Origin of the sequence: Bradyrhizobium sp. WSM471 (genome assembly GCF_000244915.1) — a bacterium.
GTDB lineage: Bacteria > Pseudomonadota > Alphaproteobacteria > Rhizobiales > Xanthobacteraceae > Bradyrhizobium.
The window spans coordinates 6,407,732-6,520,449 of the sequence record NZ_CM001442.1 but is presented as its reverse complement, the minus strand read 5'-3'; the positions used below and the strand labels follow the sequence as shown (position 1 = coordinate 6,520,449).

Here is a 112,718-nt window from a genome sequence, read left to right as displayed (position 1 = left end):
CCGGCCGGCCTCGGTCACCTCGGTCTTGGTGGTGCGGGAGATCTCGTAATTGTTGGTCTCTTCGCTCTTCTTGCTCTGGTCCTTGGCCGCGACGCCGCCGTTCTGCTGGTTGCCCGGCAACTCGTTGTTGACGGTGACCTGGCCGTTGTTGTCGGCGGTCATGCTCTGCTCTTCGCGGGTCTGGCTCGAGCGCAGCACGCGGCCTTCGGGATCGTACTTGTCCGAGGTCTGGGTGATCTTGTTGAAGTCGAAATCGGCGGAGAGCTGAACCCGGGCGCGCCCCGTGCCCACCACGGAGGAGACGATGTCCTCGACCTGCTTGCGCATCCGCTTCTCGAAGGCGGTGCGGCGCTCGTCGCCCATCGCCTGCTCCGGATCGGTCTGGGCGCCGTCGGCGAGCAGCTGCCCGGTCTCGTCGACGATCGAGACCCGCTGCGGCTTCAACCCGTTCACGGCCGAGGCGACGAGGTGGCGGATGGCGCGGATCTGCTGGGCTTCCAGCGCGCCGCGGACCCGCACCACGATCGAGGCCGACGGCTCCGGCGCCTCGCGCGAGAACAGCGGGCGCTCGGGCAACACCAGATGGACGCGGGCGGCCTGGATGCGGTCGATGGCGCGGATGGTGCGGGCGAGCTCGCCCTCCAGTGCGCGGAGATGGTTGATGTTCTGGACGAAAGAGGTGGTGCCGAGCGCATCCGACTTGTCGAACACCTCGTAGCCGACGCCGCCGCCCTTGGGCAGGCCGCCCTCGGCGAGCTTCATCCGCAGGCGGGTGACCTTGTCCTTGGGCACCATGATGATGGTGCCCTCGTTGCGCAGCTCGAACTGGATGCCCTGGCGCTCCAGGTCCTTGATGATGCCCGAGGAGTCCTCGACGCTGAGATCGGTGAACAGCGTCGTCATCTGCGGCGTGGTGACGCGCATGATGACGAACGCGAAAAAGCCGACGAGCGCGGCGGTGACCGCGATCATCGCCCCGAACCGGGCGGCTCCGATACCCTTCAGAAAGTCCGCAAGACCTTGCAAGCAACCGCCCCGACAGATTCGGCTGCTTTCACAGGAAAGGCCGACTGGGCAATTATTGCCTAGGTGATGGTTTCGATATGGTTAACGAAGGTTAAGAGCTGCGACAAAAGTCGCGCCAAAACGAAACATGAAAAAAATCGGCCTCGCAAGGCGAGGCCGATTTTCGTCAAAAGCCGCAGATTTCCGGATTGCCTACTGGCGATATTGTTGGATACGGGTGGTGCGAAGTCCCGCCAGACCATGCTGGTCGATCGAAAACTGCCAGGAGAGGAATTCGTCAACCGTCAGCGTATAACGGCTGCAGGCCTCCTCGAGGGAGAGAAGACCGCCACGGACTGCGGCGACGACCTCGGCCTTGCGGCGGATGACCCAGCGTTTGGTGCCGGGTGCAGGCAGATCCGCAATCGTCAACGGACTACCGTCCGGCCCGATGACGTATTTTACCCTCGGGCGATGGGGTTCTGTCATGGCGTACTCACAAACTCTCAACCACTGAACTCACTCAGGAACCGTACGCCCGCCGGCTTAAAAATCCGCTAAGCCTAAGGCTTCAATACAATTCTCGTTGAAAATGGCTGGAACGCAGCCGACTCGACCGGCGGGACGGTGCGTCCAGGCGGGCCGAGGGGGGTGTTCGTAAATACTTTACTAACGAACGAGGCCTGCGCGCGGCGCTGCAAGGCCCAATTGTCGTCCTGGCGAACGCCAGGACCCATTACCCCAGCGCGAAGTTTGGCGACGACTCGGGGTCACGTCCTCGAACCAAAACGACTTTCGGTGGCTATGGGTCCTGGCTTTCGCCAGGACGACGCGGAATGTGGTTCGCGCGCCGCCTTCAATTGCTGGCCGTCGCGATGATGCTCTTGACCTGGCTCAGCGTGTAGCTGGCGCCGTCGATGGTCAGCAGCGGCGGCGACTGGGTCAGGTCCACGGATGACACGACGCCCTGCACCTGCGCGGCGATGCCGACATTGTTGTTGGCGACGTCCTTGCCCGTGGCCGAGATCGTGTACTTGCCGTCGGGCCATTGCGTGCCGTCATTGCCCTGGCCGTTCCAGGTGAACGGAACGTCGGTGCCGGCGCCGGCGGTGTATTTGCCGGTGAACACGGTCTGGCCGCTCGCATTGGCGATGGTGATGTCGACCGTGGCGTCGCTCGGCACGTTGAGATGCCAGGTTGCCGACGAATTCGTCATGGTCCCGGTGGTGCCGTCGACCAGGGCGGTCTTGCCGACGAAGCCGAGCGCCTGGGTCGCCTGCGTGGTCTGTTGCAGGGTAACGAGTTGGGACAGCGAGTCGTTGGTCTTGAGCTGCTGTTCGACGCCGGCGAACTGCACCAGCTGCTGCGTGAACTGGTTGGTGTCGAGCGGATCGAGCGGGTTCTGGTTCTGCAGCTGCGTCGTCAGCAGCGTCAGGAAGGTCTGGAAGTTGCCGGCCAGCGTCGCGCCGGTGCTCGAGCCCAGGCTCGGGTTCGACGAGGATTTCGGCAGGTCGGTCGTGCCCGAGACGACGGACGGGGCGGTGGCGGCATTCGTGGTGGTCATGATCGAATACTCCTCACACTCTGATGTCGACGCCGCTGCTCGATCCGAGCATGCGGCCGTAGCTGCGCCCGACCGGGGCCGCGGGAACTGCGTCCTCGTCGCTGACGATCAGCCGGCGGGCATTGCCGCCATTGTCGTTGTTCTGGCCGGAGTTCTGGCCCGATGAATTCTGGTCGCGCAGGCTGAAGGACAGCCCGTTGCTTCCGGTCTTGAGGCCGGCATCGTCGAGCGCGCGCTGCAATTGCGGCGCGTCCTGCCGCAGCATCTGCAGCGTCTCCGGCTTCTCGACGGTGAGATGCGAAGTGACCTGTCCGTTGCGGTCGACATTGATGCGGACGTCGATGCGGCCGAGGTCGAGCGGATCGAGGCTGATGTCGAACCGGGTCTTGCCCGCGCGCGCGGCGGCGGCAATTTCGATCGGCACGCCGCTGATCGGAATGGCGTTGGCATTCGCCGCGGTCGCCGTGAGCGTCGCGGTCGAAGCGGTCGCGGCCGATGTCGTGTTGGTCAGCGGCGCTTGAATGGCAGAGGCCGCCTGCGCGCTTGTGTCGGTGGTGGGGACAGCGGCCTGCGTGCCCGCATGGGCATGCGTCGTGGCCGTGGCCGGTGCCGCATCGGCCGTGCGGTCGGAAGTCCCAGCCTTGGCGTCGGCTGCATTCGCATCGATTGTCGGCTTGTCGGCGTGCGGATGCGCCGTGTTGGCGGACGCTGCCGTCGCCGGGGTCTGCGCGGCGTTCGCCTTGCCGGTGTCCTGGCCGATATTGGAAACGTCGCTCGCGCCTTGCGCGATGGCTGCGGCCTTGAACGACGTTTTTGGCGTGCCCTGGTCGGCGGCGGCGATCAGGCCGCCATTGGTCTTGGCGTCGGTCGCGGTCGAATCGGTCGTCCCGGTCGCGGCATCGGCCAGCGTCGCCGAGGTGTCGGCATCGACCTTGGCGCTCGCGGTCTTGGCGCTCTTGTCGCCCGGCGTCGCGGTGTCGGTCTTGGGGCCGGCGATCTGCGCCGTGATGGATGCGCTGGCGGCGATGCCGGCGGCGGCGATCGTCAGCGGCGAGGAGGCGGAGCCGGCGGTCTGGTTTGCGGCCGCGTTCGGATCGACCGGCACGGCCACCACGAGTGCGTTCGGATCGGGTAAGGCGGCCTGCGCCGCGTCGATCTGCGCGGCGGCGGCGGTATCGACGGCGGCCGCGAGGCCATCGGTGCCGTCGGCCTTGTCCGCCTTGGTCTGGTCCGACTTGTCCGCAGACTTGTCGGCCGATTTGGCGTCGGACGCCTTCGGCTTGTCCTTGGTCTTGCTATCAGCCTTGGCCGCATCGGCGGTCGAGTCGCTCTTGGCGTCGTTCCTGGCGTCGCTCTTCGCGTCGTTCTTGGCGTCGTTTTTGGCGGACGCGGATTTGTCGGTGTCGTCGCTGGCCTTGCTCTGCGAGGACTTGTCGCTCACTGAGCGATCGCGCGGGCTCTTGTCCGAGGCGGCGGACGATGAATCGGTCCGGCGCGGGGTGTCCTGCGCGGAGGACGCCGCGCTGTCGCTGATCGCCTGGGTGTTGCTGTCCACCAGCGAGCCGAAGGAGTCGTTGGCGGAGCTCTCTTTCGGCGCTTGCGACCGGGCAGGCTTTTGCTGCGCGCTCTGGACTTGCACGCTTGCCGCTACATCTGACGTACGACCGACCACAGGCAACCCCTTGGAAACATCTTCGCCATGAGAGGGAGCAAGGAGCGGGCCACCGTCGCGCTGAGTAATTTTAACTAATAAAATCAGAGGTTTAATGATTTGGCGTCCCCGCCGCGGGGCCTCCCGAAGCCCCGCCATTTCTGCCTCCCCGGCAAGAATTGCCGTAAACCTTGCGGGGTCCGTGATTGCTTCACCGGAAGGCCGCCTATATTAAAGAGACAGCTCTCAACCGCTTTCGACCGGGCAGGCCGCGCCCTTCGGGAACTCTCGGTTCCCGGGGATTGCCTTTGTCCCGCCGGAAGCACCCAGCGGATCGCCGAACGCCGCCGTCACAACGCTTTAAGGCCCATGCTCAACAGTCTGGATCTCGAAGGCCGTCCTGAGGATACCAGGGTCGTCGTTGCCATGTCGGGCGGCGTCGATTCATCGACGACGGCTGCGCTCTTGAAGGCGGAAGGCTACGACGTCGTCGGCATCACGCTGCAGCTCTACGACCATGGTGCGGCGACCCATCGCAAGGGCGCCTGCTGCGCCGGCCAGGACATCCACGACGCCCGCGACGTCGCCGCCAAGCTCGGCATTCCCCATTACGTGCTCGACTATGAGGACCGCTTTCGCGAATCCGTCATCGACAATTTCGCCGACAGCTACGCGCTCGGCGAGACGCCGGTGCCGTGCATCGAGTGCAACCGCTCGGTCAAGTTCCGCGACCTCCTGAAGACCGCGCGCGAACTCGGCGCCACCGCGCTCGCCACCGGCCATTACGTCGCCTCGCGCCGCCGCGACGACGGCTCGCGCGCGCTGGTGTGTGCCGCCGACGCCGATCGCGACCAGAGCTACTTCCTGTTCGCGACCACGCAGGAGCAGCTCGATTATCTGCGCTTTCCGCTGGGCGACATGACCAAGCCCGAGACGCGCGAGCTGGCGCGGCGCTTCGGCCTCGCGGTCGCCGACAAGCACGACAGCCAGGACATCTGCTTCGTGCCCACCGGGCGCTACACCGATATCATCACCCGCCTGCGGCCGAACGCGATGGACCCCGGCGACATCGTCGATCTCGACGGCCGTGTCCTTGGCCGGCACAACGGCATCGCCAATTTCACCATCGGCCAGCGCCGCGGCCTCGGCATCGCAGCCGCCGCGCCGCTGTTCGTGGTGCGGCTGGAGGCCGCCAACCGCCGCGTCGTCGTCGGCCCGCGCGAGGCGCTGAAGATGCACCGCATCGTGTTGCGCGACGTCAACTGGATCGGCGATGGCGACATCGACCGCGCCATCGGCGATGGCCTCGAAATGTTCGTGCGCGTGCGCTCGACCCGCGCGCCCCAGCCGGCGTGGCTGCGCGGCGCCAATGGCCATTACGAGGTCGAGCTCGTCGCCGGCGAAGAGGGCGTTTCGCCGGGGCAGGCCTGCGTGTTTTACGACGCAGCCAGTGGCCAGGCCCGCGTGCTCGGCGGCGGCTTCATTCAAAGCGCCGCCGCGAAGGCCGCAAGCAGCACGACGAGGCCGCTCGCAGAAGCGGTCCGCGGCTAATCCATGAGATCGGACCGCACTCTCGCGACGCCGGAAGTGCGCCCCCTCTCCCGCCTGCGGGAGAGGGTTGGGGCGAGGGCTCTCTCCACCCGCGATATCTCGCGAGCGGATAAAGCCCTCACCCGCCACGCTCTTGCGAGCGTGCCGACCTCTCCCGCAAGCGGGAGAGGCGCCAGACCGCGCGCTGGGCTGACTTCGATTTCACCAATGATCAACTCTCCATAGAATTCAAGCAGGGCAGGGGGCATGGCAGCAGACATCTCGCGGGCCGGGGTCGAGAAGGCCTATGGCCGCTGGGCGCCGGTCTACGATCTCGTGTTCGGCAAGGTGTTCGACGCCGGAAGGCAGTCGACCATCGCCGAGGCCGACCGCATCGGCGGCCGCATCCTCGACGTCGGCGTCGGCACCGGGCTGTCGCTCTCTGATTATGCGCGCACCACGAAGATCTGCGGCGTCGATATCTCCGAGCCGATGCTGCGCAAGGCGCAATCGCGCGTGCGGAGCTTGCGGCTCTCCAATGTCGAAGTGCTCTCGGTGATGGACGCCAAAAACCTCGCCTTCCCCGAAAACTTCTTCGACGCGGTGGTCGCGCAATACGTCATCACCGCGGTGCCCGATCCCGAAGGCACGCTCGACGAGTTCGTCCGCGTCTTGAAGCCCGGCGGCGAGCTGATCCTGGTCAACCACATCGGCGCGGAAAAGGGTTTGCGCAAACTCTCCGAGCTCGCGTTTGCGCCCTTGGCCCGCCGTCTCGGCTGGCGCCCCGAGTTTCCGTGGGCCCGCCTGGTCGACTGGGCCGCAAAACACGGCGGCGTCACGCTGGCCGAGCGCCGCCCGATGCCGCCGATGGGGCACTTTTCGCTGATCCGCTACCTCAAATCGTGATCGGGGGCGCGGAACACGCGGCAGCACCCGCGCGTTTCCCTTCCATGCGCACCACATCGAACGTCATTCTGGCCAGCCTCCTGATCGCCGCCTCCGGCAGCGCGATCGCGCAGGCCCCGCCCGCCCCGGCGACGCCGCCGCAACAAACCGCGCCGCCATCCCCGCAGCACGCCACCAATTGCACGCCGCAGGACCGCCCGAACCGCTCGGCCGACGGCACCACCACCGGCCAGTCCCGGGAAACGCTCGGCGACAAACTGGCCAAATCGGACGGTGTGCTCTGCCCGCCCTCCGGCGTCGACCCCGAGATGCACGCCCCGGCGCCCAGCACGAACGGCGCCATGCCCGTCATCCCGCCCCCCGGCAGCCCCGGCGGCGACCCGACGGTGCGGCCGAAATAACGAATAGTCGCGCATCCGCGCTTCTTCGCCTCCCCCCGCCTGCGGGGAGAGGCCGGAATCCGCGCGACGCGCGGATTCCGGGTGAGGGGGACTCTCCGCGAGTCCGGTGCTTGAGTGGCGCGATTCCCGCGCCAAATCGGCCCGAACAGAAGCCGGCGACCTTAGCTTGACAGCCCGCCGCCCCCTTCCTTATATGCCGCGCGTTCGCGAGATCGGCCTGTTTCGGCCCTCGCGACCCTGTGGCGGGGTAGCTCAGCTGGTTAGAGCACGGGAATCATAATCCTGGGGTCGGGGGTTCGAGTCCCTCTCCCGCTACCAAATGTTCTCTGCAACTCCCCGACGTCGCATTCGCCTAGTTTGCATCGCAACAACTGAGCACGCTAATTTTGCGTGTTTCAGTCATTTGATGCAACTAGACGTGCAAACCGCTAATATCCGCGAGGACTTAAATATTCGCTGGATTCGTCGTGAGCGGTAACCAGGCCCAAAAGCGCGATCATCTCAAGAATCTTTTGGCCGAGGTGCCAATAGCGGTCATTCAGCATGCGGATGCCGAGCATGGTCGATTTCAGGCTGCCTTTCAGGTCGGTGATTGTTATCTCTGCAATCATCCTTTGAAGCATTTCGATGTGACGCAGCCTTGCCCTCACTGGTTGCTCAACCCGCCGGGCTTCAAGAAACGCTTCTTTAAAAAATTGTCTGAGCGTTTTGGCTATCTCGACCTTCAAAATTTTCTGCGTTGGGTTGCAAATGAAAGTGAGTTCGCGATCAACATAAACGACCTACCTATCGAAGCTGATGGGAAAATGCTGGCTAGCACCATCGTTTATGAAGATTTCGAGTGGTCATTTTCTTGTTCAGATAGCGACTTTGCGGGTCATCCGACAAGCCAGGAAGCCAAACATCCTCATTATCATTTCCAGATGCGAGTGAGAAAACAGCCGCTCATTTTCTACAACGATTTCCACGCGCCATTTTCAAGCGACGATTTGGCAAAATTGGAGGTTATTCGCGCGAGGCCACCCAAACGTCTGTTTCCACATGGCGAAGGTATGCACGACCTTCTGAATGAGGACACACTAGAAGACTTCGTGAAGCTTCCTGCAGACGGCCCATCCGGTGAGCCCCTTGTTACGTTTGATGCTATAGCTATTGCACCGACTAAAGAAGGTTTCAGGGTCGAAGATGTTATGGTTGCAGTGAGGAAGGCTGCAAAAACGGGCGCCAGACCGGGAGCCGGCCTTCTGAATTTGAAGGATGCGAAAGTTCAGGGAATTGTACGTCCTGCAGAAGGATTGCTGCCGATTGCAAAGCGTAAGGGAGGGCGGAGCAAAGACAGCGCCGATTAATGTCGGTCGATAGTCTGGACTCGTGGATACATACGCGACCTCATCATTGTTTCATCGGCGTACAAGACTCGGTGTGGTTACTTTGCTCTATTCATTCCACGCACTGGATCGTTTCTAGGTAAAACCGCGATATTGCCATAACGCCAATAAGCTAGAGTTTTTCAAATGGGGGATACTTCACAGCGGCTCAGCCGTGGCTCTGTCTGGCATCGGTGGGAGCCCCACATTCACGCGCCCGGGACAGTTCTATCGGATCAATATCCTAAGAAGGACAGTTGGGAACTCTATTTGAATGCCCTTGAGGCTGTTTCGCCGCCCCTGAGCGCGATTGGCGTGACGGATTACTGCATCCCCAGGTCATACGAACGCGTGAAGGCGTTCAAGGAAAAAGGACGTCTTAGGGGATGCGAACTGCTGTTCCCAAACATCGAACTTCGTCTGAATACCGGGACCGTCAAGGGCAATTTTGTCAACGTGCATCTGCTGGTCAATCCAGAAGACCCCCATCACTTAACGGAGCTTCATCGATTTTTGAGCCGTCTATCGTTTGTCGCTTTCGACGACAAATTTGCCTGCACTGAAAGTGACCTTAGGCGGCTCGGGGCGCGCGCGGACCCCGGCAAAAGCAATGAAGAGGCCGCACTTCAGCACGGCTGTCTACAGTTCAAGGTATCCCGAGAAGACCTTCTGGAAGTCTATCGGGACATGAAATGGGCGCAGAGTAATATACTCATTGCTGTAGCGGGCAACGCTGACGGAACGTCCGGCGTAAAGGAAGCATCTGACAATGTTTTGCGCCGGGAGATGGAGAAAGCTGCTCACGCAATCTTTGCCGGTAGTCTCAAGCAGCGGGATTTTTGGCTCGGGTATGGAGCAGCAAGTCTCGATGAGCTTCGACGTGACTACAACGGTCCCAAGCCGTGCCTTTGGGGCTCTGATGCTCATTCGCTCGACCGCGTAGGAAAGCCGGACGAAAGCCGTTTCTGCTGGATAAAGGGCCAGCCGACGTTTGATGCTCTACTGCAGGCCTGCATTGATCCTGAGCGCGCTTACGTTGGTGAGGTGCCTCCGTCGCCCGCCATGGAATCTCAGGTGATTGATGAGGTTCATATCGCGAATGCTCCGTGGGCGATAACCCCAAGAATACCGTTGAATTCTGGCCTTGTAGCCATCATCGGTGCCCGCGGCGCGGGCAAGACTGCGCTCGCAGACATAATAGCGACGGGATGCGGCTCTTATGTTCCGTCATCGGAACGCCCGTCGTTTTTGGCTAGAGCCCACGAATACCTATCTGGAGCGACCGTCTCTCTAAACTGGAGAGGGCAGCAAGGGCCGACACGCAGTTTGCTGGACTTTCCAATTGATCTTTCGGCCGACGCCCATCCACGTGCTCGTTATCTGTCTCAACAGTTTGTTGAAGATCTTTGCTCAATCGAGGGAATGCCAAGTCTCATAAGAGAGATAGAGCGAGTCATCTTCGAAGCCCATCCAGCGCTTGAGCGCGATGGAGCCGCAGATTTCGACGAATTACTCGACAATCGCGCGTCGACTTATCACGATACCCGTGTTCGCGAAGCCACTGCTTTGGCTGGGATCTCAGATCAAATAGCCATTGAGATGGAGAAGACCAAACAAGTTTCCGTCGTATCTGCGCATATCGCTGAAAAAGAAAAGCTAATCGCGCGCTATCAAGGAGATCGTGTCAGTCTCCTGCCCAAGACGCAGAGTAAGGCTTCCGACCGCCTCCAGCAGGTGCTCTCTGCGGCTGAAACCGTGAGAGGAAACATCCGATACTTCTCTAACCAGCAAACCTCGTTGGCTGGCGTAAATTCAGATGTTCGGGATTTGCGACAGAACCGCGCTCCCGCGGCGCTTCGATCGATGCAAGAGCAACATCAGCGCGCTGGAATAACGCCTGAAGATTGGAAGCGATTCCTCTTGGACTATACCGGCGATGTGAGCTCTGTTGTCGATCAGAAGTCGAAGGAGGTTTCGCAAAATCTAGCTAGTTGGAAAGGGTCGTCTCCAAGGAGGCCCGTTCAAGACGACGGAGCCTTTGTCACTGACAATGCCAGGCTTGATCATTTATCGCTCGCAGTGCTTGACGCTGAGGCGGAGAGGCTAGGAAGGCTCGTCGCAGCAGATAAAGTCACCGCTGACCGGCTCGCCGCCATCTTAAAGCGGCTTGCGGACGAGAATGTCTCACTGCAAAAGCTCAAAGAGAAGCTCGCGGATTGTACAGGAGCGAAGCAGCGCGCCGAAGAACTGGTATCTTTGCGTGACAAAGGTTACACGCGTGTATTCGATGCAATCTTAGATGAAGAGAGTGTTCTTACCGAGTTATATGCTCCGCTGACGAAACGTCTCGCAGCCGCCGGGGGGACGTTGGCAAAGCTTTCCTTCACGGTTTCGCGGGTGGTGAATGTAAGGGGTTGGGCCACACGCGGCGAGAGTTTGTTCGATAAGCGAGGCGGGCCTTTCAAAGGAATAGGGACCCTAGAAAGGGAGGCGAATACGCTTCTTGCTCAAGCTTGGCATAGAGGTAACTCAGCCGATGTATCAGGGGCTATGAGTGCATTTATCGAGAGACATGTGCCTTCTTTGTTGGAAGACGCGCCCTACCCGAAGAGTGATACTTCGAATTATCGAGCTTGGAGTAAGCGGTTTGCGCAATGGTTATACAGCACCGATCACATCTCGATCGAATACGGCATCAAATACGATGGAATTGACATTCATAAACTGTCGCCTGGAACTCGTGGGATAGTCTTAGTTCTACTTTATCTAGCCCTAGACGACGGTGACGATAGGCCTTTGATAATAGATCAACCGGAAGAGAATCTTGATCCAAAGTCGATCTACGACGAACTCGTTCCACTATTTCAGTCGGCCAAGAGCCGACGTCAGGTCATTCTCGTCACCCACAATGCCAATTTGGTAGTCAATACCGATGCGGACCAGATAATTGTCGCGAAGGTGGGCGCTCATCCGGGGAATGGATTGCCGCCAATCACCTACTATGCTGGGGGGCTCGAAGAAGAATCTATGAGGAGAATAGTTTGCGATATTCTAGAGGGAGGCGATCGCGCCTTCCGAGATCGTGCGCGGCGACTGCGGATCGGGCTGAATCGCTGAGCGGCGGTGCAATGTAGGGTTCGCCGTCGGGCAAAACACCCGCCATCCCGTCAACCCCTCCCCACAAAAATATTCCACTTTACCGAAATTCGGTTTTGACGTATGTGTCGCTCATCCCGGCTCATCCTTGAGGGGCGATCTCGTTGTCGTCTTGATTGCGAGCCGGGCTTGCGATGGACGCGGCAGCGTCGGCACGAGATGGTGCGGGCAGGGCGGGTAGTCCCTGTGAGCCCGAAAACCGCGTGCGGACGAGCGGCGCTGCTAGGCTTCGTCTCGCCTGTAAGTTTCCGGCTCCGTCGACAGGGCTGGAAAAACTGCGGCGAAATGGCGGGCCGTGCGTACGGCAAAACCGTGTGGTCCTGGCCGTCGTTGCTACGGTCAAGCTGTCGCGGAGGTGTGTGCGAGCCCAACCGGGCGGACAGCATCATCCAAATTCGCGAGGCGAGGGAGGCCAGAAGGAAAGTTCGGCTCCCGGGAGAGCACGGCATAAGCCGTCCGACCATCGCGCAGGGAAGGCCGAGTGATTGGCACCACCTGTATGCTGCTGTGCGGTTTTCCTGCGTGTGCTTTTCGCGCAGCGGACCGCGGGTGCGAGGTCAGCACCCGGCCTTCCCTGCGCCCTCTTGGAATAGAGGGTGGAGTGACCAGGCAAACCTCGGGCGAATTTCGCCGCGAGAATGCGAAAGCGTGTCCTGCGGGTTGCAATGCGTGTCAGAGGACTGCGATGCCGTCCGCCAGATGTCGTTTTCATTTTGGAACGACGCTTCATGATCAGAAAGAAGGGTGGCGACACGAGGCGCCAGCCCGATAACAAAACTCCGGTGTTGTCAGCCTCACGCATCTTGCGGCGCCGCTGCTCCGGCGGTCCGTCGCCGTGCCGGCAGGAAACACCCCGCAATCGCGCCGGCCAGCGACAGCGTTGCGGCGAGGCTCATCGCCGCGGCAAATCCGCTCTCGAAATGAGCGGCCGAATCGACCCCGCCATGGGCCGAGAAGTTCGCCACCAGCGCGGCGATGCCGAACATGCCGCCGAGGAAGCGGCCCATGTTGAAGATGCCGGACGCCTTGCCCATTTCGGCCACCGCGACCGAGCTCAGGATGGCGTTCTGTGCTGCCGGCATCGCCATCGAGACACCGACGCCGGCCAGCACCAGCGGCGCGACCAGAGCGGAGTAGGCAACCGCGGGGCTCACGATCTCCGCGATCCAGCCGAGGCCGATCGCCTGCATCAGCAATCCCGTCACCACCAGCGGCCGCTCGCCGAACCTGTTGACGACCGCGCCGGCAATCGGGGCGGTGACGAACAGCGTCGCCGTCCAGGGCAGCAGGCGAAGTCCGGCGCCGAAGGCGTCGAAGCCCAGCGTGGTCTGGAGGAACTGCGGCAGCAGGAACAAGACGCCATACATCGCGGCGTAGAACAGCACGCTTGCGGACATGCCGGAGGCAAGCGCCCGCGATGCGAACAGCCGCATCGGCACCATCGGCGCGGCCGCGCGCAATTCCCAGAGCACGAATCCGGCCGTGAACACCACGCCTGCCATCAGCGTGGCCATGATTTCGGCGCTCGCCCACCCCACGGCGTTGCCGCGCAACAGGCTCCACACCCAGGCCAGCGCCGCAAGCGCAACAAGCACCAGTCCGGGGATGTCCAACGCGGCGGCCGGGCCGAAGCTTTCGCGCAACCGTGCCAGCACCAGGGCGATCGCGATCAGGCCGATCGGCAGGTTGATCCAGAACACCCAGCGCCAGCCGAAATGTTCGGTGATGAAGCCGCCGATGGCGGGGCCGATGATCAGCGCGCAGCCGGTGATGCTGGCGAAAATGCCGAGCGCGCGGGCTCGCTCCTCGCGGCCGAACGTGCCGCTCAGGATCGCCATTGCCAGCGGCATCACCAGTGCGGCGCCGGCGCCCTGCAGCGCGCGGGCGGCGATCAGCGCGGTGGCATTGCCTGCGAACGCACAAGCCGCCGACGCAACGACGAACAGGGCGATCCCGGCCGCGAACATGCGGCGGCGACCTAAGCGGTCGCCGAGCGCGGCCCCGGTCAGGAGCAGCACGGCAAAGGTCAGGTTGAAGGCGTTGACGGTCCATTGCAGCGTCTCGACCGGGCTGCCGAATTCGGCGCGGATGGTCGCGAACGCCGTCGTGATGATCATGGCGTCCAGCGCCATCATGAAGGATGCCAGCGCGGTGACGCCGAGCACCCAGTTCTGCGCGGCGCGATTGGTCGAGGTCTGCATCGCCCTGTCTCCGTGTGTCGCGCCAGCCTGTCGCGGCGCGTTCTGCGGGTGAGACGAGGGCTGAGCGGCAAAGGATGCGCCCAAAAATAATTTGTTCCGGGCCGCATCCTTCGCCGACCGGCAAACGTCTTGGGGTGATGCGGCCATTTGCGCGATTTTGAGCGAACCAGGTCGCGACATGAGCAAGGAGCGCGCGATGAGAAGGACGTTGATAAGGTACAAGGCCAGGCCGGAGCTGGCCGATCGGAATGCCGAGCTGGTTTCGGCCGTATTTGCGGAATTGAAGGCGGCCGGGCCGGACGGTGTGCGCTATCTGACGCTGCGGCTGGAGGACGACACCTTCATCCATCTTGTCGAGGCCGCGACCGAGGACGGCTCGAGCCCGATCCCGAAACTCAAGGCGTTTCAGACCTTCCAGGACGGCATCCGTGACCGCTGCTCCGAGCCGCCGCTGGTTCGTGATGTGAGGATCGTCGGTAACTATCGTATGCTGGACGAGTCCTGACCAAGCGAAGCGGAGGAGCAATGGCGCCAGACCCCCTGGCCACCGTCGATGTCGAGGCCCTGCTGGCGCGGATGCGGCCGAAGCTGCATCGCTACTGCGCCCGCATGGTCGGCTCGGTCATCGACGGTGAGGATGTGCTGCAGGATGCGCTGATCAAGGCGATGGAAGCGCTGCAATCGGTCACGCCTGTCAATATGGAGGGCTGGCTGTTCCGCATCGCGCACAACACCGCGCTGGATTTCCTGCGCCGCCGCAACCGGCAGGAGGCGCTGCATTCGGCCGAGGAGGTGGAGATGATTGCCGACCGGCTCGATGATGTGGAAAGCCGCCAGATCGCAGCGACCAGCCTGCGCACCTTCATGCGGCTGCCGGTGGCGCAGCGCTCCAGCGTGATCCTGATGGACGTGCTCGGCTGCTCGCTTGCCGAGGTCTGCGACATCATGGATTTCAGCCTGCCGGCGGTGAAGGCCGCGCTGCATCGCGGACGCACGCAGCTGCGTGAGTTCGCCGGAGAGCCGGACGACGTGTCGCAGCCGGGCCTGTCGGAAGCCGATCGGACGCGGCTCAACGCCTATGTCGGCCATTTCAACGCCCGCGACTTCGACGCGATCCGCGCCATGATCGCCGACGACGTCAGGCTCGAGCTCGTCAACCGCACCAGGCTGAAAGGCAAGGCCGAGGTGTCGAACTATTTCGGCAATTATTCGAAGGTCAGCGACTGGCACCTGGTGACGGGGCAGGTCGAGGGACGTCCCGCGATCCTGGTGTTCGATCCGAATGAGCCGAGCGGGCGCGCGAAATATTTCATGCTGCTCGACTGGTCCGCCGGCAAGCTCGCCACCATCAGGGATTTTCGTCACGCGGCCTATGTTATCGATGGTGCGCAGTGCGTGGTGGATAGAGGGTGAACTCGCCCATGTGCTTTTCGCGCAGCGGACTGCGGGTGTCAGCCGGCCCCCGGCCTTCCCTGTGCCCTCTTGGATTTGAGGGTGGAGCGACGAAGAAAAGCTCGCGCGAAGGCGCCGCGGGGACGAGAGTTCATGCCCGTTTGAAAGATCGGACGCACCATTTTCAGGGATATGTCAACGTTGCTGGCGCTACGCGGCCAGCTCACGCGGCGCTGCGGTGGGCCTTTGCCTTTGTCTTTGCCTTGGGCTTCTCCGGCGCCGTCGATGCCGGGATGCGTCGAGCACCTGGGCCGAGGTGGGTATGAACCTCCTTGGCCAAAAGCGGCTCGCCGCATTCGGAGCAAACCATGACCGGATCGAAGTCCTTGCCGCATTTGCGGTGTTGATGCAGCAAAGGTCGTCCGCGCGCGTCGACCATATGGGTGTCGCCCCAGTGCACGATCGCCATCATGATCGGATAGAGATCGAGCCCCTTCTGGGTGAGGATGTATTCGTGCCGCTTGGGCGAGTCCTGATAGGGGATACGACGCAACACGCCCTGCCGGACCAGCTTCTTCAGCCGTTCGGCGAGCAGGTGGCGCGTGATTCCGAGCGAAGACTGAAACCCCTCGAAACGGCGTGTGCGCAGGAAGCATTCACGCAGGATCAGAAGGGTCCAGCGGTCGCCGATCACGCCGATGGTTCGGGCCATCGAACACGGCTCGTCCTCCAGCTCACCCCATTTCATTCCAGATCTCCACTCTGCCCGCGGCTTCTGCACGAATCGTCCAGGAAGCCTTTGGTGTTGTTACAATTCTAAATCGGAACTGACTGTGAAACAACGTCTTTGAAAGGCTAAATTAGGTTGGAAAATCGCGCAGAAATTGACAGTTCGTTTTTAGAACTGTAAGAACAATCTGCGGCCTGGATGATGGTCCGACGACCGGATCCAGACCTGACCGGGAGAAGACCCTTGCAAAAGAGAAACGCGACCGTGGCCGTGATCGGCGCCGGTGATTTTATCGGCAGCGAGATTGCAAAGAAGTTCGCCTCCGAGGGCTTTACGGTGTTTGCGGGACGCCGCGACGGCGCCAAGCTCGAACCGCTCGTCAAGGAGATCGAGCAGGCCGGCGGAGAAATTCACGCGCGCGCGCTCGATGCGCGGAAGGAAGACCAGATCATCTCGTTTCTCGGCGATGCCGACAAGCACGCCCCGCTCGAGGTTTGCATCTTCAACGTCGGCGCCAACGTCAACTTTCCGCTTCTGGACACGACCGAACGGGTGTTCCGCAAGGTCTGGGAAATGGCTTGCTATTCCGGCTTCCTCGCCGGCCGCGAGGCCGCGCGCCTGATGCTGCCCCGCGGCCAGGGCAATATCTTCTTCACCGGTGCGACGGCGAGCTTGCGCGGCGGAAGCGGCTATGCGGCCTTCGCCAGCGCCAAGTTCGGGCTGCGGGCGGTCGCGCAAGCCGCGGCGCGCGAATTGGGCCCGAAGAACATTCACGTGGCGCATCTGATCATCGATTCCGGCGTCGACACGGAATGGGTCCGGCAACGGCGGATCGAGGCGCTCGGTCCGAACGCGCTTGACAATCCCGACCTCCTGATGCCGCCATCATCGGTCGCCGAATCCTACTGGATGCTCTATCAGCAACCCAAGAGCGCCTGGACCTTCGAGCTGGAGATTCGTCCCTTCGGCGAGAAATGGTAGCGAAGCCGGCTCACGATGACCCGTGCAAAGGTTCAGGATGAATTGCCGAAGCGGTGTTCTGGAAGTCCCTGTGCGATGCCATCGATGGCCAGAACATGACCCGATTGGGGTTCGCGGCCCAATTGCTCACGATCCAGAAACTTTCTCGCCGTCGTCACGAACAGGGTCTTCAGATCGGCTCCGCCGAAGCACACGCAGGTCGGGTTGGTCGCCGGCACCGGAATGACGGTATCGATCCGGCCGTCCGGCCGATAGCGCACCACCCGGCCGCCGGAGAAGAATGCGGTCCACAGTCCGCCCGCAACGTCGATGCACGCGCCGTCCGGCCTCCCGCCGGAGGCGCTGTAATCCGCGAACAGCCGTCTGTTGCGGATCACGCCGTCATCGAGATCGAAGTCGAATTGCCAGGTGCAGTATCGCCTCGTATCCGTGAAATAGAGTGTGCGATTGTCGAGTGAGAACGCGATTCCATTCGTCACGATGACATCGCCGAACATGTGCGTTGTCCGGCCGTCCGCGTCCACACGATACAGCGCCCCGTTCGGTCGATGCAGCTGGTTGTCCATGGTGCCGATCCACAGCCGGCCCCGTGCATCGACGCGTCCGTCATTCAGGCGGTTGTCGCGGCCGGTTTCGACCTCGCAGAGCTGGCTTGGAGGACCGTCACTGGGCGAGTGGCGATAGAGCCCCAGATCCTGCGCGAGCAGGTGGGAGCCATCTGCCGTCAAGGCCTGACTGCCGAGCGAGTTGCACGCGTAGGGAAAGACCTGATGCACGCCGGTCGCCGGATCGAAGGATTGATGCAGCCGCCGGTCGATGTCGACCCACCACAGCTTGCGGGAGCGGTCGCACCACAATGGCGTCTCGCCGAGGATGTCGCCCGCGGCGACCGCGGTCTCGACCTGATGCGCGGGGATCATGTCAGGAGTCATCCCGAAATCCGATTGCAGCGACGAGCGCTGTCTCCGAACGACGTCAGGCCGCGGACGATCAATCCTCGTTCCAGGAGGCGAGGGCGTGCGCAACGCAGCCGTTGATGTGGTCGGTGAGCACGGTTTTAGCGCCTTTGATGTCGCGCTTGAGCGCGCATTCGAGCAGCGCCTTGTGCTGGTTGATCGTCTCCGCGCCGCGGTAGCGCAGCGCATAGCGGAAATATTTGTCGAACACGATCGCGTGGGTCTGCATCAGCTCGCGCGAACCGCAACTCGAGATGAGAGCCTGGTGGAATTCGCCATCGTAGCGTTTGCGCAGCTCGGGATCGTCCCCCTCCTTGAGGACCGTGCGTTCGGTGGCCGCCAGCTTGTGATGCGCGGACACCACGCGGCCCTCCCACTCGACGTCGCCGGCACGAAACGACTCGGCCATTGCATGCTGCTCCAGCAGGATACGCAGACCGGCGAGCTCACGCAGGTTCTGGATGGATATCGGCGCCACCTCGAAGCCGCGCTGGCCCTCGGCGACCACAAATCCCTCGGAGGTCAGACGATTGAGGATCTCGCGCAATGTGGAGATGCTGACGCCGTAGTCCTCCTTCATGGCGTCCAGCTTGAGGCGTCCGGACGGCGTCAGCACGCCGAAAATGATGTCGGCCCGGATGCGCTGATAGCCGCTGTCGCCCGCCGACAGGGGCCGTTCCTCGAGTGACGTCATGCCTTCTGATCCCGCCTGTCCCGGTCGGTCGGCCACTTCGGAGGCGGCCGAACCATCAATGTTGCCAGCAATATAGCAGATTTCCAGTGTCAGACGTATAGTAAATCATCATACGAAACAAAGATCGTCATTTGACATGGAAATATATGTGTGATGTCTAAATAGACTGAGGGTACGAAAAATGATGGCTTAAGCCGCCGTTCGCGCCCGTTCGAACAGGGAGGAAACGATGAGCTTGTTGGTACGGGCGCTGTCTGCGACGGCGATCTGCGTGGCGCTGACGGTCGGTGCATCCGCTGAGGACATTCAGGAGCGCACGATCAGGTGGGGACATCTGAACAACACCGATCACCCCGTCAGCGCGGGGGTGCAGAAATTTGCGGAGATCCTGCTGGCGAAGAGCGGGGGCAAGATGAAGGTCCGTGAGTTCGCGGCCTCGCAGCTCGGCAACGAGCTGCAGCAGCAATCGGCGCTGCGCGGCGGTACCCAGGAAATGCTGTCGGCCTCGACGACGTCGCTCGCAACCGTCGTGCCGGAGTTCGGCCTCATCGACTTTCCGTTCATCGTGAAGACCATCGAGCAGGCCGACGCGCTGGGGACCGGCAAATTCGGCACGTCAATGCTCGATACGTTGCCGCCGAAGGGGCTGATCGGTCTGGGATATTGGGGCCTCGGCTTCCGCAACGTCACCAATAGCACGCGGCCGATCACGAAGGTCGAGGATTTCAACGGCCTCAAGCTTCGCGTCATTCCCAACCCGGTCTACCTCGAGACCTTCGGATCATTTAAGGCCAATCCCGTTCCGATGGCCTTCGGCGAACTCTATTCCGCATTGGAGACCCGCACCGTCGACGGCGAGGAGAACCCCTTCACGGTCATTCTCTCCAACAAGTTCTACGAAGTGCAGAAATACGTCTCCGCCACCAATCACACCTTCACCCTGAACATCATCCTGGTGAGCAAGGCGTTCTGGGACAAGCTCTCGCCGACCGAGCAGCGCCTGATGCGCGAGGCGTATGAGGAGAGCCGAGGCTATCAGAAGGAGCAGACGCGCCTTCAGACCGAAAAGGCCCTCTCCGAATTGCAGGCAAAGGGCATGCAGTACAACACCGTTGCGCCGGAAGAGCTCGATCGCATGCGCAAGACGGCGCAGCCGGTGGTCGACAAGATTGCCGCCAATCTCAAGCCGGACGCGGTCAAGCTCTTCAACGACGAGCTCGACCGCATCCGCAAGGACGTGAAATAGTCGACTTGTCAGCATGCATAAGTAGGAGCCGAACGGTCGGCCGGCTCTTGAACTGACCTTGCCCGGACGGCACGTATGGCGCGATTTCTCGACCTCTATTGTACCCTACTGAAGGGCATCATTGCCGCATTTCTTGCGGTGATGGTGGTGCTGGTGTTCGGCAACGTGGTGCTGCGCTACGGCTTCAACTCCGGTATCGCGATTTCCGAGGAGCTGTCGCGCTGGCTCCTGGTCTGGCTGACTTTCCTCGGTGCTGTCGTGGCAATGCGTGAGCACGCCCATCTCGGCGTCGATAGCCTTGTGCGGATGCTGCCGGCTTACGGCAAACGAATCTGCTTCATCGTCAGCTATGTCCTGATGCTGTTCGCCGACTGGCTTCTGCTCTCGGGAAGCTGGCGTCAGACGATCATCAATATCGACGACCGCGCGCCGGCGACCGGCCTGTCACTCGGCATCTTCTATGGCGTGGGCGTGATTTTCGGCGTTTCGGCCGGAGTGATCCTTCTCTACGACCTGTTCCGCGTCATGTCCGGACAGGCCAGCGAAGCCGACATGGTGGCCGTCAGGGAATCGGAGGAGCACTGATGCTGTCTCTCCGTATCGTGGCGCCCGGCGCTCTCATCCTGGAAATCACCGGGATCACGCCATGACCATTGCGGTCTTCACCTTCTCGCTGCTCGGCGCCATGGCGCTGGGCATGCCGATCGCCTTTGCGCTGATCGTCTGCGGCGTGGCCCTGATGAGCACGATCGACATGTTCGACGCGCAGATCGTGGCGCAGAACGTCATCAACGGCGCGGACAGCTTTCCGCTCATGGCCATTCCCTTCTTCATGCTCGCCGGCGAGGTCATGAACAAGGGCGGTCTGGCCAAGCGAATCGTCAACGTTGCGCTCGTCGCGGTCGGCCATTTTCGCGGCGGACTTGGTTACGTCACGATCCTCGCGTCCTGCATCCTTGCGTCGCTCTCGGGCTCCGCGGCAGCCGATGCCGCGGCGCTGGCCGCCCTGCTGGTGCCGATGATGGTGGCGGCGGGTCACAAGAAGTCCTATGCGGCGGGTCTGGTGGCGGCCGGCGGCATCATCGCGCCCGTGATTCCGCCCAGCATCGGATTCGTCATTTTCGGTGTCGCCGCGGGCGTGTCGATCTCGAAGCTGTTCCTGGCCGGGATCGTCCCGGGGATCTTGCTCGGGGCAGGGCTCTGCCTGGCCTGGTGGTGGGTGGTGCGCCGGGAGAACCTGACACCCCCGCCAAGGGCATCGCTCTCGGAAATGGTGAAAGCGGTGGTCGACGGCTTCTGGGCGCTGATGCTGCCGGTCATCATCATCGTCGGCCTGCGCTTCGGTATCTTCACCCCGACCGAAGCCGCAGTGGTCGTCGCCGTCTATTCGCTGTTCGTCGCGACCTGCATCTATCGGGAATTGAAACCGTCGCAGCTTTACGAGGTGTTCGTCTCCTCGGCCCTGACGACGAGCATCGTGATGTTTCTGGTGGCAGCGGCGCTGGTATCGTCTTGGCTCATCACCGTGTCCGAGATTTCGGCACAGATCGTCGCCCTGCTCAAGCCTTTCATGGGCAACAACACGCTCCTGATGCTTGCGATCATGGTCGTGGTGGTGATCGTGGGAACGGCCCTCGACATGACGCCGACCATCCTCATCCTCACGCCGATTCTGATGCCGATCGTCAAGGCGGCGGGCATCGATCCCGTCTACTTTGGTGTTCTCTTCATCATCAACAATGCCATCGGCCTGATCACGCCGCCGGTCGGTATCGTGCTCAATGTGGTTTGCGGTGTCTCCAGGATCAGCATGGAGGATATCATCAAGGGCGTCTGGCCCTTCTTGATTGCGCAGCTCGTGGTTCTGTTCCTGATGATTCTGTTCCCGGGGCTTGTAACAGCCCCTGCCAAATGGTTCGCCGGCTAGACGCGTCGGCAACACAAGAAGGACAAGCGAAAATGGCCGCAAGGATCATGATCCTCAACGGACCCAATCTTAATTTCCTCGGCATCCGCGAGCCCCACATCTACGGCTCGACGACGCTCGATGAGATCGAGGCGAGCTGCCGCGCGCTGGCCGACCAGCTCGGCGTTTCGATGTCGTTCCATCAATCGAACATGGAGGGTGAACTCGTCAGCCTGATCCAGTCCGCCCATGGCAACGCGGACGTCATCATTATGAATCCCGCGGCCTATTCATTCACCTCGATCGCGCTGATCGATGCGCTGAAGATTTTCGAGGGTGTGAAGATCGAGGTGCATATCTCGAACATCCACGCGCGGGACGAGCTGCACCGCCACTCGATCACGTCGAGCGCCTGCACGGCGGTCATTTGCGGACTGGGTCCCTATGGCTATCTCGCCGCGATGCTCGCGGCCGTCCAACGGCTGGGGCAATTGCCTGAGACCATTGCACCGGCTCTGCGCGGGCTTGCGGCCGGCGGCAAGGCGTAGGCATGGAGGGCGCAATGCGCGGCACGGGATTTCTCGCCATCTGGAGCGACGTCGAGGCTCACGACCTGACCGACTACCGGCATTGGCTGACGCGTGAGCACACGACCGAGCGCGTAACGACGAAGGGGTTCCTGGCATCGCGTGTCTTCCGCGCGGCAAGGGACGACATCAACCGCTTCTTCATTCTGTATGAGCTGGAGACGCCGGAGGTCCTCGACGGCGAGGCCTATCTGGCGCGCCTCAACGCACCGACGCCGTGGTCCCAGCGCATCATGCCGAAGCTCGGCAATTTCATGCGGGGCGGGGGCGTCATGATCGCGCGGGCAGGGCGGGGCGAAGGCGCATCGATCGTGGCGCTGCGGATCGAGACGTTGCCGAAAGATCCCCAAGGTCTGGCTCAGACGTTCGTTGCGTGCGACGGGGTTGCCGCGGTGCAGATCGGCGCGACCGACGAGGCGCGGACATCGGTGCGGACCGCTGAGAAGGGCATGCGGACGAACGAGGGCTTTTTCGCGGGGCTCTTGCTGATCGAGGCGCTCGACGTCTCGTCGCTGCAGGCCGCCTTGCTCAAAGCCGCGGAAATTGCCCCCGACGTCATGGCCGTGGCGAGCGAGCCGGAAGTTTATCAAAGCATGTTTGCGCTCGACGCCCGTATCGCGGATTTCGGCTGATGACAACGTTCTCGCTAGGAACTCTTGCGCACCATTGAGGCTTGACTCAGCGGGCCAGCGTCGCCGCCGATTTGCTGGCCTGCACGGCCCCGCCTCCAAGCCCCCATACCCCCCAGGGTGGGGCCGTGTCTCTTCGCAGGAGACACAATGCCCGAGCCAACCGATCACGACATCAGAGAACGCGCGCACCGCTTGTGGGAACAGGCGGGCAAGCCGGAAGGCCGCGAGGAAGAGTTCTGGCACGCGGCCGAGCAGGAGCTGCGCAACGAGGACAAGTCGAACCCCATGCGGACGCCGGATACGCTGTGACCGACAAGAGCTGCCCATTCTGCCACGGTCTGGGATGGGTCTGCGAAAACCATCCGCTCCGCGCCTGGAGCGACGAATTGGGCGGCTGCCGATGCGGTGAGGGCATGCCCTGCACCTGCAACGCGACGGAAGATCCCGAAACAAGGGCGGTGATCGTCGAAGCGGACACGACGTGGCATTGAAGGACCTGGCATTGAAGGACCTGGCATTGAAGGACCTGGCATTGAAGGACCTGGCATTGAAGGCGGAACAGAGCCTTCCAGCAGGAATTGAGGTCGTGAGCAGCACGGGCTGCGACGCAGGCCCGTGGCTACGGCGGGGTTTGCGGTGGACGAGCGGAAAAAGATAGAGCACCAGATCGAACTCGCAACGCGAGCGGCAGCCCTTGTCAAAGACGAAACCACTGTCCAGCGATTCAGGACGTTCGCCGAGGAGCTGAAGCAAAAGCTGCTTCGGATGATGCGGCGCGGCAAGGTGCGAGCGCGCGCGTACGAGCTCTGGGAGCAGGCCGGTCGCCCGGTCGATCGGGATGTGGAGTTTTGGCTCGAGGCCGAACGGCAGATCGAAGAAGAGCGCGATCAGCGAAGGCCCTCGGATTGCTCAGACAAACGGTAGAAGTTCCGGTAGCCACATCGGCAGCGAACAAGCTTCGGGCCGCGCGTTCCTGGACAGAGAAAAAGCCGCCGAGTTCTTCACCTGGCGGCTTCAAAAGTCCGTAGCTGTTGGTCGCCTCTCCAGCCTCGTGCGTACCGCCGTTACCTTGTTTGCGGCCATGCAAGTTCAGTCTAGGCCAAGGCGCTCGATTCTGCTGTGACCTGAAGCACACATTGGAAGGACGATGTCGGCAAGCCTGGGAGGGCACCGACTTTGATGGGACTGCTCCGTCATTGCTTTACGCGCCCGCCGCGACACCCAGGCGGCCTATGCCTGGAAGCTTCAGCGCGGGGCGGCGGATGTCGAGGCCGAGCACCGCGCCGAGGAAATTGATCTCGACCCCTTCGACCCAGCCGATGGTCATGCCGAGATAGCCCGACAGCGACGCGTAGAGCCCGGTGCCGGACGCCGTGATGCCGGCCCAGCGTCCGCTGTAGGGGAAGTCCTTGCCGATCGCTGTCGGCGGCAGCACGGCGCGCAACTCGGGAACGGCGTCCAGCGCAGCCTGCACGAAGGTGTTGGAATTCGGTCCCGGCCAGGCGCTGTAGTCGCCATAGGCGCGGAACTTGTAGTTCTCGATGACGGCACGGATCTTCGGAATCAGCGCTTCGGCCCGCGCGCCGTCGACCGCCACGACCGTTTCCGGCAGGGCCCCGAACCAGCGGCCGTCGGGCGCAAAGCCGTTGCTGCGAACAGGGTCGCCCCAGGCCGTGTAGTCGTATCGACTGTAGGTCGCGGCGCCCTTCTCCTTGACGACGATCCAGGTATGGACGGCAAAGATGCTGCGCCAGCGCACGGTGCGCGCGGCGAACACGCGGATCAGCGCGTCCGGATTGGCGGATGCGGGCGGCAGCAGGCCGGCGCTGGAGCGATCCGCCGTCTGCCAATTGCCGCGGCCGTCGCCGCGCAAGTAATAGCGGCCGGCCGATACGCCGATCGGCAGGAAGATCAGCAACAGGAACAGAATCAAGGATTTCCTCAAGGGCAAACGCAGTCAGGCGGGACGATGCCACCAATATAGTTCGCAAGGCACGCCGCGCCAGCGCTCTCCTGCTCTTGCATTCGGGTGGTGCGGCCATATGTTGCGTCCATGAGGAAGTTGTCGCTCGTCGAGGACCAGGCCATCCAGGCGCGAATCGCGTACATCGCGGGCGCCGAGATTTTCGATCGCCTGTTCGCCGGCATCCGGTTCGACGAGATCGACGGTAATCTGCTGTTTGCCATCGCCAGCGACGAGGACTGCGCGGCCGAGATCGAGGACGAGTTCTCGCACCAGCTCGCTGTGGTCGCCACGCAGATCCTCGCGCAGAGCGTGGACGTGGTCGTGGTGCTGCCGAAGGTCCTGCAATAGCCGCCTGTCCGTTAGCTTCTGCCCGCTCAGGCCGCTTGCCTTCCCCCGCTGTCTCTGCTTTTCAACGCAATTGCAAAATTGTAATGACGTCACTGGGCGCTCAGGCCCGAGGCGCGTTATCGACGGAGCTCGACGGGAGGGCTCGTCGTCGCTCGCCTCTATTTGCGAAACAAAGTTGGATACACATTGGCGCCCACCAGGAAAGCCCGGGCCACGACCGGCGCGATAACGACAAAAAGCAAGAGCTCGAAAAGCAAAGGCTCGATAAGCAAAAGCGCGAAACGCAAGAGCACGAAGAGCACGAGCTCGAGAAGCACGAGCTCGAAAGGCCAGCGCCTGGAGAAGAGCGCCTCGCGTTCCGCGGTCGCCTCCTCATCGCCGCTCGGCATGCTGGCGCTGCATCTGCTCGAGCAGTGGGAGAAGTCCGGCCGTGACGGCCTCGTCTTCCTCTGCGACGACGAGAGCAGGGCGGAGCGACTGGGCGGTGTGATCCACGCCCTCGATCCCTCGGTCGACGTGCTGGTGTTTCCGCGCCTGAACACGCTGCCCTTCGACGGCCTCGAGCCCTCCCGCGAGATCGCGGGCCGGCGCAGCTCGGTGCTGCGGCGTCTCGCCAAGGCAAAGAAGCCCGTCTTCCTGGTGTCCACCGCGGAAGCGATCATGGAACGGCTGCCGCTGCCGGCGAGCTGGTCGCGGTCGAGCCTCACGCTGAAGGTGGGCGCGCCCTATTCCGGGCCCGAGCTGGAGACGCGGCTGGAAGCTCTCGGCTACGATCTCGACGAAGAGGCGGAGTATCCGGGCGGCGTCCTGTTCCACGGCAAGACGTTCGAAGTGTTTCCCGCTGGCGCGCTCGCTCCCTTCCGGATCGAGCATTCCGGAGACACGATCCGCAAGATCGTCGCCGTCGATCCCATCGAGCACGAGGTCGTCTACGAGACCGCCGAATTGATCATCGATCCCATGTCCGAGCGGATCGCACTGGGAGCTACGCGCGGACAGCGGGCGACGCTGCCGGATTATTGCAGCCGCGCGCGATGGATCGCGGATGCCGGGGTATCGACCCACGCCGAGAGCTGGCTGGGCACGATCGAGGACGCTGCCGGCCGCAGGGATGCGGAGCGCGAGTATCTGGGGCAGGCGGACTGGAAGCAGCTGAAGAAGCGCATCAGCGTGCTGCCGCGCAAGGCCGCCTTCATCTCGACGCCGGAGTTCTCGAAGCTGGCCTCGCCGCGCAAGGCGCTTCGCGCCTTCGTCGCCGACATGCAGCGCGGCGGATCGCGGCTGCTGTTCGTCGCAGCCGTCGAGGACGACCTTCGCGCGATGGAGCGCATGAGCGGCATCAAGGCGGAGCGGCTGGCCGATTGGAGCGAGGTGACGAAGGCACGGAGCCGCGAAGGCGCGCTGCTGGCCGATTTCGACGCGGGGTTCATTGGCGCCGGCCGCAAGCCGCTCGTCGTCGTGACCGCCTCCGACGTGCTCGGCAGCCGGGCCCATCATCCCCAGCCGATGGCGCGAGCCTGGAACCCGGCATTCGATCATCCTGATGTGCCCGAAAAGGGCGCCGCCATTGTCCATCTGCAACGCGGGCTCGCCGTGCTCGATGGCTTGCAGACCCTCGACATGGGCAAGGGATCGCGACGCGAGATGATCAGGCTCAAATTCGCGGGCGACAATGCCGTGCTCGTACCGCCGTCCGATCTTGCCGTGATCTGGCCCTATGCTGGCGAGCCCGGCAAGCTGACGCTCGACAAGGCGGACGGCAGCAGCTGGTGGGCGCGGCGCACCGAGGCGGAAGCGGAAATCCAGGTCGCCGCCAAGGCTCTCGCCAAACACATCAGCCAGCGCCTCCGCCGTCGTGCACCCAAACTGGTGCCACCGGGGCCGGCCTACGAAAAGTTCGTCGCGCGGTTCCCCTATTTCACGACAGTGGACCAGGGCCAGGCGATTCAAGACGTCCTCGACGATCTTGCGGCGGGCCATCCGATGGACAGGGTGATCTGCGGTGACGTCGGCTTCGGCAAGACCGAGGTCGCGCTGCGGGCGGCGGCCGCAGTGGCGCTGTCGGGCAAGCAGGTGGCGATCGCCGCGCCGACGACCGTGCTGGCGCGGCAGCATGTCGAAACCTTCCGCAAGCGGTTCGGCCCTCTCGGCATCGAGGTGGGAAGCCTGTCGCGAGCCAGTTCAGGCCCGGAGACGCGAGAGACCAAGGAGGGGCTGCGGCGCGGCGCGCTGAAAGTCGTGGTCGGCACGCAGGCGCTTGCGGCAAAGGACGTGAAGTTCGCCGACCTCGGCCTCGTCATCATCGACGAAGAGCAGCATTTCGGCGCAGCGGAGAAGGCGAAGCTTTCAGGCCTCGCCAAGGGAGCCCATTCGCTGTGGATGAGCGCCACGCCGATCCCGCGCACGCTCGCGGCGGGACTTGCCGGCTTCCGGGATCTCAGCGTGATCGCCTCGCCGCCGGTTCATCGCCTTCCCATCGTGACCAGGATCGCGCCGCTGTCCGACGCTGCCATCGCCGCGGCGCTGCTGCGCGAGCGCAGGCGGCATGGTCAGAGCTTTCTGATCTGCCCGCGCATCCAGGATCTGGAGCCGATGCTGGCCCGTGTGCAATCGGTGGCACCGGAGCTGCGCATCGTCTGTCTTCACGGCAGACTGCCCGTGGACGAGATCGACGACCGCATGATGAGTTTCGTCGATGGCGAGGCGGACGTGCTGTTGGCGACCAATATCGTGGAAAGCGGTCTCGATATTCCGCGCGCGAACACCATCGTGGTGTGCTGGCCCGAAAAGTTCGGACTTGCGCAGCTGCATCAGCTCAGGGGACGGGTGGGACGCGGCGGCACGCGCGCCTTTGCCCATCTGCTGACGGAGTCGACCTCGGAGCAGTCCGAGAAGCGTCTGGCGGTGCTGGAGGAGTTCAGCAAGCCGGGTGCCGGCTTTGCGATCAGCGAGCGCGACCTCGACCTCAGAGGCGCCGGCGATCTGTTCTCGCAACAGCAGTCCGGCCACGTCCAGGTGTTCGGACCGGTGCTCTACAGTCACCTTCTGAAGCGGGCGTCCGAGCGAGGCAGCGATACCGGCGCCGATCTGTGGGTGCCCGATCTCAATATGCCGTTGGCTGACATGTTGCCTGAAGGCTACGTGCAATCGGAAGCGGTCCGGCTCGAGATCTATGGGCGCGCTGCCAGGTGCCGAAGCGACGACGATCTGGAAGATCTGGAGGAGGAGATCTCGCGTCGTTTTGGCAGGCTGCCGCCGGAGGCCCGCGACTTCTTCGCATCCGCCAGGCTCCGGATCGATTGCAAGCGGCGCGGCATCGTCAGGCTCGATGTCGGGCCCGAGGCCGTCGCCGCGACTTTCCTGCCGGGGCGGCTGCGGAAATCCAGGGGGAAGTCGCAGGCGGGAGCGCTACAGCGCGACGGCGACCGCGTCGTCTACGCCGGTCGCCGTGATCAGGACCCGTTCAGGCGCGTCGAGGAATTCCTCGAACTCCTCGACGCCTGAGGATCATTCGGTCTGCTCGACTGCCGCGGGCATTTTCGCCACCGACATCAGCGAGCGAGCCACCTGGTTGAGGAGCTGATCGGCATTCTCCTCCTCGGCGAGTGATTTCGACAGCAGGGCGACAATGGCACTGTGGCGAAGCTGCTGGGCGAGGTTGCGCGCCGTGGTGTAGCCCGCGATCTCGTAATGCTCGACGCGCTGCGCCGCGCCGATCAGGGCGAGGTCGGCCGCCGCGTCCTCCTTGTCCTCGCCCTCGGCCATGACTTCCTGGCCCTCCTCGACAAGGCCCATCATGCCCTTGCAGGGCTTGGCGCGGCCGGATTTGCCGAGCATTTCGAAGCACTCGTTGATGCGCTCGATCTGCGCTTCGGTCTCCGCGAGGTGCTGCTCGAACAGCTCGCGCAACTGGTCGAAGCGGGCGGCCTCCGCCATCTTGGGAAGCGCCTTGGTCAATTGCTTCTCGGCATGCAGGATATCGCGCAGCTCGTTGATGAGCAGATCGCCGAGACCGGCTTCGTCCGCCGGCGGCGAGCTCTCGGTGACGATGGCCGAGGCCGGACCCGGTTCGCCCGCCTGGATCGCCGGCGAGTCCGTGAAGACCCAGTCGCCGCCCTCGTTCCATGGGCCACGCGTGTCGATCTCGCCATGATCGCCGGCGCCGGTGGAATCGTTGAAGAACTGGTCGACGAGGCCGGGCGTCGGGGCGATGCGGCCGATGCTGAACGCCGGCTTGCCCATGCTCTCGAGCGCGAGCGCGAAAGCCTTCATGTGCGTGATCTCGCGGGTCATCAGGAACTGCAGCGCGTCCTTGCTGCCGGCGTCGTCGCAGAAATTGATCAGTCGCTCGTAGACGATCTTGGCCCGCGCCTCTGCGGCGATGTTGCTGCGCAGATCGACGTCGAGCTCGCCGGTGATCTTCAGATAGTCGGCGGTCCAGGCATTTCCCTGCGAGTTGAACAGATTGACTCCGCCGCCGCCCGCGATGGCGATGAGGGGATCGGCTTCGGCGGCCTGGCGGTCGAACTTCGAGGGCTTGAGATGCATCCGCGCCAGCGTGCCGACCACTTCCAGATGGCTGAGCTCTTCGGTGCCGATGTCCATCAGGAGGTCCTTGCGATCGGGATCCTCGCAGTTCAACCCCTGGATCGAGTACTGCATCGCCGCAGCGAGCTCGCCATTGGCGCCGCCGAACTGCTCCAGCAGCATGTTGCCGAAGCGGGGATCCGGCTCGTCGACGCGAACGGTGAACATCAGCTTCTTGACGTGATGATACATGGTGGACTCTCGGTGCAGGAGGGAGTGGAAAGAAGGTGAGTCCCGAACGGGCGGCTTCAGCGTTCGTTCCTAGCGAAACGACCTGCGCCGATGATATCAGGCGCAGGTCGTTCGAAGTCGATCGGCAGGATTGTGGACGTGTTCGTTTAGCGCTGGTCCGGACGCTTGGCGGGCGGCCCATTCTTGTTGCCCGGTGCGCCCTGAATATGCGACGGGTCCTGCGATTGCACGGCGGTGTTGCCAGTGGAGCTCGTCGAATTCGATCCAACGGTTTCACCGGGCTTGGCGGCCGGACCGTTCTTGTTGCCGGGCTGTCCGGCAATGCCGGCACCCGAATTCTGCGCGCTCGGCGCGGACGAAACGTCAGGCTTGCTGGCCTGCGCCCAGGCTGCTCCAGGCAGCACGAGAGCGGCGAGGATAACGGCACCTGTGAACTTCATCTCGGTGTTCTCCGACTGATGCCCCATCTACTCGAACGCCGGTGACCTGCGCGCGTTCCCTGTTGTCATCAACTCGACAGCGTCGGCTCACCGTGTGACGACGAACTATCCCGGCAGCGGCGCCTCCACGACGTCGAGCAGCGCGCCGAGGCCCTGTCGCAAACGGCGCGTGGCGATGCTCTCGGTCGCGAGGCCGAACACCACCAGGGATCGCCCGGTCATCGCATAAACGTGCCCGAAGTCGAACGCGGGCATCTGCCCCTCCGGCTGATTGGTGTCGATCAACCCGACCCAGCTGCGTCCCTCGGCGACGGCAGGCAAGGTGAAATTGACGACGTCGTGATAGGCGTTGTAGATCAGCAGCATGGTTGCGTCCGAGCCGCGGCGCTTGATCCCGGTCTCCTGGGCGCGGCCGTCGAGCAGCAAAGCGAAACATTTGGCGTTGCCGTCCTGCCACTGTTCCGTCGTCATTTCCTCCCCGGACGGCGCGAGCCACGTCACGTCCTTCACGTCCAGCTCTTCATTGTGGGAGCCGACCAGGAAGCGGCTGCGGTAGAGAATCGGAAATGCCTTGCGCGTGGCGATCAGCTTGCGCGTGAATTCGCGCAGGCTGCGGCCGTTCGCGGTGATGCCCATCCAGTCGAGCCATGTGGTCTCGTTGTCCTGGGCGTACGCGTTGTTGTTGCCGTGCTGGGTGTGTCCGAATTCGTCGCCGGCAAGCAGCATGGGCGTGCCGTGAGACAACAGCATGGTCGCCAGCAGATTGCGCTTCTGTCGCTCGCGCAACGCAATGATTTCCGGATCGTCCGTCGGTCCCTCGGCGCCGCAGTTCCAGGAATGATTGTTGCTGTGGCCGTCGCGATTGTCCTCGCCATTGGCTTCGTTGTGCTTGTCGTTGTACGAGACGAGATCGTTGAGATTGAAACCGTCATGGGCGGTGACGAAGTTGACGCTGGCCCATGGCCGGCGTCCGCGCTTGTTGAAGAGATCGCCGGATCCGGACACGCGCTTGGCGAAGTCCGCGATCGTGCCTTCGTCGCCCTTCCAGAAAGCGCGCACGGTGTCCCTGAACTTGTCGTTCCACTCCGCCCATCCCGGCGGAAACTGACCGACCTGATAGCCACCAGGACCGATATCCCAGGGCTCGGCGATCAGCTTGACGCTGGAGAGCACGGGGTCCTGGCGGCAGGCGTCGAGAAAGCCGCCGCCTTCGTCGAAGCCGTAGGGCTCGCGTGCCAGAATGGTGGCGAGGTCGAAGCGGAAGCCGTCAACCCGCATCTCGGTTGCCCAGTAACGCAGAGAGTCCGCGACCAGTTGCAGCACACGCGGGTGTGACAGGTTTACCGTGTTCCCGGTACCGGTGTCGTTGATGTAATAGCGCCGCTGGTCCGGCAGCAGGCGGTAATAGCTGGCGTTGTCGATGCCCTTGAACGACAGGGTCGGGCCGAGCTCGTTTCCTTCCGCCGTGTGATTGTAGACGACGTCGAGGATGACCTCGATGCCATGGGCGTGGAACTGGTTGACCATGGCCTTGAATTCGTTCGCGAACGGCGTCTTGAGGTAGCGCGGCTCCGGGGCGAAGAAGGCGAGGGAGTTGTAGCCCCAGTAATTGCGCAGGCCTTTCTCGACCAGATAGCTGTCGTCGACGAAGGCATGGATCGGCAGCAATTCTGCACTGGTGATGCCGAGCGATCGCAAATAGGCCGGAACTTCCGAATGCGCGAGACCGGAGAACGTGCCGCGATCTGCGTCCGGTACCAGCGGATGCAGCTGGGTAAAGCCCTTGACGTGCATCTCGTAGACGATCGTCCGCTCCCATGGCACTTCCGGCTTGCGCGCGGCGCCCCAGGTGAAGGCCGGGTCGATGACGCGGCATTTCTGCATCAAGGGCGCGCTGTCGCGTTCGTCGTAGGAGAGATCCTTGTCGGCATGGTCGAGCTGGTAACCAAACAGCTCCGGTCCCCAGCGCAACCGGCCGACCAGCTGCTTGGCGTAGGGATCGAGCACGAGCTTGTTGGGATTGAAGCGGTGTCCCGCGTCGGGTTCGTAGGGGCCATGGACGCGGTAGCCGTAGACGGTGCCGGGACGGGCCGCGGGCAAATAGCCGTGCCAGACTTCGTCGGTATATTCGGGGAGCTCGATCCGCTCTAATTCGGTCTCGCCGTCGTCGTCGAACAGACAGAGTTCGACCTTGGTCGCATGGGAGGAAAACAGCGCGAAATTGACGCCGAGCCCGTCCCAGGTGGCGCCGAGCGGAAACGGCTTGCCCTCGCTGATGCGGGAGCGGCGCAGGCTTGAGGCCGCTCGCGTCAGGGCGTCATCCGAATGTACTTGTTGATCCATCGTTCCCCCCGAACAGCCCTTCAAGAATTTGGTGCAGTTGCCGTCACTTCCGCGTCGCCTGCTCGCCGACGGTCGCCGAAGCGATCACGGCGACAGGAGGCACATCGTCCGGCTTGGGCAGCGTGGTTGCCCTTTGCAGCGCCGCCTCCTTGCTGATGGCCGCAATCGAGTTGCCGGTCCGCTCGACGATGCTGGTCAGCTCCGCGTCGGACAGTCCGAGACGCTTTCTGACGAGGCGCACCTGAGTACGGTCGGCCAAGTCGAGCTTGTTGCGGATCGGTTGCGGCTTCGGGCGGCGCATGGCGAGAACTCCTGTGTAGAATTGCAACCGTCGCCCACGCGATTCCGTTCCCCATTTGCAACAGTGATCTTCCCCACCCATCGTCGCCGCACCTCGGCCCAAAAGTGCACACAACGGGTGTGGCGCCGGCCTGAGGAACGAATGCCTGCATCTCGGCTTTTCCCGTCCTGAGCATGCTCAAGCGATCGTAAAATCGAGCCTCGCGAAGCGTGCTGTTACTTCCAGCCACGCAAAGGCGGCCAGTTTGAGTCACAGATTGGGAATGGCCGGGCAAGCGCGACACCATGGTCCTCGATGCCTCGATCACGGGGTCTGCTTCAATCTCTGGGCGCCAACGGCGCAATCGGTCGAATTGCTCGAGGCCGGCCGGCCGCCACTCCGGATGACGCGCGACGAGGACGGCTGGTACCAATCGTTGAGTCCCACCGCGCATGTCGGCACGCGCTATCAGTTCAGGATCAACGGAGACCTGGTCGTTCCCGATCCGGCCTCGCTCTTCCAGCCCGACGACGTCGGGGCGCCGAGCGAGGTGATCGACGCCGCGGCGTTCCGGGATTCGGTGCTCTATCCCGGCCGCCCCTGGGCGGAGGCCGTGATCTACGAGCTGCATGTCGGCACCTTCAGGGAGGAAGGCACCTATGCCGGCGTCGAGAAGAAGCTGCCCTATCTGCGCGATCTCGGCATTACCGCAATCGAGCTGATGCCGCTCAATGACGTCCCCGGCCGGCACAATTGGGGCTATGACGGCGTGCTGCTGAATGCGCCAAATGCACGCTACGGCAGGCCGGAAGACCTCAAGCGGCTGTTACGCGCGGCGCATGCCCTCGACATCATGGTCTATCTCGATGTCGTCTATAACCATTTCGGGCCGCAGCTGAATTACCTGCACCTCTATGCGGAAAGCTTCTTCACCACGCGCCACAGCACCGGCTGGGGGCCTGCGGTCAATCTCGAGGGACACGACGGCGCGTTCGTGCGCGAGTTCCTGATCGAGAACGCGTTGATGTGGCTGCGCGACTACGGGTTCGACGGCTTGCGGCTGGACGCCGTTCACGCCCTGAAGGACGATTCCGACCGCCATTTCCTGATCGAGCTTGCCGAGACGGTTCGCAGTCAGCTGCCGGGCCGGCGCGTGCATCTGATGCTGGAGAACGAGGCCAATCAGGTCCGCCTGCTCGACCGTGCTCAAGGGCGAGCCCGGCTCTATGACGCGCAATGGGGCGATGATTTTCACAACGCGCTCCACGTCCTGCTGACGGGCGAGGAGGAAGGCTACTATCGCGCCTTCGCAGACAGGCCGCTCGAACATCTCGCGCGAGCGCTCACCGAGGGCTTTGCCTACCAGGGTGAAGTCTTTCCGCTGCATGACGAACCGCGCGGCGAGCCGAGCGCGCATCTGCCGCCTGAGGCCACCATCTTCTTCGCCCAGAACCACGACCAGATCGGCAACCGCGCGTTCGGGGAGCGGCTTTCCGCGCTGGTAAGTTCGGAGAAGCTGGACCAGGCCGTGGCGCTGGTTCTCTTGAACCCGCACATTCCGATGTTGTTCATGGGTGAGGAAGCCGCGGCCGAGACGCCATTCTTGTTTTTCGCCGACTGGTCCGGCGAAGCTGCCGAGCTGACGCGGGAAGGGCGGCGCAAGGAGTTCGCGCATTTCAAGGCGTTCTCGACATCCGACATGCGCGCCAGAATTCCGGATCCGTGCGATGAAAAAACCTTCGCGGCATCGAAGCTCGACTGGACCGGCATCGACCGCTCTCCCGCCAGCGCCAGGTTTCGCGGCCTCACAACCCGATTGCTGAAGCTACGGCGCGAGAAGATCGTGCCGCTGATCAAACGGGGTTTCGTGTCGGCTCGTTGCAAGTTGCTGGGAGAGGACCAGCGTAAGGGCGGCCTGGACGCTCGTTGGCGGACGGAGAACGGAGACATCTTGCAGATTGTCGCCAATTTCGCGGACGGCGAACTGCCCATGCCGGCGCTGGTTGCGGGCGAGAGCCTATGGCGATCGGGCGCGGCCGAGGCGCCGCCCCTGTTGCCGAACGACATCATCGTGCGGCTTGGCCAGGAGGCGTGATGGAACCGCGAGGAACGCTTCCGAAAGCTTTCCGTTAGCGGAGTAAATCTCTGGAGCCGCTTCATGACTGAATATCCAAAGCCGCCTTTCCCGCCGCAGCAGCAATCGATGCCCGGCTCGACGCGCGCGATGAATCCTCGACCGGATCACGGGGAGGAAAGTTACAGGGGCTCCGGGCGGCTGGCCGGAAAGAAGGCAATCATCACCGGAGGCGACAGTGGCATCGGCCGCGCGGTCGCGATCGCCTATGCCCGGGAAGGTGCCGACATCGTCATCGCCTACTTGAACGAAGAGGAGGATGCCGCCGAGGCCAAGACGCTGGTGGAGCGCGAGGGACGCAAGGTCGTCCTGATCCCCGGCGACATCCGCAATCCCAATCATTGTCGCGCAATCATCCAGCGCACCGTCGAGACGTTCGGCGCAATAGACATCCTCGTCAACAACGCGGCGCATCAGGACACCTTCAAGGAGATCGCCGATATCAGCGACGAGGAATGGCAGCGGACGTTCGAGACCAACATTCACGCCATGTTCTATCTCACCAAGGCTGCGGTCCCCCACATGCGCCCGGGAGCGGCGATCATCAACACCGCGTCGGTGAACTCCGACATGCCGAATCCGACCCTGCTGGCCTATGCCACGACCAAGGGCGCCATTCAGAATTTCACCGGCGGGCTCGCCCAGATGTTGGCGGCGAAGAGCATTCGGGTCAACGCGGTCGCCCCGGGTCCGATCTGGACGCCGCTGATCCCGTCGACGATGCCGGAGGACAAGGTGAAGAACTTCGGCAAGCAGGTGCCGATGCAGCGGGCCGGCCAGCCGGCCGAACTCGCGACCGCCTATGTCATGCTCGCCGATCCGCTCTCGAGCTACACATCGGGAGCGACCCTGGCGGTCACCGGCGGCAAGCCCTTCATCTGACCGAACCTGCAACGAGAACGTGGCAGCCCCGCGGGGCCGCCACGTCCAGTACGTCTTCACCAGCACGCCGTGACCAGCAGGTCTCGATCAAGCAGCGCTGGACGCCTTGGCATTGACGCCCTTGCGAAGCGCCACCGTGTTCAGCTTGGTGTTGGCGGCCTTCTCTTCGTTCAGGTTCGTCGTGAGGAAGCGCACGATGTCGTCGTGCCCGAGTTCCTCCGCCCAGGCGATCAGCGTGCCGTAGCGGCACATTTCATAATGCTCGACGGCCTGTGCGTTGGCCACGATCGCGGCGTCGAGCACGGCCTTGTCCTCGATTTCGCCCGCGGTCTCATCGGCCTCCTTGATGATGCCGTCGATGGCGGGACAGTGTGTGCCACTGGGCTCCTTGCCGAGTTTCGCGAATACCTTGCCGAGCCTGTCGATCTGCTTGTTGGTCTCTTCCAGATGGGCTTTCAGTCCGGCGACGAGGTCTTTGTTTGTCGCCTTGTCGATCATCTTCGGCAGCGCCTTGAGGATCTGCTGTTCCGCGTAATAGATGTCCTGCAGCCCGTGCAGCAGCAGGTCTTCCATCGATTTGATGTCCTTGGTGAAGAAACCCATAAACGACACTCCTTTAACAATGATGGAACTGGAACGCCGCACAGCCCTAGCTGTTCCATTCCCGTGATTAGATCAGGAGAGCCGAATGAGTGATGGTGCGGATCATCTTGCGGGCCTGCTCGGACGGGCGGCGATGGACGTGTGGGGTGACATGCCGCGCGACATCCAGGAAGCGCTGTTCGAGACCGCCATGAAGGGGCGTCCTGCGGAGCGGGAAGAACTCGCGCGGCTGCTGCACGAGCGGCATCCCCGTACGCTGCATCCGGCGCGGCCGGGCTGACGCCGCGGGGGGAACGATCGGGCAAGAAGCCGATTTGTAAAATGGGGGAGGCGCGGTGAATGGGATTCGACGAAGCCCGCGAGCCGTAGCTCCGCCCAGGATCAAATCGGTGAGTCGATCGGCGTGACTGAAATGATGATCGGAAAATGGTACGACCCGATCTCCCAGAGATGGATCGTGCCGCGTGAAGCGCACCCGGTGGCGGGCTATTCGCAGTCCAACCCGGAGAAGGGTCCGGAAACCCGCGCATCGGGCGAGGCGCAGCGGATATGGGACCTGTTGGTCGATTGCTGCGCGCGCGGGTGATTCCCGAGCCGCACCATCATTGGCTTGTGCTGTCGGCAATTCACAGAGTGATGACATAGACCGCGAAGGCAATGATGAGCGCCAGGCTTACGACGGCGGTGCTGATCAATATCTTGCCCATGGCGCGTCCGTGCTGTCTCGCCGCGTCAATGTAACAGTCGCCCTTTTCGTTCCCGAACCGTCAGCTGAAGGCTCCGACTGTTCACATGTGAACAAAGCGTCGGTACCAAATGGCTTGAACTATATCATTTGATATAGATATGGCTGCGCCCGCTCTTATCATTGGCAATCCGGAAAGGCACCGCATGGTGCCGTGACATGGAGACCCGATCGTGCTCAGGCGGCGTCGCGTTCAGCAAACCACCACGCTTCAAGAGCGGCTTGCGGAGTTCACCAGGACCATCCGCAAAAAGGCCGAGTCGTTGCCCGACGGCAAGGAGAGGGATGAGCTCATGAAACGGCTGAGAAGCGCCGACACGGCGTCAAACCTCGACCGTCAATTCGCCGGCGGGGATTGAATTGGCAAGGATTGAACTGGCAAGCACTGAGATGGAAGGCGTCAGCTGCGGTACCAACTCGCCAGATTCCAGGTCGTGACGTCCCATCCCGACATGTCGACCATGAGGTTGTTGACCCCCGCGTTGACGATGTTGCGGGATAGAAGCGGCAGGAACACGTTGGCCTCGCAAAAAGTCTCGTCCACCTTGATCAGCAGCGCGGCGCGCTTGGCCGGATCGAGCTCGTTCTGCGCAGCCTTGTAGGCCTTGTCGGCCTCGGGATCGGACCAGCGCGAGACGTTGCGGCCGAGCCATTTGTTGTCCTTGTTGGAGATCTCCCAGGAGACGCACTGGTTCAGGAAGCGCTCCGGGTCGGGCTGCGGCTGCGTGGTGTTGTACATCTCCATGTCCGCATAGAACTTCGAGTAGGTGTCGGGATTGCCGACGTCGGAAGAGAAGAATACCGATGCCGTGACCGCCTTGATCTCGATCTCGATGCCGGCCTTCTGGCAGGCCTGCTTGATGATGGCCTGCGTCTTCTGACGCGGCGCATTGGTCGAGGTCTGGAAGACGAATTTGAGCTTCTTGCCGTCCTTCTCGCGGATGCCGTCCGCGCCCTTGGCCCAGCCGGCTTCGTCCAGGACCTTGTTGGCCTTGTCGACGTCGAACTCGTATTTCAGCTTCGGCGACTTGAACTGTTTGGGTGCGTTGACGAAGCTCGCGGTGGCGGCGCCGCCGCGCCCGTAGATGAACTTCTGGATCGACTCGCGGTCGATCAGCAGGTTGATCGCGCGACGAACGGCGGGATCAGACAGCGTCGGGTGCTTGGTCTTGGGGCTGGAGCGCTCGCCGTCCACCTCGGTCCACGGGTCCGTCGTGTTGAGGATGATGAACTCGACGTTGCCTGACGGCGTGACGTCGAGCTTGCCCTTGCCGCTGGCCTCCATGCGCTTGAGGACCTCCTCCTCCACCTGCATGTTCCATGCAAAGTCATATTCGCCGGTCTGCAGCACGGCGCGCGCCGCGGACACCGCATCGCCGCCGCCCTTGATTTCGAGCGTGTCGAAATGCGGCTGGTTCTTGACGTGATAGTCGGGATTGCGTTCGGCTCGGATCAGGTCCCCGGGCTTGAACTCGACGAATTTGTAGGGACCGGTGCCGACCGGCTTCAGATTGCCGGGCGCCTCGCGCGACTTCGCGCCGACATAGTCGCCGAAATGATGTTTGGGCAGGATCGGACCGACCGAACCGACGAAGGGGTCGGCCCAGAATGGGGTCGGGGCCTTGAAAAGTACCTTGACGGTGTAGTCGTCGATCTTCTCGACCTTGATGTCCTTGTATGAACCGGTGGTGTACGCCGCCGTGGCGAGATCCGAGGCGTATTGCCAGGTGAAAATGACGTCGTCGGCGGTGAAGGGCTTGCCGTCGTGCCATCTCACGCCCTGCTTCAGTTTCCAGGTCACGCTCAGGCCGTCCGGCGAAAGGCCGCCGTTCTGCTTGGACGGAGCCTCGGCCGCAAGGCAGGGGACGAGGTTGCCGTCCTTGTCCCAGCCGGCGAGCGGCTCGAAGAAGACGCGCGAGGCGATCTGGTCCTTGGTGCCGAGCGCGAAATGCGGATTGAGCAGCGTCGGAGCCTGCCAGAGCAGGATCTTCAGCGGGCCGCCGCCGCCGGCCTTGGTCGGCTTGTAGGGCAGGGTGGCATCCGCCATCGCCACGTCGTTCCAGACCAGGATCTGGCTCGCGACCGGTGCTGCGATCCCGATCGCAGCCATCGTCTGCATGAACGAGCGTCGCGACAGCGTCCCCTGCTTCACCTGCGCGATGGACTTGCGGATTTCGTTCTCGTTCATCGGATGATCCCCACTTTACAGACTTGTCGTCACTGGCCAGGACCCATCATGTTTCATCGAGGGCGAGGCGGCAATGCCGACAGGGTCAGAAAACCCTGCGGCGAAATGACGAATGTGCGGAGGTTGAAGCCGGGATGGCGCCGAGCGCAAACCAGGATAGGTCCTGCCGCGCAGGCGGCGCCCCGGATTGCGCTTCGCTCCATCGGGCTAGGACAACGATCCGTGCTGTTTTGCCGTGATGCGCCTCACGCCTGCGCAGGTGCCTTCGTTCCCCACATGCGGACGAACGGAGAAGCGTCGTCCGCGCCAGGAGACCAATTTGGATTTCCATTTCATTGATTTCGCGCCGCGGAGAAGCGAATACGGTTCCAATCATTTCCGCCGAGTCATGGAGACCAAGATGTCGTTTCGCCTCCCCCTGATCCTTGCAACCGTGCTCGCCGCCTGGTCGGCCGCCGCTTCAGGCGAGACCATCAAAATCGGCGTGACGCCGGGGCCGCAGGCCCAGATCTTCGAGGCCGTGAAGCCGATCGCCGCCAAGCAGGGTCTCGACATCCAGCTCATCGAATTCTCCGACTACGTCGTGCCGAACGCCGCGCTGGATGCCGGCGAGATCCAGGCCAATTCGTTCCAGAATCAGCCCTATCTGGACAACCAGAAGGCGGACCGCGTGTTGCTGCTGCTGCGCGACAAGGGTGCGATCAAGCTGAAGGACGGCACGGGCTTCAAGCCGACGGTGCTCGATATCACCGAGAATCCCAAGAAGCTGAAGTTCATCGAGGTCGACGCGGCCCAGGCGCCGCGCGCGCTCGACGACGTTGACGCTGCCGCGATCAACACCAATTACGCAACCCAGGCGGGTCTCGATCCTGTCAAGGACCCAATCCTGCGCGAGGACCCGAAGGGGCCCTATGTCAACCTGATCGCCGTTCGCGCCGCCGACAAGGACAGGCCCTGGGTCAAGATCCTGGTGGACAGCTACCACACGGCGGGGGTCAAGGAGTTCGTCCTGACCAAGTTCAAGGGCGCGGTGCTGCCGAGCTGGTAGGCAATCTGCCCAACCAAAGTTCAGCTCGGGACGATCCCGGCGGGCAGGCTTGCGTATGAGCCTTGCACAATGCCCGCTTGTCTGGAGCTGCGGCAACCGACATCATCGGGATCCATCCTCGTCCGACAGGGGTCGTATGAAACGCTTAGCAAACCTGAAACGCCTGGGTTTTTTCACGCGGCTGCTCGACGAGGCCCCGCCCGCCGACCGATATCGCTTCGCGGCTGAGCAGATCGTGCGCGCCGAGAAGGCGGGCCTCGATTCCGCGTGGATTGCGCAGCACCATTTCCACGAGCGCGAGGGTGGCCTGCCGTCGCCCTTCACCTTTCTCGGTTACGTCGCAGCCCAAACCTCGCGCATCCGGCTCGGCACCGGCATCGTCACCTTGCCGCTTGAGAATGCGGTACGCGTGGCTGAGGACGCCGCGGTGCTCGATCTGCTCTGCAACGGTCGCTTCGAGCTCGGTGTCGGCACCGGCGGCAATCCCTCGGCCTTTGCCGCCTTCGGCCTCGACAGCGCCCAGCGCAACGAGATCTTTGCGCGCAATCTGGAAATCGTCCGCACCGCGCTGCTGGGCAAGCCGCTCGACGGTGGCGACACGCTCTATCCGCAGCGGCCGCAATTGGACAACCGGATCTGGCAGGCGACGTTCTCTGTGGCGGGCGGCGCGCGTGCCGGCAAGGCGGGCGATGGCCTGTTGCTGTCGCGCACCCAGCCTCGGACCAAGGAGGCGCCGAAGGCAACGCTGGCCGAGATTCAGAATCCGGTGATCGATGCCTATCTCGAAGCGCTGCCGCCGGGACGGGAGCCCCGCATCATGGCTTCGCGCACCGTCTTCGTCGCCGACGACCGCACTGAGGCGATGCGCCTTGCCGATATCGGGCTGCGGCGCGCGCTGCCCCAATTCCTCAAGGGCGGCCACGCCAAGCCGGGCGAGACGCTCGAGGAGATGATCGCGGCGTTCGACACCCATGTCGGAGCGGCCGACGACGTCATCGCTTCGCTCCGCGCCGACGCCACGCTGGAGCGGGTGACCGATCTCGTCTTCCAGGCGCATTCGGTCGATGCCCCGCATCCCCATATCCTGCGCTCGATCGAGCTGGTCGCGGAGAAGGTCGCGCCGGCGCTGGGCTGGGCGCGGACCGCACCCGACGTGGCACTGGCGGGTTAGTCGGAATGAACGGAATCGCGTTGCACGAGGCTCAATGATGGGTACCAAGGATATCATCGATACGCTCGCCGGGATCGAACCGGGTTCGGCGCTCGATACCATTCGCGGGCGCCGCCTGCAGGCGCGCGACAACGCGCAGAACAGCTATCTCTCGCTGTTCGAGCCGATCGACGCCGGCGATGTCTCGCTGGTGGAGCGCGCCGCGGTCGCGCTCTTCGTGATCGGTCTTCACCGCGAGCCCACAACGGCCGGCTTCTACCGGGCGAAGTTAGCTGCGACCGCCGATGGCGCGCGCCTGGTCGAAGCGGTCGATGTCGAAATTGCGCGGGGCGAGACCTCGGGCCCCTACGGTGCGTTTCCAGCTGGCCCGCTGTCGGTCGAAAACAAGGCCGGCCTGATCTATCGCGTCAGCGCGGAGCGCAAGCCCGATCTCGGGGACCGGCTCGCTGCGGCGTTCGAACATGCGCATCTGCTGGTGTTCCGCCCGCGCGATGCGGCTGCAGCCGACATGAAGGCTCTGCTCGCCGCCGGCTGGTCGAACACCGGCATCGTCACGTTCTCTCAGCTCGTTGCGTTCCTGTCGTTCCAGGTGCGCGTCGTCACCGGACTGCGCGTGCTCGGTGCCTCGCTCGGGCGCACCGCGAACGCCGCGGCCGGCGCGTAAGGAGGCTGCATCATGAGCGCTGTAAACAATGTCAATCCGCCCGTCGTCTTCACCCAGGATGAACTGGGCTGGGTGTCGTGGATCGATCCGCTGCCCGAAGCCGAGCTGACCGAGCGGCATTTCGCCGGCCTCGTCGATCGGTCCCGTTCCAAGTCCGAGTATTTCCGCCTGCTGGTGCGCGATCCCGAGGTGCTGGAGGCCCGCACCAAGACCGACAAGGACATCTTCTACAACGTTGCCGACGGCCTGCCGCGCGCCGAGCGCGAGCTCGCGGCGGCTGCGACCTCGCGCTACAACGGCTGCATCTACTGCGCCTCCGTGCATGCGCGTTTCGCCAGCACCTATTCCAAGCGCCGCGACGATGTGCAGCGGCTGCTCGACGACGGCGTCGGCGCTGATCTCGGCGAGCGCTGGAATGCGGTCGTCAAGGCGTCGGTGGCGCTGGCTGCGACGCCGATCGCGTTCGGCCCCGACAATATCGATGAGCTGCGCCGCGCCGGTCTCGACGATGCGGAGATCGTCGACGTCATCAACGGCGCGTCTTTCTTCAACTGGGCGAACCGGCTGATGCTGTCGCTCGGCGAGCCCTCGAAATAGGCCAATCTCATCGGCATGGAAATTGCTGGTTGTTTCAACACCTGACAGGATGGAGCCATCCATGAGCAACATCGATCGTCGTACCCTGGTCAAGGGCTCGCTTGCCGCCATGATGGCGGGAGCAGCTTTCTCGCGCGCCGCGGTTGCGCAATCGTCCGAACCGATTTTGCTGGGCGTCAGCGGTCCATTGACCGGGCCGAACGCACAATATGGCACGCAGTGGAAGCAGGGCTTTGATCTCGCGCTCGACGAGATCCAGGCAGCGGGCGGCATCAACGGCCGCAAGCTCGCCTATAGTTTCGAGGACAGCCAGAGCGACCCGCGCCAGTCGGTGGCGATCGCCCAGAAGTTCGTCTCCGATCCTAGGATCGTCATGGAGCTCGGCGACTTCTCCAGCCCCGCCTCGATGGCGGCCTCGCCGATCTATCAGCGCGGCGGGCTGGTGCAATTCGGATTCACCAATTCGCATCCCGATTTCACCAAGGGCGGCGACTTCATGTGGAGCACCTCGGTCAGCCAGGCTGACGAGCAGCCGCTGCTGGCGGCCTATGCCGTGAAGCGTCTCGGGTTGAAGAAGCTCGCCGTGCTGCACCTCAACACCGATTGGGGCCGCACCAGCCGCGACTATTTCGTCAGGGCCGCGAAGGAGAACGGCGCCGAAATCGCCGTCACCGAAGGCTACATCGCAGAGGAGCGCGACTTCCGCTCTACGCTGGTGCGGGTCCGCGATGCCAATCCGGACGGGCTGATCCTGATCTCCTATTATTCCGACGGTGCGCTGATCGCGCGCCAGGCGCGCCAGGTCGGGCTGAAGCAGGTGATCTGCGCCGCGAGCTCGGTCTACTCGCCGAAATTCCTGGAGCTCGGCGGCGAGGCCGTCGAGGACGTCCATGTCGGCACGCGCTACTTCCCGGAAGACCCGCGCCCCGAGGTGCAGAAATTCATCGCGGGCTTCAAGAAGAAATACAACGGGGTGGAGCCCGACGCATTCAACGCCTACGCCTATGACGCGATGAACATGGCGGCTGCCGTGGTGAAGATCGGCGGCACCGACCGGCGCGCGATCCGCGACGCCTTCACGAAAGTGAAGGACGTCTCGAGCGTGATCTTCGGCAAAGCGACGTTCGACGTCGAAAGCCGGCGCGTCAAGGGCGCCATGAACGCCGAGCTCGTCGTGCGCAAGGGCCAGTTCGCGCTCTGGGACGGCAAGCCGACCTGAGGGGATCTCCTGCGTGTCTTCCTGGCTCGACTACACGATCAACGGGCTGATCGTCGGTAACGTCTACGCTCTCGTTGCGGTCGGGCTCGCGCTGATCTTCGGCGTCAGCCGGCTGATCAACTTTGCGCAAGGGTCGATCTACCTCGTCGGCGCCTATATCGGCTGGGTCGCGGTGGTGCAGCTGCATACGCCGCTGCCGCTCACGATCATCGTGGTCGCGGTGGCGGCGGCGCTGGTCGGCTTGATCATCGAACGGTTCGGCCTGCGTCCGCTGCAGAACTCGGTGCGCATCGCACCGCTGCTGGCAACCATCGGCATCAGCTTCGTGCTCGATCAGCTCGTGATACTGACTTTCTCGCCCAATCCGCGTGCATTGCCAAGCCAGTTGCCGGATGTCCGCTTCCAGATCGGCGGCGGCACGATCGGCCCGCTCGATCTGCTCATCGCTGGCGTCGGCGTCACCAGCGCGCTGCTGCTGTTCGTGTTCCTGCGCTACAGCAAGCTTGGCTGGGCCATCCGCGCCACGGCCCAGGATCGCGACGCCGCGATGCAGATGGGCGTCGACGTCAACCGCGTCAATCAGGCCGTGTTTGGCATTGCGGCTGCGCTCGGCGGCGTCTCCGGCCTTCTGGTTGGCATGTACTACAACCAGATCGACACCGCGATGAGCCTGCAGGCGACGCTCAAGGGTGTCGTCGCCGAAGTCGTCGGTGGTGCCGGCAACGTGCCGGGTGCGGTGATCGGCAGCCTGCTGCTCGGACTGGTCGAGAGCTACGGCGTCGCCGTGTTCGGCACCAGCTACCGCAATCTGTTCGCCTTCCTGCTGCTGGTCGTGGTGCTCGTACTGCGCCCGAACGGCCTGTTCGCCAGCGCACGGCAGGCGCCGCCCGAACCGCTCACCGGCACTTTCATCGCGCCGAGCCGCCCGGTGCGGATTCCGCGCTGGGCTCTGCTGATCGCTGCCGCTGTGTTCGCGATCCTGCCGCTGTTGCCGGTGTCGTTCTATGTGCTCCAGACGCTGATCAACGCCTGGCTGCTCGGCATGCTCGCGCTGAGCCTCACCCTTGTTGCAGGCACCATCGGCCAGGTCTCGCTGGGACACGCCGCGCTGCTCGCGATCGGTGCCTACACCTCCGCGCTGCTGTCGCTCACGTTCGCCGTCCCGGTCGGCCTTGCCATCATCGCTGGCGGCTTGATGAGCGCGGCGCTGGGCACGGCGCTGATTTCCCCGTCGTTCCGGCTGCGCGGGCACTATGTCTCGATCGCGACGCTCGCGATCGGCGAGATCGTCTCGCTGGTGATCCTGAACTGGGAGAGCGTCACGCGCGGGCCGATCGGCATCTCCGGCATCCCGCCGCTGTCGCTGGCTGGCTATGAGCTGGTCAGCCCAGTTTCGATCTACTGGTTCAGCTTCATCGTGATGGTCGTGCTGGCGCTGCTGCAGGGACGCCTGCTCGGCTCGCATCTCGGCCGCAGTTTTCGCGCTATCCGCGACGACGACATCGCCGCGCGCGCCTATGGACTCAGCCTGAATCGATACAAATCGCTCGCATTTATCTTCGGCGGCTTTGCCGCCGGCGTCAGCGGCGGCATCGCCGCGCATCTCTATTCCTACATCAACCACGAGACCTTCAACACGCAGCAATCCATCCTGGCGCTGACCGTCGTGATCCTCGGCGGCCTCGGCAATGTCGTCGGGGCGATTCTCGGGGCGGTCGCGCTGGTCGGTCTGCCGGAAGTGTTCCGCATCGCGGCGGAGTACCGCATCCTGATCTACGGCATCGTGCTGCTGCTGCTGGTGCGGTTCAGGCCGCAGGGCCTGCTGGGGACGATGTGATGAGCACGACCATGCTGTCCCTGCGCGGGCTGACGCGGCGCTTCGGCGGCCTCACCGCCGTCGACGCCATCGATCTCGATCTCGCCAAAGGCCAGCTGATCAGCATCATCGGCCCGAACGGGGCCGGCAAGACGACGTTGTTCAATCTCGTGACCGGGCTTGACCTGCCGGACGCCGGTACGGTTCGCTTCGAAGGTCAGGACATCACGGGTCTCTCGCCGGAACGGCTCGCCGCCGAAGGCATCGCGCGGACGTTCCAGCTCGGCCGCGTGTTTGGCAATCTCAGCGTCATGGACAACGTCTTGATCGGCGCCCATACGCGGCTGCGTGCCGTCAAGCCGGCCGTGCCGCTGGTCGGCCCGCTGCTGGAATTGGGGTTGGCGCTGCTGCGCCCCGCCAGCGTCAAGGCCGAGGAGGAGCGGCTGCGCGAGGACGTGAAGGTCATTCTCGCGCGCTTCGGCGAACGGCTGCTGCCGCGCATCGACCAGCCGGCCTACAGCCTGTCCTACGCCAATCGCCGCCGCGTCGAGATTGCGCGTGCGCTCGCGCTGAAGCCGCGCCTGCTGCTGCTCGACGAGCCGACCGCCGGCATGAACCCGACCGAGACCACGGAGATGCAGGGGCTCGTCGCCGAGCTGAAAGCCGAAGGGCTGACGATCTTGCTGATCGAGCACAAGCTCGAAATGGTGATGCGCCTCTCCGATCGCGTCATCGTCATGGACGAGGGCAAGAAGATCGCGGAAGGCCCGGGCGAAGCGGTGCGCGGCGATCCCAAGGTGATCGATGCCTATCTCGGCCACGGCCTGACGACGAAGCAGGAGAGCGCGGCATGACGAACCCGCCTCCCGATGCGCTGCTCGCGCTCACCGACGTCAATACCTTCTATGGTCAGGCCCAGGTGCATTTCGACCTGTCGATATCAGTTCCGCGCGGCCACATCGTCTGCCTCCTCGGCGGCAACGCCAGCGGCAAATCGACGACGATGAAGATCATTTTAGGTCTCGTGAAGCCGCGTTCCGGTGACGTGACTTTCGACGGCGCCTCGCTGATCGGGCTGACCACGCCGCAGATCGTCCGCCGCGGCATCGCCTCGGTGCCGGAGGCGCGGCGTCTGTTCGCGGACATGAGCGTGCGCGAGAACGTCCTGATGGGCGCCTTCGTGCGCGACGACCGCGAGGCGATCGCGCAGGATCTCGACAAGATGCTGACGCTGTTCCCGAAGCTCGGCCAGCGGCTGTCGCAGCGCGCCGGCTCGCTCTCCGGCGGCGAGCAGCAGATGGTCGCGATGGCGCGCGCGCTGATGAGCCGTCCAAGGATGATCGTGATGGACGAGCCGACCATGGGCCTGTCGCCGCTTTATGTCGACCGCGTGCTGGAGCTGATCCGCGCCATCAACCAGGAGGGCGTCTCGGTCTTCATGGTCGAGCAGAACGCCAGCCTCGCGCTCGAGATCGCGCACGAGGCCTATGTGCTGCAGACCGGCAAGATCGTTCTCTCCGGCTCCGCCCGCGCGCTGAAGGACGATCCCCGCATCCGCGACGCCTATCTCGGCGGATCCGAGGCGGCCTAACTCGATGTCGGCCTTATGGTTCGAGACGTCCGCCGTTGGCGGGCTCCTCACCATGAGGGCATCTCGCAGCGAAACAAGACCTCATCCTGAGGAGCCCGCGCAGCGGGCGTCTCGAAGGATGGACACAAGCATTCCTGCAAAGCGGCTTCCCGGGATTGCACTGGTCAGTATGACCATCTTATGAAAAGATCATACCGCTCGTGCGATAGGCGCGCAGTGGACAGAATGATTGTCGTGACGAAATTATCTTTGCGGGCGGTCGAGCCCCGAATGGTGCTGCTGTTCGGCGGGTTGATCGCGGCCAACATCGCGGCGTGGGCCTGGGCCTTCGCGGCGTTCGGTGACCGGCCGACGGTGATGGCGACCGCGCTGCTCGCCTGGGTGTTCGGCCTGCGCCATGCCGTCGATGCCGACCACATCGCCGCCATCGACAATGTCGTGCGCAAGCAGATGCAGGCAGGCGGCGCGCCGCGCAGTGTCGGTCTCTATTTCGCGCTCGGCCATTCCACAATCGTCGTGGTCGCGACCATGCTGCTCGCGCTCGGCGTCGTGAGCCTCGGTGGCGATAGCCTGCTCAAGGAGATCGGCGGCTTCATCGGCACGTCGGTCTCGGCGCTGTTCCTGCTGGTGATCGCGGCCATCAATCTCGTCATCTTCGCCGGCCTGTGGCGGACGTTTCGCGCGGCACGGGAGCAGGGGATTCACGACGCGGAGGGCCTCGATGCCCTGCTTGCCAATCGCGGCGTCCTCGCCCGGCTGCTCGGCCCGATGTTCCGCCTGGTGACAAAACCCTGGCACATGTATCCGCTTGGCTTCCTGTTCGGGCTCGGCTTCGACACCGCAACCGAGATCGGCCTGCTCAGCATCTCCGCCGGCGAAGCCGCGCGCGGCGCTTCGTTTGCCGATGTTCTCGTTTTCCCCGCGCTGTTCGCGTCGGGCATGGCGCTGGTCGACACCGCCGACTCCGCACTGATGGTGAGCGCCTATCGCTGGGCCTTCGTCGATCCGCTGCGAAAGCTCTGGTACAACCTCACCATCACCGGCGCCTCTGTGGCGGTGGCGCTGTTGATCGGCGGAATCGAGGCGCTCGGGCTGATCGCGGACCGGCTCGGCCTGTCCGGCGGCGTCTGGGCGCTGGTCGACGCGCTCAACGACTCGCTCGCCAATGTCGGTTTCGCCGTGATCGCGCTGTTCGCGATCGCATGGCTCGTCTCGGTCGTGCTCTATCGGCGCATGTTTGCGCTGGGCGGCGGCGCCGCGCCAAAAGTCCTGAAATGCGCCGATGCCCCCGAGGCGGTCTGAGCCCGGTCGACGCTGCGGAACGCTGACGGCATTTTCCGCCTTGGTGCTGCTCGCAGGTGGCGGTGACGCCTTCGCGCAGAACACAGGCGCCTCGCGTGAGCTGCCGCCGGTCCAAGTCAGCGGCGGCGACACGAAACCTCGCAAGAAGCCGGCCGTGGCGCGACGCGCCAGCGAGCCGGTCCAGTCCGGCGGCCGCATCGTTGTTGATTCCACAGCGATACAAGCGGCGGATGCGGGCGGTATCGCCTCCGGCGTCAAGGGCCCGCCGCCCGGCATGGCGAGCGAAATCACCGTCTCCGGCGAGGACATCAACGCGCGCCCTTTCACACGGCCGGGCGAGGCGCTCGAAGCCGTGCCGGGGCTGATCGTGACCCAGCATTCGGGCGAGGGCAAAGCCAACCAGTATTTTCTGCGCGGCTACAATCTCGACCACGGCACCGATCTCGCGATCGCCGTCGACGACGTGCCCGTCAACATGCGCACCCACGCGCATGGCCAGGGCTATGCGGACGTGAACTGGCTGATCCCGGAGACCATCGCCGCGATGGACGTGCGCAAGGGGCCGTACTTCGCCGACGAGGGCGATTTCGCCTCCGTCGGCAGCGTGCACATCGGCCTGATCGACCGCACCAAGGGCCTCGCCCAGGTGACCGCCGGCAGCTTTGGCTATCGCCGCCTCGTCGGCATGGACTCCGCGAAGGTCGGGGACGGCTCGCTGCTCGTCGCCGGCGAGATCGGCACCTATAATGGACCGTGGGACAATCCGGACAATGTCCGCAAGCTCAACGGCCTCGTACGCTACAGCCAGGGCACCGCGACGGATGGCGTATCGGTCACCGGCATGGCCTATGCGAACAAATGGAATTCGACCGACCAGGTGCCGCAGCGCGCGATCGCGCGTGGCCTGCTCGACCGGTTCGGCTCGGAAGATCCAAGCGACGGCGGCAGCACCAATCGCTTCGCGCTCTCCGCCCGCATCGCGCAGAGCGACGATGTGGGGTCGTGGAAAGCCAACGCCTATGTGGTGAAGAGCCAGCTCGACCTCTTCAACAACTTCACCTACTTCCTTGGCGATCCCGTGCTTGGCGACCAATTCCGTCAGCACGACGACCGCCTGATGGCCGGCGCCAACATCGCGCGCACGCTGAACGGCTCGTTTGCGGGGCTGCCGATGCAGACGACCATCGGCCTGCAATCGCGCCATGATTCGATCGATCTGGCGCTGACCAACAATTTTCGGCGCGGCTTCGTCTCCAACGTTCGCAGCGACAAGGTCGGCGAAGGCAGCGTCGGTGTCTACGCCGAAAACACCGTGCGCTGGACCGATTGGCTCCGGACCACTGTCGGCTTGCGCGGCGACTACTACGCTGCCGATGTCGCCTCGCTGTTCAATTCGAACAATTCCGGCCGTGCCGACGCCGCGCTGGGCAGCCCGAAATTCAGGCTGGTCCTCGGTCCGTTCAATCAGACTGAATTCTTCCTCGCCGCGGGCTACGGCATGCACTCGAACGACGCCCGCGGCGCCACTACGACCGAAGACCCCGGTGATCCCAGCGCGAGACTTTCGCCGTCGCCCCTGCTGGTGCGCACCAGGGGGGCGGAGGTCGGCGTTCGCAGCAGGACCGTTCCAGGCCTCGACAGCTCGCTCAGCGTCTTCATCCTCGACCAGGATTCCGAGATCCTGTTTTCCGGCGATGCCGGCGACACCTCGGCGACCCGCGCCAGCCGGCGCTACGGCTTCGAGTGGACCAACCATTATCGCCCGCGATCATGGATCGATATCGATGCCGATCTTGCGATGACGCATGCGCGCTTCCGCGGCACTGACAGCGACCAGGCCGAGGTCTACGCCTCGCTCGCCGGTTATCCCGAGGCGCAGGCCGGCAACGCGCCCGGCAATTACATTCCGAATGCGCCGGCGATGGTGGCATCAGCCGGCATCACGCTCGGCGAGAAGACCGGCTGGTTCGGGGGCTTGCGCTGGCGCTATCTGGCGTCGAGCCCACTGACGGAAGACAATGCGTTCCGCTCATCCGCGACCAGCGTCTTCAATGGACGCCTCGGCTATCGCATCGACAATGGCTGGCGCCTTCAGCTCGACGTGCTCAATCTCTTCAACACGCAGGCGAACCAGATCACCTACGCCTATGGGTCGCTGCTGAAAACCGACACGCTCTACGCCCTCTGTACCTCTGGCACCGCGCCCGCCGCGGTCTGCCAGAACGGCGTGATGGACACCGTGCTGCACCCGGTCGAGCCGCTGACGTTCCGCGTGACCATGGTGGGGGCGTTCTAGGCCGACGCCGCGCTCGCGACCTGCTCCGCTGGCAGATCGTCGGCATTGGGATCGCCCGGCGCGGTGGCCCAGGCCAATTCCACCAGCGTCACGAACCTGCGGCCGGCGCCGTCGAGCTGGCAGACGATCAGGCCCTGCTCTTCCATGTAGCCGAGCAGGCGCTGCGCCCGGCGCAGCGAATGCGAGCCGTAGGCGCGTGCGATGGCGGCGTCGCCGGGACACGGCCAGCCTTCTTTCGCCGCGCGCGCGATCATCATGAACACACCCTGCATGTCGTCGGGCAGAATCGAGGCGCGCAGCGACACCTCCTGCCAGGCGTCGTCCTCGGCATGCTCGGCGCCGAGCCCGGCGCGTGCGCGTGTCAGCATGCGGCGGAATTCGGTGAGATCGGGCACCGCCGAGCCGAGCCCCTCGATGCGGCAGCGAACCACGAACTCCTGGTACAACACGCCGACCGCGCGGAAACCGGCGTCGGGCGCGGCGAGCACGGCACGAAGGGTCCGATCCACGCGTTCGCGCCGTTCGGCGAGCTCTTCGGCACTGGTCGGGACCTCGATCATTTCGGGGCCGATCTCCGGTGCCGCAGCCTTGGCGGCGCGGAGTTGCTCGAGCAGATCTGGCGCGGGCCGGCGCTGCGGCCGGCTGGCATCGGGCGGCGGCGCGGCCAGGATCACGGCGCGCATATTCTCGAGTGCGGCTTCAGGCATCGGCATCAGCCGCGGGGTGGAATTGCGCGGCTGGGTTTCGGTCGCACCGATATTCAAACGCAGGGGGCGTCGCGACAGTGCGGGGCCGAGCGCCATGAATTGTCCGCGTTCGAGATCGCGAAAGGATTCGGCCTGCCGCCGCTCCATGCCGAGCAGGTCGGCGGCCCGCGCCATGTCGATGTCGAGGAAGGTGCGGCCCATCAGGAAGTTGGACGCTTCGGCCGCGACGTTCTTGGCGAGCTTTGCCAGCCGCTGGGTCGCGATGATCCCGGCAAGCCCGCGCTTGCGGCCGCGGCACATCAGATTTGTCATCGCGCCGAGCGACAATTTTCGCGCTTCGTCCGAGACTTCGCCCGCGACCGCAGGCGCAAACAGCTGCGCCTCGTCGACGACCACCAGCATCGGGTACCAATGGTCGCGGTCCACGTCGAACAGCCCGCCAAGGAAGGCCGCGGCGCGGCGCATCTGGTTCTCGGCGTCGAGCCCTTCGAGATTGAGCACGGTGGAGACCCGGTGCAGCCGCGCGCGCTCGCCGGCGACCTGAAGGCCGCGCTCGGTGTGATCCTCGGCCTCGATCACGAGATGGCCGAAATGCTCCGCCAGGGACACGAAATCACCTTCGGGATCGATGATCGCTTGCTGCACCCAGGGGGCGCTCTGTTCCAGCAGCCGCCGCAGCAAATGCGATTTGCCGGAGCCCGAATTCCCCTGCACCAGGAGGCGGGTCGCCAGCAGTTCCTCGAGGTCCATGGCCGCCGCGGCGCCCGCCGTGGTCTGCCCCATCTCGATCGCAACCGTCATGCCCGACTCAAGTCCCATCATTCGCGGACTGGGGCTTAACAACCCGGTCGCGGCGCGTCGAGCACCATGGCGAAAATGATGCGTTGTTGCCCACGGCGGAGTTCAGGCGTGATTCGATTGCCGTAGAAGTGCGGGCCGATAGGGGGCTTGCGGATCGTCGTCCTGGGGTATCGCTTGCGGGAGTTCCCCCGCTGATGTGCGAAACCGCCATTGCGCGGTGCGCTCGGCATGCGCCCAGTCAATGATGGGTGTGCGAAGTCCGGCAAAGGGGATCGCGGCCCGCTACAGCGCGCCCGATCCTCCCTGCACGATCTTCTCGTTGAGCTTCAGGTCCACGGTCTCGACCGTGCGGTCGATCTCTGCATTGGGCGCGCCGAGCTGATGCGAGATCAGCTTGACCAGCAGGTCCACGCGCTCGATGAAGGGCGCGCCGCCGGCCACCGCGCGTGCGGCCGATGACGGCTTCAGCAGGCTCTCGGCGGCCTTGGCGTATTTCGCGAACGGCACCTGGTCCTGCGGATCGGCGCCGAGACGCCGGGCGATGGCGTCGACATGCTCGTAGATCGTTTGCGAGCGCGCGAGATCACCGTGCACGGCATCGCGGATCGACTGCGGCTCGTGCGGCGTGATGCAGCGGTAGTTGCCGGTCAGCAGCATCGACCATTTCGCCAGCGGCACGAACAGAGAATCGAACACCTTCAGCTTCACCGGCACGTCGTGACCGTCGAGGGTCACCGCGTCGATGTCGGCTTCGAGCTCGCGCAGCACCTTGTTGTGCTTCTCGTCCGCGAACACCGATGCCTTGAAATTCGTGGGCAGGCCGACGTGGAGCACGTTCGCAGCCTCTTCCGGCGGACGGAACGCCTGCGGGTCGGGCGAGCACAGGGTCACCAGCCCGGGCTCGAAGCGCTCCCACACCTGCGCATTGGTGTAGGCCTCTTCGAGATCCATGTCTGCGAGCGAGGGGATCCGCTTCAGATAGGGCAGCGGCGGCATGTTCATGATCGACAGGCACGGCAACTTCGCCGCCGCGATCCTGACCATGAGAACGCGTACCGTGTGGTTGGTGTATTGCGGCTCCTGCATCGCAAGGCCGACCATGTCGTAACGCGACAAATCCACATTGGCGGGTGTCACGGCGTCGAGCTTGCCGGGCAGGTCGCGCGAGAAGATGGCGCGGTGAACCGCCTCGTCACGCAACTTGATGCGCACCTCGGTACCCTCGCGGTTGATCAGCTCCGCGGTCTTGGCGCGGCAGACCAGGGTCACGTTGTGCCCCGCCATCAGCAGCTTCGTGCCCAGCAGGGAACCGTAGGAAGCCCCGAGAATCAGGATGTTACGCGCCATGTCTCGTCCCTTTGACGATTTGTGTGATGAGCCCGGCCATCATCCGCGGGCGAGTTTGGCGGGCATGTAAGGCAAAGTGCGTGAGGATGGCAACTGGTATAATGGATGCAAGGGCTGGGCGAATATGACATGGCCCGATGGAGCGCAGCGCGATCCCGGGCGGCTCGCGCGGCATTCGGCACCTTCCCGGATTACGCTTGCGCTCCATCCGGCTATGCGACCGCCTCTGTGTCGCCCCCTGTCAATCCGCGCACGCAAAAATATTCTGCTTTACCGAAATTCGGTTTTGTCGTATGTGTCGGTCATCCCGGCTCATCCTTGAGGGGCGATCTCGTTGTCGTCTTGATTGCGAGCCGGGCTTGCAGTGGACGCGGCAGCGTCGGCATGAGAGGTGCGGGCAGGGCGGGTAGTCCCTGTGAGCCCGCAACCGCCTGCGGACGAGCGGCGCTGCTAGGCTTCGTCTCGTCTGTAAGTTTCCGGCTTGGTCGACAGGGCTGGAAAAACTGCGGCGAAATGGCGGGCCGTGCGTACGGCAAAACCGTGTGGTCCTGGCCGTCGTTGCTACGGTCAAGTTTTCGCGGAGGTGTGTGCGAGCCCAACCGGGCGGACAGCATCATCCAAATTCGCGAGGCGAGGGAGGCCAGAAGGAAAGTTCGGCTCCCGGGAGAGCACGGCATAAGCCGTCCAACCATCGCGCAGGGAAGGCCGAGTGATTGGCACCACCTGTATGCTGCTGTGCGGTTTTCCTGCGTGTGCTTTTCGCGCAGCGGACCGCGGGTGCGAGGTCAGCACCCGGCCTTCCCTGCGCCCTCTTGGACAAGAGGGTGGAATGACCAGGCAAAGCTCGGGCGAAACGCGCCGCGAGGATGAGAAGCTGTATGTGCAAGTTAGATACGAATGCGACGATGGATTTCACTCTCGTGCCCCGGACGCAGCGCAGCGCCCTTGCGGTGCGCTGCAGAGCCGGGGCCCATGTCGCGACATTGGACCGTGTCGTCATGTGGATCCCGGCTCTGCGCTGCAACGCTTCGCGCTGCAGCTTGTCCGGGACACGAGAGACGAAATTGTCCGCAAGTTCAGCGCAAGCTCGGCCTGCGGAATCTACGCGTGCCTCACCTCTGGTTCGCCACGCGCGCGCGGTCGAGATGCTCCTCGATCTTGGGACGGTCGCGGGTGCGCTCGAAACTGGTGCAGAGCAGTTCGGTCTCCTCGAGCGAAACCGGGGCGCGATACAGCCGGCACATGAATTCGGCCGTTGCGCGTCCCTTGCCGGTACCCGGCCCGCGTTCGGCGAGAAACATGCAGTCTCGGCAGATGCTGGCATCGAGCCGCTGATGTGCCGCGTCGAGGTGATTGAGGATCTCGCGCAGCGAATCGCGCAGCCTGACGCACTCGTCTGGTCCGAGCGCCGTGACCGCGTTCAGCACGTGATTGATCGGATCGTGCTGGTTCAGGCACTTTTCGCCCTGCGCCGTGACGTGCAGCACGACAGAACGCTTGTCCTCGTGCGACGGCTTTCGCACCAGGAAAGACTTGCTCTCCAGCGTTTTCACGATCTGCGATGCGGTCGCCCTGGTGGCGCCGATGAAGCCGGCGAGCGCGGACGGCGTGCGTGAAAACCTGTTCGCCCGGCCGAGAAAGCGCAGCGCCATCCATTCCCGGTCGCGCAACCCATGCTGATTGCCTTCGAAATACCAAGCCCTCGCCGCCTGAACCAGCAGCTCGACGGCTTCTCTTGCCAATGGCATGAATTCCTACCTTGCCCCGGGAATCACGTTTGCGGCGCCCCGGAGCCGCCTTCCGTCGTTGCGTACCAGCCGTTTGCGAGAAGCCGTACTGACCGCAACGCCCGACATATGCACCGTGCTCTTCTCTGGCGTGAAGGCACGGCCTGCCCGGCGCCCGACCTGGACTGATGAGCACTGCAAGCTATGGCGCGGGAGGTGATGTTGCTGTTGGTATGCCATTCGCGGCGTCGTCGTACGGGAGCCCGAATAGCCGTCGCCAGCAGACGATGGATCGGAGTAGTTCAACCGAAGCCCCTAAGGTTCAAGTCATACGCAGACGTTTCTTATCTTCGACGAAACGATGAATGAGCTTCTCAACAAAATCAAGTAGAGACCCTCTCGGAGACTGGATGTGGTCGCAGGCGAATGTAACGTTCAAGACAATCTCGCGCTTCGGGGACACATGATGGTGAACGCAATGTCCCACCAGCAACATGCACGCGACTATGCGACAGTTTCATTGCACGGCACGTTGTTGGCCGTCGTTGATGCAAGTTGATCGAAGCTTGTGCATGACGACGATGTACGTCGGCATGTCATCCACAACTTGTGCGTTCTGCCAAGGATTGTCCGAGGGAACTCACAGGAATTGCACGCGGCGGTTGTCCAGCCCCTATCGAGGGATCGCCGGTTCAGTCGCATTCGGCGCGGCTGCGCAATTTTCCTCACCCGAACGGTGGAGGCGATCACGGTGGAAGCCGGAGAAGGGCGCGTATGCGCATGCGCTGGAAGCGTGGCGGCATGCGCAATCGCCTGTCGAAAACAAGGAGCGAGTGATCGCGGGGCGCCTCGCGCCCCGACTCATGCTGAGACTTGCTAGTCGCCCTTGAGCATGTCCCGCAACTCGCGGAACGGATCGGCGCTTGGCGGAGCCGAGGCGTCCTGCCGCATCGCGCCGTAGATCCTCGGGACCATGTCGACCGCCTGGTCCAGACCCGAATCACGTCCCGCCTGGTATCCACCCATCAGGCGAAGGTCGCGCGTGTCCTCGTATTTGGCGATCATGGCGCGCAGCTTGCTCACCAATTCGCGCTCTTCGGGGTCCCAGACATTATGGGCGAGGCGCGAGACCGAACCCAGAACGTCCACCGCCGGGTAACGCGCCTGGTCGGCGATGTGCCTGGAGAGCACGATGTGTCCATCGAGTGTGCTGCGGATGGTATCGGCGATCGGCTCGTTGTGATCGTCGCCGTCCACCAGCACGGAGAAAATCCCGGTGATCGTCCCGGACCCCTCCTCGCCGGGTCCGGCGCGCTCCAGAAGGCGCGGCAGATCGGTGAAGACGGTGGGTGCGTAGCCGCGCGCGACCGCGGGCTCACCGGCGGCGAGCGCCACTTCACGGGCGGCGTGGGCGAAGCGGGTGATCGAATCGACCATGAGCAGGACCGATTCGCCCCGGTCTCGGAAATATTCGGCGACCGCCATGGCCGTCTTCGGCGCCAGTCGCCGCATCATCGGGCTCTCGTCTCCCGTCGACACGATCGTGACAGCGCGGTGACGATCGGCGCCCAGCACGTCCTCGATGAACTCGCGCACCTCGCGGCCGCGCTCGCCCACCAGGGCCAGCACGACCGTGTCAAAACCCTGACTGCGGGCGAGCATCGCAAGCAGTGTCGATTTACCGACACCGGAGCCGGCAAAGATGCCGACGCGCTGGCCGGCACAGATCGGGGAGAACAGGTCGATGACGCGTACGCCGGTGCGCAGCGGCTTGTGGACCCGCGCGCGCTTCATGGCCGAAGGCGCCTCCGCCTCGGCCGAGACCGGACGCGATCCGGGGGTGAGAGGGCCCTGTCCGTCCAGCGGCGCCCCGAGCGCGTTGATGACGCGACCCTTCCAGCTTGGATCGGGCGCGAAGGACAGGGGGGGCATCCGGTAGGCGACCGAGCCGAGGCCGCCAGCGAACTGCCGGTCGAACGGCTTGGCGATGATGCCCTCGCTGTCGATCCGCACCACCTCGCCGATCTGGGGCCTGCCGCCGGAGTTGACGCCGATCAGTTCGCCGAGCCTGACGAAGCGCGACAGGCCGGAGACGCGGAAATGCGTCGAAGCGATCTCGGAGATCGCGCCGCTGACGCTTGCCAGGGGAGTGCTCTGCTGAAGCTCCAGCAGCGCCCACTCAAGTTGCCGAAGAGCGTTCAAGGAAACCGTCCAACCTCAATGCGCGCGGGGCGCAGTCTATTTGCCGGGTTCGCCCAGCGTCCGGATTGCGTTCTGGAGCGAGCTCTCGGTGCCTTCGATCATCGAATTGGTGCCGTCGAAGGCGCGCGAGGCCGCGATCAGCTTCGTCAATTCCATCATCGGATTGGCCCCGGAGCCCTCGACATAGCCCTGCTTGAAGCCGTCGCGGGAGAAGTCGGCGATGGCGGTCGCAGGCCGGTTGGGCGTGACGCCCGAATTGCCGTAGCGGTCGAGATTGGCGTCGGCGGGAATGTTGAACAGGCCGATGGTGCCGATCTCGTTGTTGTCCTGGGTGATCGCGCCGCTGCGCGCGATCGAGACCGGTCCGCCGTTCGGATCGAGGGTGATCTGCGCGCCGCCGGAATCGATGACGGGGAAGCCGGACACGGTCTGAAGGTCGCCGTTGGCGGCGATCTGGAGACGGCCGTCGCGCGTATAGACCGTGCCGTTCGGACCGGCGAATGCGATCCAGCCCTGTCCGACCACGGCGACGTCGAGCGGGTTGCCGCTCTCCGTGATGCTGCCCATCTCGCGCGAGATGATGTTGTCGCCGGGCGAGGAGAAGGCGACCGGGTTCGCGCCCGCCTTGGACAGCACGGTCTCGAACTTCACCACGTCGGTGCGGAACGCCGCCGTGTTGACGTTGGCGACGTTGTTGGCGATCGTCTGGAGACGTTTTTCGAGGGCGACCTGCGCCGACAATCCTACATAGAGGGCCGATTGCATGACTTACCTGTTGAACTTGATGTTCTGAAGTGTCGTGAGCACGTTGGTGTCCATGCCGATCGACGGTGCGGCGCCGCCGATCAGGACCAGCGCCGGGTTGGTCGAGGCGTCGCTCTGGGCCTGGGTCGCATCCCACATCGCCGCGAAGCGCTGCACGAATTTGGTGACCTTGGCCGGGTCCTGGAAATCGGTGAGGTTGATCTTGCTCGTGATCATCTTGGCTTGGGCATCGATATCAGCCGAACTGATCGTCGACGGCAGGCCGAGCGCCGTCTGGACCACTTGCGTCATCGCCTTGTCCGCGAGGATCTGGTAGGAATTGGTGATCGTGGAGGCCTTGCGCGTGAAATAGAGCGCCAGCCGCAGGCCCTCGTTCTGGTCGCCGGCCTTCTCCTCCATCGTCTGCGTGACGTATTGGGTCGCCGTGCCGGTCGTGGCCGCGGCGGTTTGGGTGGCCTTGTCGCCGAGGGCTGCGAAATTGAACGCGGCGGCGAATTGCCGGTAGCGGGTGTCGGTCAGCTTGTTGGCGAAGGTCTTGTTGTCGGCGATACCCTCGGTCAGCACCTTGCGCATGAACGCCTTGGCATAGGCCATGTCGCCGAGGCCATATGCCTTCATCGCGTAGGAATAGAGGCGATAGTCCTTCAGGAAGTCGTCGATCGTCTTCACGTTGCCGATGTGGCTGAGGAAGTAATCGGTGTCGCGGCTGACGTCCGGCTGCGTCGCGACCTGTGTCAGCGACTTGCCCATGTCCTTGGTCAGTCTGGTGTAGTCCGCGATGGTGGATAGCATGACCCGCGCCCCTCTGGCCGCTCTCGCGACGTCGTCCCAAGCTGCCGTGAATTGCTTGCGCGAGGCTGGCGAGGGGGAAGCCAGCCTCGCGCAAGGCTCGCCGACTAGATATTCCCGATGGGATCGGTGATGGAGCGGCGCGTTGGGCAGTTTCGTGGGGATCGTCATCACGGTAGCGGCACTGCTGGGCGGATTCGCCGCCATGGGCGGGCATCTGGGCGTGCTCATGCAGCCGTGGGAGTTCGTGATCATCATGGGCACCGCGGCCGGCACCTTCATCATGGCCAATCCCTGGAAGACGGTCGCGGATACCGGGCTTGCCTGCGTGCAGGCAGTGACGGGAGCGGTGCCCGGTCAGCGCTACTATCTCGATCTGCTCGGCGCGCTGCACGCGCTGATGCGGGAGCTGCGGGGCAAGGGCCGCAACGAGGTCGAGGCGCATATCGACGATCCCGCGTCCTCCGAGATCTTCAAGGCGTTCCCGAGCGTGCTCGGAGATCCGTCGCTGCTGCAGTTCATCTGCGACTACGTCCGCCTCATCATCATGGGTAACGCGCGAACGCACGAGATCGAAGCGCTGATGGACGAAGAGATCCACACCATCGTGAAGAGCAAGCTGGCGCCCTACCACGCGCTGGTGGTGGTCTCGGAAGCTCTGCCTGCGCTCGGCATCGTCGCCGCGGTGCTCGGCGTCATCAAGGCCATGGGCGCGCTTGACCAGTCGCCGAAGCTGCTGGGCGGCTTCATCGGCGCCGCCCTCGTCGGCACTTTCGCCGGCATTTTCCTGTCCTACGGCATCATTTCGCCCTTCGCGATGAAGGTGAAGATGACGCGGGAGAAGCGTTGCCGGCCCTACATCATCGTCAAGCAGACGCTGCTGGCGTTCATGAACGGCGCCATGCCGCAGATCGCCGTCGAGCACGGCCGCAAGATGATTGCGAGCCCCGAGCGGCCCTCGATCGACGTCGTCGAGAACGAGACGATCGCGGGCCCCAAGGCGGTCGTGACCGAGGTTGAACCGAAGGCTGCGCGCGCATCATGATGGAAGCCCTCGACGTCGATCAGCGCAAGCCGCTGCCGAACTATCTGCTGGACGCCGCCGGCATCTCGATCGAACGCATGCCGATGCTCAATGTGATCTTCGATCGCATGGCAGCATCGTGCACGGACAGCCTGCAGCCGATGGCTGGAACGCCATGCTATTTCTCGGTCAACGGCATCACCAACGATCGTGTCGGCGACATCATCAAGGACTACGAGGCCAACGCGGTTGCGGCCGTGCTCTATGCCGAGCAGTGGGACTCCCGCATCATCATCATGCTCGACCGCGACTTCGTGTTCACGATGGTCGAGGCGATGTTCGGCTCCGACGGCGCCGAACCGCCGCTCGACGTCGAGCGCAGCTTCTCGAACATCGAGATCCGCCTGGTCCAGGCGCTATTCGAGCGGTTCGCCAAGGCGTTGCAATCCGCTTTCGCGGGCACCTCCAACGTCACCTTCCGCGTGGAGCGGGTCGAGACCGCCATGGCCTCGCTGGCGATCGGGCGGAGCGGCAACATGTCGATCTGCGCGAACATCATGCTGCAGGCGCTCTACCGCGGCGGTCAGATGTTCCTCATCATTCCGCACTCCGCGCTCAACCCGCTCAGGCAGAAGCTCGCGACCGTCGTCGTCAGCGACGGCCGCGCCGCCGATCCGCGCTGGCGCGAGCAGATGGAGACCGAGGTTCACCGCACCGAGGTGACGCTGAGCGCCGTGCTGGACGAGAAGATGATTTCGCTCGGCGACGTCGTGAAGTTCCAGGTCGGACAGGTGCTCGAGCTCGAAGCCACGCCGCGCACGCTGGCTCGACTCGAGAGCAACAACCAGGTGCTGTTCTGGTGTCAGATCGGCCAGCTTGATGGCTATTACGCCATGCAGGTGGCAGATCCCGTCGATCAGAAACGGGAGTTCGTCGATGATATCCTATCTCGTTGATGCCGTGCTGCTGATAGCGCTCGCCTTCACCAGCATGCGGGTGACCCGGATGCATCGCGAGCTGGCGCGGTTGCGCAGCTACCAGGGCGAGTTCTCGACCATCGTCCTGGAGACGGCGGGCGCGTTCGACACGGTCATCACCGCGGCGCATGATTCCACCGCAAATCTCGGGCGGCTCGCCAACGTGCTGAGCACGAAGATCGATCAGGCCCACGAGGCGATCGCGGCGCTCGATGCGAGGAGCGGGCTCGCATCCGCGGCGACCGCGGGCGGCGCCGACGTGAACAAGCATTGAAGTCGAAGCCGGCGGAATAAATACGATCGGAACGTCGCGGCGCTCCGTGAGCGGAAATACCAAGAGGCGATACCAGATGGCGCAATCCTTCGACTATGAGTCAGCATCGGCGTCCGACGACGGGCATACCGAGACATCTCCGCTGGAGCGGCTGGCGGAGATCGCCGCGCGCACTGCGGAGGAGACTGGCAAATTCGCCAATGTCGATGCCATCCTGCGCATTCCCGTGACCATGCAGGTGGTGCTGGGATCGGCGACCATTCCGGTGGCAAACCTGATGAAGCTCGGCCGCGGCGCGGTGGTTCCGCTCGACCACCGGGTCGGCGAACCCGTCGACGTCGTCGTCAACGGCCGCGTCGTCGCCCGCGGCGAGGTGGTCGTGGTCGAAGAAGACAATTCCCGCTTCGGCGTCTCACTCACCGAAATTGTCGGGCCGTTGGGACAGGGTGATACCTGACCATGGCGGCACAGGTCGGCATGGCCCCTATCAAGCAGCGAGGCGTCGCCACGCTGGGCGGAACGGAGAAGGTCGCGGCACTCCTGCTCGCCATGGGCCGGCAGGCGGCCGCGAGCGTGCTCGCGCAGTTCGAGCCGCAGGATATCCGCACCGTTACAAAAGCCGCGGCCGAGCTGCGGCCGATCACGGCGCAGGAACTCGAAGCGATCGTCGAGGAGTTCGCCCAGCAATTCTCGATGGGCGCCAATATTCTCGGCACCCTCGGTGGCCTGGAAGCGGTGCTCGGGGACGTACTTCCGGCCGACCAGGTCTCGGCCATCATGTCGGACCTGCTCGGCAATTCGAGCCGGTCCGTGTGGGACCGCGTCTCGTCGGTGTCGGAAAACTCGCTGGCAAGCTATCTCTCCAAGGAGCATCCGCAGACCGCGGCGCTGATCCTGTCCAAGGTCAAGCCGTCCTGCGCCGCCAAGGTCATGAGCCAGCTGCCGTCGAGCCTGCGCAACGAGCTGATGCGGCGCGTGCTCAGCCTCAAGCCGATCGTCGACGACGCCATGAGGGTCCTCGAGAAGACGCTGCATGAGGATTTGACGCTGAACTTCGCCCGCAACCTCGGCGCGGACACCTATGCCCGCGTCGCCGACATCATCAACAAGATGGAGCGCGGACATATCGAGGACATGCTGAAGAGCCTGTCGGAGAAGCGGCCGAAGTCGGCCGAAGTGCTGAAGGAGCTGCTCTTCACCTTCGACGACGTGACCAACCTGACGCCGAAGGCGCGCACCATGATCTTCGACCAGGTGCCGACCGATCGCATCGTCATCGCGCTGAAGGGCACCGACAAGCACTTCCGCGAGATGATCCTGTCCTCGGTCGCCTCGCGCGTCCGCCGGGTCGTCGAGCACGAACTCGCCATCGGCGAACCGTCGAACCAGCGCGACGTGCTGGAGGCGCGGCGCGTGATCACGGACCTCGCGCTCGACCTTGCGGAAAAGGGCGAAATCGAGCTCAACCCCGAGCAGGAGGATGAGCTGGTCTTTCGCTGACCGCTGAACGGGCATGGCAGAAACAACCGATCAGGAGAGCAAGACAGAAGAGCCGACCGAGAAGAAAGTCCGCGATGCGCTCGAACAGGGCAAAATCCCGGTCTCTCGGGAGGCTTCCATCTTCGCCTCGATGGCCGCGCTGATGGTGATCCAGGCGTTCCTGATCGGCCAGGGCGTGCAGCAATTGACGCCGATGCTGACGGGCTTCCTCGACGATCCCGACGGCTTCCCTCTCAGCACCGGGGCTGACGCCCAGAATCTCCTCATCGTGGTCGGTCTTCAGGGATTGCGGTTCCTGACGCCGCTGGTCGTCACGTTGGCGGCGTTCGGGCTCGCAGCCTCGCTGTTGCAGAATGCTCCCAGCCTGGTGCTCCAGCGCATCACGCCGGACCTTTCGAGAATCTCTCCGCTCAGTGGCTGGAGCCGGCTGTTTGGATCGCAGGGCCTCGTCGAGTTCGCCAAGTCGCTGTTCAAGCTCGCCGCGGTGACTATCGTCGTCGCGTTCGTGCTGCGCTCGTCGGAAGCGAAGGCGTTCGAGGCGATGTACACCGATCCGGTCGCCCTGCCGGAGATGATTCTCAGCATCGCCATGCGAATCGTCTCGGCGATCTGCATCGCGACCATCGTTCTGGTCGCGGTCGATCTGGCCTGGGCGCGCTTCCACTGGCGGCGCGAGCTGCGTATGACGCGGCAGGAGATCAAGGACGAGCACAAGCAGGCCGAAGGCGATCCGCTGATCAAGGCGCGCCTGCGCTCGCTGGCGCGCGACCGCTCGCGCCAGCGCATGATCGCCTCCGCATCGCGCGCGACGCTGGTGATCGCGAACCCGACGCACTTCGCGATCGCGCTGCGCTACAATCGCGAAGAAAATCCGGCGCCGATCGTCGTGGCGAAGGGCATGGACGTGATTGCGCTGAAGATCCGCGAAGTCGCCGAGCAGAACCGGATTCCGGTGATCGAGAACAAGGCGCTGGCGCGCGCGCTCTACGAGGCGGTTCAGGTCGACCAGGTGATTCCGGCGGAGTTCTTCCGGCCGGTCGCCGAGATCATCTACTTCCTGCAGTCCAAGCAGACGCCGCGGTCCGAGAAGGTCCAGTAGAATTCCGAGGACGGCGTCCCTTCCATCAGCCTGACGAAAGCTTGCGACCCTAAGGTTACACCGTCTGAACCAGAATGGTGCTGCCGTGGGACCGCTCTATCTCTTCGAACTCGCATCGTCGCAGGCGCGATACCTCGAGCTCCGCCAATCGACGATCGCCACCAACGTGGCCAACGCCAACACGCCGGGCTTCAAGGCGCGCGACGTCGAGCCCTTCAACAAGGTGCTCGACAACACGCCGGTGAGACTGGCGACCACGTCGCCGTCGCACCTGCAGCTCTCCCCGACCGAGAGCGACACGCGGGCGACCGCGAAGAAGGACAGCTGGGACGTGGTTCACTCCGGCAACTCCGTCAGTCTCGAGCAGGAAATGATCAAGGGCAGCGACGTCAGTCGCGATTACTCGATGAACTCGGCTATCGTGCGGTCTTTTCACCGCATGCTGCTGTCGAGCGCGAAGACCTGAGGTGAACTGACATGCTGGACTCATTGCAATCCTCGTTGACGGTCGCGAGCTCCGGGCTCGAAGCGCAGTCGACGCGCATGCGCATCGTCTCGGAGAACCTCGCCAACGCGACGTCGACGGGGCGCGTCGCCGGCGCCGATCCCTATCAACGCAAGACGATCACCTTCGATGCCGCGATGGACCGCGCCTCGGGCGCACAGCTGGCGAAGGTCAAGGAAATCGGGGTCGACACTACCCCATACCGCGTGGAGTACGAGCCGGGGCATCCCGCCGCCGACAAGGCCGGCTACGTCAAGCTGCCGAACGTCAACATGATGATCGAGATGGCGGACATGCGGGAAGTCAACCGGTCCTATGAAGCCAATCTGCAGGTCGTGAAACAGGTGAGGTCGATGCTGGGCATGACCATCGACCTGCTGAGGAGCTGATAATGCTTGAAGCGATTTCATCCACGGCGATCTCGGCCGGGCAGGCGGCAAGCCGCGCGACCGAGACGCAGGCCATCTCGTCGGCGGCCACACCCGCGATCCAGTCCGGCGGCGACGTCGGATTCGAATCGGTCATGAAGCAAGTGACGACGGACGCGATCGGGACACTGAAGGCGGGCGAGGCGGCCTCGATCTCGGCGATGCAGGGCAAGGAATCGACGCGGCGTGTTGTGGAGGCTCTGATGTCGGCCGAGCAGGCCTTGCAGACGGCGGTCGCAGTTCGCGACAAGGTCGTGCAGGCCTACCAGGAAGTCGTTCGGATGTCGATCTGATCAAGGAGTGACGCTGTGAAATCGCTTGCCATCGCGGCCACGGGCATGAACGCCCAGCAGACCAACATCGAAGTCATCGCGAACAATATCGCCAACATCAACTCGACCTCGTACAAGCGGGCGCGGGCCGAATTCACCGATCTGTTCTATCAAATGGACCGCATGCAGGGCGTTGCGAACACCAGCGGCTCCTCGCCGATCCCGGAAGGCGCCAATCTTGGCCTCGGCGTCAAGTCGGCGGCGATCCGCAAGCTGCACATCCAGGGCGCGCTCACCCAGACCGGCAATCCCTACGACATGGCGATCAACGGACGCGGCTGGTTTCAGGTGCTAGGCCCGAACAACGAGGTGCAATACACCCGCGCAGGTTCGTTCAATACCAATGCCAACGGCCAGCTCGTCACGATCGATGGCTACTTGCTGGATCCGGCCATCACGGTGCCGCAGGGGACAGTTCAGGTCACGGTCAACCAGACTGGACAGATGTTCGCCAAGCTGGACACCGAAGTGAACCCGCGGCAGATCGGTCAGCTCAACCTCGCCAATTTCGCCAACGAGGCCGGCCTCGAACCGCTGGGCAGCAATCTCTATCGCGAGACCACGGCGTCGGGCACGCCGGTCGTCGGGCTGCCCGGCGATTCCGGCTACGGCAAGATCAACCAGCAATATCTCGAAGCCTCGAACGTCGACCCGGTCAAGGAAATCACCGAGTTGATCTCTGCCCAGCGCGCCTACGAAATGAATGCCAAGGTCATCCAGGCCTCGGATGAAATGGCCCAGACGGTCTCGAAGGGCATGCGCTAGTTCCGGTGTATCCATGTTGAACAGGATGGGCTCGATCATGCGCGGGTTGGCCGCCGTGCTGCTGGTTCTCGTCTCGGCGCGTCTCGCCGCGGCCGAGGAGAAGCGGCTTCCCGTGCCGGCCGTTTCGATCCGCGCCGGTGAGCTGATCCGGGACGACATGATCACCGAGCGCGCCTTCGCGCCGAACGTGCTCGGCGTCGCCATGTTCATCGAAGGACGCCAGGTCCTGGTCGGCCGCATGGCGCGCCGCGCGCTGCTGCCCGGCCAGCCGATCCCGACCAACTCGGTGGAGGATCCCTGGACGGTCGCCCGCGGCGCGATGGTCAAGGTCGTGGTCGAAGACAGCGGCCTGTCGATCGTGACCTATGGCGCAGCGATGCAGTCGGGTGCGCCCGGCGCGCTGATCCCGATACGAAATACCGATACGGGCGTGATCATCAGGGGCGTCGTCCAGCCGGACGGCACCGTCAAGGTCTTGGACGGGTCATGACCAGAGTCCTGCTTGCGCTCGTCCTGCTCGTTTCCGCCGCCAGCGCCCAGGCCGCCGTCCGCATCAAGGACATCGCGGACATCAAGGGATTGCGCGAGAACCAGATCGTCGGCTACGGCCTCGTCATCGGCCTGAACGGCACCGGCGACACGCTCCGCAATGCGCCGTTCACGGAGCAGTCCCTGCAATCGATGCTCGAGAACATGGGCATCAATGTCAGGAACGAGACCACCAGCACCAACAATCCGCCGCGTCCGACGACGCTGCGCACGCGCAACGTCGCGGCCGTCATGGTGACCGCGGACCTGCAGCCTTCGATCGGTGCGGGCGAGCGCATGGACGTGACCGTGTCCTCGCTCGGCGATGCGACCTCGCTGCTCGGCGGCACCCTGGTGATGACGTCGCTGCGCGCGGCGGACGGTGCGGTCTACGCGGTGGCGCAAGGCGCGGTCACGGTCGCCGGCTATAGCGTCGGGGGCCAGGCCCAGAACGTCAGCCAGGGCACGCCGACCGCGGGCCGCATCCCGAATGGCGCGCTGGTCGAGCGCGAGGTGCAGGGTAGTCTCCATGAAATGGAGTATCTCGTGCTGGAGCTCAAGAACCCTGACTTCGTCACTGCTACGCGAATTCTCGACGCCATCAACCGCTACGCGGGCGGACGCTACCGCGCGCAGATCGCCTTCGAGCGCGACTACCGCACCATCGTGCTGTCGAAGCCGCGCCACATCGGCCCGGTCCGCTTCCTCGCCGAAATCGGCGAGCTGACGGTCGAGCCGGACACGCCGGCGCGGGTCGTGATCAACGAACGTACCGGTACGGTGGTGATCGGACGCGACGTACGGATATCGACCGTTGCCGTGACGCACGGCAATCTGACGGTCCGCGTCACCGAGCTTCCCGTGGTATCGCAACCGGCGCCGTTCTCGAAAGGGCAGACGGTGGTCGTGCCCCAGACCGTGGTCGAGGCCAACGAGGCCGGATCGCAGGTGGCGATCCTGAGCGGCGTCGATCTCCAGCGCTTGGTGCGCGGCCTGAACCAGATCGGCCTGAAACCATCCGGCATCATCGCGATCCTCCAGGCGATCAAGACGGCCGGCGCCCTCCAGGCGGATGTCATCGTGCAATGACGCGTAAGCGCCGTGCAAGCTTGGTCGCTCAATGCTCTCTCGACCGAGAATCGCACGCGGGCCGATGTTGAAGCTGGATCATAAAGCCAAACTCCTCCTCCTGGTCGCGGCCTCCGCGCTCGCGAGCGCTTCGCCCGTTCTGGCGCTGGATGAGGCCAAGCCGTCGAAGCCGCTCAACCTGCTGTCCTTCGCGCGCGCCCGCACGCCTGCCCCGCAGAAGCCGATCTCATCGATCCCGAGCGACAATGCGTCGATGCGGGCGACGGCGTGGGCAGCCGAAGATTCGGGACCAGTGACCACGGGTGCCGTGCCGGCCTCCGAGAAGCCCGCGCCGGCACCCACAGCCGCGCCGCGACCGGCCAAGCCCGGCAGCGTCACGGCGCCGCCGAAGCCGGTACCGCCCCAGGCCGCTGCAACCGCGGACAACGAAGTCGCCCTGTTCTGCAGCAATGTCGCCGACCCCGCCGTCGATGCAAGGTTGGCCTGGCAGCTCAAGGAGCTGGAGAAGGCCGAGATCCAGCTTCGCGAGCGGATCGCCGAGGTCGAGGCCAAGCGCGCGGAATATGAGAAGTGGATGGCGTTGCGCGACGACTTCCTAAAGAAGGCCGAAGCGAGCGTCGTTGAGATCTACTCGCGCATGAAGCCGGACGCCGCCGCAACCCAGATCGCCGGGATGGCGGACGAGACGGCCGCGGCCGTGCTCGCAAAGCTCAGCCCGAGGAGCTCGAGCGCAATCTTCAACGAGATGGAGACGGGGCGCGCGGCGCACCTCGCCGATCTGCTCGGCGGGATGCGTCGCGTGGATGACGGAAAGACCAAATAGATGAAGAATCTGATCCTCATCCTCTCGCTGTTATCGCTTGCCGGATGCGTCACTGATCCGGCCGAGGTCCTGACCGGCCCGCGATTGTCGCCGGTCGGGAGCGGCCTGAGGACGCAGGCCGATCCGATTCCCGTGACGCCCCGCATGCGCTCACCCGTCAGCTATCGCTCGACCTGGGACGACGGCACCGATCTCTACCGCGATCCGCGTGCCCGCCGCACCGGTGACGTCGTGACGGTGATCATCTCGATGCAGGACAAGGCCAAGCTCGACAATAAGACCGACCGCTCGCGCGATTCGCAGATCAAGTTCGGACTCGACTGGCTGATGGACGTCGCGGGATGGCAGGACAAGGGCTCGACGAGCGCCAACCTCAACACCAACACCCAGATCAAGGGCAACGGCCAGATCGACCGCACAGAGGATATCAAGCTGTCGATCGCGGCCGTCGTCACCGACGTGTTGCCGAACGGCAATATGATGATCAGCGGCTCGCAGGAATTCAAGGTCAACACGGAAATGCGCGTGCTCAACGTCGGCGGCATCGTGCGTCCACGCGATATCTCGCGAACCAACACGATCTCCTACGAGAAGATCGCCGAGGCGCGCGTGGCCTATGGCGGTCGCGGAAATCTGTCTGACGTGCAGCAGCCCGGATGGGGACATCGGATCTATGACGCCGTGGCACCGTTCTGAGATGCGCGACCGTCGGGCCGTGTCACGAGGGCAGGGGACGTCATGCGCCTGATTGCGGCCATCGTGGTGCTGACCCTGGTCGCGATCGGCGCGGGCGCGCTTGCCGGCCTGCATCTGTTTGCGGCCGCCGAGCGCGTTGCCGATGCGAAGAAAACCGCCACGCCGCCGCCTCTTGCCTCCAGCTACGCCGGCAGCGCGCGGCTCAGGAAGCTGTCCCCGATCGTGACCAATCTTGGCGCGCCGGCCAACAACTGGGCCCGCATCGAAGCCTCCATGGTGACCGACAGCATGAGCGACGAGGATGCCGGCATCCTGGCGGCCCATATCAGCGAGGACATCGTCACCTATCTGCGGTCGGCGACGGTGGCGCAGTTCGAGGGATCGCGCGGGCTTCAGCACCTGCGCGACGACCTGACCGAACGCGCCAATATCCGCTCCTCGGGCAAGATCCGCGAATTGATCATTGAGACGTTGGTGATTCAGTGAAACTGAGAGTCCTGCTGCTTGCGTTGCTCCTGGTCGTGCTGCCCGAAGTGGCACTGGCCCAGATTCCGGACCTCAATTCGCTGCTGCCGCCGGGCAACGGCTCGACCAGTGGCCGGATCATCCAGTTGATGGCGGTGATCACGGTGCTGTCGGTGGCGCCGGGACTGCTCATCATGGTAACGAGCTTCACGCGATTTGCGGTGGCGCTGTCGTTCCTGCGGGCCGGTCTCGGCCTCCAGACCACGCCGGCCAATCTGGTGCTGATCAGCCTTGCGCTGTTCATGACCTTCTACGTGATGGCGCCGACCTTCGACCGCGCCTGGGAAACCGGCATCCAGCCGCTGATGAAGAACGAGATCTCGGAGGAAGAGGCCTATCTGAAGATCACCGATCCGTTCCGCGAATTCATGCTGGCCCATGTTCGCGACAAGGATCTGCAGACCTTCGAATCGCTCGCCGCGGAGAGCTTCCGCAGGAAGTTCGACGACAAGCGCGTCGACATGCGCGTCATCATTCCGGCCTTCATGATTTCCGAGCTCAGACGTTCGTTCGAGATCGGATTTCTCATCATCCTGCCGTTCCTCGTCATCGACATGATCGTGGCGACGCTGACAATGTCGATGGGCATGATGATGATGCCGCCAACGATCCTCGCACTGCCGTTCAAGATGCTGTTCTTCGTGCTGATCGACGGCTGGAACCTGCTCGCCTCAGGGCTGGTGCGGTCGTTCTCGTGACGGCAACGAGCGCGAGCCGGATGGCTATGGTTAGCGAGAAGTACCGGCCTATGGTTAGCAGTAGGTAATGTTAACCATCTGATTTTACTGCGTAATTCAAGCCGATCTTAATCTGCGCGCAAGCTTCTGCGTGTTAGCAATGCGGCACGGCGGGTTGGACCCCACCCACATCAGTCCAAAGGCATGATGCCGCCCCTCCGTACCGGTGAAAGCCCGGTATGTCCCCTCGTGAAAATGTAACGCGTACATAAAGGGACATTCGCAATGTCAAGCCTGCTTACGAACTCGACCGCCATGACCGCACTCCAGACCTTGCGGTCTGTGAGCTCGCAGCTCTCCACCACGCAGACCCGCATCTCCACCGGCCAGCGCGTCTCGACCGCTTCGGACAACGCCGCCTACTGGTCGATCGCGACCTCGATGCGCGCCGACAACGCCGCGCTCTCGGCGGTCTCCGACTCGCTCGGTCTGTCGGCCGCAACCGTCGACACCGAATATACCGCTCTGACCACGGTCATCGGCGACAAGGACTCCGGCCTGACCAAGCTCCAGTCCCTGCTGGTCGAAGCCAAGACCGCCGGTATCGACCGCAGCAAGATCCAGGCCGACGTCACCCAGATCCAGCAGCAGATGAAGGCGACAGCCAATGCGGCGACCTTCAACGGGATCAACTGGCTGAGCACGACCGCCACCACGCCGACAACCTTCAGCCTCGTCTCGTCGTACTCGCGTGTCGGCGGCACGCCCACCATCGGTTCCATCACGGTGACCACCGCCAACTACTCGCTCTACACCTCGGCGCAGGGCGGCATTCTGGACACGGCCGGTTCGACCTCTCCGTCGATCGACACGATGAGCATCTCCGCGCTGACCGACTCGGCAGCTGACCAGACCACGCTCGATGGTTACATCGCGCAGGTCACCGCTGGCATCAACTCGGTGGCCTCGGCCGCCGCCAACCTCGGTGCCGTCAAGAACCGCCTCTCGACCAACACGGACTTCGTGAAGTCGCTGATGGACTCCGTGGATCGCGGTATCGGCCAGCTCGTCGACGCCGACATGAACCAGGAGTCCACCCGCCTGTCGGCCCTCCAGGTCCAGCAGCAGCTCGGCGTCCAGGCGCTCTCGATCGCCAATAGCAGCAGCCAGAGCATTCTCTCGCTGTTCCGCTAAGCCTCAAACGATCTTCGGAGGGCCGCGCTTCTCGCGAAGCGCGGCCCTTTTTTTGGCGTGACGTCGCGCGCCGTCATTTCGGCCGCGCCTTGTTGCGGCAAAGACACAGAGCCACAAGCCTCGCACAAGCTTCGCGGGCTATCGTCCCCGTTACGACAGGTTGGGCCTTGACGCTTTTGCGCAGCCCAAAGGCATGACGCCGCCCTGCCGTACCGGTGCAAGTCCGGTATGTCCCCAAACTCAATCCAATCTCCAAAGGGACATCAAAATGGGTTCTAGCCTCCTCACCAACTCGTCTGCAATGACCGCGCTGCAGACCCTTCGCAACGTCAGCTCGCAGCTCGCGACGACGCAGAACCGGATCTCGACCGGTATGCGCGTCTCGACCGCCTCGGACAACGCTGCCTACTGGTCGATCGCGACGTCGATGCGCTCCGACAACGCCGCGCTCTCCGCGGTCTCCGACTCGCTCGGTCTGTCGGCTGCGACCGTCGACACCGAATATACTGCTCTGACCTCGGTCATCGGCGACAAGGACTCCGGCCTGACCAAGCTCCAGGCGCTGCTGGTCGAAGCCAAGACCGCCGGTATCGACCGGACCAAGATCCAGGCTGACATCACCCAGATCCAGCAGGACATGAAGCTCAAGGCCAACTCGGCGACCTTCAACGGCATCAACTGGCTGAGCACGACCGCCACCACGCCGACGACCTTCAACCTCGTGTCGTCGTACTCGCGTGTCGGCGGCACGCCCACCATCGGCTCCATCACGGTGACCACCGCCAACTACTCGCTCTACACCTCGGCGCAGGGCGGCATTCTGGACACGGCCGGTTCGACCTCTCCGTCGATCGACACGATGAGCATCTCCGCGCTGACCGACTCGGCAGCTGACCAGACCACGCTCGACGGCTACATCGCGCAGGTCACCGCTGGCATCAACTCGGTGGCCTCGGCCGCCGCCAATCTCGGTGCTGTCAAGAACCGCCTCGCGACCAACACGGAGTTCGTCAAGACCCTGATGGACTCCGTGGACCGCGGTGTCGGCCAGCTCGTCGACGCCGACATGAACGCGGAATCGACCCGCCTTCAGGCGCTCCAGACCCAGCAGCAGCTCGGCGTTCAGGCGCTCTCGATCGCCAACCAGAACAGCCAGAGCATCCTGTCGCTGTTCCGCTAAGCCGCGGCTTCGAAAACGACCGTGCTCCCCAGGGAGCACGGTCTCCGCCATGAACGGCGGATCTGACGGCACACGACGTGCCCACATCGATCTTCTGACGCCGCATCCCAGGCAACATGCCGTCGTCGATCGCACGGCGATGCAACCGGCCGTCCGCCTGTTGCAGACGCGCGCGATTGCGTCACTCGCTCTCTTGTAAAATTGCAACGCCTCGCCGGCGAACCGATACATTCGTGGTCTCGCGCAACCTTCAGGCAAGGTTGGCAGCAGAGTGTCCTCTACGTTCGCATTGGTACGAGGTCACATGCTGCTCAGTCGTGCGCAGGTACAGCAACTGCTCAATAATCTGCTGGAGCTTGGGCCGCGACGCCTGATGGCTTTGGGATTGATCGGTTTCGCCGTTCTCGTCACCGTCGTGGGCGGCGCCTATTATCTGAGCCGGCCTGAATTCGAAACGCTCTATACGGGCCTTTCCCGCGAAGACGTGACGCGCATGGGTGCCGCGCTCCGCGAGCAAAACATCACCTTCGACGTCAACACCGCCGGTGACGCGGTCTCGGTGCGTCCGAGCCAGACCATGCAAGCGCGGATGCTGCTCGCCGAGAAGGGACTGCCGACCAGCGCCAATTCCGGCTACGAGCTGTTCGACAAGATCGGCTCGCTCGGTTTGACCTCGTTCATGCAGGAGGTCACCAAGCTCCGGGCGCTGGAAGGCGAAATCGCGCGCACGGTGCAGTTGATGAAGGGCGTGAAGGCGGCGCGGGTGCATATCGTGATGCCGGTGCGGGGGTCGTTCCGCGCGACGCAGCAGCCACCTTCCGCATCGGTCGTGCTGCGGACCGACGGCGCAATCGAGGCGCGCACGGCGCAGTCGATCCGTCATCTCGTCGCGGCGGCCATTCCGGGCATGAGCCGCGACAAGGTCACGGTGCTGGACGCCGACGGTTCGATGCTGCTTGCCGAAGAGGACGAGGCTACTGCTGCCCCGACCAAGATGGCGAGCCTGCAGAAGACGGTCGGCGGCATGGTGCAGGAGAACATCCGCAAGGCGCTGACGCCGTATCTGGGCCTCGACAATTTCGAAGTGAGCGTGGCATCGCAGCTCTCCACCGACAAGCGTCAGACCAACGAGACCGTCTACGATCCCGAAAGCCGCGCCGAACGCTCGGTGCGGAACGTTCGCGAGAACGAGAAGTCGCAGAACGCAGATCGTTCGCAGCCGACCACGGTGCAGCAGAATCTTCCCGACCAACAGGTGAACGCCGGCGGCACCAAAAGTTCCAGCGAGGACAAGACCCGCCGCGAGGACGTCACCAATTTCGAGGTCTCGTCCAAGACCACGACGACGGTGAGCGACGGCTATTCGGTGAAAAAGCTGTTCATTGCCGTGCTGGTCAACCGCGGGCGGCTCATTGCCGACCTCGGGGACAAGAGCAACCAGGCCATCGTCGACAGCAAGCTCGCCGAGATCAGCCAACTCGCGGCCACGGCCGGCGGGCTGGACAAGGCGCGCGGCGACCAGATCCAGGTGACGGCCGTCGATTTCATCGAGGGCTCGCGCGAACTGGCGCCGGTGCCGCCGATCAGCTTCGTCGAGATGATCAACAAGCAGCTCGGCAGCGTCATCAACGCAGTCACGATCCTGGCCGTAGCTTCGATGCTGGTGTGGTTCGGACTTCGTCCTGCGGTCAACGGCATTTTGACCCATCGCGCGGCGCAGGAGCAGACCGAGGCGGCGGAAGCTGCCCAACTCGAGTCGGCCGCCGGCGCCCTTGCATTGGCGGACAGCGAAGAGGCCGAGCTCAACCTGGTCGAAGACCTCGAAGGCAAGATGCAACGAACGCCGCAGAAGCGGTTGGAGCAGATCGTCCGTCTCGATCAGATGCAGGCGGCAGCGATTCTTAAGGACTGGATGCGACGCGAGGAGGCGGCATGAACGCGGCAATCGGAAAGCTCCTGACGCAGTTCGACGCGAACGGGCGGGTCAAATCGCCTCCGCCTCCGCCGCCGCCCAAGATCCAGGATGTGCTGACGAGGCCGAAGGAAGCCCGGCGCGAGCCTCAGCCTCAGCCGCAGCCTCAGACCCATTCGCAACCGCAGTCGCAGCCGCAGCTTCAGTCGCCGCCTCCGGCGCCGAAGGCGGAGGCACCGGCGGTCAATCTCCTGGACGATGCCTTTCGGCGCGGCCATGCGGCCGGCGTCGCGGAGGGCGAGTCCAGGATCGCCGAGGAAAGAGTTCGCAGCGCGATCCGGCTCGGCGAAGAGCGGGCCAAGTGGTCCGACCAGCAGGCAGTGGCGGTCGTCAGCGGCTTCGAGACGGCTTGCCGCGAAATCGAGACCAACATCGCGAGCTCCGTTGCGCGGATATTGCTGCCGTTCCTCGCCGATGCGGTCCGCGACAAGGCGATCGGGTCGCTGGTCGAGCAGATTGCGGCGCTGACCGGCAATTCGCCGGTGCCGGTGTTCAAGGTCACCGGCCCGAGCGAACTGCTCGACCTGGTGAAGACGCAGCTCGGGACGGCCCGGCGAACCGGCTTCGAGTATGAGGCCGCCGATACTTTTGAGGTTCGCGTCGTGGCCGACCAGACCGTGATCGAGACGCAGATCACGGCCTGGAGCGAGCGCCTGAAAGAGGCGCGCCGGTAGTCCGTCATGAATGAGGTCAAATCAGAACTCGTCATCATCCGCCGGCGGGGCGCCTTCGACGACGAGAAGCCGCACGGCGGCGTCTGGAAGATCGCTTATGCGGACTTCATGACCGCGATGATGGCGTTCTTCCTGGTGATGTGGCTGATCAATGCGCTCAACCAGGATCAAAAGCAGGTGGTCGCGAGCTATTTCAATCCGATCAAGCTCGCGGAGAACGCACCTGCCCCGAAGGGCCTGAAGGATCTCTCCAAGAAGGAGCCGTCGTCGTTCGACGGCCAGGACGGCAGGCGCCAGCCGGGAGGACCGAGCGAGGAACGTCGCGGTGACTCTCCAACGGCCGAGAAGCCGCCCTTCTACGAGGAGAAGGTCCTGTTCCGCGATCCCTATACGACGCTTGCCGAGATCGCCAGCAGCGCGAACCAGGCCTCGGGTCAGCGGCGCGCCGGCGCTCTGACCTCTGCCGAAGAGGATGGCCTCAAGGGAGGCGACGCCTACCGCGATCCGTTCGATCCCGGCTATTGGAAGCTTGCGCCGCAGGCAGCCAAGGATGCCGATCGCATCATCGAGGGCGAGCCCAAGCTTCAGTCCAAGCCCGAGTCCAAGCCGAATGCGTCCGCGCGCGACACCGCATCCGGCACAGGCCAGGGCGAGCCGCAGGCGCGCCGAGCCAGGCAGGATGATGCCGGCGGAAGCGTGGCTCCGAACGCCGATGCGTCCTCCGCAAGCCTGTCGCCTCTGCTGCCGCCGGGGCCCGCGCCATCGCAGGCCTCACGCGAAGGGAACGCGCAGCCGGGTGCCCAGGCTGGTAATCAAGCCAATGCGGCCACCCAATCGCGTTCCAACGACACGACGAAGGAATCCGAGTCGCGCGACGCGGCTCAGGCCCAGCAACTAGCGGTCAAGCAGCTTCAATCGGCGATCGCGGATGCGCTGTCGGACGTCAAGGCCGGCGCGGGACCGGTGGCCGAGGTGCGTCAGGTCGAGGAAGGCCTGCTGATCAGCCTGACCGACGATGCGAATTTCGGCATGTTCGCGGTCGGCTCGGCTGAGCCGCGGCCCGAGCTCATCCGTGTGATCGACAAGATCGGCCCGCTGCTGACAAAGCGTCCCGGCCTGATCATCGTCCGCGGCCACACCGACAATCGGCCGTACCGTTCGGAGACCTACGATAATTGGCGGCTGTCGACGGCCCGTGCGCAGATGGCCTATTATATGCTGGTCCGCTCCGGCGTCGATGCGCAGCGCATCGAGCATGTCGAGGGTTACGCCGATCGGCGGCCGAAAATTCAAAACGATCCGGCGGCGGCGCAGAATCGCCGGATCGAGATCATGGTCCGGGAGAAGCGTCCTTGATCAGGGCTCTTTTCCGCGCCGCGCTGCTGATGCTGCTGTTCACGGCGGCAGGCGCTTTCGCCGAGCCGGCATCGATGCCGGCCCCGTCGGCATCGGCATCGGGCGAGCCATATGAGCTCGTTCGGGCGTTGCAAACCGTGCAGGACGGCATCGCTAACGGCGATACCGCGGCGCACGGCAGCCACGGCGCATTGATCCGGCAGATCGGCGAAAAATTTCTCGCCGCCGATCCGGGCGTGTGGAGCAACCCGCAGAACGGCCAGGCCGCTGTCATCTACCTGCTCAGCGGCGGCGCGCCGCAAATCATCCGCAAGCTGCCGCGCGACAAGCTGAACGTCGATGGACGGCTGTTCGATGGCGCGCTTGCCTATGTCGAGGGTCGTCAGGACGAAGCGCGCGAACTGCTCAAGGAAGTCAAGCCGCGGACGGTTCCGTCGGGCCTGGGCGGGCAGCTCGCGCTGGTCCAGGGGGCGCTGTTCGCACGCGCTGAGGCATCGCTCGCAATCGAGCGTCTAGATGACGCGCGCTTGCTCCTGCCGGGCACATTGGTGGAGGAGGCGGCGCTGCGGCGCGAGATCCTGTTGGTCGGGCAAGCCGAGGATTTCGACAAGTTCGAGTTCCTGACGCTGGCCTATATCCGACACTACCACAACTCGGTCTATGCCGGGGACTTCTGGCAGCGCTTTGCGACCGGCCTGACGCAGTCGAGCCTCGCGCTCGACGAGCGTCGGTTTGCGCGGATCACCACCCTGCTGGAGCAGATCGACCGCGCGAGCCGCCTCAAGCTCTATCTCGTGATCGCGCGGACCGCGATGGTGCGCGGAGGGCTGGCCGTGACCCGGCTTGCCGGCGAGCGTGCCCTGACTCTCAGCGCCGATGCCTCGGCGGAACGCGAGCGGGCGCATTTGTTCCGCGGCGTGTCGCGGGCGCTCGCCGACGAATATGACGGCGGTCTCGCCGAGTTGAAGGCGCTCGACCGGTCGAAGCTGCCCGAGCGCGACATTCCCTTTGTCAATGCAACGGTGCAGCTCGCACTCGACGTTCGCAAGCCGTTCGCCGGCGGATCCGCCGCCGCAGCCGAGAAGCCTCCGGTCACACCGGCGCGCCTCGATCTCGCGTCGTCGACTGCAACGCTTGCGCGCGCGCAGAAGCAGCTCGGCGAGCTCGAACTTCTCACCAGGGATCGCCGTCCATGACGAAGCTCAGTGGAACCTCCGGACAGGTCTTTTCGAGTCTCGCCGAAAGCCTCAACATGCGGGGCACATCGCGCTCCGGCAAGAGCGCCGGGGCGAAAGCGCAGGCGGACTCGTCCTTCAACGATCTGCTGCACACCGTCTCGAAGCTCGCGAAGCGCGCGCTCAACGATGAGGGCAGCGACACGGCCGTGAAGGCCGGAACGCTGCGGACACGCCTGGCGCATCAGAGCGGGAAGGACAACGCGAGCGACGAGACGGTGCACCAACGTACCGCGGCGGTCGAAGAGCCCAGATCCAGCGAAGAGACCACCGAGAAATCTTCCGACAAAAAGACCGACAAGTCGTCCGTGAAACATGGACCCCTCGATCATACCGAGCAGGCCGACGTCCAGAGCCGATCGAGCATCGCCGGGATCATCGGGCAGGAGATCGTCGCCGGGCCACCGGTCGTGCAGCCGCAGATGCAAGCACCGGCCGGCGACAAGAAGGATGCGTCCGGGCGCGACGAGCGGTCTTCCACGACGAAGCGCGACGTTCAGGCCATTGGCACGGCGAAGGCGACGACAGCCGAGCCCCCATCTCTCGTGGCTCCGACCGCCGCGCACTCGCAGGCCGCGGATTCGCACGCGACGACCGGCGCCCAGGCGACATCGACGGACGGCAGTGAGCCATCGCCGAAAGCAACGGCACCCGGCTTTGAGACCGTCGCGGCCAATGTCGAGCGTGCCGCCAAGGCTTCGGCGCGGGACCCATTGCCCGAGACGACCAAGGTCACGGTGGTCCAGCAAGAGACCCATCTGCCGCCGGCGCAATTCAACGCGCCGCAACAGGTTGCCAACGCTGTCGTCGTCGAGCTGAAGGAATCTCCGGCACCGGCGGCGTCCGCGGCCCCGGATCTTGCAGCGTCCCAAGTCAATGCGCCGGATCAGCCGCTCAAGATCCTGACCATCAATCTCGAGCCGCCCGCGCTCGGCAATGTCACCGTGCGCCTTCGTCTCGTCGGCAACGAGGTGTCCGTCCACCTCGCCGCCGAGCGCAAGGACACGAGCCAGATGCTGGACCAGCAGCGCGATTCGATCCGCGATCTGATGCAGTCGGCGGGCTACGTCGCCGACGTCGCGCCCGTCCAGCACGGCTCGCTGGATGGATTCCAGAGCGGCTCCGGCCAGTCGCAGCCGCAGCTCTCGGGCCAGCAACAGCCATCGCCGCAGTCGCAAGGCACGTTCGACGGTACGAGCAATTCGTCGGGACAGGCGGACGGCGGCGCGAAGGAGGCCCGACAGGAGCGCCGGTCCAACGAGGAGACGCGTCATGACCAGGACGTGGCGCCGCAGATTCGTCGCGGCCCTGTTTATCTGTAACGCCAGCGCCGCGGCCGCGGCGACCGACAACGCGCGCCCGTGCGAGCGCGAGATGGCGCGTGCGTCCCGGCAGCACGGAATTCCGCTCGGCATTCTCTACGCGGTCGGCCTGACGGAGACCGGGCGGCGCGGCGCACTTTATCCTTACGCGCTCGGCGCCGAAGGACAGACCGTGTTCGCCAAGGACATGAACGACGCGATCGCCAACTTCGAGGCCATGCGAGCCAAGGGGGTTAAGCTGATCGACCTCGGCTGCATGCAGATCAACCATTACTATCACGGCGATAAGTTCGCCTCGGTCCGGGCGATGTTCGATCCCGCAGGGAATGTCGACTACGCCGCGCGCTTCCTGAAGGAGCTGAAGCAGCGCGAGGGCAGCTGGACCATGGCAGTCGCCCGCTACAATGCAGGCCCCAACAACCAGCCGGCGCAGAAGCGCTACGTCTGCCACATCGTCGCGCATCTCGTCTCCAGCGGCTTCGGCGCGTGGACCGACAAGGCGCGCTCGTTCTGTCAGCCCAAGACGACCTAAGGAGACGACACCAAGTTGTGCATCGTTCCCCATCATCAGCCCCGCGCAAGCAACAGCCTCCATTGTAACTGCAACCTACCAAAGGAGCCCAATTCATGAGCCTGTATGGTGTTATGCGCACCGGCGTTTCCGGGATGAGCGCGCAGTCCAACAAGCTGTCGACGGTTTCGGACAACATCGCGAACGTCAACACCACCGGCTACAAGCGGGCTTCGACCGAGTTTTCCTCGCTGATCCTGAAGAGCGGCTCGGGCAATTACGATTCCGGCGCGGTCGAGACCACGGTGCGCTACGCGATCAGCGATGCCGGCAATTACCAATTTACGACCTCGGCGACGGATCTCGCGGTCCAGGGCAACGGCTTTTTCGTCGTGCAGGATCCGAACGGCAACAACTTCCTGACGCGCGCCGGTGCGTTCGTGCCAGACAGCACGGGCAACCTCGTCAACGCCGCCGGCTTCCAGCTGATGGGCTACAACATCCAGAACGGCGCCGTGCCCAACACTTCCGCCAACGGTTTCGGCAACCTGCAGGTCATCAACGTCAATCAGATGGCGCTGCAGGCGTCACCCTCGACCAAGGCCACCGTGGCTGCCAACCTGGATCCGAGTGCGGCAATCGTTGCTGCACCGGCCGCTGCGGCTGGCCCGGGTAACTACACGTCGAAGACGTCAATGGTGACCTACGACAACATCGGCAACGCCGTGACGCTCGACGTCTATGCGGCCAAGACCGGCGCGAATACGTGGGACGTTGAGGTCTACGATCCCGCGGGCAACGTGCTTACAGTGCACGGCGCTGCCACGACGTTCACGTTCGACGTGAGCTCGACCGGAAAAGGCAAGCTGGACCTGGTGGGCCCGCCGCCGAGTGCGACATCGCTTACGGTGGCGATCCCCGGTGGTTCGGCTGCCTTCAACATTGACCTCTCGGCCATGACCCAGGTCGCCTCCAGTTTCGACTTCAAGGCGAACGTCGACGGCAACGCGCCCTCCGCTGTCGAGAAGGTCAACATCGACGACAAGGGTGTGGTCACCGCCGTCCTGAAGAACGGCACCACGCTGCCGAGCTTCCAGATCGCGCTCGCCACCGTTCCGAGCCCCGACCGTCTGACGCCCGAAGTCGGCAACGTCTACTCGCCGAACCTGGATTCTGGAAACGTGCAGGTCGATGTGTCTGGCAAGAGCGGGCTCGGCACCATCCAGTCGGGTGCTCTGGAAGATTCCAACGTCGATCTCGCGGACGAGTTGACCTCAATGATCGAGGCGCAGCGCGGCTTCACCGCGAACTCGAAATCGTTCCAGACCGGCGCCGATCTGCTGGACGTGGTCGTTAACCTGAAGCGCTGATTTCTTCAGCGCTCGTCCCCGGCAAGAGCAGATCATGAACCTTACCGCCGCTCTCGAATCCGCCCGCTCTTCGTTGATGGCGTCGGGCATCCAGTCGTCGGTCATCTCGCGCAACATCGCCGGTGCCAGCTCCGCCGGCTATTCGCGCAAGATTGCCGTGCTGGACAACCTCCCGGGAACCGGCGTCTACGTGGCGGCGATCCAGCGCGCCGCGAGCTCGGGTCTCTACACCAACGTGCTGACCGCAACCTCGACGTCGGCCAAGCAGAGCGCGATCCTTGACGGTCTCCAGAAGATCGCCTCTGCCACGGTGGACGATCCGGAACTCGACCAGTCGCCGACGGCGCAGCTCAATGCGCTGAAGAAGGCGCTCCAGCAATATGCCAACGCCCCGGACAACACCACGCTGGCGCAGGCGGCGGTGACGTCCGCCAAGGACATGGCGACCGCGCTCAATCAGGCGACCCAGTCCGTGCAGTCGGTCCGTGAGGGGGCGGATGCCGACATGAATACGTCGGTTCAAAACATCAATCGGCTGCTCTCCCAGTTCCAGACCGTGAACACCGCGATCGTGAAGGGGACGATCTCCGGCGACGACATCACCGACTACCTCGACCAGCGCGACAGCATCGTCTCGCAGCTGTCGCAGGAGGTCGGGGTGTCAATGTCGCTCCGTCCCAACGGCGATGCGGCGCTCTATACCGACAGCGGCATCGTGCTGTTCGACAAGACGGCGCGAACGGTGAGCTTTGCGCCGACGAACGCCTATACGGCCGGCACCACCGGCAATGCGGTCTATATCGACGGCGTTCCGGTGACCGGCGCCAATTCCGCGATGCCGCTCAAGTCCGGCAAGCTTGCTGGCCTGGCCCAGCTGCGCGACAATGATACGGTTACTTACCAGAGCCAGCTCGACGAAATCGCGCGCGGCCTGGTCGATGCCTTCAAGGAAAGTGACCAGTCGCCTGTTCCGACACTGCCCGACGTCCCCGGTCTCTTCACCTATCCCGGCGCGCCGGCGATGCCGGCGAGCGCCACCGTCTTGGTGGGCCTCGCTGGTACGATTTCCGTTGCTGCATCGGTCGATCCCGCCCAAGGCGGCAATCCCAACCTGCTGCGCGATGGCGCGATCAGCGGCAACGTCGCATACCAATACAATACCGCCGGCAACGGCGGTTATTCGGCCCGGCTGCAGCAGCTCATCGGCGCCATGGATGCGTCGCAACCGTTCGATGCGACCACGCAAGGCAAGCCGAACGGCAGCTTGATCGACTTCGCTTCGTCGTCGACGAGCTGGATCGAAAACCAGCGCAAGACCGCCGACTCCAACGTCACCTATCAAAAAACGCTGCTCGACCGCAGCACGGCGGCGCTGTCGAACGTCAGCGGCGTCAACATGGACGACGAGATGTCGTTGATGCTTCAGGTCGAACGGACCTATTCGGCCTCGTCGAAGATCATCTCGACCGTCGATGAGATGTTGCAGAGCCTGCTGGCTGCCGTGGGAAATTAAGTCATGATGAGCGCAAACTACATCTCGACCTTGATGCTGTCTTCGTCGTTGAGGTCTTCGATCACCAACAATCAGGCCGCGCTGGCCAGGGCCTCGAAGGAAGCCACCACCGGCCGCTTCGCCGATGTCGGCCTCGAGCTTGGTGCCACGACGGGAGGCGACGTCACCCTGCGGGCGGACCTGAGCTTCGCCGATCAGCTCGTCGATACCAACGGGCTGGTCTCGGGACGCCTGGACATCACGCAGAGCCGCATCACCCAGCTTGGTTCGACCGCGACGGACTTCCTCAAGGACCTGATCGCGGCGCGCAGCACCGACGGCGGCGGGCGGATCATCCTGCCTCCTGCGTCCTCCAACCTCCAGGATCTGATTGGCGCGCTGAACGTCTCCTATAACGGCTCGTCTCTCTTCTCGGGCATCAACACGCAGAACACGCCGATCACGGCCTACACCGCGGGCTCGGCCAGCAAGAACCAGGTCGACGCCGACTTCCTTGCGACCTTCGGCTTCTCGCAATCATCGCCCAGCGTGAACACCATCACCCCGGCCCAGATGCAGACCTTCCTCGACACCACCTTCGATGCGGAGTTCGCGAGCCCGGCCTGGAACACCAATTGGTCATCGGCGACCGACCAGGTCATGCAAAGCCGGATCTCCACGACCGAGATCGCCGATACCTCCGTCAGCGCCAATCAGACAGGCTTCCGCAAGCTCGCCGAGGCCTACACCATGATGGCAGATCTCGGGAACGCCAATTTGGATCAAGCGACGTTCCAGGTCGTCGTGGACAAGGCCATCGGCCTTGTCGGCAACGCCATTACTGACCTTGCGACCCTCGGCGGCGACATCGGCACGGTCCAGCAGCGGATCACCTCCGCAACCGACAAGCTCAAGACGCAGCAGGATATTCTGAACAATCAGATCGTCGGTATAGAGAAGGTCGATCCGACGGAAGCCTCGGTCAGGGTCAACACCTTGCAGACGCAGATCCAGACGGCACTTGCGCTCACCTCGCAGCTCCAGAAGATCAGCCTCATCAACTATCTCTGAGTCCAGATCCTTCGTAAGGCGCGTAAACCTTGTCTTGTTGTTCGGTCTCCTGCGCAGAGTTGTCCTGATGACGTTTGAAGCCTATGAATCGGTCGTCGACGAGAGCGGCTATGAGGCGCGGGGCCGCGAGCGGCAGGCGCTCAGCCTCGGCATCGACCGGCTCGAGCGGATCCAGAAGGACCGCTTCAGCCTCGAGGATCTGGTCGAGAGCCTGCTCTATGTGCGGCGGCTGTGGACGATCTTCATCGAGGATCTCGCGCATCCGGAAAACGGGCTTCCGGAAAAGCTGCGCGCCGACATCATCTCGATCGGGCTGTGGGTGGTCAAGGAAGCCGACCGCCTTCGCGAAGAAAAGTCGAACGACGTGATCCAGCTCATCGAAATCAACCGCCTGATCCGAGACGCACTTTGATGAAGATATCCTTGCGTGCGGGCGAACGGGTCTACATCAACGGCGCAGTGCTGCGCGTGGACCGCAAGGTCTCCGTCGAGCTCGTCAATGACGTGATGTTCCTGCTCGAAGGGCAGATCATGCAGGCCTCCGACGCCACCACGGCGCTGCGGCAGCTCTACTTCATCGTCCAGCTCATGCTGATGAATCCGACCGATGTCCGGGATGCTTCGGCTCTCTACGGGCAGCATCACGCCGCTCTGCTCGCGGTGTGCGAGAGCCAGGAGATGCTGGTCGGACTTGGTGCGGTCGACGACCTGGTCGGAGCGACCCGTTACTTCGAGGCGCTCAAGCGGATCCGGGCATTGTTTCCAGTGGAGCAGGCCATCCTGGCCGGCGCCAAGATCGATTCCCCATTCGAGGCTGCCTGACAGCGGAGAGCGACATGAACGTCACCAGCGCGACCGATAGCACCAGCAAGTCGACCAGCACGACGACGACCTCGAGCACCGGCGTCGATTACAACACATTTCTTCAGCTCCTCATCGCGGAGATGAAGAATCAGGATCCGACCAATCCGATGGATACCTCGCAATATATGAGCCAGTTTGCGCAGCTCTCGTCGGTCGAGCAGGCGATGCAGACCAATAACAAGCTCGACGCTCTGCTGTCTTCGCAGTCGTTGTCGCAGGCCAATGGCCTGATCGGAAAGACCGTCAGCTTCACGGACTCGACCGGAGCGAGCTTCAGCGGCAAGGTCGCTTCGGTCTCCATCAACAGCGACGGCTCCATCGCGACACTCGAGAACGGTACGAAAGTCGCGATCGGCCCCGGTCTCACGATCAGCCAGTCATGAACGAACGGGATGCCCTCGACATCGTCCAGGCGGCGATCTGGACCATCATCGTCGCGTCCGGGCCTGCCGTCGGTGCCGCGATGCTGGTCGGCACCATCATCGCGCTGATCCAGGCGCTGACCCAGATCCAGGAGGTGACGCTGACCTTCGTTCCGAAGATCATCGTCATTCTCGTGGTCGTCGCCATCTCCGGCTCCTTCATCGGAGCCCATCTCTCCACCTTCACCGAGATGGTCTATTCGCACATCGAGCACGGCTTCTGATCCCGGGCACCCCTGCCACCACCCCCGCGTAAGCTTTGCACGGCAGATTACGGGCCGGATCCTCTGCCGGTGACCCATGACGGATACGTTAGCTGCTAGCCTGCCGACCCCGCGACGATTGGGCGCCGACGCCTTTTTCGCAGGCGGCATCGTGGCCATGCTCACGATCCTGTTCCTGCCCATACCGCCGATCCTGATCGATCTCGGCCTCGCATTCTCGATCGCGCTCTCGGCACTGATCCTGATGGTCGCGCTGTGGATCCAACGGCCGCTTGATTTCTCGGCCTTCCCGACCGTGCTCCTGATCGCGACGATCCTGCGGCTTGCGCTCAACGTCGCAACGACCCGTCTCATCCTGTCGCGCGGCGGGGAGGGGGAAAACGCCGCGGGCCATGTCGTTGCCGGTTTCTCGAAGTTCGTCATGGGCGGCGACTTCGTCATCGGCTTGATCATTTTCGCGATTCTGGTCACGGTGAATTTCGTCGTGATCACCAAGGGCGCAACGCGTATCGCCGAAGTCGGCGCCCGCTTCACCCTGGATGCGATCCCCGGCAAGCAGATGGCGATCGACGCAGATCTGTCCGCGGGCCTGATCGACGACAAGGAAGCCCAGCGCCGGCGCCGCGAGCTGGAAGAGGAGAGCGCGTTCTTCGGCGCCATGGACGGTGCCTCGAAATTCGTCCGCGGCGACGCCGTCGCCGGCCTGATCATCACCGCGATCAACATTTTCGGCGGTATCATCATCGGCGTGACGCATCACGGGTTGACGCTGGCACGGGCCGCCGACGTCTACACCAAGCTCTCCGTGGGCGACGGTCTGGTAACGCAGATGCCCGCGCTGATCGTGTCGCTGTCGGCGGGCCTGCTCGTCTCGAAGGGCGGCACCAGAGGTTCGGCCGAGCAGGCGGTGTTGCGACAGCTCGGCGGCTATCCGCGCGCGGTGTCGGCCGCCGCGCTGATGATGTTCGTGCTCGCCTTGATGCCGGGGTTGCCGACGGCGCCCTTCCTGCTGCTCGGCGGCGTCATGGCGTTCGTCGGGTACTCGCTGCCGAGGCGGCAGGCAGCCCTGAAGCAGAAGGAAGATGCGCGCAAGGCCGACGAACGCGCCCAGGTCGATGCCAAGGAATCCGTCAAGGAATCGCTCAAGACCGCGGAGATCGAGCTGGCGCTCGGCGGCCACCTCTCGGTCCATCTGCTGGGCTCGCGCAACGAGCTGGCGCACCGCGTGGCCAAGATCCGCAAGAAGTTCGCCAAGCAGTACGGCTTCGTGGTTCCCGAGATCAAGCTCACCGACAATCTGTCGATCGATCCGAAGGGATACCAGATCCGGATCCACGACACCCGCGTCGCCCAAGGCGAGCTCAGGCTCGGCGAAGTGCTGGTGCTCGTCGACAAGGACGGCAAGCCCGACGTTCCCGGCGAAGAGGTGATCGAGCCGGCCTTCGGCATGAAGGCGCTGTGGGTGACGGACGCGTTCACCGACGAGGTCAAGCGTCAGGGCTGCAAGCCGGTCGATAATCTGTCGGTGCTGCTCACGCATCTGAGCGAAGTGATCAGGGCCAACCTCGCCCAGCTGCTGTCCTACAAGGACATGCGCGGCCTGCTCGACCGGCTCGATCCCGAATACAAGCGCCTGGTCGAGGATCTCTGCCCGTCGCAGATATCGTATTCGGGGCTGCTGGCGATTTTGAAGATCCTGCTGGCCGAGCGCGTGTCGATCCGCAACCTGCATCTGATCCTCGAAGCCATCGCCGAGATCGCGCCCCATGTGCGGCGCTCCGAGCAGGTGGCCGAGCATGTGCGTACGCGCCTTGCCCAGCAGATATGCGGCGATCTCTCCGACAACGGCGTGCTCAACGTCGTCCGTCTCGGCAACCGTTGGGACTTGGCGTTCCACCAGAGCCTGAAGCGCGACGCTAAGGGCGACGTCGTCGAATTCGACGCCGATCCGCGCCTGATCGAGCAGTTTGCGACCGAAGCCAGCGCCGCGATCCGCAAGTTCACCGAGAACGGCACCAGCGTGGTGCTGGCGGTGACCCCGGAAGCGCGTCCCTACGTCCGGATGATCCTGGAGCGGGTCTTTCCGACACTGCCGATCCTGTCGCATGTCGAAGTCGCACGCAGCACCGAGATCAGGGCACTCGGAGCCATATCGTGATCAACGGCCTCACCGACAGCGTGCTGGTGACGTTCATCGTGTTCTGCCGCATCGGTGCCTGCCTGATGCTGGTGCCCGGCTATTCCAGCGTCAACGTTCCGGCCCAGGTCCGATTGTTCGTCGCGCTCGTCACGACGTTTGCGCTGACGCCGATCCTGATCGCCGTCCTGAAACCTCTCACGGACAACGCGGCGCCGCTGACGCTCGTGCTGCTGATCTGTTCCGAGCTCGTGGTCGGCAGCGTCATTGGGCTCGGCGGTCGCGTGTTCTTTCTCGCACTCCAGACCATGGCCACCGTGATGGCGAGTGCGATCGGGCTGAGCAACATTCCGGGGACGCCGGTCGGCGACACCGATCCGGCGCCGGCCCTGGTGCCGCTGATCATGACATCCGTCACCACGCTGTTCTTCATAACCGACCAGCACTGGCAGGTCCTGCGCGGGCTGATGAACTCCTACGATGTCTGGCATCCGGGCGACCGGCTCGGCGGCAGCATGCCGCTCGACCAGCTCGTCGGCAGGCTATCGGAGGCATTCGTGCTGACGCTGCGGATCGCTAGCCCTTTCATCGTCTATTCGGTCGTCGTCAACCTGGCGGTCGGCCTGATCAACAAGCTGACGCCGGCGATTCCGGTCTATTTCATCTCGGTGCCCTTCGTGCTGTTCGGCGGCTTCCTGCTGCTCTACCTGACGAGCGACGAGCTCCTGACGCAATTCATGCTCGGCGTCTCGTCCTGGCTGGCGGAGTGATCGGTCATGACGTCACGCGCGGACAAGCTCGGCCGGATGGTCTCGCTCGTGAAGCTCCAGCTCCGGCTGTCAAAGTGGCAACTCGCGCATCTGCAGCAGCAGGAGCGCAGCTTGCAGGACGAACAGGAATGGCTGGTCGGAACTCTCAACGAGGGCAAGCCGCCGGCGGGATCATCGAGCGAGTCGATCGCGCGGCGCCTGACCAGAACCAGCGCCGGCGCTCGCGCGATTCAGGTCCAGGCCTCGCAGCAGCTCGACCAGGTTCGCGCGGAGAGCCGCCGCGTGAAGCAGTTCGAGCAGGTCGCGAAGGCGGCGCTCGCGGACAAGCTTCGCGACGCCGAGAAGCGATCGCTCGAGGAGATGACAGGAACAAGCCTCACCGTGCGCGAGTGGACGCCACGGCCAGCTAACCGGAACAAGACATGATCGTGACAGCGACACCCGACCTCGTTCTCGACGTACTCGACGCCGCCGATCCCGTGACGCAGCGCGCGGCCACGGCGAAGCTCGACGCGCTCAAATCATCGGACGCGGATTTCGCCGCCACGATGGACGCGGAGGTCGGCAAGGCCAAGGCTGCGGCCGCCGCCGAACAATCCGTGACGAAGGTTTCGGAACCGCAGTCGGGTGCGGTGAACGGGGCGCCGGTGCAGGTGATCAAGGCGTCGGCCTCCGGCGAGGTGTACCGGAAGTTCGAAGCCTTCATCCTCCAGACCTTCGTCGAGACGATGCTGCCGAAGGAGTCGGAGGAGGTCTTTGGAAAAGGCACGGCCGGCGGGGTCTGGAAGTCGATGCTGGCGGAGCAGCTTGGTGCCCAGCTGGCAAAGGGCAAGGGCATTGGCATTGCCAAGCAGCTCGCTGCCGCGCATCCGGCGGGACCGGACGCTACGGGCAAGGTCGGATGACGATCCGGCAATGGATGACAGAAGTTGAAGGGTGAATTTCCTATGCAGACACAAGAAGGCGCGGCGGCCCTGGTGATGGAACAGCCAGCCGTGGACACCGAGGCGATGACGACGGCGGCCGTGTCGGGGGATGCCCTGCTGCCCATGCTGCTGCCGAATGTCGGCGGCGGGGTGGCGAACGACGGCGCGGACGCGGCGAGATCGGACGAGGTGCGCGGCCTGTTGGCTGCGATCCGCCGGCTCGCAAGCATCGTCGAGGAGGAGACGGCCGCGCTCGCGACGGGCAAGAAGATCGACTTCGACGAGTTCAGCGCCCGGAAGAGCCGGAGCATGCTGGAATTCGTCCGCCTGATGCGGGCACGAATGCATCTCGGCGGCGAGGTCGAGATCACCGAGGAGATCCAGCGGCTGCGCGAGAAGCTCGAGCGCAACCGTTCCATCCTCGAAATGCATTGCGACGCGGTGCGCGAGGTCGCGACCATTATCGTCAAGGCCATCAAGGACGCCGAGTCGGACGGCACCTATACCGGTCGCGCCGCACAGGACGGAAAATGATCAGACTCGTGCTAGCCGGGCTCTGGGTATGCATCCTCACCGCGGGAACGAGCTATGCCGTAGCCTATTGGAAGGAAAATGGCAGCCTGCTGCCGGCAAAGGACGAATATCTCGAGGGGCTGCAGTACCAGAAGACGCGGGCGCTGAGCGTGCCCATGGTCGAGAGTGGCAATGTGCAGGGCTACATCGTCGCGCGCTTCGTCTATACCGTGGAGGCGCGGACCATGCACCAGCTCAACGTTCCGCCCGAGCCGTTCGTCGTCGATGAAGCCTTCCGCAGGATCTATGCCGACGACCGCCTCGATTTCAGAAAACTCGCCCGTTACGACCTCTCCATCCTCACGACGGCCATCAAGCAGCGTGTCAACGAACGAATGCAGGCCGAAGTCGTCCAGGACGTCCTTGTCGAGGACTTCAATTACGTGTCGAAGGAAGAATTCCAGCAGAAGCCCTAGGGCATTACCGGTTCTGATTGAATCAGAAGCGAGCCTCTAGAATCGGACGCCAGCCGCGGCGCCGGTACTGCCGCGCCTCTGTTCGCCGTTGATGTCGCTGAAACTACAACGGCCTCTGCGAAGGTGGTTCGCAGAGGCCGTTGTCCGTTGCGTGGCAGCGCCCTGCCGGTCAGTTTCCGGCCGGATACGCTGCCGGAGCGGCATGCGCCCTGTTCAGCAGGATGCCGACCTCGTCTAGCTCCTGCATTGGCACGTCGATGGTTTCGCCGGCCGGGATGTCGAGGCGGTATCCGACGTAGCGCCGGGCCACGATCGCATCGAAGCCGAGGCGGTCGCGGAGTTTCTTGCGCAGCTTGCTGACGTGGCTCTCGATCACGCTCTCGTCGAATGTCGCTTCGAAGATGCCGTAGACCGCGTTGAAGATCTGCGTCTTTGTGACCCACTTGCCGTGGTTGCTGACCATATATTCGAGAATGCGCAGTTCGCGGCGGGGCAGGGTGAGAGCGTGGCCAGCGATCTCGGGGTCGCGTCCGTTGAAGAAGACCTGGATCCTGGTCTCGCAAGGCCTCGGCAGTTCCCCGACCCGGCGGCGCGCAATCGCGGCCGTTCGGGCGAGGATCTCGCGGAGATGAATCGGCACGTGGACGACGTCATCGACGCCCGATTCGAACAGCTCCAGCGTGTTCTTGAGCATCTTCTGGCCGCTCATGGCGATGATGGGCGCCGAGGAGCGCTTGCGCATCGCGCGCGGCAGGCTTCCGCGGGTGTCGCAATCCCCGAGGAGGAAGGCGTCCACCGCGGCCAGATCCGGTTCACTCGCAGATTGCAGCCAGTCCCAGAATTCTCCGGAGGAGAAGCCGATCGACGATACACCTTCGCGAACGAGCCCTCCGACATAGCTGTTCGTGACGCTCTCGCGATCATCAACGATAATATACATCAGTCTTTCGCCCCTGTTTCGCACTTGTTACGGCCGGTTCGTTGTTGTGATGCCCGGCTCGGCAACTGTGCTGTTTGACGATATTCCTTCCCGCGAACCGTTATTATGGTTTCGATATTCGCGGGCAGCCCTACGCATTCAGTGCCTGCGTCTCGCAGGCCTGCTACTTCGACTCGATACTGAACGCTTACTGCGTGAGGCTCGGCGGGTGTCTTGCGGATCACCTCGCGGAGCGGATTGAGAAAGCGACCTAGAACAGTTGCGCCAAGTTGCTCATGCGTCCGAACGCCACTGTACTGTGTCGATCTCCTCGCCAACTGGCGAGAATCACTTGAGTAGGACCGTAACAATTGCCGATTTCCGATCAAGCGTGCGCAACTAAGCGTTTGCTACACGTGCTTGATGCTGTTGATTCGTTTCGAGTTGTTTCTTGGTATATTCAATCGCATCAGTTGATTTGGAATTCGAACTAGTTTTGCACCATGGCGGTTCTAAAGTTCCGCATCCCCGTATGATTACTGCTATTTTGGGTGGTGCTGCGCTTCATGCACATCGAGGGATTTTCAACCCGGGATTGACTCCCATCATCGTCTTTCCACCTGCGACAATTCGACTCATGTATGGCGAGGCGACTCCAGCTTGGCGAAATCTTGGCGAGGGTGTGTCTTTCGAGTCGCACTCTCGCCACGTGCGTGACGCGTTTGACTCATGCGACGTCGCTTCGCGCGTGATGAAAAGTTTTCGATGCGCACGTTTCAGGCAAGCTTCGGCGAATAATGTCACCGTTCGACAGATCGAACCGAACGGAGCATTCTCGCATGTTGTCCGATGGACAAGCTCGTCCCAACGCGACCGCCGATGTTTCCGCAGCGGCGAAACCGGCTGCGGAGACGCGCGATGCCAGAGACAATGCGGCGCCGACGGCCAAGCCTTCTACAAATACCAAGCCTTTTGCAAATACCAAGCCCGCTACGAACACCAAACCTGCGTCGGCAGCAGCGAGTGATGAAACTCTGGCGAAAGAGGCGCTCGAGGGTCTGAAGCGTATTCGCGCCAAGGCGCGCCTCGACAAGATGGCAATCCACAAGCCTACGCCGACCGTGATCAAGCCGGCCGTGATCGTGGCCAAACCGCCGCCGCCGCGTCCGACATGGGTCGCGCCGCTCGCGACATTGGCCGTCGCTGCGATCCTGGTCGTCTGTGCCTGTACCGGCGTGATCGCCTATTTCGCCATGCAGCCCGCCCAGACCAACGTCGCGGCCAATACTGAGATCAGGAATCTGCGCGAGACGGTGGCGCAACTGCGCAGGCAGGTGTCGGGCGTGTCCGACAATCTCGACGGCCTGCGCACCGCGGTCGACCAATCGAGCAAGGCGACCAATGACCGTTTTGGCCGTTTTGGCGAGAATCTGGACCGCATCGAACGGGTGAGCTCGTCCTCTACGGTGAAGCTCGACAAGCTTGCCCAGGTGCAGGCTCAAGTGCAGGCCCAGGTTCCAGCGCCCGTCGCCTCACAGCCAATGCCAATTATGGCCTCGGCCGCTACGCCCGAGGTCACGGGATCGGTAACTCCGTCCGAGCGCATCTCGGCGCCGCGCAAGACGGTCAAGGGCTGGTCGGTCCGCCAGGCCTATGAAGGGATTGCGATCCTGCAAGGCCCGCACGGCGTCGTCGAGGCGGTGCTGGGACAGCACGTGCCCGGCCTTGGTCGCATCGAGGAGATCAAAAACGAGAACGGACGCCTGGTCGTCGAGTCCAGCGGGGGCGTCATCTATTCGTCACGCAAGGCGACGCCCTGATCGAGGGCCGCCTGCTATTTGCGGTGATGCTCGAAGCTGGTGCATAGCAGATCGACCTCCGCCTCCGCGATCGGCGCGCGAAACAGGCGGCAGCTGAACTCGGCCGTCGTCCTGCTGTCCGTGGTGCTGCGATCTTCGCGGAGGAAGATGCATCGCTTGCAGACGTCGGTATGGTGCCGCTGTTCGGCTGCGTCCGACTGATCCAGGACGTGGCGGAGCGCGTCGCGGAAGCTGACCTTCGCCTCGTCCTCGAGCACGCCGATGGCCTCGACAAGGACGTTGACGGGGTCGCGCACCAGGAACTTCTTGCCCTGTTGTGTCACGCTCAGCATCACCGACCGCTTGTCCTGGACCGAGCGCTTTCGCTCGAGATATCCGAGCCGCTCCAGCTCGCCGATGATGAACGAGGCGGTGCCACGCGTGGTGCCGACGTAACTTGCGAGCGCCGACGGGGTCCTGGAAAACCGGTTGGCGCGGGAAAGGAAACGCAGCGCCATCCACTCGCGGTCACGCAAGCCGTGCTTGGTGCCTTCGAACCACAGGATCCGGGCGACCTGTTCCAGCAGTTCGATCGATTCGCGAGCCAAGTTCATTTTAATTCCACGTCGGATAAATCTTGATTCAATTGAGCTTTTGGTAGCGCAATCCGGCGGCTGATAATGGAGATCCCGAGGCGGAACCCTCGGTCGTGGAACTAGAGCGTCACGAAGAAAGTTCGAGTAAATCGCCCGGCTCAACTCTTCTGAAAATTTCAGTCAAATGACCGCGGTGTACGCGCAAATTCCGATAGCGCGGGATGTGCGTGCAACATGATGTGTCATCGCGACCACCGCAGAGCCCATTTGTTGCGCGATCCGCTTTGGATTGCGCGAGCAGGCGGATGGGCAGCAACTCGTGGCAGCGGAAATGGGGACGAGGGAACCGCCGTTTTCAGTTAATGGATGTTGCGTTGCAATGCGGCCAGACGGTTAAATCGAAATAGGATCGAGCCCGGGAATGCCAGAGTGTCGTCCGTGATCGAGCAAGTGAGGCCGTTCAGCGTCAAGCGCGCAGCATTGGCCGCCACCGTCGGCAACATGCTCGAGTTCTACGACTTCATCACTTACAGCTTCTTCGCCATCCAGATCGGCCATACCTTCTTCCCGATGGGAAGCGAGTACGGCAGCCTGATGCTGTCGCTGGCGACCTTCGGCGCCGGCTTCGTGACGCGGCCGATCGGCGGAATCGTGCTCGGGATCTATTCCGACCGGATCGGCCGGCGGCCTGCCATGCTGCTGAGCTTCGCGCTCATGGGGCTATCGATCCTGACCATCGCGCTCACGCCGTCCTATCAATCGATCGGCCTTGCCGCGCCCGTCATCGTGATCGCGGCGCGTATGGCGCAAGGCTTTGCCCTTGGCGGCGAGGTTGGGCCGACCACCGCCTATCTGATCGAGATCGCCCCGCCCGAGCATCGTGCGCTGGTGGTGGCCTGGCAGCCGGCGAGCCAGGAGATCGCCGCGACCGCGGGCGCTCTCGTCGGCGTCATCCTGAGCAAGACGATGGCGCCGGAGATGCTCGACGCCTATGGCTGGCGGGTGGCGTTTCTGATCGGAGCGGTCTGCCTGCCGTTCGGGTTCTGGATGCGCCGGACGCTGCCCGAGACGATCCCGCAGGCCGAAGCCGGTGCCCGCACCGTCGAGCACACCGGTCATCTTTCGCAGGCGAGACGACACCTTGGCATCATCGGACTTGCGCTGATGATCCTGGCAAGCGGCACGATCTCGACTTACGTCACCCAATACATGACGACCTATGCGCAGAACACGCTGCATGTGTCCTCGACACTGGCTTTCACCGTGTCGCTGGTCAGCAACGGCATTCAGTTTGTCGGCGCGCTGGTCGGGGGCTGGCTGGCAGATCGTCTCGGTCGCAAGCCGGTGATGATCTGGCCGCAGCTCGCCACGCTGCTGCTGACCTACCCGACCTTCCTGTGGATCGTCCATGCGCCCGGCGCGTTGTCGCTCCTGGTTGGTTTCGGTGTCCTGTCCGTCATCGGCTCGCTGCCGTTCACTGCGTTCTACGCGACCTTCACCGAGGCGCTGCCGCAGAACATCCGCGGCGGTGTGTTCGCGACCGTCTATGCGGTCGCGATCGCCAGCTTCGGCGGGACGGCGCAGCTCGTGGTCACCTGGCTCCTCCACGTCACCGGCAATCCGCTGGCGCCGGCCTGGTACCTGCTGCTTGCGGCGATCGTCGGACTTGTCGCGATGAGCCTGATGCCCGAGACCGCGCCGGTGAAACAGCGTCGGAACAAGATCTGAAAACAAGGCCTGAAAGCGGCGGCTCGCAAGCTGGTGATTTGCGTTTGGCCGCCAACTATCGGCGAATGCGTCGCCCGAAGGATCAGGGGCACGCATCAGGAAGGATCGACCGATGAGTATCGAAACCACCATGACATCCGACGTAGTCGGGCTGACCAAGGTCGCCCCGGTCTCGCGCCGCGGATTCATGAGCGCCACCGCGGCGGTGGCTGCCGGCTACACTCTTGCGGCCGGGCCTGTGCGCGCCGAGGCGATCACGACTGACGTCAATGGTCTCCAGACCGGTGACGTCAAGATCAAGGTCGGTTCCGAGGAGATGCCAGCGTATTTCGCCCGCCCTGCCGGCAACACCAAGGCGCCGGTGATCATCGTGGCGATGGAGATCTTCGGCCTGCACGAATACATCAAGGACGTAACGCGGCGCCTCGCCAAGCTCGGCGCCTTCGCAGTCGCGCCGGACTATTATTTCCGCAAGGGCGTCGATTTGACCAAGGTCAGCGAGATCAAGGACCTGCTGCCGATCGTCAATGCCAAGCCGGACGCGGAGCTGCTGTCCGACCTCGACGCAACCGTGGCGTGGGCGGGATCGCAAGGCGGCGACACCGGCAAGCTCGGCATCATCGGCTTCTGCCGTGGCGGGCGCACCGTCTGGGAATATGCCGCTCATAGCGGCAGCCTCAAGGCTGGTGTTGCGTTCTACGGCACAGTGGTCGATCCCGCCAATCCGCTGTGGCCGAAGAGCCCGATGCAGCTCGCGCCCGAGATGAAGGCACCGGTGCTCGGTCTCTATGGCGGCGCCGATACCGGCATTCCCGTCACTCAGGTCGAGCAGATGAAAGCCGCGCTCGAGCAGAACAAGAAGACGGCCGAGTTCAAGATCTATCCGGAAGCGCCGCACGGCTTCCATGCCGACTACCGCGGCAGCTACCGCAAGGACGCCGCAGAAGATGCCTGGAAGCAGGCCCAGGCCTGGTTCAAGAAGTATGGCGTGCTGAGCTGACGCTTGATCATGATCCTCCTTCCCCCGCTTGCCACAACGCATCGAGGGCGTGACGGTAGGTCGGATAAGCAAGCGTGACGCCGAGCTCGCGCCTCAGTTTCGCGTTGGAAACACGAGCGCTGCTGGCATAGAAGCTGCGGGCCATCGCCGACATCTCGGCGGTCTCGAACGGCTCTTCCGGCGGCGGCGCAACATTCATCAGCTTTGCCGCGTAAGCGATCACGTCCTGCGGCGGCGCCGGCTCGTCGTCGCAGACGTTCCAGATGCCGCCGCTCGGCTGATTCACCGCGGCCATGATCGCGCTCGCGATGTCGCCGACGTGGATGCGGTTGAACACCTGTCCCGGCTTGATGATGCGCCGGGCCGTTCCAGCGCGGAGCGTCACCAGCGCGTTACGGCCGGGGCCATAGATACCCGCAAGCCGCAGGATCGCGGCGTTGCCACCGGTCGTGTCGGTCCAGGCCTGTTCCGCCGCGACCCGCATGCGCGTCCGGTCGAGGTCCGCCTTCGGCGGCGTGCTCTCGTCGACCCATCCACCGGCGTGGTCACCATACACGCCGATCGTGGACAAATAGACGATCTTGCGGTTTCCGCCCGCCGCCAGCAGGCCGGAGAAGGCCGTGATTGCGGGATCGCCGCTGCCGCCGGGCGGGATCGATATGAGAAGGACATCCGCATCTCTCATGCGTTCGACTGTCTCGCGTGCCGGACTGCTGTCGGAGAAGGCGTGCACCTCGATGCCGGCGAGGTCGCCCCGCTGCGCGGGATCGCGCACCGTGCCGGCGATATGCGAGAAGCGGCCACCGAACAGGCGGACGAAGTGCCGGGCACTGTAGCCGAGACCAAGGATAAAGAGCCGCATACGTCTTCCTTGCAGGTCGGAGTTCCCGTTCGCGCCGCAGCGCGTTCTCCGCTCATAAGAGATTTTTGGGTCCAGCAAAAGATATTGCGATTTGTCCCGCCCGGCGGTGCAGGCGATGGTCGCTCGTCAGGAGGGACGCAACGATCATGCAGGCAGAAGCGCCAGCCATAATGCTATCTGACGCCGCTGAGCTGGTCTGCCGCGCCGCCGCGCTGATCTTCGACGTCGACGGCACCTTGGCCGAGACCGAAGAGCTGCATCGGCAGGCCTTCAACCATGCCTTCGCCCGCCACGGTCTCGACTGGCAGTGGGACCGGGCGGTCTACAAGGAGCTACTGCGGGTCACGGGCGGCAAGGAGCGGATCCGCGCCCACCATGAAAGGTTGCTGATCGCGGCGCCACTGCCGGACGAGGACATTGCCGCGCTCCATCGCATCAAGACTACGCATTATGCCGAACTGGTCGAGACCGGCTGTTGCCCCTTACGGCCCGGGGTGAGGGATCTGCTCGCTGCTGCCAAGGCGCGCGGCCAGCGGCTCGCGATCGCGACGACCACGTCGCACGGCAACATCGATGCACTGCTGTCGCGGGCGCTGGGAGAGCGCTGGGCCGCGGATTTTGATGCGATCGTCGCCGGGGATGACGTGCGGCATAAAAAGCCCGCTCCGGATGTCTATTTCGAGATCCTGGCGCGGCTGAAGCTCAACGCGTCCGACTGCGTCGCGATCGAGGATTCCACCAACGGCATGATCGCGGCCTCAAGGACGAACATTCCCGTGCTCATCACCAGAAGCATGTTCTTCCGGGACGATGATTTTAGCCAGGCGCGGGTCGTGCTGGATGATCTGTCCGGGCTCGGGTGAGGCGCCAAAACAAAAAACTGAAAAACAACCCCATGCACAGTAGAATGTGCCTGCGGGCCGGGCGCCCTCAATGGACGCGGTGGCTCGCTCTATCGTCCTCAGCTTGCTCGACAATCTGCGCGATCGGGCTGGACTGGTGGTGCACCAGGCGCCAGTCGTCGCCGACGCGCCGAAAATGGTTGGCCGCGGCCAATGCCGTGCCGTCGACGATCTCGATGCAGAGCACGCGCGCGCTGTCGCCATCCACGATGGCCTGCGGTTCCGCGCAGACGATCTGCGGCCGTTCCGAACTCTGCAGGATGTCGCGCCAGCTTCCGATCACTGTGGCGCGGCCGACGATGGCCGGCCAGCCGGGATGAATGCAGGAAATGGCGTCATCGTCCGCCCACATCCGCTCCATTTCGTCGAAATCGCCGGTCGAAAAGGCGGCGTAGAACGCTGCGTTCGCGGCGATCACCTTGCTGTCCTTTGCCATGCCTCTCGGGTGGGGCAACGACAGGCAAAAATCAAGCAAGACTTCCGTCGACTTTCTATTCGATCTGGACCGCAATGCAGCATTGCTGCCCGTTTTGTGGTCACGCCGAGACCAGAGTCTCCACCGAACGCCGCGCGCCATCCTTGTAGAGTCGGCGGAGCGCCGCGGTCACGGCCTCGCGCAGGCGCGGTTCCGCGCCTAGCGGCCCGAACACTTTTCCGACGCCGAGCAGTGCGGGCGCCAATCGTTCGGCGACGGGACCTGCCTCGCCGGCCAAGCCAGCGAACTCGGCGGCGAGCGGATCGCGCACGTCGATGGTGCGGCCCTTCTCGTCGAGGCCGGTGACGTAGCGCATCCAGCCGGCCACCGCGAGCGCATGTGTCGCGATCGGCAGGTTGCTGGCGAGACGATCCTGGATCGCGCCGAGCAGGCGCTGCGGCAGCTTTTGCGAGCCGTCCATCGCGATCTGCCAGGTGCGGTGATGCAGTGCCGGATTGGCGAAGCGCTTGAGCAGCGAGGCGCGATAGGCGGCGAGATCGGTGCCCGCGGGCATTGTCAGCGTCACCGCCGCCTCTTCCATCACCTGCGCGGCGAGGCGCGCGAAATGCGGATCCAGCATGGTGTCGGCGATGGTCTCGTAGCCGGCGAGATAGCCGAGATAGGCCAGCGCCGAATGGCTGGCGTTGAGCAGCCGCAGCTTCATCAGCTCGAACGGCTTGACGTCGGTGACGAGCTCGACTCCGGCAGCGGCAAGATCGGGCCGGCCTGCCGTGAAACGGTCCTCGACCACCCATTGCGTGAACGGCTCGGTCATGACGGGCCATGCGTCGCGCAAACCGAGTGCCGATGAAACCGCATCGCGGTCACTATCCGTCGTCTCCGGCACGATCCGGTCGACCATGGTCGAGGGGAAGGCCGCCGTATCCGCGATCCACTTGCCGAGATCCTTCGAGCGCAGCGCCGCGAATTGCGTCACGATCCTCTGCACGGTATGGCCGTTGGCGGCGAGGTTGTCGCAGCTCAGCACGGTGAAGGGCGGGACGCCCAGGGCCCGTCGGCGCGCCAGCGCGGCAACGATGAAGCCGGGAGCCGAGCGCGGCGCGTCGAAATTGTTGAGGTCGTGCACGACATCAGGATGCCGTTCGTCGAGATCGCCGGTCTGCGGCGTGTGGCAATAGCCTTTCTCGGTGACGGTGAGGGAGACGATGCGAATGGCGGGATCGGCCATTCGCTCGATCAATCGTGCCGGGCTTTCGCGCGCGACCACGCTGTCGAGCAGCGCACCGATGATGCGGTGTTCGGTGCCTTCGGCCGCACGGACGGCAACCGTATAGAGATGATCCTGCGGGGCGAGGGCGTCGCGTGTGTCAGGGCTGCGCAAGCTGGCGCCGACGATGCCCCACGACGTGGCGCCGGCGGCAAGGCAATCGTCGATGACGACGGCCTGGTGGGCGCGATGAAACGCGCCAAGGCCCAGATGCACGATGCCGGACGTGACGCGCGAACGGTCGTAGGCCGGGCGGCGGATGCCGGGTGGCAGCCGGTCGAGATTGGCGCGGCCAAGACGCTTCGAACCAGGGCGCATGGTCGTCTCTCCCCTTGTTTGGCCGCTGCTTGACATGGCGCCTGTCCTCGGTCAATGCTGCGGTCAATTGGTAAGACCAATTTTCCAAAATTGGCGGGCCGCGGGCAGCGAGAGCTGCCGGCATGACCCTTTCGGGAGGACCAGCGTGCCGCTGGAAGCTGTGGAGGCGAGACGGCTTTATCGCCAGGTCGCCGATCAATTACGAAACCTGATCGACAGCGGCGAGTACGCGGTCGGCAGCCGCTTGCCGACCGAACGCGAACTCGCCGAGCAGCTCAAGATTTCCAGGCCGACAGTGCGCGAAGCCCTGATCGCGCTCGAAGTCGAGGGCCGCCTTCGCATCCGCGTCGGTTCCGGCATCTATGTGATCGAGCCCGCGGCGGTTGCGGCGACCGCGCCTGCTTCCGTCATCGAGGGCCCGTTCGAGCTGCTGCGCGCCCGCGAGTTCCTGGAAAGTGCCATCGCCGAAGAAGCCGCGCGCGTGGCGACGAAGGACGACGTTGCCCGCATCGATGCGTCGCTTGTCGCGATGGAGAATGTAGAACACCCCGGCGAAGCCTCGATGGTGCACGACCGCGCGTTCCACGTCGCGATCGCCGGGAGCCTCGGCAATGCCGTTCTGGTGCGCGTCGTCGGCGAGTTGTTCGACCAGCGCCTCAACCCCTATTTCGCGCAGCTTGCGCATTATTTCGAGAGCCCGGGCACGTGGCGCACTGCGCTTGACGAGCATCGCGCGGTGCGCGACGCGATCGCGGCGCATGATCCCGAGGCCGCGCGCGGTGCGATGCGCGATCATCTCGCACGATCCCAGGAGCGTTTTGCGCAGAATTTTGGCGCCGAGACCGCGGCAGGATCGTCTTCGGCGCGCGGCCGATCGGCAGGCTCGCCGGTAACGCCGGCAAAACCGGAGCGAGCGCTGAAGAAGCGGGCCAAAAGCGGCAGCGTGCGGCGGCGATGAGATTGGGCGGCCCGCGTCCACTTCAGGCGGGCGAACAAGAAGTAGACTTGAAAAATGGAGGAAAAGTCAGTGTTGAAAAAGATGACAATGGTGCTGGCGGTCTCGGCCGCGGCGATGATTGCTACGACTGGCGCCGGCATGGCACAGACCAAGCTGAAATGGGCCCATGTTTACGAGACCTCGGAGCCCTTCCACACCGCGTCGGTCTGGGCCGCGCAGGAGATCGGCAAGCGCACCAACGGGCGCTATGCGATCGACGTCTATCCGGCGTCGCAGCTCGGCAAGGAGGCCGACATCAACCAGGGCCTTTCGCTCGGCTCGGTCGACATCATCATCTCCGGCTCGAGCTTCGCGGCCAAGAGCTTTCCGCCGATCGGCGTGACCTATTATCCCTACACCTTCCGCGACGCCGATCATCTGCTCGCCTACACCAAGAGCGACATCTTCAAGGAGCTCACCAAGGGTTATGAGGACAAGAGCGGCCACCACATCGTCGCGGTGACCTATTACGGGGTGCGCCAGACTTCGTCGAACAAGCCGATCAAGACCTGTGCCGACCTCAAGGGCCTGAAGATGCGCGTGCCCGACGTTCCCGCCTATCTGGCGATGCCGCGCGCCTGCGGCGCCAACACCGCGCCGATCGCGTTCGCCGAAGTCTATCTGGCGCTCCAGAACGGCACCGTCGAGGCGCAGGAGAACCCGCTGACCACGATCGAGGCCAAGAAGTTTTACGAGGTGCAGAAGCACATCGTGCTGACCGGCCATATCGTCGACCACCTCAACACGGTAGTGGCGGGTGCGCTCTGGAAGAAGCTCAGCGACGAGGACAAGAAGATCTTCACCGACGTAGCGCAGGAAGCCGCTGCCAAGGCGACTGCGGAGATCAAGCAGAACGAATCCAAGCTGGTCGCCTTCTTCAAGGAGAAGGGCCTGACCGTGACCGAGGTCGACAAGAACGAGTTCCGCGACACCGTGCTGAAGAACGTCGCGTTCGAGACGTTTGGCTATCGCAAGGCCGATTGGGAACGCATTCAGGCGGTGAAGTGACGACGTAGTCGTCATCCCGGGGCGGTCCGCAGGACCGAACTACGGTGCATTGCGCACCTGAGAATCTCGAGGTTTCGGGTCTGGTGCTAGCGCACCATCCCGGAACGACGTGATCAGTTTGAGGGAGCACACCCATGTCCACCGCCGAGACGCACCGGCACATCACAGCGGACGAGATCGCCCACACCTTTGAGGAGGAGGCGACACCCAAGGTCGATCTCGGCATCTACGCTTTCGAGGACTGGGTGGCGCTGGCGATCTTCTGGGTGATGGCGCTCGCCGTCTTCCTCCAGTTCTTCACCCGCTACGTGCTCAACGACAGCTACGCCTGGACCGAGGAGATCGCGACCTACTGCCTGATCGGCGTGGTCTTCATCGGCTCCTCGATGTGCGTGCGGCTGTCCCGGCACATCCAGGTCGACCTGCTCTATCGCTATCTGCCGCACCTCGTGGCCCGCGCGTTGTCGACGGTGATCGACCTGATCCGGATCGTCTTCTTCGGCTACGCCATCAAGCTGGTCTGGGTCTACATCCAGATCATCGGCGACGAATCCATGACCACGATCAATCTTCCCAAGGACTACGTCTACTATTCGGTGCTGCTCGGCTTCGTGCTGATGTTCGTGCGCTCTCTGCAGGTGGCGGTGCAACATTTGCGACAGGGCTATTCGATCCTCGAACGTCCCGGCGCCTACGACGGTTTTGAAGGGTAATTTCATGCTGCTGCTGCTTGGAGGCTTTCTCGTCCTGATGCTGCTCGGCGTTCCCGTGGCCATCGCGATGGCCGCGTCGTCGCTGCTCTACATCCTGGTCAGCGGGGTAACTCCCGACGTCACGCTGGCGCAGCGCATGATCGCCGGGGTGGAGAGCTTTCCGCTGCTCGCCGTGCCGTTCTTCATCCTGGCCGGCAATCTCATGAACATCGCGGGCGTCACCGGGCGCATCTACAAATTCGCCGTCGCGCTGGTCGGCTGGATGCGCGGCGGCCTCGGCCACGTCAACATCATCGGCTCGGTGATCTTCTCCGGCATGTCGGGCACCGCGATCGCGGATGCCGCCGGTCTCGGCACCATCGAGATCAAGGCGATGAAGGACCACGGCTACTCCACGGAATTCTCCGTGGGCGTCACCGCGGCGTCCGCCACGCTCGGGCCGATCATCCCGCCCTCGCTGCCTTTCGTGATCTACGGCATGATGGCCAACGTCTCGATCGGCGCGCTGTTTCTGGGGGGCGTCATTCCAGGCGTCGTGCTGACGCTGCTGATGATGGCCACCGTCACCTACTTCGCGCACAAGAACAAATGGGGCAGCGATACGCCGTTCTCCTGGCCGCAATTGGGATCGGCGGGGCTCGAGATCCTCGTTGTACTGAGCTTCCCGATGGCTGTCTGGCTTCTGACGGTCGCCGGTCTCTCAACCAATTGGGCAGTTGGGCTTGGCCTGGTCGTGCTGCTCGCGATGGACTGGTACTTCGACTTCTCTGCGGTGATGGCGCTGATGGCGCCGGTGATCCTGATCGGCGGCATGACGCTCGGCTGGTTCACCCCGACGGAAGCCGCCGTCGCCGCCGTGATCTGGTCGCTGTTCCTCGGCCTGGTGCGCTACCGCACCATGACGATGAAAACGGTCGCGAAGGCGACTTTCGACACCATCGAGACCACGGCTTCGGTGCTGTTCATCGTCACGGCAGCCTCGATCTTCGCCTGGCTGCTGACGGTGTCGCAGGCAGCCCAACTGCTGTCGGACTGGATGCTAAGCATCACCCACAACAAATGGGTGTTCCTGGCGCTCGCCAACGTCCTGATCCTGTTCGTCGGCTGCTTCATCGACACCACGGCGGCGATCACCATCCTGGTGCCGATCCTGTTGCCGATCGTGCTCAAGCTCGGCATCGACCCGATCCATTTCGGTCTGATCATGACGCTGAACTTGATGATCGGCCTGTTGCATCCGCCGCTCGGCATGGTCTTGTTCGTGCTCGCGCGCGTCGCAAAGCTGTCGGTCGAGCGCACGACGGTGGCGATCCTACCCTGGCTGGTGCCACTGATGCTCGCACTGATCGCGATCACCTACATCCCCGAATTGACCCTCTGGCTGCCGAAATACATGGGACTTTCCAAATGACAACCACAGCTCTCGCCGCAACCCTGTTTGGCCCCGAAGATCTGCGCATGGTCGAGCATCCACTCGACAAGCTCGCTGAAGGCATGGTGCGCATCCGCTTCGGCGCCGGCGGCATCTGCGGCTCGGACATGCATTATTTCCGTCATGCCCGGACCGGCGATTTCGTGGTGAAATCGCCGCTGGTGCTCGGTCACGAAATTTCAGGCGAGGTCGTGGAGATCGCGGGCTCCGCGGCGAACCTGAAGCTCGGCGACCGTGTCGCCGTCAACCCGTCGCGGTGGTGCGGCCATTGCGGCGCTTGCCGCCAAGGCCGGCAAAACCTCTGCGAAAATATCTACTTCATGGGCTCGGCCTCGAAGACGCCGCACATGCAGGGCGGCTTTGCCAACTATTTCGACGCGATTCCCGCGCAGTGCGTGAAGATTCCCGATCACGTGTCCTATCAGGCGGCGGCGCTCGCCGAGCCGCTCGCGGTCTGCCTGCACGCGGTGGCGCGTGCCGGCAACATCGAAGGCAAGCGCGGCATCATCTTCGGCGCCGGTCCGATCGGGCTTCTGACCATGCTCGCCGCGCGCCGCGCCGGCATGACCGACATCACGGTGGCCGACATCGCGCCAGCGCCGCTGGCTTTTGCGACCCGGCTAGGCGCCTCTCACGTCGAAAATGTCGCAGCCGGCGAGGAAGGCCTGAAGACACAGGCCGCGTCGCGCCCCTACGATGTCGCTTTCGAAGTCTCGGGCACGGCTGCAGGACTTGCCAGTGCGATCGGCATCGTCAGGCGCGGCGGCGTGGTGGTGCAGATCGGCAATCTGCCGGGTGGCCAGATTCCGGTACCGGCCAATGCGGTGATGGCCAAGGAGATCGACCTGCGCGGCTCATTCCGCTTCGGGCTCGAGTTCATGACGGCGGTGGAGCTGATTGCGGACGGCAGCGTCGACGTGCTGTCACTGGTCACCGCCGAGCGGCCGCTGTCCACCGCGCCGGACGCGCTGCGGCTGGCGCTCGACCGCTCGCAGAGCGTCAAGGTCGTGCTGACCGCGAACTGATCCGGGAGAATTCTTATGATGCTCGAGGGATGGCGCTGGTACGGGCCCGATGACCCTGTGTCGCTGGATGATGTCAGGCAGGCCGGCGCGAGCGATATCGTCTCGGCGCTGCATCAGGTGCCGATCGGCGAACCCTGGACACGAAAGGCGGTCGAGGAGCGCAAGAACTTCATCGAGCGCGGCCAGCCCGGCCGTTCGCAGCTGACCTGGTCGGTGGTGGAATCGATTCCGATCCCCGACGATGTCAAGCGTCTCGGGGCTAAAGCGACGCGCTCGATCGAGACGTGGATCGCCAGCCTGGAGGCGGTTGCCGCTTCCGGCATCAAGATCATCTGCTACAACTTCATGCCCGTCGTGGATTGGTGCCGCACCGATCTCGAATGGGAGCTGCCGAACGGCGCCCGTGCCATGCGCTTCGACCAAGACCGTTTCGCGGCCTTCGAGCTGCACATCCTGAAGCGCCCTGCCGCTATCCAGGAATACTCACCCGAGCAGCAGGCCCGCGCGAAAAAGCTGTTCGACCGGATGAGCCAAGCCGATATCGATTACCTCGTCATGGTGATCGCCAGCGCACTGCCGGGCTCGACCACCGAGCCGATGACGATCCCGCAATTCCGCGACCGGCTCGCAACGTATCGCGACGTCACGCCAAAAATCCTGCGGCAGCATCTCGCCGAGTTCTTGGGCCGCGTCACACCCGTCGCCGAGCAGCTTGGGGTCTCATTGACACTGCATCCGGACGACCCGCCGCGCCCGCTGTTCGGCCTGCCGCGCGTCGCGTCCAGCGCCGATGACTATCAGGCGTTGTTCGATGCCGTGCCGTCAAAGGCGAATGGTATCTGCCTGTGCACGGGGTCGCTGGGCGTGCGCGCCGAGAACAACCTGCCCGCGATGGCCGAACGCTTCGGTCCGCGCATTGCCTTTGCGCATCTGCGGGCGACCAAGCGCGAAGCGGATGGCCTGTCCTTCTACGAGTCAGATCATCTCGACGGTGACGTCGACATGGTCGCGGTGCTGAAGGCGCTGCTGAAAGAGAACGCGCGGCGTTCGCCCGACCGGCAGATCGTGTTCCGGCCCGATCACGGCCACCGCATGCTGGACGATCTCGCCGCCACCAAGCGCACCAATCCGGGTTACACCGCGATCGGTCGCCTCCGCGGCCTGGCCGAGCTCCGTGGCGCGATCCGCGCGATCGAGCATCAATAGCACGCGGCCATCGCGCCGAGCTTCGGATAGAGCCGGTCGATCGCGGCGCGGCGCTTCGCATCACCGCGAATGGGCTGCAGTGCAACCAGCAGGGGCGGGCATGACGCCTGCGCAGGGTGCGAGAAGCCTTTCGATCTTGCGCGCCCTCTCGGCCTGTCCTACGCCAGCCCCGAGCAATAGTTTCGCGAAGCTGCGAAACGCATCGCCAAAGCCTTGAGGGAGCCGTCATGACCATTCGCAACACCCGCACCGGGGGCCAGATCCTGATCGATCAGCTCGTCGCGCAAGGCGTCGAGCGCGTCACCTGCGTGCCGGGCGAGAGCTACCTTGCGGCGCTCGATGCGCTGCACGACAGCCCGATCGACGTCATGATCTGCCGCGCCGAGGGCGGTGCTGCGATGATGGCGGAGGCCTATGGCAAGCTCACTGGCCGTCCCGGCATCTGCTTCGTCACCCGCGGCCCCGGCGCCACCAATGCCAGCCACGGCGTCCACATCGCGATGCAGGATTCCACCCCGATGATCCTGTTCGTCGGTCAGGTCGACACCGGCATGCGCGAGCGCGAGGCGTTTCAGGAGCTCGACTACAAGGCGGTGTTCGGCACCATGGCGAAATGGGCGGTCGAGATCGATCGTCCCGACCGGATTCCGGAGCTGGTCGCGCGCGCCTTCCGCGTCGCCATGCAGGGCCGTCCCGGCCCCGTGGTGATCTCGCTGCCCGAGAACATGCTGACTGAAACTGCTGCCGTTGCGGACGCCATGCGGATCGAGCCGGCGGTGAGCTGGCCGGCGCCCGCAGATATCGAGCGCGTTGGCGCCATGCTTGCGAGCGCCAAAGCACCGCTCATCATTCTCGGCGGCTCGCGCTGGACCGATGAAGCGACCCGGAGCATCGCGCGCTTTGCCGAGCGGTTCGACCTGCCGGTCGCGACCTCGTTCCGCCGCGCGTCGCTGATCGACGCCGATCACTCGCATTATGCCGGCGATCTCGGCATCGGCCCGAGCCCGGGTCTGAAAGCGCGCATCGACGGCGCCGATGTCATTCTTCTCATCGGCGGCCGCATGTCGGAGATGCCGTCCTCATCCTACACGCTGCTCGACATTCCGACGCCGCGGCAGAAGCTGATCCACGTTCATCCCGGCTCCGAAGAGCTCGGCCGCATCTACCAGCCGGAGCTTGCGATCCAGGCCACGCCCGCCGCGTTCGCGGCCGCGGTCGAGACGCTGAAGCCCGCCGGCGCAGTCGCCTGGAAGGGCGAGGCCGCCAAGGCGCATGCCGACTATCTCGCCTGGACCGACAAAGCGCGCGAGCTGCCGGGCACGTTCCAGTACGGCCAGGTCATGACCTGGCTGCGCGATCGCCTGCCCAAGGACGCGATCGTCTGCAACGGCGCCGGCAACTATGCCGGCTGGATCCATCGTCATCACCGCTTCCACAGCTTTGCTTCACAGCTTGCACCGACGTCGGGCTCGATGGGCTACGGCGTGCCGGCCGCGGTGCTTGCGAAGCGACAGTATCCGGACCGTACCGTCATAGCCTTCGCCGGCGACGGCTGCTTCCTGATGAACGGGCAGGAATTCGCGACTGCCGTGCAGTACGACGCAGCCCTCGTCGTCGTCGTCGTCGACAATGCGCAATACGGTACCATCCGCATGCACCAGGAGCGCGACTATCCCGGTCGCGTGGTCGGCACCCAGCTCAAGAACCCGGATTTCGCGATGTACGCAAAAGCGTTCGGGGGCCATGGCGAGCGCGTCGAGCGCACCGAAGAGTTCGCGCCGGCCTTCGAGCGTGCGCTCGCCTCGGGCAAGCCGTCGATCCTCCACTGCATCATCGATCCGCGGGCGATGTCGGTCGGCAAGGACTTTGCCCCTGCGGTGAAAGCATAGCCGATGCCGCAAAGCCGCCACGTCGCCATCATCGGAGCCGGCGCGGTCGGCGTGATCAGCGCGATCGAGGCGCTACGCGAGGGCCATCGCGTCACGCTGATCGATCCGGGCGAGCCCGGTGGCGAACAGGCGGCGAGCTACGGCAATGCCGGCTGGCTCTCCTCGCATTCGGTGATCCCGCCGGCCGAGCCCGGCGTCTGGAAGAAGGTGCCCGGTTATCTCATGGATCCGCTCGGACCGCTCGCGATCCGCTGGTCTTATCTGCCGAAGGCGCTGCCCTGGTTGATCAAATATCTGCTCTCGGGCTGGACCGAGGCGCGGGTCGAGACGACGGCCGTTGCGCTGCGCGATCTCCTGAAGGACGCGCCGCTGCTGCACAGGAAGCTTGCGGAAGAGGCGGGCGTCCCTGAATTGATCGAGCGTAACGGCGTGATGCATGTCTTCCCGTCACGCGGCAATTTCGACAATGATCTCGGCTGGCGCGTGCGCAAGCGCGTCGGCGTCGACTGGTTGGAGCTTTCGGCCGACGAGATGCGTCAGCGCGAGCCCGATTTGCATCCACGCTACACGTTCGGCGTGGTGGTGGAGGAAGCCGGGCGCTGCCGCGACCCCGGAGCCTATGTCGCCGCGCTCGCGCAACATGCGCTGGCAAGCGGCGCCACGCTTGTGCGCGCCAAGGCGATTGGGCTGAATCTATCCGGCAACAAGCTCGTGGCTGTCCTCACCGAGACCGGCGAGATTGCGTGCGATGCCGCCGTGATTGCCGCCGGTGCGCATTCAAAGCGGCTCACGGCGTCCATCGGCGATCCGCTGCCGCTGGAGACCGAGCGCGGCTATCACGTCATGATCGAGAATCCGGAAACGGGCCCGCGCAGCTCGATGATGGCCTCGGATGCGAAGATGGTGGTGAACTGGACCGATAAGGGTTTGCGCGCCGCCGGCACGGTCGAGATCGCAGGCCTCGAGGCCGAGCCGAACTGGAAGCGCGCCGAGATTTTGCGCAACAACCTCTTCAGCATGTTCCCAAAACTGCCGACGGACATTCCGGCGTCGCGTATCAAGACCTGGTTCGGCCATCGGCCGAGCATGCCGGATGGACGTCCCTGCATCGGTTACGCGCGGGCCTCGCGCGACATCGTCTATGCGTTCGGCCACGGCCATGTCGGCCTGGTCGGCTCGGCCCGCACCGGTCGTCTTGTCGCCCAGCTGCTGAGCGGCAAGCCGCCGGAAATTCCGCTCGCACCGTTTTCGCCCGATCGTTTTCTCTGAGATCGCATCATGACCGCTCCAGCCAAATCGTCATCCCGAATCGCCCGCGGCGGCAAGGCCATCTATGGAGCGCCGCTCGGCATCCTGATGCTGGAGGCACGCTTCCCCCGCATTCCCGGCGACATGGGCAACGGCACCACCTGGCCTTTCCCCGTGCTCTATCGCGTTGTGAGCGGGGCTTCGCCGGAGAAGGTGGTGCTGAAGGGGGCGGCCGGTCTGCTGCCTGATTTCATCGATGCGGCGAAGGATCTGGTGCGGCTCGGGGCCGAAGCCATCACCACCAATTGTGGCTTCCTCTCGCTGTTCCAGAAAGAGATCGCAGCCGCCATCGGCGTTCCCGTCGCGACCTCGTCACTGATGCAGGTGCCGTGGGTGCAGGCGACCTTGCCGCCCGGCAAGCGCGTCGGCCTCGTCACGGTGTCCGGTTCGACCTTGACGCCGGCCCATCTCGAAGGTGCCGGCGTGCCGCTCGATACGCCGCTGGTCGGCACCGAGCACGGCAAGGAATTCTTCCGCGTCCTGATCAAGGCCGAGAAGGAGGACATGGACATCGCGCAGGCCGAACGTGACGTGGTCGAGGCCGGCAAGGAGTTGGTCGCCAGGAACCCGGATGTCGGCGCGATCGTGCTAGAATGCACCAACATGCCGCCTTATGCAGCGGCGCTTCAGGCCGAGGTCGGATTGCCCGTCTACGATATCTATTCCATGATTACGTGGTTTCATGCCGGACTACGGCCGCGTCGGTTTGGCTAGAGGTCGAGAAGCTGCCTATGGGCGCAGCCATCCGCGTCGTGCGCTGTCCCACCGGCAGTGGAGGAGGCAGCTATACAATCCCTCGATACCTGATCGCGTCAGACGGTCAGAGCTTTCGCGCCTGAACATCGCTAGAGTGCCGCTCGCAATCCATGGAGACGAGCGGTGCACAGCCTTCAATCCAATCCCGACACGCGCGCAGACGATTGGCCGTCAGAGCTCTACCGCATCCTGAAAGCCGCCGACGTTAGGCAGATGTCCTACGTTCCCGATGCCGGTCACAGCCAGCTCATCCGACTGTTCTCGGCCGACCGCGACGTCACCACCAACGTGCTGACGACGGAAGAGGAGGGCGTCGCCATTGCCGCCGGCGCTTGGCTCGGCGGCCAGCGCAGCGTGCTCTTGATGCAGTCGAGCGGGGTCGGCAATTGCATCAACATGCTGTCGCTGTCGGCGATCGGACGATTTCCACTGCTGATGCTGGTGACGATGCGCGGCGAATGGGCCGAGTTCAATCCCTGGCAGGTGCCGATGAGCCGGGCGACGCAGCCCTCGCTGGAGGCGATCGGCCTGAAGGTGATGCGGGCGGAGACAGGAGAGGATCTGATCGAGACGGTCGAATCGGCCGCAGCGCTCGCCTACGATTCCGATCAGCAGATCGCGGTGCTGATCGGGCAACGCCTGATCGGCAAGAAGAAGTGGTGATGTCAATGCAAGCCCAACTCGACCGCCGCGCCGCCGTTGCCGCGCTCTTGAAGAATCGCAAGGACACGCTGGTCGTGTCCGGCCTCGGCTCGCCGACCTATGACCTTCATTCGGTCGGCGACCATGACGGCAATTTCTATCTCTGGGGCGCCATGGGCGGCGCCGCGCTGATCGGGCTTGGCCTCGCGCAAGCCCAGCCGGGAAAGCGCGTCCTCGCTTTGACGGGGGATGGCGAGCAATTGATGGGCCTCGGCGGCATCGCCACCATCGGGGTCGCGCGGCCGCGCAATCTCGACATGGTCGTGATCGACAATCAGCATTTTGGCGAGACCGGGATGCAGGCCAGCCACACCGGGCGCGGCGTCGATCTCACCGCAATCGCCGTGGCTTGCGGTTTTGCCGCTGCCGGAACCGTGCGGACGATCGAGGAGGTGCAGCGCCTCGCAACCGAAATCGCCGGGCCGGCCGATGGCCCGCGGCTGTTTGTCATCAAGGTCCTGGCCGAAAATCCGCCGCGCTCACTGCCCTCGCGCGATGCTGTCTTTATCAAGAACCGGTTCCGTGCTCATCTCGGCTTCGCGGCGGCCTGAGCCGGGTTTCTCACCCGGCGACAGTCTGCTGTCGAAACAGCTACTCTGGAGTGAGACCATGAAACTATCCGGCAAGGTCGCCGCCATCACCGGCGCGGCGCGCGGTATCGGCAAGGCTTGCGCGAAACGATTCCTGGACGATGGCGTCAAGGTCGTCATCTCGGATGTCGATGCCGATGGCTTGGCCGCGACGGCTGCCGAACTCGCGCGGCCGGATGCCTTGCGTACCGTCGTCGGCAATGTCGCGAAGCGCGCCGATGTCGACCAGCTGGTCGCAACCGCCGCAAAGGAGTTCGGCCGGCTCGACATCATGGTCAACAATGCCGGCGTCGCTCGCAACCGGGACCTCCTGGAGATTTCCGAAGAAGAATTCGACGAAATCATCGGCATCAATCTGAAGGGCGCGTTCTTCGGCGTGCAGGCGGCGGCGAAGCAGATGATCGCGCAAGGTAGCGGCGGCGGGGTCATCATCAACATGTCGTCGGTGAATGCACTGCTGGCGATCCCGGCGCTTGCAACCTACGCCATGTCCAAGGGCGGCATGAAGCAGCTCACCTCGGTCGCCGCCGTCGCGCTGGCTCCGCACAATATTCGCGTTGTCGCGGTCGGGCCGGGCACGATTCTGACCGACATGGTGGCATCGTCCATCTACACCTCGGAGGATGCCCGCAAGACCGTGATGTCACGCACGCCGGCCG

The 112,718-nt window shown here is 63.8% G+C and carries 111 protein-coding genes and 1 tRNA gene (2 of these 112 running past the window's edge); 85 read left to right on the top strand and 27 right to left on the bottom strand.

From position 1 onward, the window contains the following. The 4 genes from fliF (BRA471DRAFT_RS29705) to BRA471DRAFT_RS29690 all read right to left on the bottom strand — a co-directional run. Window positions 1-1,026, bottom strand: the 5' portion of a protein-coding gene (gene fliF / locus BRA471DRAFT_RS29705; protein ID WP_007614075.1) for a flagellar basal-body MS-ring/collar protein FliF. The gene continues 582 nt to the left of window position 1, outside the view; only the first 1,026 of its 1,608 coding nucleotides appear in the window; it begins with the start codon at window positions 1,024-1,026; its stop codon lies off the left edge, out of view. A 192-nt stretch (window positions 1,027-1,218) separates the two neighbouring features. Continuing rightward, window positions 1,219-1,494, bottom strand: coding sequence for a DUF1153 domain-containing protein (locus tag BRA471DRAFT_RS29700; RefSeq protein WP_002714638.1), 276 nt, complete (start codon window positions 1,492-1,494; stop codon window positions 1,219-1,221). A gap of 367 nt (window positions 1,495-1,861) precedes the next feature. Next, on the bottom strand, window positions 1,862-2,569 hold the full coding sequence (locus BRA471DRAFT_RS29695) for a flagellar hook assembly protein FlgD (protein WP_007614067.1): 708 nt from the start codon (window positions 2,567-2,569) through the stop codon (window positions 1,862-1,864). Window positions 2,570-2,582: 13 nt separating this feature from the next. Further along, window positions 2,583-4,379: a flagellar hook-length control protein FliK gene (locus tag BRA471DRAFT_RS29690; RefSeq protein ID WP_007614065.1), complete on the bottom strand. Its 1,797-nt coding sequence runs from the start codon at window positions 4,377-4,379 to the stop codon at window positions 2,583-2,585. A gap of 210 nt (window positions 4,380-4,589) precedes the next feature. Between BRA471DRAFT_RS29690 and mnmA the strand changes: the two genes are divergently transcribed. The 6 genes from mnmA to BRA471DRAFT_RS29655 all read left to right on the top strand — a co-directional run bounded on the left by mnmA (window position 4,590) and on the right by BRA471DRAFT_RS29655 (window position 11,541). Beyond that, complete coding sequence (gene mnmA, locus BRA471DRAFT_RS29685; RefSeq protein WP_007614060.1) at window positions 4,590-5,771, top strand: tRNA 2-thiouridine(34) synthase MnmA; 1,182 nt, start codon at window positions 4,590-4,592, stop codon at window positions 5,769-5,771. A gap of 246 nt (window positions 5,772-6,017) precedes the next feature. Then, window positions 6,018-6,656 carry a class I SAM-dependent methyltransferase gene (locus tag BRA471DRAFT_RS29675; RefSeq protein ID WP_007614059.1) on the top strand — a complete coding sequence of 213 codons (639 nt, stop codon included), beginning with the start codon at window positions 6,018-6,020 and terminating at the stop codon, window positions 6,654-6,656. A gap of 44 nt (window positions 6,657-6,700) precedes the next feature. Then, window positions 6,701-7,057: a hypothetical protein gene (locus BRA471DRAFT_RS29670; protein ID WP_007614058.1), complete on the top strand. Its 357-nt coding sequence runs from the start codon at window positions 6,701-6,703 to the stop codon at window positions 7,055-7,057. Between the two features lie 241 nt (window positions 7,058-7,298). Then, window positions 7,299-7,375, top strand: a tRNA-Met gene (locus tag BRA471DRAFT_RS29665). A 149-nt stretch (window positions 7,376-7,524) separates the two neighbouring features. Beyond that, entirely contained in the window at window positions 7,525-8,406 is an 882-nt protein-coding gene (locus BRA471DRAFT_RS29660; RefSeq protein ID WP_007614057.1) for a hypothetical protein, read from the top strand. 165 nt (window positions 8,407-8,571) lie between these two features. Then, the gene (locus BRA471DRAFT_RS29655; protein ID WP_007614056.1) at window positions 8,572-11,541 is read left to right on the top strand and encodes a TrlF family AAA-like ATPase; all 2,970 of its coding nucleotides are present in this window, start codon (window positions 8,572-8,574) and stop codon (window positions 11,539-11,541) included. A gap of 833 nt (window positions 11,542-12,374) precedes the next feature. Here BRA471DRAFT_RS29655 and BRA471DRAFT_RS29650 read toward each other — a convergent pair. Continuing rightward, window positions 12,375-13,781, bottom strand: coding sequence for a DHA2 family efflux MFS transporter permease subunit (locus tag BRA471DRAFT_RS29650; RefSeq protein ID WP_007614053.1), 1,407 nt, complete (start codon window positions 13,779-13,781; stop codon window positions 12,375-12,377). 196 nt (window positions 13,782-13,977) lie between these two features. On the opposite strand from BRA471DRAFT_RS29650, the gene BRA471DRAFT_RS29645 reads away from it, so the two are divergent. Then, a complete protein-coding gene (locus tag BRA471DRAFT_RS29645; protein WP_007614051.1) occupies window positions 13,978-14,286 on the top strand; it encodes a hypothetical protein in 309 nt (102 codons plus the stop codon). A 20-nt stretch (window positions 14,287-14,306) separates the two neighbouring features. Beyond that, window positions 14,307-15,194 carry a sigma-70 family RNA polymerase sigma factor gene (locus BRA471DRAFT_RS29640; RefSeq protein ID WP_007614050.1) on the top strand — a complete coding sequence of 296 codons (888 nt, stop codon included), beginning with the start codon at window positions 14,307-14,309 and terminating at the stop codon, window positions 15,192-15,194. Between the two features lie 202 nt (window positions 15,195-15,396). Here the strand turns inward: BRA471DRAFT_RS29640 and BRA471DRAFT_RS29635 are convergent, their stop codons facing one another. Next, window positions 15,397-15,921, bottom strand: a complete 525-nt coding sequence (locus BRA471DRAFT_RS29635; protein WP_007614049.1) for a helix-turn-helix domain-containing protein — start codon at window positions 15,919-15,921, stop codon at window positions 15,397-15,399. Between the two features lie 225 nt (window positions 15,922-16,146). Here BRA471DRAFT_RS29635 and BRA471DRAFT_RS29630 point away from each other — a divergent pair, with 225 nt between their 5' ends. After that, a complete protein-coding gene (locus tag BRA471DRAFT_RS29630; RefSeq protein ID WP_007614048.1) occupies window positions 16,147-16,884 on the top strand; it encodes an SDR family oxidoreductase in 738 nt (245 codons plus the stop codon). 32 nt (window positions 16,885-16,916) lie between these two features. Here the strand turns inward: BRA471DRAFT_RS29630 and BRA471DRAFT_RS29625 are convergent, their stop codons facing one another. Together BRA471DRAFT_RS29625 and BRA471DRAFT_RS29620 are read right to left on the bottom strand one after the other, a co-directional pair. Continuing rightward, entirely contained in the window at window positions 16,917-17,816 is a 900-nt protein-coding gene (locus BRA471DRAFT_RS29625) for an SMP-30/gluconolactonase/LRE family protein (RefSeq protein ID WP_007614047.1), read from the bottom strand. A gap of 58 nt (window positions 17,817-17,874) precedes the next feature. Then, complete coding sequence (locus BRA471DRAFT_RS29620) at window positions 17,875-18,534, bottom strand: GntR family transcriptional regulator (protein ID WP_007614046.1); 660 nt, start codon at window positions 18,532-18,534, stop codon at window positions 17,875-17,877. A gap of 229 nt (window positions 18,535-18,763) precedes the next feature. On the opposite strand from BRA471DRAFT_RS29620, the gene BRA471DRAFT_RS29615 reads away from it, so the two are divergent. The 7 genes from BRA471DRAFT_RS29615 (at window position 18,764) to BRA471DRAFT_RS29585 (ending at window position 23,829) form a co-directional block, all read left to right on the top strand. Then, entirely contained in the window at window positions 18,764-19,780 is a 1,017-nt protein-coding gene (locus BRA471DRAFT_RS29615; RefSeq protein WP_007614044.1) for a TRAP transporter substrate-binding protein, read from the top strand. A 75-nt stretch (window positions 19,781-19,855) separates the two neighbouring features. Then, complete coding sequence (locus tag BRA471DRAFT_RS29610; RefSeq protein WP_007614042.1) at window positions 19,856-20,365, top strand: TRAP transporter small permease; 510 nt, start codon at window positions 19,856-19,858, stop codon at window positions 20,363-20,365. A 61-nt stretch (window positions 20,366-20,426) separates the two neighbouring features. Then, window positions 20,427-21,707 carry a TRAP transporter large permease gene (locus BRA471DRAFT_RS29605; RefSeq protein ID WP_007614040.1) on the top strand — a complete coding sequence of 427 codons (1,281 nt, stop codon included), beginning with the start codon at window positions 20,427-20,429 and terminating at the stop codon, window positions 21,705-21,707. Between the two features lie 32 nt (window positions 21,708-21,739). Next, window positions 21,740-22,234, top strand: coding sequence for a type II 3-dehydroquinate dehydratase (locus BRA471DRAFT_RS29600; protein ID WP_007614037.1), 495 nt, complete (start codon window positions 21,740-21,742; stop codon window positions 22,232-22,234). A 14-nt stretch (window positions 22,235-22,248) separates the two neighbouring features. Next, window positions 22,249-22,905, top strand: coding sequence for a hypothetical protein (locus BRA471DRAFT_RS29595; protein ID WP_007614035.1), 657 nt, complete (start codon window positions 22,249-22,251; stop codon window positions 22,903-22,905). Between the two features lie 147 nt (window positions 22,906-23,052). Next, entirely contained in the window at window positions 23,053-23,214 is a 162-nt protein-coding gene (locus BRA471DRAFT_RS37200) for a DUF2934 domain-containing protein (protein ID WP_007595988.1), read from the top strand. A gap of 327 nt (window positions 23,215-23,541) precedes the next feature. After that, window positions 23,542-23,829, top strand: a complete 288-nt coding sequence (locus BRA471DRAFT_RS29585) for a DUF2934 domain-containing protein (protein ID WP_035975216.1) — start codon at window positions 23,542-23,544, stop codon at window positions 23,827-23,829. 277 nt (window positions 23,830-24,106) lie between these two features. Here the strand turns inward: BRA471DRAFT_RS29585 and BRA471DRAFT_RS29580 are convergent, their stop codons facing one another. Next, window positions 24,107-24,838: a DUF3750 domain-containing protein gene (locus tag BRA471DRAFT_RS29580; protein WP_007614034.1), complete on the bottom strand. Its 732-nt coding sequence runs from the start codon at window positions 24,836-24,838 to the stop codon at window positions 24,107-24,109. A gap of 120 nt (window positions 24,839-24,958) precedes the next feature. On the opposite strand from BRA471DRAFT_RS29580, the gene BRA471DRAFT_RS29575 reads away from it, so the two are divergent. Next, window positions 24,959-25,219: a hypothetical protein gene (locus BRA471DRAFT_RS29575; RefSeq protein ID WP_007614033.1), complete on the top strand. Its 261-nt coding sequence runs from the start codon at window positions 24,959-24,961 to the stop codon at window positions 25,217-25,219. 158 nt (window positions 25,220-25,377) lie between these two features. On the opposite strand, the gene BRA471DRAFT_RS29570 is transcribed toward BRA471DRAFT_RS29575, so the two are convergent. Next, window positions 25,378-25,608, bottom strand: coding sequence for a hypothetical protein (locus BRA471DRAFT_RS29570; RefSeq protein WP_035974378.1), 231 nt, complete (start codon window positions 25,606-25,608; stop codon window positions 25,378-25,380). Here BRA471DRAFT_RS29570 and BRA471DRAFT_RS29565 point away from each other — a divergent pair. After that, on the top strand, window positions 25,607-28,723 hold the full coding sequence (locus BRA471DRAFT_RS29565) for a DEAD/DEAH box helicase (RefSeq protein WP_035974376.1): 3,117 nt from the start codon (window positions 25,607-25,609) through the stop codon (window positions 28,721-28,723). The genes BRA471DRAFT_RS29570 and BRA471DRAFT_RS29565 overlap by 2 nt on opposite strands. 3 nt (window positions 28,724-28,726) lie before the next feature. On the opposite strand, the gene BRA471DRAFT_RS29560 is transcribed toward BRA471DRAFT_RS29565, so the two are convergent. From BRA471DRAFT_RS29560 to BRA471DRAFT_RS29545, 4 genes are all read right to left on the bottom strand, one after another. Continuing rightward, on the bottom strand, window positions 28,727-29,998 hold the full coding sequence (locus BRA471DRAFT_RS29560) for a DUF892 family protein (protein ID WP_007614025.1): 1,272 nt from the start codon (window positions 29,996-29,998) through the stop codon (window positions 28,727-28,729). A gap of 146 nt (window positions 29,999-30,144) precedes the next feature. After that, entirely contained in the window at window positions 30,145-30,438 is a 294-nt protein-coding gene (locus tag BRA471DRAFT_RS29555; RefSeq protein ID WP_007614022.1) for a hypothetical protein, read from the bottom strand. 105 nt (window positions 30,439-30,543) lie between these two features. After that, window positions 30,544-32,781, bottom strand: a complete 2,238-nt coding sequence (glgX, locus tag BRA471DRAFT_RS29550) for a glycogen debranching protein GlgX (protein ID WP_007614020.1) — start codon at window positions 32,779-32,781, stop codon at window positions 30,544-30,546. A gap of 43 nt (window positions 32,782-32,824) precedes the next feature. Next, a complete protein-coding gene (locus tag BRA471DRAFT_RS29545; RefSeq protein ID WP_007614018.1) occupies window positions 32,825-33,082 on the bottom strand; it encodes a DUF3606 domain-containing protein in 258 nt (85 codons plus the stop codon). Window positions 33,083-33,344: 262 nt separating this feature from the next. On the opposite strand from BRA471DRAFT_RS29545, the gene treZ reads away from it, so the two are divergent. Together treZ and BRA471DRAFT_RS29535 are read left to right on the top strand one after the other, a co-directional pair. Next, the gene (gene treZ, locus BRA471DRAFT_RS29540) at window positions 33,345-35,156 is read left to right on the top strand and encodes a malto-oligosyltrehalose trehalohydrolase (RefSeq protein WP_007614015.1); all 1,812 of its coding nucleotides are present in this window, start codon (window positions 33,345-33,347) and stop codon (window positions 35,154-35,156) included. 63 nt (window positions 35,157-35,219) lie between these two features. Further along, the gene (locus BRA471DRAFT_RS29535; RefSeq protein WP_007614014.1) at window positions 35,220-36,077 is read left to right on the top strand and encodes an SDR family oxidoreductase; all 858 of its coding nucleotides are present in this window, start codon (window positions 35,220-35,222) and stop codon (window positions 36,075-36,077) included. A gap of 87 nt (window positions 36,078-36,164) precedes the next feature. Here the strand turns inward: BRA471DRAFT_RS29535 and BRA471DRAFT_RS29530 are convergent, their stop codons facing one another. After that, window positions 36,165-36,680, bottom strand: a complete 516-nt coding sequence (locus tag BRA471DRAFT_RS29530; RefSeq protein ID WP_007614013.1) for a ferritin-like domain-containing protein — start codon at window positions 36,678-36,680, stop codon at window positions 36,165-36,167. 85 nt (window positions 36,681-36,765) lie between these two features. On the opposite strand from BRA471DRAFT_RS29530, the gene BRA471DRAFT_RS29525 reads away from it, so the two are divergent. Next, a complete protein-coding gene (locus BRA471DRAFT_RS29525; RefSeq protein ID WP_007614011.1) occupies window positions 36,766-36,960 on the top strand; it encodes a hypothetical protein in 195 nt (64 codons plus the stop codon). A gap of 123 nt (window positions 36,961-37,083) precedes the next feature. After that, window positions 37,084-37,266, top strand: a complete 183-nt coding sequence (locus tag BRA471DRAFT_RS38540; RefSeq protein WP_156527006.1) for a hypothetical protein — start codon at window positions 37,084-37,086, stop codon at window positions 37,264-37,266. Between the two features lie 559 nt (window positions 37,267-37,825). Here BRA471DRAFT_RS38540 and BRA471DRAFT_RS29515 read toward each other — a convergent pair. Next, window positions 37,826-39,613 (bottom strand): peptide ABC transporter substrate-binding protein, encoded by a 1,788-nt coding sequence (locus BRA471DRAFT_RS29515; RefSeq protein ID WP_007614008.1) that lies wholly within the window; start codon window positions 39,611-39,613, stop codon window positions 37,826-37,828. Window positions 39,614-40,001: 388 nt separating this feature from the next. Between BRA471DRAFT_RS29515 and BRA471DRAFT_RS29510 the strand changes: the two genes are divergently transcribed. From BRA471DRAFT_RS29510 to BRA471DRAFT_RS29465, 10 genes are all read left to right on the top strand, one after another. After that, complete coding sequence (locus tag BRA471DRAFT_RS29510; protein ID WP_035975214.1) at window positions 40,002-40,661, top strand: MetQ/NlpA family ABC transporter substrate-binding protein; 660 nt, start codon at window positions 40,002-40,004, stop codon at window positions 40,659-40,661. A gap of 136 nt (window positions 40,662-40,797) precedes the next feature. Further along, entirely contained in the window at window positions 40,798-41,832 is a 1,035-nt protein-coding gene (locus BRA471DRAFT_RS29505) for a putative FMN-dependent luciferase-like monooxygenase (protein ID WP_007614003.1), read from the top strand. 37 nt (window positions 41,833-41,869) lie between these two features. After that, window positions 41,870-42,496, top strand: a complete 627-nt coding sequence (locus BRA471DRAFT_RS29500; RefSeq protein ID WP_007613996.1) for a CMD domain protein — start codon at window positions 41,870-41,872, stop codon at window positions 42,494-42,496. A gap of 12 nt (window positions 42,497-42,508) precedes the next feature. Next, window positions 42,509-43,093 (top strand): alkylhydroperoxidase domain protein, encoded by a 585-nt coding sequence (locus BRA471DRAFT_RS29495; RefSeq protein ID WP_007613993.1) that lies wholly within the window; start codon window positions 42,509-42,511, stop codon window positions 43,091-43,093. A 61-nt stretch (window positions 43,094-43,154) separates the two neighbouring features. Then, window positions 43,155-44,312 carry an ABC transporter substrate-binding protein gene (locus tag BRA471DRAFT_RS29490; protein WP_007613991.1) on the top strand — a complete coding sequence of 386 codons (1,158 nt, stop codon included), beginning with the start codon at window positions 43,155-43,157 and terminating at the stop codon, window positions 44,310-44,312. Window positions 44,313-44,325: 13 nt separating this feature from the next. Continuing rightward, window positions 44,326-46,149 (top strand): ABC transporter permease, encoded by a 1,824-nt coding sequence (locus BRA471DRAFT_RS29485; protein ID WP_007613989.1) that lies wholly within the window; start codon window positions 44,326-44,328, stop codon window positions 46,147-46,149. Continuing rightward, on the top strand, window positions 46,149-46,982 hold the full coding sequence (locus BRA471DRAFT_RS29480) for an ABC transporter ATP-binding protein (RefSeq protein WP_007613988.1): 834 nt from the start codon (window positions 46,149-46,151) through the stop codon (window positions 46,980-46,982). Before BRA471DRAFT_RS29485 ends, BRA471DRAFT_RS29480 begins: the two co-directional genes overlap by 1 nt. Continuing rightward, a complete protein-coding gene (locus BRA471DRAFT_RS29475; protein WP_007613987.1) occupies window positions 46,979-47,719 on the top strand; it encodes an ABC transporter ATP-binding protein in 741 nt (246 codons plus the stop codon). The genes BRA471DRAFT_RS29480 and BRA471DRAFT_RS29475 overlap by 4 nt, the downstream gene beginning before the upstream one ends. A 270-nt stretch (window positions 47,720-47,989) precedes the next feature. Beyond that, window positions 47,990-49,021, top strand: coding sequence for a HoxN/HupN/NixA family nickel/cobalt transporter (locus BRA471DRAFT_RS29470; protein ID WP_007613981.1), 1,032 nt, complete (start codon window positions 47,990-47,992; stop codon window positions 49,019-49,021). Beyond that, window positions 49,002-51,317, top strand: coding sequence for a TonB-dependent receptor (locus tag BRA471DRAFT_RS29465; protein ID WP_007613979.1), 2,316 nt, complete (start codon window positions 49,002-49,004; stop codon window positions 51,315-51,317). Before BRA471DRAFT_RS29470 ends, BRA471DRAFT_RS29465 begins: the two co-directional genes overlap by 20 nt. Here BRA471DRAFT_RS29465 and BRA471DRAFT_RS29460 read toward each other — a convergent pair. The 6 genes from BRA471DRAFT_RS29460 to BRA471DRAFT_RS29435 form a co-directional block, all read right to left on the bottom strand. After that, the gene (locus BRA471DRAFT_RS29460; protein WP_007613978.1) at window positions 51,314-52,825 is read right to left on the bottom strand and encodes an ATP-binding protein; all 1,512 of its coding nucleotides are present in this window, start codon (window positions 52,823-52,825) and stop codon (window positions 51,314-51,316) included. The genes BRA471DRAFT_RS29465 and BRA471DRAFT_RS29460 overlap by 4 nt on opposite strands. Window positions 52,826-53,107: 282 nt before the next feature. Beyond that, window positions 53,108-54,172, bottom strand: coding sequence for a ketopantoate reductase family protein (locus tag BRA471DRAFT_RS29455; RefSeq protein WP_007595931.1), 1,065 nt, complete (start codon window positions 54,170-54,172; stop codon window positions 53,108-53,110). 1,112 nt (window positions 54,173-55,284) lie between these two features. Continuing rightward, window positions 55,285-55,920 carry a MarR family winged helix-turn-helix transcriptional regulator gene (locus BRA471DRAFT_RS29450; protein WP_007613976.1) on the bottom strand — a complete coding sequence of 212 codons (636 nt, stop codon included), beginning with the start codon at window positions 55,918-55,920 and terminating at the stop codon, window positions 55,285-55,287. A gap of 855 nt (window positions 55,921-56,775) precedes the next feature. Next, window positions 56,776-58,101: a flagellar protein export ATPase FliI gene (gene fliI, locus BRA471DRAFT_RS29445; RefSeq protein ID WP_007613975.1), complete on the bottom strand. Its 1,326-nt coding sequence runs from the start codon at window positions 58,099-58,101 to the stop codon at window positions 56,776-56,778. Window positions 58,102-58,137: 36 nt separating this feature from the next. Further along, the gene (gene flgF / locus BRA471DRAFT_RS29440; RefSeq protein WP_007595915.1) at window positions 58,138-58,866 is read right to left on the bottom strand and encodes a flagellar basal-body rod protein FlgF; all 729 of its coding nucleotides are present in this window, start codon (window positions 58,864-58,866) and stop codon (window positions 58,138-58,140) included. 3 nt (window positions 58,867-58,869) lie between these two features. Further along, window positions 58,870-59,658, bottom strand: coding sequence for a DUF1217 domain-containing protein (locus BRA471DRAFT_RS29435; protein WP_007613973.1), 789 nt, complete (start codon window positions 59,656-59,658; stop codon window positions 58,870-58,872). A 142-nt stretch (window positions 59,659-59,800) separates the two neighbouring features. Here BRA471DRAFT_RS29435 and motA point away from each other — a divergent pair, with 142 nt between their 5' ends. From motA to BRA471DRAFT_RS29250, 37 genes are all read left to right on the top strand, one after another. Next, window positions 59,801-60,700 (top strand): flagellar motor stator protein MotA, encoded by a 900-nt coding sequence (gene motA / locus BRA471DRAFT_RS29430; RefSeq protein WP_007613972.1) that lies wholly within the window; start codon window positions 59,801-59,803, stop codon window positions 60,698-60,700. Next, window positions 60,697-61,635, top strand: a complete 939-nt coding sequence (locus BRA471DRAFT_RS29425; protein WP_007613971.1) for a flagellar motor switch protein FliM — start codon at window positions 60,697-60,699, stop codon at window positions 61,633-61,635. Before motA ends, BRA471DRAFT_RS29425 begins: the two co-directional genes overlap by 4 nt. Further along, the gene (locus BRA471DRAFT_RS29420; protein WP_007613970.1) at window positions 61,616-61,930 is read left to right on the top strand and encodes a hypothetical protein; all 315 of its coding nucleotides are present in this window, start codon (window positions 61,616-61,618) and stop codon (window positions 61,928-61,930) included. The genes BRA471DRAFT_RS29425 and BRA471DRAFT_RS29420 overlap by 20 nt, the downstream gene beginning before the upstream one ends. A 76-nt stretch (window positions 61,931-62,006) precedes the next feature. Next, window positions 62,007-62,387 (top strand): flagellar motor switch protein FliN, encoded by a 381-nt coding sequence (gene fliN, locus BRA471DRAFT_RS29415; RefSeq protein ID WP_007613969.1) that lies wholly within the window; start codon window positions 62,007-62,009, stop codon window positions 62,385-62,387. Window positions 62,388-62,389: 2 nt separating this feature from the next. After that, window positions 62,390-63,430: a flagellar motor switch protein FliG gene (locus BRA471DRAFT_RS29410; RefSeq protein WP_027570476.1), complete on the top strand. Its 1,041-nt coding sequence runs from the start codon at window positions 62,390-62,392 to the stop codon at window positions 63,428-63,430. Window positions 63,431-63,443: 13 nt separating this feature from the next. Continuing rightward, window positions 63,444-64,529 (top strand): flagellar biosynthesis protein FlhB, encoded by a 1,086-nt coding sequence (gene flhB / locus BRA471DRAFT_RS29405; RefSeq protein ID WP_007613967.1) that lies wholly within the window; start codon window positions 63,444-63,446, stop codon window positions 64,527-64,529. A gap of 85 nt (window positions 64,530-64,614) precedes the next feature. Beyond that, window positions 64,615-64,995, top strand: a complete 381-nt coding sequence (flgB, locus tag BRA471DRAFT_RS29400; RefSeq protein WP_007613964.1) for a flagellar basal body rod protein FlgB — start codon at window positions 64,615-64,617, stop codon at window positions 64,993-64,995. 11 nt (window positions 64,996-65,006) lie between these two features. Further along, window positions 65,007-65,423 carry a flagellar basal body rod protein FlgC gene (flgC, locus tag BRA471DRAFT_RS29395; RefSeq protein WP_007613963.1) on the top strand — a complete coding sequence of 139 codons (417 nt, stop codon included), beginning with the start codon at window positions 65,007-65,009 and terminating at the stop codon, window positions 65,421-65,423. 2 nt (window positions 65,424-65,425) lie between these two features. Next, on the top strand, window positions 65,426-65,755 hold the full coding sequence (locus tag BRA471DRAFT_RS29390) for a flagellar hook-basal body complex protein FliE (RefSeq protein WP_007613960.1): 330 nt from the start codon (window positions 65,426-65,428) through the stop codon (window positions 65,753-65,755). A gap of 15 nt (window positions 65,756-65,770) precedes the next feature. Next, window positions 65,771-66,559 carry a flagellar basal-body rod protein FlgG gene (gene flgG, locus BRA471DRAFT_RS29385; protein ID WP_007613959.1) on the top strand — a complete coding sequence of 263 codons (789 nt, stop codon included), beginning with the start codon at window positions 65,771-65,773 and terminating at the stop codon, window positions 66,557-66,559. A 13-nt stretch (window positions 66,560-66,572) separates the two neighbouring features. Next, on the top strand, window positions 66,573-67,049 hold the full coding sequence (flgA, locus tag BRA471DRAFT_RS29380; RefSeq protein ID WP_083843280.1) for a flagellar basal body P-ring formation chaperone FlgA: 477 nt from the start codon (window positions 66,573-66,575) through the stop codon (window positions 67,047-67,049). Then, window positions 67,046-68,176 carry a flagellar basal body P-ring protein FlgI gene (flgI, locus tag BRA471DRAFT_RS29375; protein WP_007595884.1) on the top strand — a complete coding sequence of 377 codons (1,131 nt, stop codon included), beginning with the start codon at window positions 67,046-67,048 and terminating at the stop codon, window positions 68,174-68,176. Before flgA ends, flgI begins: the two co-directional genes overlap by 4 nt. Before the next feature lie 64 nt (window positions 68,177-68,240). Further along, window positions 68,241-68,999: a MotE family protein gene (locus BRA471DRAFT_RS29370; protein WP_007613951.1), complete on the top strand. Its 759-nt coding sequence runs from the start codon at window positions 68,241-68,243 to the stop codon at window positions 68,997-68,999. Then, complete coding sequence (gene flgH, locus BRA471DRAFT_RS29365) at window positions 69,000-69,695, top strand: flagellar basal body L-ring protein FlgH (RefSeq protein ID WP_007613950.1); 696 nt, start codon at window positions 69,000-69,002, stop codon at window positions 69,693-69,695. It begins immediately after the preceding gene. 42 nt (window positions 69,696-69,737) lie between these two features. After that, window positions 69,738-70,181, top strand: a complete 444-nt coding sequence (locus BRA471DRAFT_RS29360; RefSeq protein ID WP_007613949.1) for a flagellar basal body-associated FliL family protein — start codon at window positions 69,738-69,740, stop codon at window positions 70,179-70,181. Next, entirely contained in the window at window positions 70,178-70,918 is a 741-nt protein-coding gene (gene fliP, locus BRA471DRAFT_RS29355; protein WP_007595877.1) for a flagellar type III secretion system pore protein FliP, read from the top strand. The genes BRA471DRAFT_RS29360 and fliP overlap by 4 nt, the downstream gene beginning before the upstream one ends. A gap of 264 nt (window positions 70,919-71,182) precedes the next feature. Then, the gene (locus BRA471DRAFT_RS29350; protein ID WP_007613948.1) at window positions 71,183-72,091 is read left to right on the top strand and encodes a flagellin; all 909 of its coding nucleotides are present in this window, start codon (window positions 71,183-71,185) and stop codon (window positions 72,089-72,091) included. 268 nt (window positions 72,092-72,359) lie between these two features. Next, on the top strand, window positions 72,360-73,271 hold the full coding sequence (locus tag BRA471DRAFT_RS29345; RefSeq protein WP_007613947.1) for a flagellin: 912 nt from the start codon (window positions 72,360-72,362) through the stop codon (window positions 73,269-73,271). Window positions 73,272-73,575: 304 nt separating this feature from the next. Next, window positions 73,576-75,207 carry a flagellar basal-body MS-ring/collar protein FliF gene (gene fliF, locus BRA471DRAFT_RS29340; RefSeq protein WP_007613946.1) on the top strand — a complete coding sequence of 544 codons (1,632 nt, stop codon included), beginning with the start codon at window positions 73,576-73,578 and terminating at the stop codon, window positions 75,205-75,207. Further along, window positions 75,204-75,917, top strand: coding sequence for a hypothetical protein (locus tag BRA471DRAFT_RS29335; RefSeq protein WP_007613945.1), 714 nt, complete (start codon window positions 75,204-75,206; stop codon window positions 75,915-75,917). Before fliF (BRA471DRAFT_RS29340) ends, BRA471DRAFT_RS29335 begins: the two co-directional genes overlap by 4 nt. Before the next feature lie 6 nt (window positions 75,918-75,923). Then, a complete protein-coding gene (locus BRA471DRAFT_RS29330) occupies window positions 75,924-77,273 on the top strand; it encodes a MotB family protein (RefSeq protein WP_007613944.1) in 1,350 nt (449 codons plus the stop codon). Beyond that, window positions 77,270-78,469, top strand: coding sequence for a chemotaxis protein (locus tag BRA471DRAFT_RS29325; protein WP_007613943.1), 1,200 nt, complete (start codon window positions 77,270-77,272; stop codon window positions 78,467-78,469). The genes BRA471DRAFT_RS29330 and BRA471DRAFT_RS29325 overlap by 4 nt, the downstream gene beginning before the upstream one ends. Then, window positions 78,466-79,830, top strand: coding sequence for a flagellar hook-length control protein FliK (locus BRA471DRAFT_RS29320; RefSeq protein ID WP_007613942.1), 1,365 nt, complete (start codon window positions 78,466-78,468; stop codon window positions 79,828-79,830). The genes BRA471DRAFT_RS29325 and BRA471DRAFT_RS29320 overlap by 4 nt, the downstream gene beginning before the upstream one ends. Next, window positions 79,781-80,362: a transglycosylase SLT domain-containing protein gene (locus tag BRA471DRAFT_RS29315; protein ID WP_007613941.1), complete on the top strand. Its 582-nt coding sequence runs from the start codon at window positions 79,781-79,783 to the stop codon at window positions 80,360-80,362. Before BRA471DRAFT_RS29320 ends, BRA471DRAFT_RS29315 begins: the two co-directional genes overlap by 50 nt. A gap of 95 nt (window positions 80,363-80,457) precedes the next feature. Further along, entirely contained in the window at window positions 80,458-81,711 is a 1,254-nt protein-coding gene (locus BRA471DRAFT_RS29310; RefSeq protein WP_007613940.1) for a flagellar hook protein FlgE, read from the top strand. A gap of 34 nt (window positions 81,712-81,745) precedes the next feature. Further along, entirely contained in the window at window positions 81,746-83,224 is a 1,479-nt protein-coding gene (gene flgK, locus BRA471DRAFT_RS29305) for a flagellar hook-associated protein FlgK (RefSeq protein ID WP_007613939.1), read from the top strand. 3 nt (window positions 83,225-83,227) lie between these two features. Beyond that, entirely contained in the window at window positions 83,228-84,274 is a 1,047-nt protein-coding gene (locus BRA471DRAFT_RS29300) for a flagellar hook-associated family protein (protein WP_007613937.1), read from the top strand. Between the two features lie 67 nt (window positions 84,275-84,341). Then, window positions 84,342-84,686 (top strand): flagellar biosynthesis regulator FlaF, encoded by a 345-nt coding sequence (gene flaF / locus BRA471DRAFT_RS29295; RefSeq protein WP_007613936.1) that lies wholly within the window; start codon window positions 84,342-84,344, stop codon window positions 84,684-84,686. Then, the gene (gene flbT, locus BRA471DRAFT_RS29290; protein ID WP_007613934.1) at window positions 84,686-85,096 is read left to right on the top strand and encodes a flagellar biosynthesis repressor FlbT; all 411 of its coding nucleotides are present in this window, start codon (window positions 84,686-84,688) and stop codon (window positions 85,094-85,096) included. Before flaF ends, flbT begins: the two co-directional genes overlap by 1 nt. Window positions 85,097-85,110: 14 nt before the next feature. Further along, window positions 85,111-85,521 carry a flagellar hook assembly protein FlgD gene (gene flgD, locus BRA471DRAFT_RS29285; protein ID WP_007613933.1) on the top strand — a complete coding sequence of 137 codons (411 nt, stop codon included), beginning with the start codon at window positions 85,111-85,113 and terminating at the stop codon, window positions 85,519-85,521. Then, entirely contained in the window at window positions 85,518-85,784 is a 267-nt protein-coding gene (gene fliQ / locus BRA471DRAFT_RS29280) for a flagellar biosynthesis protein FliQ (RefSeq protein WP_007613924.1), read from the top strand. Before flgD ends, fliQ begins: the two co-directional genes overlap by 4 nt. 76 nt (window positions 85,785-85,860) lie before the next feature. Then, window positions 85,861-87,942: a flagellar biosynthesis protein FlhA gene (gene flhA / locus BRA471DRAFT_RS29275; protein WP_007613922.1), complete on the top strand. Its 2,082-nt coding sequence runs from the start codon at window positions 85,861-85,863 to the stop codon at window positions 87,940-87,942. Then, window positions 87,939-88,691: a flagellar biosynthesis protein FliR gene (gene fliR / locus BRA471DRAFT_RS29270; protein WP_007613920.1), complete on the top strand. Its 753-nt coding sequence runs from the start codon at window positions 87,939-87,941 to the stop codon at window positions 88,689-88,691. The genes flhA and fliR overlap by 4 nt, the downstream gene beginning before the upstream one ends. A gap of 6 nt (window positions 88,692-88,697) precedes the next feature. Then, window positions 88,698-89,117 (top strand): hypothetical protein, encoded by a 420-nt coding sequence (locus tag BRA471DRAFT_RS29265; RefSeq protein ID WP_035974374.1) that lies wholly within the window; start codon window positions 88,698-88,700, stop codon window positions 89,115-89,117. Further along, a complete protein-coding gene (locus BRA471DRAFT_RS29260; protein WP_007613918.1) occupies window positions 89,114-89,596 on the top strand; it encodes a rod-binding protein in 483 nt (160 codons plus the stop codon). Before BRA471DRAFT_RS29265 ends, BRA471DRAFT_RS29260 begins: the two co-directional genes overlap by 4 nt. A gap of 42 nt (window positions 89,597-89,638) precedes the next feature. Beyond that, complete coding sequence (locus BRA471DRAFT_RS29255; protein WP_007613915.1) at window positions 89,639-90,151, top strand: hypothetical protein; 513 nt, start codon at window positions 89,639-89,641, stop codon at window positions 90,149-90,151. Further along, the gene (locus tag BRA471DRAFT_RS29250; RefSeq protein ID WP_007613914.1) at window positions 90,148-90,606 is read left to right on the top strand and encodes a hypothetical protein; all 459 of its coding nucleotides are present in this window, start codon (window positions 90,148-90,150) and stop codon (window positions 90,604-90,606) included. The genes BRA471DRAFT_RS29255 and BRA471DRAFT_RS29250 overlap by 4 nt, the downstream gene beginning before the upstream one ends. Window positions 90,607-90,775: 169 nt before the next feature. Here BRA471DRAFT_RS29250 and BRA471DRAFT_RS29245 read toward each other — a convergent pair whose 3' ends face one another. Continuing rightward, window positions 90,776-91,546 (bottom strand): response regulator transcription factor, encoded by a 771-nt coding sequence (locus BRA471DRAFT_RS29245; RefSeq protein ID WP_007613913.1) that lies wholly within the window; start codon window positions 91,544-91,546, stop codon window positions 90,776-90,778. A gap of 818 nt (window positions 91,547-92,364) precedes the next feature. Between BRA471DRAFT_RS29245 and BRA471DRAFT_RS29235 the strand changes: the two genes are divergently transcribed. Continuing rightward, complete coding sequence (locus BRA471DRAFT_RS29235) at window positions 92,365-93,345, top strand: hypothetical protein (protein ID WP_007613912.1); 981 nt, start codon at window positions 92,365-92,367, stop codon at window positions 93,343-93,345. Window positions 93,346-93,359: 14 nt separating this feature from the next. Here BRA471DRAFT_RS29235 and BRA471DRAFT_RS29230 read toward each other — a convergent pair whose 3' ends face one another. After that, a complete protein-coding gene (locus BRA471DRAFT_RS29230; protein WP_007613911.1) occupies window positions 93,360-93,938 on the bottom strand; it encodes a MarR family winged helix-turn-helix transcriptional regulator in 579 nt (192 codons plus the stop codon). Between the two features lie 420 nt (window positions 93,939-94,358). Between BRA471DRAFT_RS29230 and BRA471DRAFT_RS29225 the strand changes: the two genes are divergently transcribed. Both BRA471DRAFT_RS29225 and BRA471DRAFT_RS29220 read left to right on the top strand, forming a co-directional pair. Beyond that, window positions 94,359-95,648 carry an MFS transporter gene (locus tag BRA471DRAFT_RS29225; RefSeq protein WP_007613907.1) on the top strand — a complete coding sequence of 430 codons (1,290 nt, stop codon included), beginning with the start codon at window positions 94,359-94,361 and terminating at the stop codon, window positions 95,646-95,648. A 112-nt stretch (window positions 95,649-95,760) separates the two neighbouring features. Then, window positions 95,761-96,648: a dienelactone hydrolase family protein gene (locus tag BRA471DRAFT_RS29220; RefSeq protein WP_007613906.1), complete on the top strand. Its 888-nt coding sequence runs from the start codon at window positions 95,761-95,763 to the stop codon at window positions 96,646-96,648. A 7-nt stretch (window positions 96,649-96,655) separates the two neighbouring features. Here BRA471DRAFT_RS29220 and BRA471DRAFT_RS29215 read toward each other — a convergent pair whose 3' ends face one another. Beyond that, complete coding sequence (locus BRA471DRAFT_RS29215; RefSeq protein WP_007613905.1) at window positions 96,656-97,510, bottom strand: SDR family oxidoreductase; 855 nt, start codon at window positions 97,508-97,510, stop codon at window positions 96,656-96,658. Window positions 97,511-97,656: 146 nt separating this feature from the next. Here BRA471DRAFT_RS29215 and BRA471DRAFT_RS29210 point away from each other — a divergent pair, with 146 nt between their 5' ends. Then, window positions 97,657-98,373, top strand: a complete 717-nt coding sequence (locus tag BRA471DRAFT_RS29210; protein WP_007613904.1) for an HAD family hydrolase — start codon at window positions 97,657-97,659, stop codon at window positions 98,371-98,373. Between the two features lie 67 nt (window positions 98,374-98,440). On the opposite strand, the gene BRA471DRAFT_RS29205 is transcribed toward BRA471DRAFT_RS29210, so the two are convergent. Next, window positions 98,441-98,848 carry a nuclear transport factor 2 family protein gene (locus tag BRA471DRAFT_RS29205; protein ID WP_007613903.1) on the bottom strand — a complete coding sequence of 136 codons (408 nt, stop codon included), beginning with the start codon at window positions 98,846-98,848 and terminating at the stop codon, window positions 98,441-98,443. A 100-nt stretch (window positions 98,849-98,948) separates the two neighbouring features. Beyond that, entirely contained in the window at window positions 98,949-100,433 is a 1,485-nt protein-coding gene (locus tag BRA471DRAFT_RS29200; protein WP_007613902.1) for a mannitol dehydrogenase family protein, read from the bottom strand. 145 nt (window positions 100,434-100,578) lie between these two features. Between BRA471DRAFT_RS29200 and BRA471DRAFT_RS29195 the strand changes: the two genes are divergently transcribed. The 12 genes from BRA471DRAFT_RS29195 to BRA471DRAFT_RS29140 all read left to right on the top strand — a co-directional run. Continuing rightward, window positions 100,579-101,391: a FadR/GntR family transcriptional regulator gene (locus BRA471DRAFT_RS29195; protein ID WP_007613901.1), complete on the top strand. Its 813-nt coding sequence runs from the start codon at window positions 100,579-100,581 to the stop codon at window positions 101,389-101,391. A gap of 87 nt (window positions 101,392-101,478) precedes the next feature. Continuing rightward, the gene (locus BRA471DRAFT_RS29190; RefSeq protein ID WP_035975212.1) at window positions 101,479-102,438 is read left to right on the top strand and encodes a sialic acid TRAP transporter substrate-binding protein SiaP; all 960 of its coding nucleotides are present in this window, start codon (window positions 101,479-101,481) and stop codon (window positions 102,436-102,438) included. A 134-nt stretch (window positions 102,439-102,572) separates the two neighbouring features. Beyond that, window positions 102,573-103,151, top strand: coding sequence for a TRAP transporter small permease (locus BRA471DRAFT_RS29185; protein WP_007613898.1), 579 nt, complete (start codon window positions 102,573-102,575; stop codon window positions 103,149-103,151). Between the two features lie 4 nt (window positions 103,152-103,155). After that, entirely contained in the window at window positions 103,156-104,562 is a 1,407-nt protein-coding gene (locus tag BRA471DRAFT_RS29180) for a TRAP transporter large permease (RefSeq protein ID WP_007613897.1), read from the top strand. Continuing rightward, complete coding sequence (locus tag BRA471DRAFT_RS29175) at window positions 104,559-105,608, top strand: L-idonate 5-dehydrogenase (RefSeq protein WP_007613895.1); 1,050 nt, start codon at window positions 104,559-104,561, stop codon at window positions 105,606-105,608. The genes BRA471DRAFT_RS29180 and BRA471DRAFT_RS29175 overlap by 4 nt, the downstream gene beginning before the upstream one ends. 15 nt (window positions 105,609-105,623) lie before the next feature. Beyond that, entirely contained in the window at window positions 105,624-106,814 is a 1,191-nt protein-coding gene (gene uxuA / locus BRA471DRAFT_RS29170) for a mannonate dehydratase (protein ID WP_007613894.1), read from the top strand. Between the two features lie 227 nt (window positions 106,815-107,041). Further along, entirely contained in the window at window positions 107,042-108,703 is a 1,662-nt protein-coding gene (locus BRA471DRAFT_RS29165) for a thiamine pyrophosphate-binding protein (protein WP_007613893.1), read from the top strand. Window positions 108,704-108,706: 3 nt separating this feature from the next. Next, window positions 108,707-109,972 (top strand): FAD-binding oxidoreductase, encoded by a 1,266-nt coding sequence (locus BRA471DRAFT_RS29160; RefSeq protein ID WP_007613891.1) that lies wholly within the window; start codon window positions 108,707-108,709, stop codon window positions 109,970-109,972. 9 nt (window positions 109,973-109,981) lie between these two features. After that, the gene (locus tag BRA471DRAFT_RS29155) at window positions 109,982-110,725 is read left to right on the top strand and encodes an aspartate/glutamate racemase family protein (RefSeq protein ID WP_007613890.1); all 744 of its coding nucleotides are present in this window, start codon (window positions 109,982-109,984) and stop codon (window positions 110,723-110,725) included. 165 nt (window positions 110,726-110,890) lie between these two features. Then, window positions 110,891-111,430: a thiamine pyrophosphate-binding protein gene (locus tag BRA471DRAFT_RS29150; protein WP_007613884.1), complete on the top strand. Its 540-nt coding sequence runs from the start codon at window positions 110,891-110,893 to the stop codon at window positions 111,428-111,430. Beyond that, on the top strand, window positions 111,430-112,020 hold the full coding sequence (locus BRA471DRAFT_RS29145) for a thiamine pyrophosphate-dependent enzyme (protein WP_007613882.1): 591 nt from the start codon (window positions 111,430-111,432) through the stop codon (window positions 112,018-112,020). The genes BRA471DRAFT_RS29150 and BRA471DRAFT_RS29145 overlap by 1 nt, the downstream gene beginning before the upstream one ends. 58 nt (window positions 112,021-112,078) lie before the next feature. Beyond that, window positions 112,079-112,718 carry the 5' portion of an SDR family NAD(P)-dependent oxidoreductase gene (locus tag BRA471DRAFT_RS29140; RefSeq protein WP_007613873.1) on the top strand. 143 nt of this gene lie beyond the right edge of the window, so only the first 640 of its 783 coding nucleotides appear in the window; the start codon lies at window positions 112,079-112,081; its stop codon lies off the right edge, out of view.

Coding starts and splice junctions, on each gene's coding strand:
- BRA471DRAFT_RS29700 (WP_002714638.1), bottom strand. CDS start 1,494: ATGACAGAACCCCATCGCCCGAGGGTAAAATACGTCATCGGGCCGGAC.
- BRA471DRAFT_RS29695 (WP_007614067.1), bottom strand. CDS start 2,569: ATGACCACCACGAATGCCGCCACCGCCCCGTCCGTCGTCTCGGGCACG.
- BRA471DRAFT_RS29690 (WP_007614065.1), bottom strand. CDS start 4,379: ATGGCGGGGCTTCGGGAGGCCCCGCGGCGGGGACGCCAAATCATTAAA.
- mnmA (WP_007614060.1), top strand. CDS start 4,590: ATGCTCAACAGTCTGGATCTCGAAGGCCGTCCTGAGGATACCAGGGTC.
- BRA471DRAFT_RS29675 (WP_007614059.1), top strand. CDS start 6,018: ATGGCAGCAGACATCTCGCGGGCCGGGGTCGAGAAGGCCTATGGCCGC.
- BRA471DRAFT_RS29670 (WP_007614058.1), top strand. CDS start 6,701: ATGCGCACCACATCGAACGTCATTCTGGCCAGCCTCCTGATCGCCGCC.
- BRA471DRAFT_RS29655 (WP_007614056.1), top strand. CDS start 8,572: ATGGGGGATACTTCACAGCGGCTCAGCCGTGGCTCTGTCTGGCATCGG.
- BRA471DRAFT_RS29650 (WP_007614053.1), bottom strand. CDS start 13,781: ATGCAGACCTCGACCAATCGCGCCGCGCAGAACTGGGTGCTCGGCGTC.
- BRA471DRAFT_RS29645 (WP_007614051.1), top strand. CDS start 13,978: ATGAGAAGGACGTTGATAAGGTACAAGGCCAGGCCGGAGCTGGCCGAT.
- BRA471DRAFT_RS29640 (WP_007614050.1), top strand. CDS start 14,307: ATGGCGCCAGACCCCCTGGCCACCGTCGATGTCGAGGCCCTGCTGGCG.
- BRA471DRAFT_RS29635 (WP_007614049.1), bottom strand. CDS start 15,921: ATGAAATGGGGTGAGCTGGAGGACGAGCCGTGTTCGATGGCCCGAACC.
- BRA471DRAFT_RS29625 (WP_007614047.1), bottom strand. CDS start 17,816: ATGACTCCTGACATGATCCCCGCGCATCAGGTCGAGACCGCGGTCGCC.
- BRA471DRAFT_RS29620 (WP_007614046.1), bottom strand. CDS start 18,534: ATGACGTCACTCGAGGAACGGCCCCTGTCGGCGGGCGACAGCGGCTAT.
- BRA471DRAFT_RS29615 (WP_007614044.1), top strand. CDS start 18,764: ATGAGCTTGTTGGTACGGGCGCTGTCTGCGACGGCGATCTGCGTGGCG.
- BRA471DRAFT_RS29610 (WP_007614042.1), top strand. CDS start 19,856: ATGGCGCGATTTCTCGACCTCTATTGTACCCTACTGAAGGGCATCATT.
- BRA471DRAFT_RS29605 (WP_007614040.1), top strand. CDS start 20,427: ATGACCATTGCGGTCTTCACCTTCTCGCTGCTCGGCGCCATGGCGCTG.
- BRA471DRAFT_RS29600 (WP_007614037.1), top strand. CDS start 21,740: ATGGCCGCAAGGATCATGATCCTCAACGGACCCAATCTTAATTTCCTC.
- BRA471DRAFT_RS29595 (WP_007614035.1), top strand. CDS start 22,249: ATGCGCGGCACGGGATTTCTCGCCATCTGGAGCGACGTCGAGGCTCAC.
- BRA471DRAFT_RS37200 (WP_007595988.1), top strand. CDS start 23,053: ATGCCCGAGCCAACCGATCACGACATCAGAGAACGCGCGCACCGCTTG.
- BRA471DRAFT_RS29575 (WP_007614033.1), top strand. CDS start 24,959: ATGAGGAAGTTGTCGCTCGTCGAGGACCAGGCCATCCAGGCGCGAATC.
- BRA471DRAFT_RS29565 (WP_035974376.1), top strand. CDS start 25,607: ATGCTGGCGCTGCATCTGCTCGAGCAGTGGGAGAAGTCCGGCCGTGAC.
- BRA471DRAFT_RS29570 (WP_035974378.1), bottom strand. CDS start 25,608: ATGCCGAGCGGCGATGAGGAGGCGACCGCGGAACGCGAGGCGCTCTTC.
- BRA471DRAFT_RS29560 (WP_007614025.1), bottom strand. CDS start 29,998: ATGTATCATCACGTCAAGAAGCTGATGTTCACCGTTCGCGTCGACGAG.
- BRA471DRAFT_RS29555 (WP_007614022.1), bottom strand. CDS start 30,438: ATGAAGTTCACAGGTGCCGTTATCCTCGCCGCTCTCGTGCTGCCTGGA.
- glgX (WP_007614020.1), bottom strand. CDS start 32,781: ATGGATCAACAAGTACATTCGGATGACGCCCTGACGCGAGCGGCCTCA.
- BRA471DRAFT_RS29545 (WP_007614018.1), bottom strand. CDS start 33,082: ATGCGCCGCCCGAAGCCGCAACCGATCCGCAACAAGCTCGACTTGGCC.
- treZ (WP_007614015.1), top strand. CDS start 33,345: ATGGCCGGGCAAGCGCGACACCATGGTCCTCGATGCCTCGATCACGGG.
- BRA471DRAFT_RS29535 (WP_007614014.1), top strand. CDS start 35,220: ATGACTGAATATCCAAAGCCGCCTTTCCCGCCGCAGCAGCAATCGATG.
- BRA471DRAFT_RS29530 (WP_007614013.1), bottom strand. CDS start 36,680: ATGGGTTTCTTCACCAAGGACATCAAATCGATGGAAGACCTGCTGCTG.
- BRA471DRAFT_RS29525 (WP_007614011.1), top strand. CDS start 36,766: ATGAGTGATGGTGCGGATCATCTTGCGGGCCTGCTCGGACGGGCGGCG.
- BRA471DRAFT_RS29515 (WP_007614008.1), bottom strand. CDS start 39,613: ATGAACGAGAACGAAATCCGCAAGTCCATCGCGCAGGTGAAGCAGGGG.
- BRA471DRAFT_RS29510 (WP_035975214.1), top strand. CDS start 40,002: ATGGAGACCAAGATGTCGTTTCGCCTCCCCCTGATCCTTGCAACCGTG.
- BRA471DRAFT_RS29505 (WP_007614003.1), top strand. CDS start 40,798: ATGAAACGCTTAGCAAACCTGAAACGCCTGGGTTTTTTCACGCGGCTG.
- BRA471DRAFT_RS29500 (WP_007613996.1), top strand. CDS start 41,870: ATGGGTACCAAGGATATCATCGATACGCTCGCCGGGATCGAACCGGGT.
- BRA471DRAFT_RS29495 (WP_007613993.1), top strand. CDS start 42,509: ATGAGCGCTGTAAACAATGTCAATCCGCCCGTCGTCTTCACCCAGGAT.
- BRA471DRAFT_RS29490 (WP_007613991.1), top strand. CDS start 43,155: ATGAGCAACATCGATCGTCGTACCCTGGTCAAGGGCTCGCTTGCCGCC.
- BRA471DRAFT_RS29480 (WP_007613988.1), top strand. CDS start 46,149: ATGAGCACGACCATGCTGTCCCTGCGCGGGCTGACGCGGCGCTTCGGC.
- BRA471DRAFT_RS29475 (WP_007613987.1), top strand. CDS start 46,979: ATGACGAACCCGCCTCCCGATGCGCTGCTCGCGCTCACCGACGTCAAT.
- BRA471DRAFT_RS29470 (WP_007613981.1), top strand. CDS start 47,990: ATGGTGCTGCTGTTCGGCGGGTTGATCGCGGCCAACATCGCGGCGTGG.
- BRA471DRAFT_RS29465 (WP_007613979.1), top strand. CDS start 49,002: ATGCCCCCGAGGCGGTCTGAGCCCGGTCGACGCTGCGGAACGCTGACG.
- BRA471DRAFT_RS29460 (WP_007613978.1), bottom strand. CDS start 52,825: ATGACGGTTGCGATCGAGATGGGGCAGACCACGGCGGGCGCCGCGGCG.
- BRA471DRAFT_RS29455 (WP_007595931.1), bottom strand. CDS start 54,172: ATGGCGCGTAACATCCTGATTCTCGGGGCTTCCTACGGTTCCCTGCTG.
- BRA471DRAFT_RS29450 (WP_007613976.1), bottom strand. CDS start 55,920: ATGCCATTGGCAAGAGAAGCCGTCGAGCTGCTGGTTCAGGCGGCGAGG.
- flgF (WP_007595915.1), bottom strand. CDS start 58,866: ATGCAATCGGCCCTCTATGTAGGATTGTCGGCGCAGGTCGCCCTCGAA.
- BRA471DRAFT_RS29435 (WP_007613973.1), bottom strand. CDS start 59,658: ATGCTATCCACCATCGCGGACTACACCAGACTGACCAAGGACATGGGC.
- BRA471DRAFT_RS29425 (WP_007613971.1), top strand. CDS start 60,697: ATGATGGAAGCCCTCGACGTCGATCAGCGCAAGCCGCTGCCGAACTAT.
- BRA471DRAFT_RS29420 (WP_007613970.1), top strand. CDS start 61,616: ATGATATCCTATCTCGTTGATGCCGTGCTGCTGATAGCGCTCGCCTTC.
- fliN (WP_007613969.1), top strand. CDS start 62,007: ATGGCGCAATCCTTCGACTATGAGTCAGCATCGGCGTCCGACGACGGG.
- BRA471DRAFT_RS29410 (WP_027570476.1), top strand. CDS start 62,390: ATGGCGGCACAGGTCGGCATGGCCCCTATCAAGCAGCGAGGCGTCGCC.
- flhB (WP_007613967.1), top strand. CDS start 63,444: ATGGCAGAAACAACCGATCAGGAGAGCAAGACAGAAGAGCCGACCGAG.
- flgC (WP_007613963.1), top strand. CDS start 65,007: ATGCTGGACTCATTGCAATCCTCGTTGACGGTCGCGAGCTCCGGGCTC.
- BRA471DRAFT_RS29390 (WP_007613960.1), top strand. CDS start 65,426: ATGCTTGAAGCGATTTCATCCACGGCGATCTCGGCCGGGCAGGCGGCA.
- flgA (WP_083843280.1), top strand. CDS start 66,573: ATGTTGAACAGGATGGGCTCGATCATGCGCGGGTTGGCCGCCGTGCTG.
- flgI (WP_007595884.1), top strand. CDS start 67,046: ATGACCAGAGTCCTGCTTGCGCTCGTCCTGCTCGTTTCCGCCGCCAGC.
- BRA471DRAFT_RS29370 (WP_007613951.1), top strand. CDS start 68,241: ATGTTGAAGCTGGATCATAAAGCCAAACTCCTCCTCCTGGTCGCGGCC.
- flgH (WP_007613950.1), top strand. CDS start 69,000: ATGAAGAATCTGATCCTCATCCTCTCGCTGTTATCGCTTGCCGGATGC.
- BRA471DRAFT_RS29360 (WP_007613949.1), top strand. CDS start 69,738: ATGCGCCTGATTGCGGCCATCGTGGTGCTGACCCTGGTCGCGATCGGC.
- BRA471DRAFT_RS29350 (WP_007613948.1), top strand. CDS start 71,183: ATGTCAAGCCTGCTTACGAACTCGACCGCCATGACCGCACTCCAGACC.
- BRA471DRAFT_RS29345 (WP_007613947.1), top strand. CDS start 72,360: ATGGGTTCTAGCCTCCTCACCAACTCGTCTGCAATGACCGCGCTGCAG.
- fliF (WP_007613946.1), top strand. CDS start 73,576: ATGCTGCTCAGTCGTGCGCAGGTACAGCAACTGCTCAATAATCTGCTG.
- BRA471DRAFT_RS29335 (WP_007613945.1), top strand. CDS start 75,204: ATGAACGCGGCAATCGGAAAGCTCCTGACGCAGTTCGACGCGAACGGG.
- BRA471DRAFT_RS29330 (WP_007613944.1), top strand. CDS start 75,924: ATGAATGAGGTCAAATCAGAACTCGTCATCATCCGCCGGCGGGGCGCC.
- BRA471DRAFT_RS29320 (WP_007613942.1), top strand. CDS start 78,466: ATGACGAAGCTCAGTGGAACCTCCGGACAGGTCTTTTCGAGTCTCGCC.
- BRA471DRAFT_RS29315 (WP_007613941.1), top strand. CDS start 79,781: ATGACCAGGACGTGGCGCCGCAGATTCGTCGCGGCCCTGTTTATCTGT.
- BRA471DRAFT_RS29310 (WP_007613940.1), top strand. CDS start 80,458: ATGAGCCTGTATGGTGTTATGCGCACCGGCGTTTCCGGGATGAGCGCG.
- flgK (WP_007613939.1), top strand. CDS start 81,746: ATGAACCTTACCGCCGCTCTCGAATCCGCCCGCTCTTCGTTGATGGCG.
- BRA471DRAFT_RS29300 (WP_007613937.1), top strand. CDS start 83,228: ATGATGAGCGCAAACTACATCTCGACCTTGATGCTGTCTTCGTCGTTG.
- flaF (WP_007613936.1), top strand. CDS start 84,342: ATGACGTTTGAAGCCTATGAATCGGTCGTCGACGAGAGCGGCTATGAG.
- flbT (WP_007613934.1), top strand. CDS start 84,686: ATGAAGATATCCTTGCGTGCGGGCGAACGGGTCTACATCAACGGCGCA.
- flgD (WP_007613933.1), top strand. CDS start 85,111: ATGAACGTCACCAGCGCGACCGATAGCACCAGCAAGTCGACCAGCACG.
- fliQ (WP_007613924.1), top strand. CDS start 85,518: ATGAACGAACGGGATGCCCTCGACATCGTCCAGGCGGCGATCTGGACC.
- flhA (WP_007613922.1), top strand. CDS start 85,861: ATGACGGATACGTTAGCTGCTAGCCTGCCGACCCCGCGACGATTGGGC.
- BRA471DRAFT_RS29265 (WP_035974374.1), top strand. CDS start 88,698: ATGACGTCACGCGCGGACAAGCTCGGCCGGATGGTCTCGCTCGTGAAG.
- BRA471DRAFT_RS29260 (WP_007613918.1), top strand. CDS start 89,114: ATGATCGTGACAGCGACACCCGACCTCGTTCTCGACGTACTCGACGCC.
- BRA471DRAFT_RS29255 (WP_007613915.1), top strand. CDS start 89,639: ATGCAGACACAAGAAGGCGCGGCGGCCCTGGTGATGGAACAGCCAGCC.
- BRA471DRAFT_RS29250 (WP_007613914.1), top strand. CDS start 90,148: ATGATCAGACTCGTGCTAGCCGGGCTCTGGGTATGCATCCTCACCGCG.
- BRA471DRAFT_RS29245 (WP_007613913.1), bottom strand. CDS start 91,546: ATGTATATTATCGTTGATGATCGCGAGAGCGTCACGAACAGCTATGTC.
- BRA471DRAFT_RS29235 (WP_007613912.1), top strand. CDS start 92,365: ATGTTGTCCGATGGACAAGCTCGTCCCAACGCGACCGCCGATGTTTCC.
- BRA471DRAFT_RS29230 (WP_007613911.1), bottom strand. CDS start 93,938: ATGAACTTGGCTCGCGAATCGATCGAACTGCTGGAACAGGTCGCCCGG.
- BRA471DRAFT_RS29220 (WP_007613906.1), top strand. CDS start 95,761: ATGAGTATCGAAACCACCATGACATCCGACGTAGTCGGGCTGACCAAG.
- BRA471DRAFT_RS29215 (WP_007613905.1), bottom strand. CDS start 97,510: ATGCGGCTCTTTATCCTTGGTCTCGGCTACAGTGCCCGGCACTTCGTC.
- BRA471DRAFT_RS29210 (WP_007613904.1), top strand. CDS start 97,657: ATGCAGGCAGAAGCGCCAGCCATAATGCTATCTGACGCCGCTGAGCTG.
- BRA471DRAFT_RS29205 (WP_007613903.1), bottom strand. CDS start 98,848: ATGGCAAAGGACAGCAAGGTGATCGCCGCGAACGCAGCGTTCTACGCC.
- BRA471DRAFT_RS29200 (WP_007613902.1), bottom strand. CDS start 100,433: ATGCGCCCTGGTTCGAAGCGTCTTGGCCGCGCCAATCTCGACCGGCTG.
- BRA471DRAFT_RS29190 (WP_035975212.1), top strand. CDS start 101,479: ATGGTGCTGGCGGTCTCGGCCGCGGCGATGATTGCTACGACTGGCGCC.
- BRA471DRAFT_RS29185 (WP_007613898.1), top strand. CDS start 102,573: ATGTCCACCGCCGAGACGCACCGGCACATCACAGCGGACGAGATCGCC.
- BRA471DRAFT_RS29180 (WP_007613897.1), top strand. CDS start 103,156: ATGCTGCTGCTGCTTGGAGGCTTTCTCGTCCTGATGCTGCTCGGCGTT.
- BRA471DRAFT_RS29175 (WP_007613895.1), top strand. CDS start 104,559: ATGACAACCACAGCTCTCGCCGCAACCCTGTTTGGCCCCGAAGATCTG.
- uxuA (WP_007613894.1), top strand. CDS start 105,624: ATGATGCTCGAGGGATGGCGCTGGTACGGGCCCGATGACCCTGTGTCG.
- BRA471DRAFT_RS29165 (WP_007613893.1), top strand. CDS start 107,042: ATGACCATTCGCAACACCCGCACCGGGGGCCAGATCCTGATCGATCAG.
- BRA471DRAFT_RS29160 (WP_007613891.1), top strand. CDS start 108,707: ATGCCGCAAAGCCGCCACGTCGCCATCATCGGAGCCGGCGCGGTCGGC.
- BRA471DRAFT_RS29155 (WP_007613890.1), top strand. CDS start 109,982: ATGACCGCTCCAGCCAAATCGTCATCCCGAATCGCCCGCGGCGGCAAG.
- BRA471DRAFT_RS29145 (WP_007613882.1), top strand. CDS start 111,430: ATGTCAATGCAAGCCCAACTCGACCGCCGCGCCGCCGTTGCCGCGCTC.